The 105,615-nt window shown below is 62.8% G+C and carries 92 protein-coding genes, 4 tRNA genes and 1 pseudogene; 55 read left to right on the forward strand and 42 right to left on the reverse strand.

Features of this window, described 5'->3' with window-relative positions:
* The first annotated feature begins 195 nt into the window (after positions 1-195).
* From ACHWUQ_RS05975 to ACHWUQ_RS06010, 8 genes are all read left to right on the forward strand, one after another.
* Positions 196-324, forward strand: coding sequence for a hypothetical protein (locus tag ACHWUQ_RS05975; protein WP_312412616.1), 129 nt, complete (start codon positions 196-198; stop codon positions 322-324).
* A 1-nt stretch (position 325) separates the two neighbouring features.
* The gene (locus tag ACHWUQ_RS05980) at positions 326-475 is read left to right on the forward strand and encodes a hypothetical protein (protein WP_394680596.1); all 150 of its coding nucleotides are present in this window, start codon (positions 326-328) and stop codon (positions 473-475) included.
* A gap of 11 nt (positions 476-486) precedes the next feature.
* Positions 487-735: a hypothetical protein gene (locus ACHWUQ_RS05985; RefSeq protein WP_394680597.1), complete on the forward strand. Its 249-nt coding sequence runs from the start codon at positions 487-489 to the stop codon at positions 733-735.
* Between the two features lie 10 nt (positions 736-745).
* The gene (locus tag ACHWUQ_RS05990) at positions 746-961 is read left to right on the forward strand and encodes a hypothetical protein (protein ID WP_394680598.1); all 216 of its coding nucleotides are present in this window, start codon (positions 746-748) and stop codon (positions 959-961) included.
* Positions 958-1,221, forward strand: coding sequence for a hypothetical protein (locus ACHWUQ_RS05995; protein WP_394680599.1), 264 nt, complete (start codon positions 958-960; stop codon positions 1,219-1,221). The genes ACHWUQ_RS05990 and ACHWUQ_RS05995 overlap by 4 nt, the downstream gene beginning before the upstream one ends.
* 15 nt (positions 1,222-1,236) lie before the next feature.
* A complete protein-coding gene (locus ACHWUQ_RS06000; RefSeq protein ID WP_394680600.1) occupies positions 1,237-3,486 on the forward strand; it encodes a ParB/RepB/Spo0J family partition protein in 2,250 nt (749 codons plus the stop codon).
* Positions 3,487-4,161: 675 nt separating this feature from the next.
* The gene (locus ACHWUQ_RS06005; RefSeq protein WP_394680601.1) at positions 4,162-4,953 is read left to right on the forward strand and encodes an FRG domain-containing protein; all 792 of its coding nucleotides are present in this window, start codon (positions 4,162-4,164) and stop codon (positions 4,951-4,953) included.
* On the forward strand, positions 4,953-6,077 hold the full coding sequence (locus ACHWUQ_RS06010) for a DUF262 domain-containing protein (protein ID WP_394680602.1): 1,125 nt from the start codon (positions 4,953-4,955) through the stop codon (positions 6,075-6,077). Before ACHWUQ_RS06005 ends, ACHWUQ_RS06010 begins: the two co-directional genes overlap by 1 nt.
* 94 nt (positions 6,078-6,171) lie before the next feature.
* Here ACHWUQ_RS06010 and ACHWUQ_RS06015 read toward each other — a convergent pair whose 3' ends face one another.
* On the reverse strand, positions 6,172-7,203 hold the full coding sequence (locus ACHWUQ_RS06015; RefSeq protein WP_394680603.1) for a site-specific integrase: 1,032 nt from the start codon (positions 7,201-7,203) through the stop codon (positions 6,172-6,174).
* Positions 7,204-7,323: 120 nt separating this feature from the next.
* On the opposite strand from ACHWUQ_RS06015, the gene ACHWUQ_RS06020 reads away from it, so the two are divergent.
* Positions 7,324-7,398 (forward strand) — tRNA-Arg (locus ACHWUQ_RS06020).
* An 825-nt stretch (positions 7,399-8,223) separates the two neighbouring features.
* Positions 8,224-9,270 carry an IPTL-CTERM sorting domain-containing protein gene (locus ACHWUQ_RS06025; RefSeq protein ID WP_394680604.1) on the forward strand — a complete coding sequence of 349 codons (1,047 nt, stop codon included), beginning with the start codon at positions 8,224-8,226 and terminating at the stop codon, positions 9,268-9,270.
* Positions 9,271-9,294: 24 nt separating this feature from the next.
* On the opposite strand, the pseudogene ACHWUQ_RS06030 reads toward ACHWUQ_RS06025, so the two are convergent.
* Positions 9,295-9,581 (reverse strand): annotated as a pseudogene (locus tag ACHWUQ_RS06030) (hypothetical protein).
* A 258-nt stretch (positions 9,582-9,839) separates the two neighbouring features.
* Between ACHWUQ_RS06030 and ACHWUQ_RS06035 the strand changes: the two are divergent.
* Positions 9,840-10,601 (forward strand): NYN domain-containing protein, encoded by a 762-nt coding sequence (locus tag ACHWUQ_RS06035; protein WP_394680605.1) that lies wholly within the window; start codon positions 9,840-9,842, stop codon positions 10,599-10,601.
* A 99-nt stretch (positions 10,602-10,700) separates the two neighbouring features.
* Here the strand turns inward: ACHWUQ_RS06035 and ACHWUQ_RS06040 are convergent, their stop codons facing one another.
* The 9 genes from ACHWUQ_RS06040 to ACHWUQ_RS06080 all read right to left on the reverse strand — a co-directional run bounded on the left by ACHWUQ_RS06040 (position 10,701) and on the right by ACHWUQ_RS06080 (position 16,716).
* The gene (locus tag ACHWUQ_RS06040) at positions 10,701-11,216 is read right to left on the reverse strand and encodes a hypothetical protein (protein ID WP_394680606.1); all 516 of its coding nucleotides are present in this window, start codon (positions 11,214-11,216) and stop codon (positions 10,701-10,703) included.
* Positions 11,213-11,845: a lysozyme gene (locus tag ACHWUQ_RS06045; protein WP_394680607.1), complete on the reverse strand. Its 633-nt coding sequence runs from the start codon at positions 11,843-11,845 to the stop codon at positions 11,213-11,215. Before ACHWUQ_RS06045 ends, ACHWUQ_RS06040 begins: the two co-directional genes overlap by 4 nt.
* Positions 11,842-12,177: a hypothetical protein gene (locus ACHWUQ_RS06050; RefSeq protein ID WP_312527541.1), complete on the reverse strand. Its 336-nt coding sequence runs from the start codon at positions 12,175-12,177 to the stop codon at positions 11,842-11,844. The genes ACHWUQ_RS06045 and ACHWUQ_RS06050 overlap by 4 nt, the downstream gene beginning before the upstream one ends.
* Before the next feature lie 119 nt (positions 12,178-12,296).
* Entirely contained in the window at positions 12,297-13,079 is a 783-nt protein-coding gene (locus ACHWUQ_RS06055; RefSeq protein WP_394680608.1) for a hypothetical protein, read from the reverse strand.
* 333 nt (positions 13,080-13,412) lie between these two features.
* Entirely contained in the window at positions 13,413-13,955 is a 543-nt protein-coding gene (locus ACHWUQ_RS06060) for a hypothetical protein (RefSeq protein WP_394680609.1), read from the reverse strand.
* A 164-nt stretch (positions 13,956-14,119) separates the two neighbouring features.
* A complete protein-coding gene (locus ACHWUQ_RS06065) occupies positions 14,120-14,251 on the reverse strand; it encodes a hypothetical protein (protein WP_312412595.1) in 132 nt (43 codons plus the stop codon).
* A gap of 78 nt (positions 14,252-14,329) precedes the next feature.
* Positions 14,330-14,821, reverse strand: coding sequence for a hypothetical protein (locus tag ACHWUQ_RS06070; protein WP_312527536.1), 492 nt, complete (start codon positions 14,819-14,821; stop codon positions 14,330-14,332).
* Between the two features lie 553 nt (positions 14,822-15,374).
* A complete protein-coding gene (locus ACHWUQ_RS06075; RefSeq protein ID WP_394680610.1) occupies positions 15,375-15,812 on the reverse strand; it encodes a bleomycin resistance protein in 438 nt (145 codons plus the stop codon).
* 97 nt (positions 15,813-15,909) lie between these two features.
* Positions 15,910-16,716 (reverse strand): sulfite exporter TauE/SafE family protein, encoded by an 807-nt coding sequence (locus tag ACHWUQ_RS06080; RefSeq protein ID WP_394680611.1) that lies wholly within the window; start codon positions 16,714-16,716, stop codon positions 15,910-15,912.
* Between the two features lie 105 nt (positions 16,717-16,821).
* On the opposite strand from ACHWUQ_RS06080, the gene ACHWUQ_RS06085 reads away from it, so the two are divergent.
* From ACHWUQ_RS06085 to ACHWUQ_RS06105, 5 genes are all read left to right on the forward strand, one after another.
* On the forward strand, positions 16,822-17,610 hold the full coding sequence (locus ACHWUQ_RS06085) for an AraC family transcriptional regulator (protein ID WP_394680612.1): 789 nt from the start codon (positions 16,822-16,824) through the stop codon (positions 17,608-17,610).
* Positions 17,611-17,723: 113 nt separating this feature from the next.
* Entirely contained in the window at positions 17,724-18,023 is a 300-nt protein-coding gene (locus ACHWUQ_RS06090; protein WP_369460743.1) for a DUF705 domain-containing protein, read from the forward strand.
* Positions 18,024-18,115: 92 nt separating this feature from the next.
* The gene (locus ACHWUQ_RS06095) at positions 18,116-18,493 is read left to right on the forward strand and encodes a c-type cytochrome (protein ID WP_394680613.1); all 378 of its coding nucleotides are present in this window, start codon (positions 18,116-18,118) and stop codon (positions 18,491-18,493) included.
* A gap of 273 nt (positions 18,494-18,766) precedes the next feature.
* Complete coding sequence (locus ACHWUQ_RS06100; RefSeq protein ID WP_394680614.1) at positions 18,767-20,131, forward strand: chloride channel protein; 1,365 nt, start codon at positions 18,767-18,769, stop codon at positions 20,129-20,131.
* An 833-nt stretch (positions 20,132-20,964) separates the two neighbouring features.
* On the forward strand, positions 20,965-22,074 hold the full coding sequence (locus ACHWUQ_RS06105; protein ID WP_312833925.1) for a hypothetical protein: 1,110 nt from the start codon (positions 20,965-20,967) through the stop codon (positions 22,072-22,074).
* 224 nt (positions 22,075-22,298) lie between these two features.
* Here the strand turns inward: ACHWUQ_RS06105 and ACHWUQ_RS06110 are convergent, their stop codons facing one another.
* Positions 22,299-22,646, reverse strand: a complete 348-nt coding sequence (locus tag ACHWUQ_RS06110; protein WP_312527522.1) for a PRC-barrel domain-containing protein — start codon at positions 22,644-22,646, stop codon at positions 22,299-22,301.
* Between the two features lie 209 nt (positions 22,647-22,855).
* Between ACHWUQ_RS06110 and ACHWUQ_RS06115 the strand changes: the two genes are divergently transcribed.
* Positions 22,856-23,473 (forward strand): hypothetical protein, encoded by a 618-nt coding sequence (locus ACHWUQ_RS06115; protein ID WP_394680615.1) that lies wholly within the window; start codon positions 22,856-22,858, stop codon positions 23,471-23,473.
* Between the two features lie 129 nt (positions 23,474-23,602).
* Here ACHWUQ_RS06115 and ACHWUQ_RS06120 read toward each other — a convergent pair whose 3' ends face one another.
* The 3 genes from ACHWUQ_RS06120 to ACHWUQ_RS06130 all read right to left on the reverse strand — a co-directional run bounded on the left by ACHWUQ_RS06120 (position 23,603) and on the right by ACHWUQ_RS06130 (position 25,016).
* Complete coding sequence (locus tag ACHWUQ_RS06120; protein WP_239809305.1) at positions 23,603-24,139, reverse strand: Dps family protein; 537 nt, start codon at positions 24,137-24,139, stop codon at positions 23,603-23,605.
* A gap of 257 nt (positions 24,140-24,396) precedes the next feature.
* Entirely contained in the window at positions 24,397-24,606 is a 210-nt protein-coding gene (locus ACHWUQ_RS06125) for a helix-turn-helix transcriptional regulator (protein ID WP_312527516.1), read from the reverse strand.
* Positions 24,606-25,016 carry a hypothetical protein gene (locus ACHWUQ_RS06130; RefSeq protein ID WP_394680616.1) on the reverse strand — a complete coding sequence of 137 codons (411 nt, stop codon included), beginning with the start codon at positions 25,014-25,016 and terminating at the stop codon, positions 24,606-24,608. The genes ACHWUQ_RS06125 and ACHWUQ_RS06130 overlap by 1 nt, the downstream gene beginning before the upstream one ends.
* 289 nt (positions 25,017-25,305) lie before the next feature.
* Between ACHWUQ_RS06130 and ACHWUQ_RS06135 the strand changes: the two genes are divergently transcribed.
* Positions 25,306-26,487, forward strand: a complete 1,182-nt coding sequence (locus ACHWUQ_RS06135; protein ID WP_394680617.1) for an IPTL-CTERM sorting domain-containing protein — start codon at positions 25,306-25,308, stop codon at positions 26,485-26,487.
* A 67-nt stretch (positions 26,488-26,554) separates the two neighbouring features.
* On the opposite strand, the gene ACHWUQ_RS06140 is transcribed toward ACHWUQ_RS06135, so the two are convergent.
* The 5 genes from ACHWUQ_RS06140 to ACHWUQ_RS06160 all read right to left on the reverse strand — a co-directional run bounded on the left by ACHWUQ_RS06140 (position 26,555) and on the right by ACHWUQ_RS06160 (position 32,217).
* Positions 26,555-27,958 carry a phosphatidylserine/phosphatidylglycerophosphate/cardiolipin synthase family protein gene (locus tag ACHWUQ_RS06140; protein ID WP_369460735.1) on the reverse strand — a complete coding sequence of 468 codons (1,404 nt, stop codon included), beginning with the start codon at positions 27,956-27,958 and terminating at the stop codon, positions 26,555-26,557.
* 59 nt (positions 27,959-28,017) lie between these two features.
* A complete protein-coding gene (gene arsC, locus ACHWUQ_RS06145; protein ID WP_239809310.1) occupies positions 28,018-28,374 on the reverse strand; it encodes an arsenate reductase (glutaredoxin) in 357 nt (118 codons plus the stop codon).
* A gap of 13 nt (positions 28,375-28,387) precedes the next feature.
* Entirely contained in the window at positions 28,388-28,792 is a 405-nt protein-coding gene (locus ACHWUQ_RS06150; RefSeq protein WP_116924645.1) for a hypothetical protein, read from the reverse strand.
* Between the two features lie 51 nt (positions 28,793-28,843).
* On the reverse strand, positions 28,844-30,229 hold the full coding sequence (locus ACHWUQ_RS06155) for an ATP-binding cassette domain-containing protein (RefSeq protein ID WP_394680618.1): 1,386 nt from the start codon (positions 30,227-30,229) through the stop codon (positions 28,844-28,846).
* Positions 30,230-30,582: 353 nt separating this feature from the next.
* Entirely contained in the window at positions 30,583-32,217 is a 1,635-nt protein-coding gene (locus tag ACHWUQ_RS06160; protein ID WP_394680619.1) for an ABC transporter permease, read from the reverse strand.
* A gap of 88 nt (positions 32,218-32,305) precedes the next feature.
* Here ACHWUQ_RS06160 and ACHWUQ_RS06165 point away from each other — a divergent pair, with 88 nt between their 5' ends.
* Entirely contained in the window at positions 32,306-33,349 is a 1,044-nt protein-coding gene (locus ACHWUQ_RS06165; RefSeq protein ID WP_394680620.1) for an ABC transporter ATP-binding protein, read from the forward strand.
* 28 nt (positions 33,350-33,377) lie between these two features.
* Here the strand turns inward: ACHWUQ_RS06165 and ACHWUQ_RS06170 are convergent, their stop codons facing one another.
* The 8 genes from ACHWUQ_RS06170 to ACHWUQ_RS06205 all read right to left on the reverse strand — a co-directional run bounded on the left by ACHWUQ_RS06170 (position 33,378) and on the right by ACHWUQ_RS06205 (position 45,366).
* Entirely contained in the window at positions 33,378-34,133 is a 756-nt protein-coding gene (locus ACHWUQ_RS06170; RefSeq protein ID WP_394680621.1) for a lysophospholipid acyltransferase family protein, read from the reverse strand.
* Between the two features lie 17 nt (positions 34,134-34,150).
* Entirely contained in the window at positions 34,151-34,600 is a 450-nt protein-coding gene (ruvX, locus tag ACHWUQ_RS06175) for a Holliday junction resolvase RuvX (protein ID WP_394680622.1), read from the reverse strand.
* On the reverse strand, positions 34,597-35,205 hold the full coding sequence (locus ACHWUQ_RS06180; protein WP_239809316.1) for a YqgE/AlgH family protein: 609 nt from the start codon (positions 35,203-35,205) through the stop codon (positions 34,597-34,599). The genes ruvX and ACHWUQ_RS06180 overlap by 4 nt, the downstream gene beginning before the upstream one ends.
* Before the next feature lie 124 nt (positions 35,206-35,329).
* Positions 35,330-41,602 carry an Hpt domain-containing protein gene (locus tag ACHWUQ_RS06185; protein WP_394680623.1) on the reverse strand — a complete coding sequence of 2,091 codons (6,273 nt, stop codon included), beginning with the start codon at positions 41,600-41,602 and terminating at the stop codon, positions 35,330-35,332.
* Between the two features lie 165 nt (positions 41,603-41,767).
* Positions 41,768-44,035: a methyl-accepting chemotaxis protein gene (locus tag ACHWUQ_RS06190; protein ID WP_312412546.1), complete on the reverse strand. Its 2,268-nt coding sequence runs from the start codon at positions 44,033-44,035 to the stop codon at positions 41,768-41,770.
* A 38-nt stretch (positions 44,036-44,073) separates the two neighbouring features.
* Positions 44,074-44,601: a chemotaxis protein CheW gene (locus ACHWUQ_RS06195; RefSeq protein ID WP_239809319.1), complete on the reverse strand. Its 528-nt coding sequence runs from the start codon at positions 44,599-44,601 to the stop codon at positions 44,074-44,076.
* Between the two features lie 3 nt (positions 44,602-44,604).
* Positions 44,605-44,970, reverse strand: coding sequence for a PleD family two-component system response regulator (locus tag ACHWUQ_RS06200; RefSeq protein ID WP_256460938.1), 366 nt, complete (start codon positions 44,968-44,970; stop codon positions 44,605-44,607).
* Positions 44,971-44,979: 9 nt separating this feature from the next.
* Complete coding sequence (locus tag ACHWUQ_RS06205; protein WP_021027286.1) at positions 44,980-45,366, reverse strand: PleD family two-component system response regulator; 387 nt, start codon at positions 45,364-45,366, stop codon at positions 44,980-44,982.
* A 304-nt stretch (positions 45,367-45,670) separates the two neighbouring features.
* Between ACHWUQ_RS06205 and ACHWUQ_RS06210 the strand changes: the two genes are divergently transcribed.
* Both ACHWUQ_RS06210 and hemL read left to right on the forward strand, forming a co-directional pair.
* Positions 45,671-46,591, forward strand: a complete 921-nt coding sequence (locus ACHWUQ_RS06210; protein WP_394680624.1) for a hydroxymethylpyrimidine/phosphomethylpyrimidine kinase — start codon at positions 45,671-45,673, stop codon at positions 46,589-46,591.
* Between the two features lie 98 nt (positions 46,592-46,689).
* A complete protein-coding gene (gene hemL, locus ACHWUQ_RS06215) occupies positions 46,690-47,988 on the forward strand; it encodes a glutamate-1-semialdehyde 2,1-aminomutase (protein WP_312412531.1) in 1,299 nt (432 codons plus the stop codon).
* An 86-nt stretch (positions 47,989-48,074) separates the two neighbouring features.
* Here the strand turns inward: hemL and ACHWUQ_RS06220 are convergent, their stop codons facing one another.
* From ACHWUQ_RS06220 to dusB, 5 genes are all read right to left on the reverse strand, one after another.
* A complete protein-coding gene (locus tag ACHWUQ_RS06220) occupies positions 48,075-48,785 on the reverse strand; it encodes a Bax inhibitor-1 family protein (protein WP_239809322.1) in 711 nt (236 codons plus the stop codon).
* Between the two features lie 146 nt (positions 48,786-48,931).
* Positions 48,932-49,420 (reverse strand): c-type cytochrome, encoded by a 489-nt coding sequence (locus ACHWUQ_RS06225; RefSeq protein WP_239809323.1) that lies wholly within the window; start codon positions 49,418-49,420, stop codon positions 48,932-48,934.
* A gap of 130 nt (positions 49,421-49,550) precedes the next feature.
* Positions 49,551-51,149 carry a bifunctional phosphoribosylaminoimidazolecarboxamide formyltransferase/IMP cyclohydrolase gene (gene purH, locus ACHWUQ_RS06230; protein WP_394680625.1) on the reverse strand — a complete coding sequence of 533 codons (1,599 nt, stop codon included), beginning with the start codon at positions 51,147-51,149 and terminating at the stop codon, positions 49,551-49,553.
* 78 nt (positions 51,150-51,227) lie between these two features.
* Entirely contained in the window at positions 51,228-51,461 is a 234-nt protein-coding gene (locus ACHWUQ_RS06235) for a Fis family transcriptional regulator (protein WP_021027292.1), read from the reverse strand.
* Complete coding sequence (gene dusB, locus ACHWUQ_RS06240; protein ID WP_312412514.1) at positions 51,458-52,531, reverse strand: tRNA dihydrouridine synthase DusB; 1,074 nt, start codon at positions 52,529-52,531, stop codon at positions 51,458-51,460. The genes ACHWUQ_RS06235 and dusB overlap by 4 nt, the downstream gene beginning before the upstream one ends.
* Positions 52,532-52,838: 307 nt before the next feature.
* On the opposite strand from dusB, the gene ACHWUQ_RS06245 reads away from it, so the two are divergent.
* Entirely contained in the window at positions 52,839-53,378 is a 540-nt protein-coding gene (locus tag ACHWUQ_RS06245; RefSeq protein WP_312833938.1) for a YqaA family protein, read from the forward strand.
* Between the two features lie 25 nt (positions 53,379-53,403).
* On the opposite strand, the gene ACHWUQ_RS06250 is transcribed toward ACHWUQ_RS06245, so the two are convergent.
* The 5 genes from ACHWUQ_RS06250 to ACHWUQ_RS06270 form a co-directional block, all read right to left on the reverse strand.
* Positions 53,404-54,396 carry a tripartite tricarboxylate transporter substrate binding protein gene (locus ACHWUQ_RS06250; RefSeq protein WP_394680626.1) on the reverse strand — a complete coding sequence of 331 codons (993 nt, stop codon included), beginning with the start codon at positions 54,394-54,396 and terminating at the stop codon, positions 53,404-53,406.
* A 51-nt stretch (positions 54,397-54,447) separates the two neighbouring features.
* On the reverse strand, positions 54,448-55,317 hold the full coding sequence (gene nadC / locus ACHWUQ_RS06255) for a carboxylating nicotinate-nucleotide diphosphorylase (protein WP_394680627.1): 870 nt from the start codon (positions 55,315-55,317) through the stop codon (positions 54,448-54,450).
* A gap of 150 nt (positions 55,318-55,467) precedes the next feature.
* Positions 55,468-56,367, reverse strand: a complete 900-nt coding sequence (locus ACHWUQ_RS06260) for a hypothetical protein (protein ID WP_394680648.1) — start codon at positions 56,365-56,367, stop codon at positions 55,468-55,470.
* A 346-nt stretch (positions 56,368-56,713) separates the two neighbouring features.
* On the reverse strand, positions 56,714-57,808 hold the full coding sequence (gene ychF / locus ACHWUQ_RS06265; protein WP_239809328.1) for a redox-regulated ATPase YchF: 1,095 nt from the start codon (positions 57,806-57,808) through the stop codon (positions 56,714-56,716).
* A 268-nt stretch (positions 57,809-58,076) separates the two neighbouring features.
* Positions 58,077-58,958 (reverse strand): MOSC domain-containing protein, encoded by an 882-nt coding sequence (locus ACHWUQ_RS06270; RefSeq protein WP_394680628.1) that lies wholly within the window; start codon positions 58,956-58,958, stop codon positions 58,077-58,079.
* A gap of 154 nt (positions 58,959-59,112) precedes the next feature.
* Here ACHWUQ_RS06270 and ACHWUQ_RS06275 point away from each other — a divergent pair, with 154 nt between their 5' ends.
* From ACHWUQ_RS06275 to alkB, 7 genes are all read left to right on the forward strand, one after another.
* Positions 59,113-60,270: an FAD-dependent monooxygenase gene (locus ACHWUQ_RS06275; RefSeq protein ID WP_394680629.1), complete on the forward strand. Its 1,158-nt coding sequence runs from the start codon at positions 59,113-59,115 to the stop codon at positions 60,268-60,270.
* 192 nt (positions 60,271-60,462) lie between these two features.
* On the forward strand, positions 60,463-61,176 hold the full coding sequence (locus ACHWUQ_RS06280) for a DsbC family protein (protein WP_312412499.1): 714 nt from the start codon (positions 60,463-60,465) through the stop codon (positions 61,174-61,176).
* Between the two features lie 107 nt (positions 61,177-61,283).
* Positions 61,284-63,119, forward strand: a complete 1,836-nt coding sequence (locus ACHWUQ_RS06285) for a M61 family metallopeptidase (RefSeq protein ID WP_394680630.1) — start codon at positions 61,284-61,286, stop codon at positions 63,117-63,119.
* A gap of 148 nt (positions 63,120-63,267) precedes the next feature.
* Positions 63,268-64,047: an enoyl-CoA hydratase gene (locus ACHWUQ_RS06290; RefSeq protein ID WP_230778938.1), complete on the forward strand. Its 780-nt coding sequence runs from the start codon at positions 63,268-63,270 to the stop codon at positions 64,045-64,047.
* A gap of 139 nt (positions 64,048-64,186) precedes the next feature.
* Positions 64,187-64,263 (forward strand) — tRNA-Met (locus ACHWUQ_RS06295).
* A 125-nt stretch (positions 64,264-64,388) separates the two neighbouring features.
* Positions 64,389-64,465: transfer RNA gene (locus ACHWUQ_RS06300), tRNA-Met, on the forward strand.
* A gap of 122 nt (positions 64,466-64,587) precedes the next feature.
* Positions 64,588-65,253: a DNA oxidative demethylase AlkB gene (gene alkB / locus ACHWUQ_RS06305; RefSeq protein ID WP_394680631.1), complete on the forward strand. Its 666-nt coding sequence runs from the start codon at positions 64,588-64,590 to the stop codon at positions 65,251-65,253.
* Here the strand turns inward: alkB and ACHWUQ_RS06310 are convergent.
* A complete protein-coding gene (locus ACHWUQ_RS06310) occupies positions 65,250-66,155 on the reverse strand; it encodes a LysR family transcriptional regulator (RefSeq protein ID WP_312412486.1) in 906 nt (301 codons plus the stop codon). The two genes, alkB and ACHWUQ_RS06310, sit on opposite strands and share 4 nt — an antisense overlap.
* 88 nt (positions 66,156-66,243) lie before the next feature.
* Between ACHWUQ_RS06310 and ACHWUQ_RS06315 the strand changes: the two genes are divergently transcribed.
* The 8 genes from ACHWUQ_RS06315 (at position 66,244) to ACHWUQ_RS06350 (ending at position 75,378) form a co-directional block, all read left to right on the forward strand.
* Positions 66,244-67,098 (forward strand): DODA-type extradiol aromatic ring-opening family dioxygenase, encoded by an 855-nt coding sequence (locus tag ACHWUQ_RS06315; protein WP_394680632.1) that lies wholly within the window; start codon positions 66,244-66,246, stop codon positions 67,096-67,098.
* Positions 67,099-67,193: 95 nt separating this feature from the next.
* Entirely contained in the window at positions 67,194-68,171 is a 978-nt protein-coding gene (locus tag ACHWUQ_RS06320) for a GNAT family N-acetyltransferase (protein WP_394680633.1), read from the forward strand.
* A 7-nt stretch (positions 68,172-68,178) separates the two neighbouring features.
* The gene (locus tag ACHWUQ_RS06325) at positions 68,179-69,060 is read left to right on the forward strand and encodes a DMT family transporter (RefSeq protein WP_394680634.1); all 882 of its coding nucleotides are present in this window, start codon (positions 68,179-68,181) and stop codon (positions 69,058-69,060) included.
* Between the two features lie 83 nt (positions 69,061-69,143).
* The gene (locus ACHWUQ_RS06330; protein WP_394680635.1) at positions 69,144-69,581 is read left to right on the forward strand and encodes a hypothetical protein; all 438 of its coding nucleotides are present in this window, start codon (positions 69,144-69,146) and stop codon (positions 69,579-69,581) included.
* Positions 69,582-69,754: 173 nt separating this feature from the next.
* Complete coding sequence (gene miaB, locus ACHWUQ_RS06335; protein WP_239809339.1) at positions 69,755-71,083, forward strand: tRNA (N6-isopentenyl adenosine(37)-C2)-methylthiotransferase MiaB; 1,329 nt, start codon at positions 69,755-69,757, stop codon at positions 71,081-71,083.
* Positions 71,084-71,249: 166 nt separating this feature from the next.
* Positions 71,250-73,550, forward strand: coding sequence for a hypothetical protein (locus tag ACHWUQ_RS06340; RefSeq protein ID WP_394680636.1), 2,301 nt, complete (start codon positions 71,250-71,252; stop codon positions 73,548-73,550).
* 8 nt (positions 73,551-73,558) lie between these two features.
* Positions 73,559-74,716, forward strand: coding sequence for a hypothetical protein (locus ACHWUQ_RS06345; RefSeq protein WP_394680637.1), 1,158 nt, complete (start codon positions 73,559-73,561; stop codon positions 74,714-74,716).
* On the forward strand, positions 74,713-75,378 hold the full coding sequence (locus tag ACHWUQ_RS06350; protein ID WP_394680638.1) for a DUF1266 domain-containing protein: 666 nt from the start codon (positions 74,713-74,715) through the stop codon (positions 75,376-75,378). Before ACHWUQ_RS06345 ends, ACHWUQ_RS06350 begins: the two co-directional genes overlap by 4 nt.
* A 61-nt stretch (positions 75,379-75,439) precedes the next feature.
* Here the strand turns inward: ACHWUQ_RS06350 and ACHWUQ_RS06355 are convergent, their stop codons facing one another.
* Positions 75,440-76,015 (reverse strand): C40 family peptidase, encoded by a 576-nt coding sequence (locus tag ACHWUQ_RS06355; RefSeq protein WP_239809343.1) that lies wholly within the window; start codon positions 76,013-76,015, stop codon positions 75,440-75,442.
* A gap of 236 nt (positions 76,016-76,251) precedes the next feature.
* Between ACHWUQ_RS06355 and fdnG the strand changes: the two genes are divergently transcribed.
* The 7 genes from fdnG to ACHWUQ_RS06390 all read left to right on the forward strand — a co-directional run bounded on the left by fdnG (position 76,252) and on the right by ACHWUQ_RS06390 (position 85,650).
* The gene (fdnG, locus tag ACHWUQ_RS06360) at positions 76,252-79,314 is read left to right on the forward strand and encodes a formate dehydrogenase-N subunit alpha (RefSeq protein ID WP_312527459.1); all 3,063 of its coding nucleotides are present in this window, start codon (positions 76,252-76,254) and stop codon (positions 79,312-79,314) included.
* Between the two features lie 9 nt (positions 79,315-79,323).
* Positions 79,324-80,265, forward strand: coding sequence for a formate dehydrogenase subunit beta (gene fdxH / locus ACHWUQ_RS06365; protein ID WP_239809344.1), 942 nt, complete (start codon positions 79,324-79,326; stop codon positions 80,263-80,265).
* Entirely contained in the window at positions 80,262-80,924 is a 663-nt protein-coding gene (locus ACHWUQ_RS06370; RefSeq protein WP_394680639.1) for a formate dehydrogenase subunit gamma, read from the forward strand. The genes fdxH and ACHWUQ_RS06370 overlap by 4 nt, the downstream gene beginning before the upstream one ends.
* Before the next feature lie 116 nt (positions 80,925-81,040).
* Complete coding sequence (gene fdhE / locus ACHWUQ_RS06375; RefSeq protein ID WP_394680640.1) at positions 81,041-82,006, forward strand: formate dehydrogenase accessory protein FdhE; 966 nt, start codon at positions 81,041-81,043, stop codon at positions 82,004-82,006.
* A gap of 109 nt (positions 82,007-82,115) precedes the next feature.
* A complete protein-coding gene (selA, locus tag ACHWUQ_RS06380; protein ID WP_394680641.1) occupies positions 82,116-83,543 on the forward strand; it encodes an L-seryl-tRNA(Sec) selenium transferase in 1,428 nt (475 codons plus the stop codon).
* Positions 83,540-85,465 carry a selenocysteine-specific translation elongation factor gene (selB, locus tag ACHWUQ_RS06385; RefSeq protein ID WP_394680642.1) on the forward strand — a complete coding sequence of 642 codons (1,926 nt, stop codon included), beginning with the start codon at positions 83,540-83,542 and terminating at the stop codon, positions 85,463-85,465. The genes selA and selB overlap by 4 nt, the downstream gene beginning before the upstream one ends.
* A gap of 89 nt (positions 85,466-85,554) precedes the next feature.
* A tRNA-Sec gene (locus ACHWUQ_RS06390) sits at positions 85,555-85,650 on the forward strand.
* A gap of 209 nt (positions 85,651-85,859) precedes the next feature.
* On the opposite strand, the gene ACHWUQ_RS06395 is transcribed toward ACHWUQ_RS06390, so the two are convergent.
* Positions 85,860-86,984 (reverse strand): acyltransferase family protein, encoded by a 1,125-nt coding sequence (locus tag ACHWUQ_RS06395; protein ID WP_394680643.1) that lies wholly within the window; start codon positions 86,982-86,984, stop codon positions 85,860-85,862.
* A gap of 349 nt (positions 86,985-87,333) precedes the next feature.
* Here ACHWUQ_RS06395 and selD point away from each other — a divergent pair, with 349 nt between their 5' ends.
* Positions 87,334-88,401 carry a selenide, water dikinase SelD gene (gene selD, locus ACHWUQ_RS06400; RefSeq protein WP_394680644.1) on the forward strand — a complete coding sequence of 356 codons (1,068 nt, stop codon included), beginning with the start codon at positions 87,334-87,336 and terminating at the stop codon, positions 88,399-88,401.
* Positions 88,402-88,478: 77 nt separating this feature from the next.
* Here selD and ffh read toward each other — a convergent pair whose 3' ends face one another.
* Positions 88,479-89,858: a signal recognition particle protein gene (gene ffh, locus ACHWUQ_RS06405; protein WP_239809352.1), complete on the reverse strand. Its 1,380-nt coding sequence runs from the start codon at positions 89,856-89,858 to the stop codon at positions 88,479-88,481.
* 388 nt (positions 89,859-90,246) lie between these two features.
* Between ffh and ACHWUQ_RS06410 the strand changes: the two genes are divergently transcribed.
* The 10 genes from ACHWUQ_RS06410 to ACHWUQ_RS06455 all read left to right on the forward strand — a co-directional run.
* On the forward strand, positions 90,247-94,113 hold the full coding sequence (locus ACHWUQ_RS06410; protein WP_394680645.1) for a response regulator: 3,867 nt from the start codon (positions 90,247-90,249) through the stop codon (positions 94,111-94,113).
* A gap of 47 nt (positions 94,114-94,160) precedes the next feature.
* Positions 94,161-95,087, forward strand: coding sequence for a diguanylate cyclase (locus ACHWUQ_RS06415; protein WP_239809354.1), 927 nt, complete (start codon positions 94,161-94,163; stop codon positions 95,085-95,087).
* 221 nt (positions 95,088-95,308) lie between these two features.
* Positions 95,309-96,115, forward strand: coding sequence for an inner membrane protein YpjD (locus tag ACHWUQ_RS06420; RefSeq protein WP_239809355.1), 807 nt, complete (start codon positions 95,309-95,311; stop codon positions 96,113-96,115).
* A 6-nt stretch (positions 96,116-96,121) separates the two neighbouring features.
* A complete protein-coding gene (locus ACHWUQ_RS06425; RefSeq protein ID WP_312412438.1) occupies positions 96,122-96,355 on the forward strand; it encodes a PP0621 family protein in 234 nt (77 codons plus the stop codon).
* Positions 96,356-96,391: 36 nt separating this feature from the next.
* Positions 96,392-98,056: an ATP-binding protein gene (locus ACHWUQ_RS06430; protein ID WP_312833961.1), complete on the forward strand. Its 1,665-nt coding sequence runs from the start codon at positions 96,392-96,394 to the stop codon at positions 98,054-98,056.
* Entirely contained in the window at positions 98,053-99,582 is a 1,530-nt protein-coding gene (locus ACHWUQ_RS06435) for a sigma-54 dependent transcriptional regulator (protein WP_312527441.1), read from the forward strand. Before ACHWUQ_RS06430 ends, ACHWUQ_RS06435 begins: the two co-directional genes overlap by 4 nt.
* A 31-nt stretch (positions 99,583-99,613) precedes the next feature.
* On the forward strand, positions 99,614-100,228 hold the full coding sequence (gene ampD, locus ACHWUQ_RS06440; RefSeq protein ID WP_239812766.1) for a 1,6-anhydro-N-acetylmuramyl-L-alanine amidase AmpD: 615 nt from the start codon (positions 99,614-99,616) through the stop codon (positions 100,226-100,228).
* A gap of 396 nt (positions 100,229-100,624) precedes the next feature.
* Positions 100,625-103,522, forward strand: a complete 2,898-nt coding sequence (locus ACHWUQ_RS06445) for a ribonucleoside-diphosphate reductase subunit alpha (RefSeq protein WP_394680646.1) — start codon at positions 100,625-100,627, stop codon at positions 103,520-103,522.
* Between the two features lie 60 nt (positions 103,523-103,582).
* Positions 103,583-104,692 (forward strand): ribonucleotide-diphosphate reductase subunit beta, encoded by a 1,110-nt coding sequence (locus ACHWUQ_RS06450; protein WP_239809360.1) that lies wholly within the window; start codon positions 103,583-103,585, stop codon positions 104,690-104,692.
* A 195-nt stretch (positions 104,693-104,887) separates the two neighbouring features.
* Positions 104,888-105,615 (forward strand): hypothetical protein (locus ACHWUQ_RS06455; RefSeq protein WP_394680647.1); only part of this gene is annotated, 728 nt, incomplete at its 3' end.

Raw genomic sequence — 105,615 nt, forward strand, 5'->3', positions numbered from 1 at the left:
GAGCCAACGACTCACGAATCAGAGTGGGTCAAGATTGGATGGAAATGGTGGGTCAGGTTTGCATGGAAATCAACAGGCTAGGGATGCACAGTCTTGCGAAGACCATGCAATCCGAGGCGGTGCATTACTTCACATCGGCGTGGCTGACGCTGCCCAGCATGCAGCAGCTCACCGCAAGGTACGCGGAGTGGCGGTATGAGTCTCTACTTGCTTCACCACAACGGCCACTGGCGCGCCAAGTTTGCGCCCAGCCTGAAGAAAGCTCTGCACTTTGCACGCAAGCACTTCAAGAGCAATCAGGTCATTGCTGTACAGGAGCGCTGAAATGCCCGCGCCCATCCAACTTGAAGGCCCCTTCTACCCGCCGATGAAGCAGCGCTTTTTGAACACGCTGCACTGGGTCGCCATCTGGATCGCAGTCGTCGCCTTTACGGTTGGCGCCGCTTCTGCTATCGCCCTGTCCCTGCAGTTCTAAGCGAGGCGCGCATGACCTACCCCAGCATCGTTATCTACGGTATCCCGGGCACGGGCATGCGCACCAATGCCCAAGCACTGTGCGACCACTTCGGCCTCGATTTTGTGCTGGATCACACCGATAAACACCCAAGCACCGAGACCCCAGCTCGCGGCGCGCTGGTCCTGGCCTCCGCGCGCCCTGAACAAAACGAATTCTCTATGTCCTATGCCCTGGCAGAGCAGCACCTGTTGCTCTTGCCAGCTGGCTACCCCCTCTAGGAGCTATGCGATGAACACCAAGCCCATCCCCCAGCTGCATGCCTGCCCTGAATGCCATGGCATTCACTCCAATCCCCAAGACTTGTTTGACTGCTGCATCTGGCAGCACGTCACGCGACCGGAACGCCTGCAGATGCAGCACGAAGTTGAAGCGGGTCAGCCCCTGCAACAAGTTCTGCTCAGCCACGGCGCCCAGGCAGGCGATGCGCCAGGAGCGCTGGCATGAAGACTATCTACAACCAGGTTGACGCTAGCACACCTGAAACGCTGGCCGATGGAGTGGCTGATGCGGTAATGAATCTCATCGTCAATCAATATCCCAACCAGGCACGCCTCCAAGCAGAAGCGCTGACTTCCTTTGTTTGGGCAATCACTGGTGCGTTCGCTGGCTTGGCGGGGGATCGCAACCTGGTTGCCCTGCTGCACCAACTGATCACTATGGTCACTGAGGCCGCCGAGCAAGACGAAGCATCCGCAACCCATTGAGCAGAGGCAAACACCATGACCAATCAAAACCATACTGCTGACCTGCCAATGCCAGGCGCTGGCCCGTTGATGCAGTCTGTACCAGTGCTGAGCATCGCACGTAGTCTCACTAATCAGCGCAAGCACTTCGACCCAGCAAAGCTGCAGGAGCTAGCAGATAGCATCAAGGCTACCGGCGTATTGCAGCCCATCTTGATTCGCCCATTACCAGTGGACCGCATCAAAGATGAAATGGCGTGGGCGCGCGCCGAGAAGCGTGAGCCTGCCCAGTACGAGCTGGTGTGCGGCGAGCGCCGCTGGCGAGCCAGCCAACTGGCAGAAGTGCCGGAAATCCCCGCCGTTATTCGACCACTGAGCGATGCACAGGCCCTCAAAGCACAGGTGATTGAGAACCTGCAGCGAGCCGATATCACTGAGCTGGAAGAAGCCGAGGGCTACGAGAAGTTGATGGAGTCGCAGAGCATCAACGCCGATCAGCTGGGCGCTGAAGTAGGTAAGAGCCGAAGCTATATCTACGGCCGACTCAAGCTACTCGACCTTTGCGAGAAAGCCCGTGAGGCACTTCGAACTGGGGATATCGACTACAGCAAAGGCCTGCTCATTGCGCGTATCCCAGATGAATCGCTGCAATTGAAAGCGCTGGCATATTGCGTGCAGAAAAACTATGCAGGCGATCCCATTGGCTATCGCGCCTGTGCTGAACATGTCCAGCAAAACTACATGCTCAAGCTTAGCAGCGCTCTATTCAAGATCACCGATGCTGAATTGCTGCCCCGCGCTGGCAGCTGTAAAGAGTGTCCAAAGCGCACAGGTGCGCAGGCGGACCTGTATCACGACGTGGCTAGTGCAGACGTATGCACAGACCCCAAGTGCTACCACGACAAGGAAGAGGCGCATGCCATCGCCATCAAACGCGCTGCTGTGGAGCGTGGGCAAACCATCATCGAGGGCCGTGAGGCCAAGGCCTTGATGCCCAACTCCTGGAGCAGTGAGGTTAAGGGCTACCTTCGCCTAGATGACCGTAACGATAGCCCGACGGACAAGCCGTTGCGCAAGTTGATCGGCAAGGCCATGGAGCGACGAGGCATTCAGCCCACCCTGGTGGCCAATCCGCACAAAGACGGCCAGCTCGTCGCGGTCCTGACCTCCGACCAGGTAGAAACCTTGCTCAAGGATGCAGACAACGAAGAGGTTGCAGCCAAGGTCAAAGCTGACGCTGAACGCGATGCCGAGGCCAAGGTGCGCCAGGAAGAGGCCGCTGCCAAAACTAAGTATGAAGAGCAATGGCGGTGGGATCTGCTTACCTCCACCTGGCAGCAGATCTGCAACGGCACGCATGAAACTCCTTCCGACGCGGTGTTGCGCCTCATTGCTTCCAACTATGCCAAGGGCTACAGCCAGGATCGAGCCAAGAAGCTTTGCAAGCTGCTGGATCTCGGCAAGGTTGCACCTCAAGCAGGCCTGCTGCAGTACATCGCGGAGACAGATGCGCCCGGCGACGTGCTGCAGTTGCTGATCATGTATGGGGACGTGGAGTACCGCTATTGGATGTGCGAGGACAAGGCGAACGAAGGTCTGCTGCTGGTCGCCCAGGATTTTGGTGTCGATGCCAAGACAGTAAAGGCCAAGACGCGAGCCAATCAGCGGGCTGTAGAAGCCACCAAAAAACAAGCAGAAGCCAAAAAAGCTGCACAAAGTACGCAATCCACCGATCCATTGAAGCCCCAGAAGTCCTCTTCTACCCCTACCCCCGCTGCGCAAGCGCAGAAGGTGCGCGGGGGAAAGAAGAAGATCCAGGTGGACGAGAAGCCAAAGCTCAGCGCTGAAGCTGCGCAGGCCGCGATTGCCGAGGCTATGCAAGCTGCGGAGGCGCAAAGCCCCGCTGACGCGGCCGAGGCCCGGGATGCTGGCCAGGGAGATATACCAGGCGCGGCTGCGGCCGCGCAGGACGACGATGCGCAGGCTGTGGCTGACGCCCAGCCTGCGACACTCACCGCCTCGGAGGAAGCTGTCCCAGCATCATCCACTGAGCCCCCTGCAGACATGCCCGCCGCCGGCGGCGAGCGCATCCCCGTGGGCTCACAAGTCACGATCATCCGCGTTGCGCTCGAACCGAGCCTGGCCAAATGGGGCGGCCGCACTGGCAACATCTATCGCGATCTGGGCGAAAAGGGCTATGAGGTGGCTATGCCTAATCCTAAGTCTGGCCCAAAAAAGTTCGTCAAGTTCGCGACCAACCAGGTGCAGAAGGAGGCAGATGTCTGAACTTCATCATACTCACGACCGAACATGCTTAGGCTGCGGCAGCTCCCCGGGGCAGCTGATTCTGTAATGAATAAGGTCGAAACATTGCTTGACATGCATTGGAAACGTAGCCAAGACGCTTGCAAGCGCTCAGCTCTGCTCAAGCACCTTGACTCAATACAAGAAAAGGGACACCTGTTATGACTCGCCGAATGCCGGCCGCAATCCAATCCTCTGACAATCAGACTAGTCTTGTGACGCAAATGTTCATAGCCGAAAAGTACGGATTAAGGCTCAATGTTGAACAGCTTGCAAGCATCCTAGGGATTTCCTCAGGTACGGTGCTAAATCGTATCAGTGCTAACACCCTAAACATCCCTACCTACATTGACAATGGCAAGCGCTACGCAGACTTTAGAGATGTCGCCAAGCATTTCGACAGCATTCGTCATCAGTCATGATGATGTGTAAAGGTCTGAAGCATGCGAGAAGTCCTAGACAAAGTCTATGTTTTTATTGAAAATTCTGCACAACCTTGAATGATTTCAGCAAAGTTGCTGAACCCGTTGCTTGTATCACGACATGTAATTTTCTGAAAAAATTCTGCGGTTTATACTCATTGGTGGCTGACCGTCTACGGTAGCGACTGATAAGAGACAGCTCAGGTCGCGGAAAACTCAAACATTCAGGTTACATATGGCAATAATTGAATACGACGTAAATTCTTTACCAGAGCTAATAGATACTACTCTGGATATAAAAACTAAAATTCCTGGCAATCATAGACTTTGGTTTAGAGGAATTAATAACAATCATCATAAATTGATTCCCAAAATATTAAGGTTTGATAAAACATCAGAAGAAGTATTTGAAAGAGAAAGCCGTCTAATAACCAGATTTCGACAGCGCAGCATGGCATATTGGCCGGACGGATATCCTCAAAATGAATGGGAACACTTGTTTGCGATGCAACATTATGGGTTATCTACCAGACTACTTGACTGGAGTGAAAACATTTTTGTAGCTGCATATTTTGCAATCTCTACGCCACCGAACTTGAAAGAAGGCGAAGCTTGTCACCCTGTAATTTGGTGCCTCGACCCTATACGTTGGAATAGAGCAATGCCAGGTCTTTCTGAATATGGCGATGCCATTCAAGTTCTCACAACCGTAGATGAGGAATTGGAGAATTACAAACCATTTACTCAGAAAAGACGATTAAAAAGTCCTGTCGCAATGTATGGCGCTCATAATTCAAAAAGAATTGTTGCACAACGTGGAACGTTTACTGTCTGGGGAAATGACATTGGAGATATGGAAAATTTTGCCGAATTATCTAAAGATGAACTTCTTTGGAAAATAAATATCAAGGGCGATAGAATAAAACATTACCAAGATTTACAAGCTTTAGGATTTGATGAAACCATGATATTTCCTGAACTTACTTACTTGGCAACCGAACTCGAACGCATGGAAGGATGGCGCTAATGAAAACTACAGAACTCAACGCTTTGGAGTTAGAGATCATTGAAGCACGTCGCACGATATCGTCTGATGGATATCCAATGAGCATTGGGGAGCTTACGAATCTATACAAAGAGGGAGAATTGATAATTAGACCGGAATTTCAAAGATTTTTCAGGTGGACTGAAACGCAGAAATCCATGTTGGTCGAAAGTCTTTTACTCGGAATCCCTATCCCATCTATTTTTGTTTCACAAGTTGAATCAGGAAAGTGGGAGGTAGTTGATGGATTACAACGAATCTCAACAATTCTGCAACTTCAAGGAGAGCTGAAAAAAAATAATCAAAAAGATGCCCCCTTTGTCCTGCAAGGCACTAAATACTTGCCTTCTCTAGAAGGTAGGTCATGGGACCATGAAGATCCAGATCTAGCTTTAACTGAGGCACAGAAACTCGATATAAAAAGGTCCAAGCTAGATCTCAAAATTATTAAACGTGAATCATCCCCGTCAACAAAGTTCGACCTGTTCCAACGACTGAACTCATATGGTTCATCTTTAAATTCTCAAGAAATGAGATCTGCTCTTCTTGTCGCTGTGTCTTCAGAGTGCTTCTCATGGATAGAGAGTCTCTCAACGGACGAAAATTTCATCCATTGCACACAACTCAGCGAGCGATTGATAGAAGAACGCTACGATCTGGAGTTAGTAATACGCTTTTTGGTTCTGCACAATCGATCTAACGATAGAATTACCAACGCATCACTCAGGGATTTACCTCAAGTATTGGATAAAGAATCGATGGCAATCGCTGAAAAATTCCCAAAGGGAAAAAAGACTCTTGAAGCCACATTCAAGAAAACTTTCAGCCTTCTTGCAGAAAATGGTGGAGACTTATTATTCAAAAGATGGGACTCAAAAAAGAAAGAATTTCAAGGCTCGTTTTTGAATACGGCTTTTGAAGTTTTTGCTCTAGGCGCGGGCTATCACATTGCTAATAAAAGCCCGATCAGAGTTGACATAGGGTCAGCAGTGAAGGAATTCTGGAAGCTACCAGTAATGTCCAAAGGATTCGCTACAGGTAGGTCAACGGAAGCGCGACTGGTAACGTTTATTCCAATCGGTCGAAATCTGTTGGCTAGCAAATGAAATTTGCTAGAAGTCTTATTCCTGTATTTATCGAAGATTAATATTTCTTGCCTTTAATGGAAACTTATAAATTAAAGGCAAGAAATTAATTCAACTATTCAGACGGAAAGCGATGTAAATCTTCCGGTCTAAGATTGGTATACCTTTTTAATGTTTCCCATTTTTTGTGCCCTGTTACTAAGGCAACCTCTTGAATGGCGAATCCATCTTCAAACAATCTGCTAGTTCCTTCATGTCGCATGTCGTGTAAACGAAGGTCGGGGATGTTTAGCGCCGTTCTAGCCTCCTTGAAATACTTACTAACTGTCTGTGGGTGCACCGTGAAAATGCGCGGATCACCCTCAACTAATGGCTGCGTAAGCGCTATATCCCATGACTCACCTAAAAGAGGCACCCACTGGTCATTGGTTTTTTTGGTCCGAGGATCTTTGCGCTGACGAATAAGCACCAAGCGCTTCTTTGGGTCCAGGTCGGCGCGTAGCAGTCCGCATATCTCACTCCGCCGCATTGCCGTCAGAGCAGCGAAGTACACAAAGTCAGCGTACACCTTCCCCCTGTTTTCCGTCAGCCACGCGAGGATGCGCGCAAGCTCATCCTCCTGCGGCCGACGCTCTCGCTTCCCCCCTGCTCCAATGAGCCCCATGTGCTTGAGCACAGGCCTCGCCATGCCCACCGCATCCGGCAGCTGCAGCCGCAAAAACGATCCGGTGTAGCGCATCACCGTCCCTAGCTTCGATACATCCATGTTGACCGTATAGGGACCCGCGCCTTCTTCCCTCCGAACCAAGCAAAACCCAACCAGGTCATCGACAGTCAGCCGAAGCGCATCGAGCTGGCCCAGGTGTAGATCCAGGGCCTTGAGCATGTAGTGCGAATTGGACTTGTCTGAAATTGGCCGGGTCTTCTCCATGAGCTTGCGATACTCCTGTATCAGTTCGCTGACGGAGTAAGATCCGCCGCGCACGACATCACCAGTGGGTGCCTGACCGGTGCCAAGATCTGCCTCGATGCGGGTTGCCCAGGCCACAGCTTGTGCCTTGACCGGGAACGTTTTGCAATATGATGGGAACCCCTTGCGACGGACAAGTGCCCGCCACTTCCCGTTGACCTGTGTGATGCTTGCCATTGCTTGATCCTCTAAGTGATACCGTATCAATCCCGTATCACTGAGCTAGTGAGAAGCAATGATAAATCATGAGAAGCACAGAGGGAGACGCCTAAAATCGGCGTATAGTGTTACCTCACCCTCCCTGTAGTTCAATGGATAGAACGAGTGCCTCCTAAGCGCTAGATACAGGTTCGATTCCTGTCGGGGAGGCCACTTTTTCTTAATAAAATCAAGTGGCTCTCTTTTTCAAAAGTCCTTCGGGGACATTGCGGGGACATGAACCGCCGATTTCCGTCTAATTTTGCTGGCTCCTTTTGGAGCCTTTTTTCGTTCTGACGGGCACTATTTGCGCCGCTTTCCCCCGGCTCCAGAGCGAGGCAACCGACCCGCTGCAGCGGCGCCAGGCCCTCGACTTGGCGGCATAGGGTATACCCGTTCACTCATTTGCGTGATTGACGTTTTGCAACAGTCTGAACACATTTAATGCTCTCATCGCATGGGCGCTTGCCTGTCCGGTCCAGCGAATCAATGCCCTTCCAATCAATGCCGAACACCTTCTCAAGCTCCATCCGTACCGCCTCGACGTCAGCTCTCGCGGCATTCTTCTCTCTCGGAATGCTGGTTGCCCCTGTCAACGCGCAGAGCATTGATACGCTGACAGGATGGGGAGGGGCTGGCGTTCTGCCGGGCTCCATCCAAACCTATGGTCAGACTATTTCGGCGCCTTCTCTACCGGCTGTACTGCGGGGCTTTGAATTCATGATTTGGGCACCTGCACCCAATCTTCAACTCCGGTTCTACGTCTACGAGTGGGATCCCGTGAACAACGCTGTCACAGGTCAAGCCCTGTATAGGAGTCCTACTCCTGCTGACTTGAGTCACACCGGGTATGAGCGAGAGGGGGCCATCGGCTTAAATGTGCCGTTGCATCCTGGAAAGCAATATGTACTCATAGGCAGTGCAATAGAAGTTCCTTGGTCCCCCTCAACATCACCAGGGCGCTGGGGCCTCAACACATCGCCAATCTATCAAGGAGGTATGTTTCTGTACACGGAGGATAGTCGCCCGTGGACAGACTCTTGGGATTCTGTTGGCGATACGGACCTGGCTTTCACCGCCAATATTGAATATGTGGACTTACCAGCGGCACCAAGCCTCAGCCTTGCTTCTCGCGGTGATGGCCAAGCCACTTTCACAGTCAATCTCTCGGATCCTGGTTCCGCCGCTCTGAAACACTTCACTGTGGGCTGCATACCTCAAGGCGGCGGATCGACCGTATCCGCGACCAAAACGAACAGCCCGGTCACAGTCTCAGGACTGACGAATGGCACCACATACGATTGCTCGGCTACTGCAACAAACCAGGATGAGTGGGCAGGCCCATCCTCCGCTCCGGTGAGTGTCACGCCAATCTCTGCGCCTGCCATCACGGATCCCGGTGCGCTGCTAACGGGGCGCATCAACCAGTCCTACAGCTTGACGCTGCAGGCCACTGGCGGTCTTGCGCCCTACAGTTGGTCGGCCATTGGCCTTCCTGCCGACCTGACAATCGACCCGGCAACCGGCATTATCAACGGAACGCCGACAGCAGCAGCAACATCGCAAATCACCGTCACGGTCACGGATGATGCAGGTCAGGTCAAGAGCGCGCAGTTCACCATCGTCGTGGATCCGCTCGACTTGACTGTGTCCACCCAAACCCTTCCAGGCGGGCAGATTGGCCAAGCCTACAACGCGGGCATCGTTGTTGCGGGCGGCGTGCCTCCGTACTCCTTCACGCTGACTGGTGACCTGCCTGAAGGGCTGACCCTGAACCCGACAACTGGTGCAATCACCGGCACACCAACCAAGGCCCAGACAAGCACGTTCAGCGTCACGATCGAGGACAGCACGCTCCTGCCGCAGTCTGCGATGGCAAAGGCTGCCGTGCACAGCGTCACGCACAGCTTCAGCATCACCGTTGCTGCTGCGCCTGTCATGGCTGCACCAACGCCTGTACCGACACTTGGTGAATGGGGTGTGATCGCTCTGTCATCGCTGCTAGCTGTGTTCGGGCTAGTGCGAAGCCGACGCCGTCAGGGCTGATATGAGAGCCGCCTCCGGGCGGCTTTATTTTTTCTTGACCTCGGGCGTGAGCTGGATTGTTCCGATGCCGGATTTCCGGCTTCGGGCTGGCCGGATCCAGTGCACCCACAGCCCCTTCATCCACGCCATCGCATACAGCACGCTCACGGCAAAGATCCCCCATTGCTGGGCCTTCCATGAGGCATAGAACCAGAACGCTGGCCCAGCATGCCGAAGATGCACGCCCAGCGCCTGAAGCTATCGGAGCGGGCTTGCGACAGCCAGGCGGCTGCTGCTCCGAGCACCGCGATGGCAACTTGATCGATCTGCATGGGGTCACCCTCGATACTGTATAAAAATACAGTTTATCCATCAGACAATGGCCCCACAAACGACAAAAGAGCCTCCCCAGTGCCGTAGTGGCGCCGGGGAGGCTCTTTCTATTTCTGGCTGCAGGCCTGGTCGCTGTCGTACTGGTCAGCCAGCATCTCGATGCTCAAAGCATTTCTAAAAAAACCTTACCTTATGATCAAGGCTGTACAGTAAAAAATTTGAAGCTGCAATTAACTAATGGGACTGGAGTGAGCAAATTGGCTAACGAAAAACTGGCTGTTTTAATTGATGCTGACAACGCTCAAGCAGCATGCTTACCAGATCTTCTTGCGGAAGTAGCTCGGTATGGCACCGCTACAGTGAAGCGTGCTTATGGGGACTGGACAACGCCGAATCTGAAGGGATGGAAAGAGTGCCTTCATAAGCACGCAGTGCAGCCTGTTCAGCAGTTCAGCTACACAAAGGGGAAGAACTCGACAGATTCATCTCTGATCATTGATGCTATGGATCTTCTCTATACTGGCAACCTTCATGGCTTCTGCCTAGTATCACGTGACAGCGATTTTACTCGCCTCGCGACCAGATTGCGCGAGTCTGGGCAGGCGGTCTACGGATTTGGTGAGCAAAAAACACCTGAGCCTTTTGTCGCGGCGTGTGACAAATTCATCTATACAGAAATTCTTCGACCCAGCAGCATTGCCGAGGCAATTGCGCCGCACCATGCCGCCGCTGAACCCACGAAATCAGCCTCTTCTACTGAACCCCTTATCTCCGATTCGACCGGGAAACTGACTAGCCTCTTAAAGCTGGCAATCGAAACCAACCTGAAAGATGACGGGTGGGCGGCGATGGGCGCGGTGGGTGCAATAATGCAAAAAACGGATCCTTCATTTGATTCACGAAACTACGGATTTCCAAAATTTAGTGCTTTAGTTAAAGCCCAACCGTTCGCTGAAATAAAGCAAGTTGCAACAGGTGATGGCACCACTTCGGCTATGTATGTCCGGCTAATCCCATGAGCGCTCTAAACACCCTCGGGACGTTGAACAGCTGCAGGGACCAATCAATGTCTCAATCGTCCTTAGCCAAAGACGTATCCACCGTTGGATTTCAAGAGGCTAGCGACTAACCTCACGGCTCAAGCTTGGCCACGCCTCCTGCATCAGTCGCGCATCAGCAGCGTGCCCTTCAGCTTGGCGCGCGATTCTTCCACCACCTTCTGCCAGTCTTCCACCTGCAGCTGCCATTGCCTCGAATACGGCTGTGCAGGTTGTGGCGTACTCTGCGAGGGCGGGTCGGGCAGCATCGGTGATGCGCTGGGGGAGCTTGGAGAAGTCGCCGCGCAGCCCTGCAGCAGTGCCGCGCACATCGAGAATGAGAGCGCCCAGCTCTTGCTGCGCTTTGGCATTGGCGCTGTTGCCAGCTTGGAAGTTGGAGAGAGCATGGGTAAATCCTTTTTGAAAGCCAGCTATGTCGCCCAGCACCTTCTGGGCTTCTTTCAGCTCCTGGGTAGTCGCATCATGCTTCAGCTCGGCGATGGTCTTGCTGGCCTGCCAGCCTTTGACCACCCAGCCGGCGGAGAAGGCCAGCGCGGCGATGACGACGGCCAGAGCGGCTTTGATCTGCCAGGTCATAAGCCGGCCTCGCAGATCTCGCCGTTGGCATCGCCGCGGATCTGCAGGCCTGGCAGCACCACAGATACGCCGTTGACCGTGCCGCGATTCCAGCGCGGGTTCTCACGGCATGCGCCCACCACATCACCCGCATTGGCCTTGCGCAGCAGGGTCGAGGTGTACAGCGCACCCTCGCCCTTGTTGTGGATGAAGTCGATGAACACAGCCTGCTGCAGCGGGGTGTAGGTGGTCCAGAGCCGGAACATGCCCGTGGCGGTGCGCTCGGCCGCCAGGTAGCGGCTGCGCTCCAGGGCGTAGCAATCGGCCGGCGAGTAGTACCGGCCAGCCACCACGGCGCGGCCCGTTATGCCGTTGCACACGGTCAGCGGCTGGCCCTTGCCCAGCTTGTCCACGTAGGGTGTGCCAATGTGGCGGTAGCTGCTCTCGTAGTAGCTGCCCATCACCATGGCGATCTTGACTGCCTGGGAAGTGCCAGGGTCTGCGGCCACAGCCTGGATGTACTGATTCTGCTCGGCCATGGCCTCGGCGGCTGCCTTGTCGCGCTCGAGCGCAACGTAGCCGCCTGCGCCCGCCGTCAGAATTGCCAGGGCCATGAGGCCATTGCGCAAGGCGTCAGGCACGCGGCTCATAGCTCGGCCCTCTGCGTTTCAGTCATTTTTTGGTAGTCCTCAAACAGGACTATCCGAGTCTTGCGCGGCTTGACCCAGCCCCATCGCTCAAACGCCGGCCGCCACAGCTTCTTCCAGAACCACTCGCAGATGAGCAGCACCGTATAGAGCGCCGCCACGATCGAGGCAATGGTCCCCCACGGGATGGAGTTCACCCAGAACCACGTCTCAAAGCTGGAATTGACCGTCGCCGCCTGGGCGATCTTGTCTGCCACATCAGTTTGTGCGGCCGTGGCCAAGGTCAAGGCACTGGTCGCCTTTGCCATCGGCATGCTGATATCTGTGCTGTGCATTGAGGCACTCCCTCAGAAAAGAAAAAGCCCGCACATTGGCGGGCCGGAAATGAAAAAACCCGCCGAAGCGGGTGTAATCAAACTAAACAGCGATTGGGCTGTCGATTAGAAAATTACTGCTATCGGGTCACCTTGCAGCACTTTTGTCGACCAGCTAATTGAGCGGTGTAGTCAATATTATTTCTAGCACTACAAAAGCCAGTGCCTCCAAAACGAGGATCAACGAAGGCAGCTTCATTGCCCATCAAAGAAAGGCCAGCCGAAACACAGCTGGCACTCACTGCTTGGTATCCAGTACTACACGCAAGGAGGGTCAGGTCCATTCTCTCCCCTGGGGGTATCATGACGTCGACAAATGGAGTGTCATAGCAAGAAAGTTTAGGCTCTTCACTCTTTACGTAGACCCCTATCAAGCTCACCAAAGCATGAGCATTCGTGGAAGCTTTGAGTGTGAATCCACTCGTGTACTTCAACACCGTCGAGTTAGCGATTGCATCTCGTGGCATGTAGTTCAACACAGAAGACTCACTGGCATCCCCTGCCGGGGACATGATCAGCCAACCGTCGCTTGCAGCGCCGACGACCGTAGCAGTCAGGGCCAACGCGCCAATGTCCCCCGCAGGAATCGATGCCGCGCTGCATGGTGCGGTCGAGCCTTGGATGACTCCATCCCAAATGTTAAATTGCTCCGCAACATTCGCGATCAGTGGCTTTGCCGCATTACGGAAACGGGAGTCAACCAATCCGCATGGGGTCACAGGCTTGAATACATAGCCGGAATCGTCAACAACTGCAGCTTTTAACTTGACCAAGTTAGAAACTTTTCGAACATCAGCAAATGCTTTCTCGAACTCAACCAAATTGGTGAACTGCGTAAGCTTGGCCAACTGGTCTTTATTCATCTCATACAGCGCTGCGCTCAGCCGCTGCGATTAACCCTCAGGGTCTGGAGACTGTTTAAGCTGCCCCCTAAGATTCGCCAGAATTTTGTTGATCGAGGCACTCTGTGCCTGCGCCTGGGTTAGCGCCTGAGGATCCATCTGCTGGGCATGCACGGTTGCAGCCGCGCCAGAGAACGCAATTATCAAAGCCGATGCCAGCTTAAGCAAACGCTTACAGTCCATATCCACTCCGTAGAAATATACACCAAGCGGAGAGAGGCGCCTGCCGTGCATGTTTCTAAAGTTTACATTGAATTTGAAATGTAATTCGCATGGCATTGTCGCGCAGCTTGATTACATCGTCTGGGCGTAGCCGAACAGCTCTACCAGATCAACCGCAGTCAAGTTCAGGCCTGCCGCCAGCAGTAGCACCGTGGGGCTGTCCGACTCGATGGCCGCCGATCCCTGCCAGTCCACCAGGGCCCGGTAGCGGTCGAACTCATCGGGGATCAGATTGATCTGCGCCTCGATGTCCTCGTTCCTGATGCCCTTCATGTTGAACAGCGCAAGCAACGCCTGGCGCTTGGTCACGGTCACCCGTGCAGCGTCTCGTGCCGCTTGTTCTGCTGCTAGCCGATCGGCTTCCAGTTGAGCCAGCTCATCAGCGCTCAGCGGCACGACTTCCCACTGCTGCTGGTAGCCGTCCTCTGTCACCAGTGGGGCCAGCTCCACTGCTTTGTGGCTTGCCTGCACGAATGCGGGAGGCTCAGCCGACGCAACCAGCTCATAACGCTCAGGCGCCTCAAAAGGCACGGGAAACGACATGTTGTGGGCGTGCCGGCTGATGATGTCCGCAGGGCTTAGCGGGTAGTCACCCGTTTCTTTGTCGATGTACATGCTGATCCTTTAGATTGCGTTGCCCAGGCGTGTGCCCGTGGCAATCCATGTCACATAAGCGTTGCCGTCGATGTAGGTACTCGTCAAACATGATGATGCGCGACCTCGTTGTGGCTAGCTCTAGCCCCAGCGGTTACAAGCCAACCGTCATTGCTTTTCCAAAACTAGCCATAGGCGATGAGTTCTGTATCGACAACGCTACGGTAGAAGCGTTGGGTCCCGGCTTGCGCGGCCATGGCTACCGTCACCGCAATCACTGCCTTTGCAATCGGCTTTCTGATATCTGTGCTCTGCATTGAGAGACTCCTTCAGAAATGAGAAAACCCGCCGAAGCGGGTTGGTTTCGAGGCCGGGATCTAAGCCGAATAAATTTATCAGTTTGTTGGGCAAAGTCCACTTGGGCTGATGACAGCCTGACAGAATCCCAGCAACCTCCGTGAACTGGTGAGTTCCATTTCTTGGCCGCCGATATACCAGAATTCAACATAATGGTTTTTATTGTCTATCAGCGATGGATCCACTTGCCAGCTGGCATCAAATCCATGAATGGTTCCGCCACCACATGCATTGCTAACTGCAGCTTCACGCGCCACATTGATCTGCGCGGTTCCCACCCACTGACCATCGTCACGGTACATCATCACTTGCCCTTGGTAGAGCGGAGAGTTTGGGTCGCACGCCCAACCGCGCATATGGTTCATAGATGCACTTTCGACATTACCGGCCGCCTGGGCACCTTGGGTAACACCAGCCAGTCCGCATGCGATAGCTACGGCCGCAAAAAAATTTTTCATTAAATCTCCCTGTCTATATGCAGCGAGTTGCTGCAAAATCATTTTTACCGCTCCGTAAGACATGCGAATCATCGGAAACCCTTAATATAAAAAGTGTGCACACTTACTTATATATTACTAGTTGTTAGTAATGCGACACGGATACCATTGTCGATCCCCCGATGACAGCAGACGAGGAACTGGCGCATGCTGAGTCCTAGGTTTGTTATTGGCGCGCGGATTGCATCCAGAGCAGCACTGCGGAGCGTTCCTTCCGCCACGACATAGTGAGAGCTATACAAAGCCTGCTCAATAATCCCGCCCGCGCTTGGCAAGTGTTCAACCGGTTACCCGCATGCCCCACTTTCTGCAAGGCTGCATTGACTGGCTATTTTTGCTGCGCCACTTTATGTGAATTGACTGGCTCGCCCGTCCTTTTTCAGCAACTGCTGGCCACGCAGCAATTGCAGCAATACTGGGAAAAGGGACTGGGAAAAACACCGAGAAATTTTGACATTCAAGGGCCCGCCCGAATCGCTTCAACAAGTGTCTCTGTTTGCCTGTTCTTGCTGCGCCGCGCGCTACTACACCGACCAGTTCAGCTGAGCCCGTTTGTGTGCCAAGAGAGCATATCTGGGCAGCAAAACTATGAAGGCGCCGGCAGGCGCTTGGAGCGGGTACCCAGCGGCTGCATGCAACGCACCAGATAACCATCCGGATCCGCGACGATCATTTGCCGCTGCCCCACTTCATGATTCCCCTGCCGGTACCAGCGCTCCTCCATCGGCCAGAAGAGCGCAATGCCCTGCCGGGCGCAGCGGTCGACGATCTCGTCCACCGATGGCACCGCCAACTGGAAATTGATGCCACGGCCAAAGGGTTGCGCAAGCGCACCATTGACAAAGCTGCGGTCGCCCGGGCAATGCTGCTCCAACATGATCTGCGCCTCCCCCAAGCTAAGGTAGGCAAAGTGTTCTTCCGGGCGGTCATACCACACAGAAAACCCCACAACACCACACCAAAACTGAAGACTGGCATTGATGTCCGTCACCACCAACTCTGGCACCAATGCAGAAAACCCCATCTGACCTCCCCGGTATGCTGCAGCTCACCGTTCACGGAGGCATCTCCGCACCGTCCAGGCCGCAGCGATTGCTGATCGGGGCGTCCGTCGCTCACTGCTAGCTCAGCAGCATGGTCAGCAAGACCCCGCACAGCAATGCAATATAGACCTTGGCATGGAGGCCATCGGGGATCTTCCCGATCCACCGGGAGGCCATGTGGATACCGAACCAGGAGCCAAGCACCAACACGGCGCAGGCGCGCAGATCGATAAAGCCCAGATGCCAGGCGCCCAGAGACGCGGTGTTCCAGGCCATCAGCGCATAGGTGGCGGTGCCTGCGATCGCCATCGGCAATGACAGCGGGTTGGCTGCCGCTGTCGCCGCTGTCATGCTCGCGCCGCGCCGCCGCATCAGCGGCACCGTCATTACACTGCCGCCCACGCCCAGAAAGGCGGCAATAGCGCCTATCGACAGGCCTGCCGCAGCCGCAGCGGGTTGGGCCATGGCGCGCATCTCGCTGCGATGGCTTTGGGTAAAGCCAGAGCGCAGCAGGCTGTCCAGAATCGTCAAGCCCAGATAGACGATAAAGGCCCAGCGGATCCAGCTGCCGCTCAGCATCAGCGCAGCGATTGCGCCGGGTATCGCGCCTACCGCGACATAGCCCAGCAGCGGCCGCACCTGGCGCCAGGGCAAGGTTCCGGCCTGGTGGTGGCGCCAGCTGGCCATGCCCGCGCCAAAGATCATCACGCAGGTAGAGGTGGCGACCGCGATATGCATCGCAGCGCGCCCCATCTCGCTATCGGCACCGTAGACCCCTAGCAGCACCGCGTACAGCAGCGGCACGACCACAAAGCCCCCGCCAAAACCAAACAGCACGGTGGTCACACCGGCAAGAACACCAAAACACAGCAGCAGCAAATACATGAGAAGCGCAGTTCCAAGGTTGCAAAGCGCCACGATAGAAAAATATGCAGCGGCTGACCTTCAACAAATAGCCAAACATCCTCGCATTTAGGCCAAGATGCCGGGATGCACAACATTGCCCTCGATGCGGTGGACACCGTGCCCCGCCCTCTGCTGGCCATCAGCACCGATTACCGCCCCGGCACCCTGCTGGACACCCACACCCACCGCCGTGCGCAGGTGCTGTACGGCATGAGCGGTTTGATGGAGGTGGAGACCGACGATGGCGCCTGGGTCATTCCGCCGTTCAGCGGGGTGTGGATTCCGGCAGGTAAACGGCACAGGGTGCGCATGCAAGGCGTCAGCACGCGCAGTTTGTATATAGAGCCCGCAGCCGCGCCGCGCGAAGGCGAGCACTGCGAAGCGCTCGTGGTCAGCCCGCTGCTGCACCAGCTGCTGCTGGCATCCATCGCGCTGCCCGCGTTCTACGACGAACAAGGCCGCGACGGTGCGCTGGCGCAATTGCTGCTGCATGAAGTGCGCCTGGCCGAGACCATGCCCTTGTTTGCGCCCATCCCGCAAGACGCGACGCTGGCAGCGTTGTGCAAGGCGTTCCTGAAGGCGCCCCAGCTGCAGGACGCGCCGGAGGACTGGGCCGAACAACTGCACAAAAGCCTGCGCAGCTTCAACCGCTTCTTTCGCCAGCAAACCGGCATGAGCTTTGGCGCCTGGCGGCAGCAGGCCTGTTTGCTCGCGGCCCTCCCCAGGCTGTCGGGCGGGCAGTCGGTCACGCAGGTGGCGCTGGACCTGGGTTATGACAGCCCCAGTGCCTTTTCAACCATGTTCCGCAAGCGCTTGGGCAGGGTGCCCAGTGGCTTTATCAAGATGGCATCGCCAAGCGCAAACCTTGGATAGCGCACCAATCTGGCCGATATCCTGCGGACGCAAGCAGCGGTAAAAAGGTCTATCTGGCGCCCCATCCTTGGTCTAGGATGCAGGCTCAATCAACGCTTGGGTGCCTTGAAGATATGCAGAAGAAAATAATATTCATTGATGTTGACGACACCTTGGTGCGCACCGTCGGATCCAAAAGAATTCCGATGCCTTCAGTGCTTGAACAGGTGCGCCGTCTTCACCAGGAAGGCGCAGTGTTGTACCTTTGGAGTTCCGGTGGTGCTGATTATTGTCAGAACACCGCCGATGAGCTTGGGATTACCCAGTGCTTTTGCGGATTTCTGCCAAAACCAACGGCTTATCTGGACGACCAGCCGGTGCAGGACTGGCGCGATTGCCAGCACTTCTACCCCATGCAGGCTTCACAGGCCTGAGCCCCAAAAAACAGCTCCGGCATCTGCAAATAGCAGCAGAAAGCCCGTGCCTTGCCACAAAATAACGCGGCTAAAAATTTCCATAACACCCGATGAAAGAATCCGTCTTCGTCTCGCTCGGTCTTCTACTGCTGGCACACACCCCTTGGTCACAGGCAGAGAACAGCAATGGCAAAAATATCTTTGTGCAGCGCTGCGCCATGTGCCATGGCGCCGATATCAAAGGCACAGGGCCTTTGGCGAACAAAAGCAACCCGCCCACCCCCGACCTCACGACCGCCGCGTTCAAGAGGCGCTTGAATGACTACCCGGGCGTCATCGTCTCATCGGTGGTGCTGAGGCCCAATAGCGATTTGATTCCCAGAACCCTGCGCGAGAACGGCGTCAAGCTCCCAGCGTTTACATGGCGGGTGAAGGATTTGCGCTACCTCAACGAGTACATGAGCGCCGAGATCTCGAAAAAGCGCTGACACGCATAGAGCGAGATGGCCAGGGAGTGCCCTGCCTTGTGCCTGGATTGCCCCACCTCCAGTACCTGCGCACGGCGCTTGCTCGCGCGTCGTGGGGCCTTCATCCCTGCCGCAATGTCCGGTCGGTTCACCCGGCCTGTGTAGCGGGGCAGGTTCCGTTCTCAACCATGGGCCTCCGCTACAAAGCCTGAGCTTAATGGTCGCGCGCAACGATGGCAATGGCCCATCCCCTCCAAACTGACTAGACTGAACGCCTCACTCCACGAGGGCGCAATGCAGCAAGAACCCGATTTCGTACAGAACCTGAGACAAGAATTCGGGGAGGGATGGCGCTGGGTGGAGCGCGGCATTGTGCTGGCCTATGCCGCCGCTGCGGGTTTGTGCGTCGTGGGTTTCACGATGGTGGCCGAGAAGGCGTTTGTCTGGTTCATGCACATCTACCACTGGCAAGGTGGCTGGGCCGTGCTGCTCTGGACCCCCTGCCTGACGGCAGCGATCGTCTGGGCCACACGGCGCTGGGCCCCGGGGGCTGCGGGCTCGGGGATTCCTCAGGTCATGGCTGCACAAGAGACGGCGCTCCATGACCAAGAGCGCAGTCGCTTCGTGTCGCTGTGGTTGTCTGCGTCAAAGATAACGCTGGCAGGCTTCGGTTTTTTGGCCGGGCTGTCCATCGGCCGCGAAGGGCCATCGGTTCAGGTGGCCGCTGGTGTCATGCACCACGCCAAGCGCTGGTTCGGTCCGCGCTCGGGCATCACCGGCCATGCGCTGCTGGTGGCGGGCGGCGCAGCGGGTATTGCGGCGGCCTTCAACGCGCCACTGGCGGGGATCGTGTTTGCAATTGAAGAGCTGTCCCGCAAGCTGGAGTCGCGCGCCAGCGGGTTGATCATTGCGGCGATCGTGCTCGCCGGTCTCATGGGGGTGTCAGCGTTTGGCAACCTGAATTACTTCGGGCGCATCCAGGTGCCGAGCCTGGATTGGCACGCGCTGCTACCTGGCATCTGTGTGGCCTTGAGCTGCGGCGCGCTGGGGGGTCTGTTTGCCAAACTGATGGCCGCATCACTGACAGGAGCACCAGAGCGCCTGAACCGCATTCGCGCGCAATACCCTATCCGCTTTGCAGCAGCGGGGGGTCTGCTGATCGCGGTCATCGGCCTGGTCACCAGTGGCGCCACCTTCGGTGCCGGTTCTGAGGAAGTCAAGCACATGCTCGCTGGCGAAGCGGAAATGCCAACGCTCTACGTGACGCTCAAATTCATCGCGACCTGGTTGTCTGCCTGGGTGGGTGTGCCGGGCGGAATTTTTGCGCCGTCCTTGTCCATTGGCGCGGGTGTCGGTCACAACGTGTCGCTGATGATGGGCAGCGATATTGCACCCGCTTTGATCGCGATGGGCATGGCTGCCTTCCTCGCTGCCGTCACGCAAGCGCCTCTCACCGCCTTCATCATCGTGATGGAAATGGTAGATGGGCACTCGATGGTGCTGAGCCTGATGGCGGCCGCGATGCTGGCCAGTCTGGTCTCGCGGATGATCGCCCGACCGCTGTATGAAACCTTGGCGAACCACATGCTGGCACAGGTACGGCCAGCGGAGCCAGCCAGCACGCAAGCGGCAGCGCAGCCACCTGCGTCTTCGCCGTAGATCTGCCCCATATCGAGGCTGCGGCTACCCCCATGGCCCTGCACCAGGCCGCCGCATGCCTACCGCTCTCCGTGTACGGCTGCACGGCATGACCTGGGGGCCGAGGCCGCCCCCCTGCAGAACTACAAATTCAAAATAGCTTCATTTTCTTTTTAAAGCCTGCAATCACTGTTTCAGCCCATCGCTGCAACATCGCCCAACGCATCACATCGTCGTTTCAGAGGTTCAATAATGGTCCCCACGAAGCCTCAACAGCGCCGAGTGAATACCGGAAGACACCATAAAGATATTACCCCGGTCTCCATCCATGGCACTCCAAACATCGATAGCCAGCAAATGCATCGATGACACCGCCTTCCGATGGAACCACCGGACGGCCGAAAAATCAGCCACCTGCCCTCGCCAAAAAGCTTGCGCACCACACTATTTACCAGCTTGCTGCCAAGCGCTGAAATAATCACCAAAAACTAAGACCATGCATTGGTAGTTGTTGCTGACTATCCATCCGATACTTTGGTTTTTGCGGCAAATGTCAACAATATAAACGCTCGCCTCGTTTCTGGAAAATCACCCAGCACATTTGCATAAAAGCAAAGATCTTTGCAAAAAACCAAAGTATTGAACATTTGGACACGCTGTATATTTTCTGCATACCTCTCCACCTGCCTGGGCATCACCTTGGCTCGCGGCATCCATCCAGGTCCGTCCACCTGTGCCTGTGTTAGCGAGCTTGTCTCGGGACGGCGGTGATCCGCAGATCCACGGCAATGGGAGACGGTTCAGCACTCCAACGGAGGCGGAGCGGTGCCTCAGTACAGCAAATGGAAAGTACGATGCGAACACAGATTCTGACCCTTGCCGCCATGCTTGCGATGGCAGTGCCCGGCTTGTCCAGCGCCGCGGCCATATCCGGCCCGGTGACTTACGCCGGAAGCGGAATCTATTCAGGCACCTCTACATCGCTGGCTTATGATCCCGATGGACCACTTTATAGCGATGACGAAGTGCTGCTGATTTGTATTGATCACCGCACGAACCCGCCTTTTACCTACAGCACACCCAAAGCGCAGTTTGAGACGGAAGCGGGGGCGACGGCGATCCGGGGCCCATCGGGTGCTGCAGGGGAAGCGGCCATCTATTGGCTGCTCGACCAGTATTATCTGACTTTCTACAAAACAGGCACCATTGAGCAGCGGCGCGCACTGCAGTATGCCTTGTGGGAAATCGGTAATGATTATGACGGCAGCGCCGCCAGTATCAATACCAGCACAGGTTCCTCGCGCCCCGCGTTGGAAAACGTCATTGACTATGGTGGCACGGACCAGGCGGCATTCGTCACCGCCTACACCACCTTGTACGACGCGATGAAGGCCAACCTGCCCACACTGCGCACGTCCTACCGCTCCACCACCTACACGATGGACCTGTTCCGCAACCTGGATCCTGCCTACCAGCACATGGTGGCCCTGATCGAGCGCGTCCCTCCCAATACCGTGCCGGTGGCCGAGCCCGCCATCACTGGCACGCCCCAGGTCGGCTCCACCGTCACCGGCAGTTATACCTATACCGACAACAATGGCGATGTCGAAGACCCCAGCGGCACCGGCACCAGCTACCAGTTTGTCACCAGTCCCAACCCCAGCATCGCAAGCGCCAGCGAAGGCACCGTCGTCGCCAGCGGCACAACCGGTGGTGCGGGCCAGACCGTCAGCTATACCTTGCAAGCCACGGATCTGAACCAGTACGTGTTCTTCTGCGTCAAGCCGGCCGCCCAAACCGGTGCCAGTCCTGGTGCAGAGGTCTGCACCAGCCCGGTGGGACCTGTCACCGCCCGTGTGGTGCAGCAGGCCCCTACACCAGTGCCAGGTCTGGGGCTGTGGGCGCTGCTCGGACTGACACCGCTGATCGCATGGCTCGGAATCGGGCGCCAGCGCCGCGCCTGACACCCGAGCGCCGTCAACGGGCAAGCCACCGCAGGGTGGCTTTTTTATGTCTCAGTGCCAGGGCCTCACGGATGCCGATCGCAGGCTGCAGGTCTGCCAGGCATGGACGGCAGCGAAACCACTGCCGCACTGGGTCCGGGCCAGTTCGGCAAAAGCGCCGCAGCTGCGATGGACAGCAACGGCGCTCAGCGTGGAACAGCGGGTGGGCGCGCGGGCGCCAGGGCTCAGACGGTGGCCTTCGGATAGACAAACTGGGGCAGGCCCTGCAGGGTCTCCTTGCTGGCATCGGGGAGCAGCAGTCCGTATTTGCCGAGCTTGAAGCGGGAAAACTCAATCGCAACATCATAGGTCCCCAGCCCCATGAAGCCGCCGATGCCGACGATGGCAAAGATCAGGTTGTCTTCTCTGCCAACGATCACATCGTCGACCGTGCCAATTTCCTGGCCGTTGGCATCGTGCACCGGCTCGCCGATGAACTCTTTTTTGACACTCCAGCCGGTGGCCAGCACTTCGGCGCCACGCGGAGAGATGGCAAAAGGGGTGTGAATCGTGACTTTGTCTTGGTTATCCATACACTCACCACAAAAAAATTTGGAGCAAAAGCAAATGTATCAAGATATTTGCCCGTTGCAGCAACTCCGCGATGGCAAGCATCCAAAGGGCGCCGCGTCTGACAGACTACCACCAGAGCAGGAGTGCACCGCAAGCGGCAGCGATTGCGCCAGCGCACCTGGAGATTGGGATACATTTGTTTGCATTCAAACCCCTTTGGAAAATGACGATGAGCAAACTTCTATGTGCAGGCGCCCTTGCCCTGGCCTTTGCTGGCTTTACCTCAGCCTCCCATGCAGCACTGGTGCAATGGACATTGACCGATGTCAGGTTTGCGGATGGCGGCACCGCCAGCGGCTCTTATGTGTTTGACGCGTCCACCGGCAGCTACAGCCGCATCGGCATTGCCACCACGGCGCCGGATGGCTCTGCGGCAGCCAGCTTCAGCAGTACCTGTGATGGCGCCAACTGTGCCGAAGCGTCGCCCGACCCTGCGCAGTTCATTATTTTTGCACCGCCGGACACCAACGATATGACCGGCAAGCAGGTGCTGCTGATCGACCTGCAAAGCCCGATGACCGATGCGGGCGGCACCATCCCGATCAATCCGATGGCGCAGCCCGTCCTGGCACTGCGCAGCAAGGCGTTCTCCACGGTTTGCCCCGATGCACGTTGCACCATCCCGGGCGACCTGCGTCTGATCGAGTCGGGAGAGGTCGTGGGCCAAGCCTATGTGCCTCCTGCCGCCACGCCGGTGGCGGTACCCGCGATGGCCCCCGGGGGCCTGGCCCTGCTGTCGTTGCTGCTGGCCCCACTCGCCTGGTTGCCCAAGCGCCGCCAGCGCTGAAAGGCAGCGCCGGCTCGCCGGCCACAGGCGCGCCGGCAACTTCTGTGGCCCACCGCCGCGCGCAGCGGGGTGGGGCTTTGCAAGCGAGCACAGGCGCCGCGGTGCGCACTGTACCGGGCGCTCCAGCCCTCACCCTGCGTTGCGGCTCGATTCGAACAGGAACCAGGTGCGGCGCTCGGTTTCGTCGATCCAGTTTTCCAGCAGGCTCGACGACGCAATGTCTCGGTGCTCGTCGGTGACGTTGTGGGCCTCGCGCAGCCGGGCGGCCATCTGCTGGTTGTCCTCGCGCAGTTCCGCCAGCATGTCCAGCGGTTCGACATAGTCGGCGTCGTTGTCGCTGATGCGCTGCAGGCGGGCGATATGGCCAATGGAACGCAAGGTCGTGCCACCGACCTTGCGGATACGCTCTGCAATGGCGTCCGTCATCGCATAGAGCTGGTCAGCCTGTTCGTCGAGCAGCAGGTGGTAATCACGGAAGTGCGGTCCGCTCATATGCCAGTGGAAATTCTTGGTCTTGAGGTAGAGCGCAAAGACATCCGCCAGCACGCCGTTGAGAGCCGCGCTGATGTCCTTGGTAGCCGCCGAATCGAGGTCACTGGGGGTGACCAGCGGCGCCTTGCGGCGCGCCTTGATATCCGTTTTGGTGCTGCGGTCAGATTTGGCCATGGAATACCTTTCAAACAAAGCGTCGAAGACAAACGAAGCGAAAGCGGCTGAACCTGCAAGTATCGGGCGCCAGCATGGCAGCCAGATGGCAGCGGTCCATCCGCTCTAACAGACTCTGCTATTCAGAGGCTGTCTAGCTTCATACCAAAGCAGAAATATTGCAAACAAATTCCTGTCAGCCAGTGTTGATGATGTGCGGGAAAGCACCGGATGTTGACGCACCTCAGTGATCGCTGGAAGCAACCGCCCACGGACATTCAGGACCCGTCGCTGCGGTAGGGGTTGGCAAAGATCGCCTCCACCGGCAAGCCAAACACCACACTGATGCGGTAGGCCAGATCGAGTGAAGGATCGTGCTTGCCCGTCTCGAGCGCATTGACCGCCTGGCGCGATACACCGAGACGCTGAGCCAGATCTGCCTGCGTCCACTGGGCCTTGGCACGCAGGGCGCGCAGATGGTTATCCATCAGCCCCGCACCCGCATCACCGCGCTTACCAGCGCCCACACCAGCCAGAACAGCGGCACCACCAGCCAGGCGGGCAAATGCGGTGCGGCGGCATAGCTCTCGCCAAAGCCCCAGACCGTGCATAGCATCAGCAACAGCCCACAGGCCATCACCACACTGCGGATGGCCTGCGCACGCTGGTATTCGTCGGCCGCCTGGATCCACAGCAGCGATGCGCGCAACTGCGCTGCAATCGGCACCGCGACGGCCAGTGCCAGCAACCAGGCGCTGGGCGTGCCGAGGATGGCGTCGAACCAACCCAGGATGACCCCCAGATGAAGGGCGCAATAAGTGCCCATCCATACCGCTGTGCGGATCAGGTAGCGGCGCAGCGAAGCGGACGGCGGATGCGAAGAGAGCGCGTGGTGCACGGTGAAGTCTCCAGAAATGTAAAGTAAACCTGACTTTAGCTATGTCAGGTTTACTTGTCAATCGCGGCAGCATGTCTGCTCGGAGAGTGCCGGCAGCCATCACCTTTCCAGCCTGGCCCTCATCGATATCTCAGCCCGTAAAACGATCTCGCCTGCGACGCAGACGCATGAAATGTCACAGCTTTGTGGACAATTTTCAACGGCTATAAATGTTTCGCTGTACTCAACAGATTTCTTCTATTGAATTTGAAATAATGAAAATTCAATTGATTTATTGAATACATCGACCATGTCCCATCGACAAAAACACCCGGCACGCCACTGGGCGGCCAGCGCCCTTCTTGCCGCCAGCTGGGGCGTATGGAGCCTGGCACAGGCCCAAACCTCCGTCACGATCGATTGCAGCCCCAACTCGCTGGCCCAACTCAATACCGGCCAGCCCAGCCCCGGCAACGCACAGGTCGACAGCCGTTGGCGCTTTCAGTACCTGTCTGCCTATGCGGGCAGCGATCCGGCCAACTGGCGCAGCTTTGGGGATGCCACGATCGTCACCAGCCGCGTGTCGAGCTGGACCAGCACACCAGCGGCCAGCAGCACGGCGCAATGGATCGCTGCCAATGCCTGGGGCGGCCAGCCCTATGTCGACGGCGCGAACTTCGGCAATATCGATGCCCTGTTCCAGGTGCAATTCAACATTGACCCGGCAGTATCGCTGGGCAGCTTTGCGCCTTCAATGACCTACAGCGCCGACAACTCGGTGGTCGATATCTTCATCAACGGCAAATCGCAGCTGGCACGGGGCCTGGGCACCTGGGGCCTGCCGCAGGCAGGCAGCACCAACCAGTTCAACTACAACGGTTTTGGCACCAACCGCTGGCTCACCATCGCCAGCATGGCCTCGCCCGACTGGCAGGCCGGTGCAAACACCATGACCGTCTATGTCAAAAGCGGAAACCCTTACATGGGTTTCGCAGCGGCCATCTCGGGCACTAATGCCTGCCTGCCCAACGATGCACCGGCCGCCACCCCTGCCGTCAGCGGCCAGCCTGACGTCGGCCAGACCCTGACGGGGACCTATGGCTACGCCGACACCGAATCCGACCCCGAAGACAGCAGCGCCACCGGTACCCGCTACCAATGGGTGCGCAGTGACAATGCCAGCCTGACCCAGGGCACCGTGCTGCAGTCGGGCAACACGCTGGGCACCGCCGGCACGGTGACCTACACCACCCAAGCTGCCGATGACAAAGCCTATCTGTACTACTGTGTCACTCCCGTGGCCGTCCGGGGCACCCTGGTGGGTCCCGAGGTGTGCAGCGCGGCCTTCGGCCCGGTCAAGACGACCACCACACCGCCACAACCTGCGACGCCCCAAGCGGTTCCCGCGCTCGGCATCTGGGCGTTGCTGGGCATGTCGGGCCTGGTGGCAGGCTGGGGCCTGGCGCGTTCACGCAAACGGGTCCGGGCCTGATGGCCTCCTGGTCTGGTACAAGCCACCTGCAGGTGGCTTTTTTTGGGGTCTGCTGCGGATCGGCGCTTCACAGCTGGAAGGCAACGCCCCGCACCAGCCCCTCTCCGACATCCCGCCACCACCCCGGTGCACGGTAGGCATAGGTCGTGCTTTCTGCCATCTGCTGCCCGCACCAATGCTGGAGCCAGGCGATCTCCCGGGCGCTGTAGAACGCGGTCATCGCCTCGTAGTTCAAGAACAGGCTGCGCCCGTCGAGGTTCGCCGAACCGCACAGTGCCATGCGGTCGTCGACCACCACCACCTTCGCATGCACCATATGGGGGGAGCAATACACCTGGGCACCGGCAAGCACCAGCGCCCGCAATGCGCGCTCACGGGCCCAGTCGGCCAGGCGGTGGTTGGAGCACTGGGGCACCACCACGCGCAGCTGCACGCCGCGCCGGCAGGCCAGGCACCAGGCCTCCAGCAGCGCGTCATCGGGCACAAAATACGGGCTCACCAAGGTGATCGATGTCTGCGCATGGAAGGCGCTGGCCAGGTAGAGCGCATGCAAGGTGTCATCGGCATGGTCGGGGCCGCTGGGCAGCCACTGGGCCCAGCCCTGGTCGCCACCCCCCAGCGCCATCGCTGGCGACAGCCACATAGGGCGGCGCCGGCCTCTGGCCGCGCGCCAATCGGCCTCGAACTGCGCGGCCACCACGCCGGCCAGGGCCCCTTGCACGTTGAAGCTCAGGTCCACCCAGGCCGGGTGCCCGGCACTGCTGGGCAGAAAGTACTCATCGGCCAGATTGCGCCCGCCGCTCCAGACATGCACGCCGTCAGCCACTGCGAGCTTGCGGTGGTTGCGCAGATTGCTGCCACCGCGTATCGGCTGGAGCATCGGCACCATGAAGCGGCGCACCAGCACGCCCGAGCGCCGCAACTGGCGCAGCCGCATGGGCAGCAGGCGCCAGCAGCCCACGCCATCGAGCAGCAGCCGCACCTTGACCCCGCGCTGCGCAGCCTGCTGCAGCGCCGTGCCGATCTGACGCCCGACGACATCGTCGGCAAACACATAGGTGCAGACATCCAGGCTGCGCTGTGCCTGCTCGATCAACTGCAGCAGCTGCTGCAAGGCCTGCAGGCCATCTTCATGGAACACCACCTCCGCATTGGGCTGGGCCGGATCGAGCTCCATGCTGGCCAGCAACTGGCCTGCCCAGCCCGGCACCTGAGGGGGCACCGTACTGCGGCGCTGGCCGGTGGAGGGGAGAACGGCATGCGCCGGCGGCCGCACCGCCTTGCGCGGCCCGAACACCAGAAAAAGAGGCAGGAAGAGATAGGGAAAGGTGACCATGCCCAGCACCCAGCCGATGGCGGACGCGGGATGGCGGCGCTGGTGCCCGGCACGCGTGACCAAGGTGTAGACCAGCAGCGCCACCACCACTGCAATCGTGTGGCCCAGGCCCGAGAGGACGGTCACGCGCAGCATGGCCTACTGCCCGTCAGCGTGCGCGGGACGGCGGCTGGGCGCGCAAGCGGCCGGGCCCATCAGAGCAGGTCAAGCACCCGCTCAGGCGGGCGGCACAGACGCGCGCCCTTGGCGCTCACGACGATGGGCCGGTTGAGCAGCTCGGGATGGGCGGCGATCTGCGCAATCAGTTCGGCATCGCTCAAGCCCGCACGGCCCAGATCCAGCGCCTCATAAATGGCCTCCTTGCTGCGCATCACCTCGCGCACCGGCAGCCCCAGCTGCGCGATCAGCGCCGCGAGCTGCGCGCTGTCCAGCGGCGCACGCAGGTAGTCCACAATCCGGGGCTCGATGCCTCGGGCCTCCATCAGCGCCAGCGCGCCGCGTGAGTTGCTGCAGCGAGCGTTGTGGTAGATGGTGATCGTGTCTTGGGCCATGCCCCCGATCTTATTACAGAGAGGCTTCGAGCTCGGGCATGATGATGCGCGCCTTGGTCAGCGCCATACCCAGGTTGGCGGTGCGCCGGCAGACCAGCACGGCCACATACTCGGGGTTGGTCTTGCCGCGCATGAAGATATGGATCAGGTTGTCGCTGTTGACGATGATTTCCTGGAAGTAGTGGTGGCCATCGTCCTGCAGACCGCGCGACTTCTTGAACATGCGCTCGATCATCGACACATTGGGACCGTTGAAGAGGTCGGCGGTGGCCGCGGCCACCAGGTCGATCACCTCGCGCGGGTGCGAATCGACCGTGCGAATGGCCAGCAGCATGCCGGTAGCCACATCGACATAGCCGGCAGCCAGGCATTCGGGCACAAATGTAGCGACCTTCTGCAAAACGGTATCCATGGACATTGATGTATTCCTTCAAAGTGGGTTGGTAAGGGGCTGGCACCTCGGATGCGATTAGCCCATCTTCTCGAGCAGCATTTCTTCATACGCCAACAGCGAGCGTTCTTGCTGCTCGGACTGCACGTACTGCGGCTCGATCTCGCGCACACGGCGCAGCGCTTCTTCAGCGGTGACGCCTTCAAAAACCAGCCAGGCCGCCAGCACGGTGCCGGTGCGGCCCAGGCCCGCAAGGCAGTGCACCGCCAGCACTTCGCCGGCCAGCAGCAGGCGCTTCATCTTCAGCATCAGCATCTGCAGCTGCGACACCGATGGCGGTTCCCGGTCATGCACCGGCAGATGCACATTGCGCAGGCCATTGCGCGCCAGCGCCGCCTGGTCGATATCGGTCTCGGTCAACGACACCAGCACGGTGATGCCGCAACGCCTCAGCGCCTGCATGTCCACATCGGTGTCATTGACCACACCCGGCAGCGGCGTGCCGGCCAGCTTGCCCGGCACCAGCCAGGCAAAACCGCGCGGCCCGCGCGCGCCGGGCACATAGTGTTCGGCCGCCAGCACCGGGTTGGCCAGCGCCAGATCGGGCAATACCGCGCGCTGGCTTTGGCGGGCCGCCTGCGCAGCGGTGCGGGCGGGGGCCTGCAGCGCTGCAGGTGCAGGTTCGGCCTGCATGGCCTCTTGCACCGTCTGCTGCGGAGCCACCACGGCACAGCTGCCGCTGCGTACAAACTGCTGGCCTGCCGGCGAATACGGCGCGGAGAAAAAGTGGTCAGCGCGGCTCGTCTCCTGCACCGCACCACCGGCCAGCAGCAGCACATGGTCGGCCACGCGCTGGGCATGGCGCTGGTTGTGGGTCACCAGCAGCACAGCGCGCTCGCGGGCAATGCGTTTGAGCAGTTCCAGCAGCAGATAGGCGTCGTAGTCCTGCAAGTCGGCAGTGGGCTCATCGCACATCAGCAGCAAGGGTTGGGCAGCGGCTTCGCGCAGAATGGCTACCGCACGCTGGTGCATCGCAGACAGCTCCACCGTTGTTTGCGCCAGCAGCGGTTTGATATCGGCAAAGCCCATGCGGTCCAGATAGGCCTCGCACCAGGCACGGCGGTCCAAACCGGAGAGCAGATGGGCCTGCGGCAGCAACTCGCTGAGCGAATCCTGCACGCTCGACTGCATCAGGCGCACATGCTGGCGCACCAGGTGGGGCCGGTGGACGCCCGCCAGCGGCTGGCCGGCATAGCGCAACTGCCCCCATTGCGCAAAGCGCGGGTTTTCGTCATTGAGGCCCGCCAGACTGCGCAACACCGTGGACTTGCCCCCGCCGACCGGCCCCATCAGGACCGTGATGGCGCAAGGGGCGATCTGCAGTTGCAGGCTGGAGAGGATGACCTTGTCGCCATAGGCCACGCCCCAGTTGTCTGTTTCCAGAACGGGAGTTGGTGTTTGCACGCGATGGGAGCCGCTGCGCGGCATTGGGAGGTGGACGGGAAGCCAAGCCTGGCACCACCTCGGCGCGCCAGCCATCCAATCACGCGGACGGCAAGCATCTCGGTGATTCAAAAAATGAAACACCAATAGTCAATTAATGTTTCAAAAATTCAGTTTAAGGGAAAACCCGAGATGGTTGTTTGATCCAGATCAAAGGCGATATAGGTCACCTATCGATAGGGCAATAACACCACGGAGATCCAAATTAGGGGGAGCGTGCAGCCGCTGTGGTGATGCAGCTCGCCCGAATGCGCCGATGGAATGTGCGCGGCCAGCCTGCTGAACCGCCAGCCAGGCAACGAGGATGAGAGGTATCAGCGCGATGCCGAGCTGCGCATCGTGCGGATCAGCAAGATGACCGGCACCAGCCCCACCAGCACCAGCGCCAGCGACGGCAGCGCCGCCTCGCCCAGGCGCTCGTCGCGTGCCAGCTGGTAGGCCACCACGGCCAGCGTGTCGCTGTTGAAGGGCCGCAGCACCATCGTGGCGGGCAGCTCCTTCATCACATCCACAAAGACCAGCAACGCGGCGGTCAGGGCCGAGCGCCGCAGCAGCGGGCCATGCACGCGGACCAGAAGGCCGGCGCTGCCCACACCCAGCATGCGTGCCGATTCATCCAGACTCCTGGGAATGCGGGTGTAGCCGCTCTGCAGGGACTGCAGCGCAATCGCAGTGAAGCGCACCAGATAGGCCCAGATGATGCCGGCCGAGGTCGCGGTGATCAGCGCCGGAAAGGCCCATTGCGGAAACGCCTGCTGCACCCAGCCCACTGGCAGCAGCAGGCCCACGACGATCACCGCGCCGGGCACCGCATAGCCCAGGCTGATGAGGCCCACCGTGCTGCGCGTGACCCAGTCCTGGCTGCGGCGGGCCGCATAGGCGGCCAGCATGGCAATGGCCACGGCCAGCACGGCAGTGATCGCCCCAAAGCGGATGCTGTTGCCGGCCCACTGCACAAAGCGGTCCAACGGAATCACCGACCAATCGGCCTCCAAGGGCCGCAGCATGAACATGACGGGCAGCACAAAGCCCAGCAGCACCGGCAACGCACAGAGCAACCAGGCCGCCAGGCAGCGCGCACCCTGCAGGCGATACGGCTGGGCCTCGGCCGATGAGGCGCGCCCCACCCCGCTGGTGACAAAGCGCATGCGCCGCTGCGCGCGCAGCTCCAGCTGCAGCACCACCAGCACCAAAACCAGCAGCATCGTGGCCAGCTGGGCTGCGGCACTGCGGTTCTCCATCGACAGCCAGGCCTTGTAGATGCCGGTGGTGAAGGTCTGAATGCCAAAGTAGCTCACCACCCCGAAATCGGCCAGGGTCTCCATCATCACCAGTGCCACACCGGCCACCACCGCTGGCCGGGCCATCGGCAAGGCCACCGCCCAGATCCGGCGCGGCATCGACGCGCCCAGCAGGCGCGCCGCCTCCATCAGGTGGGCGGCGCGCTCGCTCAGCGCCGTGCGCGCCAGCAGGTAGACATAAGGGTAGAGCGAGACCACAAACACCAGCACGGCGCCGCCGAGCGACCGCACCTCCGGCAGCAGCCGCCCTTGCAGCCCGAAGCTGGCACGCATCCACACCTGCAGCGGCCCGCTGAACTGCAGAAAATCGGTATAGGCATAGGCCGTCACATAGGCGGGTATCGCCAGCGGCAGCAGCAGCAGCCATTCCAAGGTTTTGCGGCCGCGAAAGTCGAACAGGGTCACCACCGCCGCGCACAGGGTGCCCACGACCGCCGAGCCCAACGCCACCATCAGCCCCAGCGCCACAGTGGTACGGATGTAGCCCGGCAGCACCGTCGCAAACATTTCGCGCACCACGGCAAATGCACCGAGGTCATTGCCCGCCCCGGGCAACCAGGCGCTAAAGACGGTGAGCACCGGCAACACCAGCACCAGGGCAATGGCTACGAGCAGCAGCTGACGACGGAAGCGGGCGAGATTTTGCAAATGCGAATCACTGACGGGCCAAAAGCTGGCGATTCTACCTGCCAGGCACCTAAGCCCTTTGCCAGGGAGAGCCCTCTACAATGCGGCCATGTTTCTAGAGGTCTCCCAACTGAATGTGCGCTATGCCGGGCGCCCCCAGCCTGCAGTGGCGCAGGTGTCTTTGCAGCTGCAGGCAGGCGATATCGGCGTGCTGATTGGCCCCTCGGGCTGCGGCAAGACCACCTTGCTGCGTGCAGTGGCCGGGCTCGAGCCGATCGCCAGCGGCGAGATCCGCCTGCAAGGCCAGGTCGTCAGCAGCAGCAGCGCTAATCTGCCGCCCGAGAAACGCCGGATCGGCATGGTGTTCCAGGATTACGCCCTTTTTCCGCATTTGACGGTGGGCAAGAATGTGGCCTTCGGCATCCACCAGTTGCCCCGGCCGGAGCAGCAGCAGCGCGTGCAGGAGGTGCTGCGCCTCGTGGGGCTGGAGAACAGCGCTGGGCGCTACCCGCATGAGCTGTCAGGCGGCCAGCAGCAGCGGGTGGCGCTGGCCCGGGCGCTGGCGCCCCGGCCGCAGCTGATGCTGCTGGATGAGCCCTTCTCCAACCTCGATGTGGATCTGCGTGAACGCCTGGCCCATGAGCTGCGCGACATCCTCAAGGCCGCGCAGGCGACCGCGCTGTTCGTCACGCACGACCAGCTGGAGGCCTTTGCGATTGGCGACCAGATTGGCGTGATGGAAAGCGGCCACCTGCACCAATGGGCCGATGCCAGCACCCTGTTCCAGCAACCCGCCAGCCGCTTTGTGGCCAACTTCATCGGCCACGGCAGTCTGCTGCCGGCCACCCCGGTGTCGTCTGCGCAAGGCTGGCAGCTCGACACGCCGCTCGGTGCCATCGCCGCGCCGGAAGCATCACAGGCCTGCGATGTGCTGCTGCGCGCCAGCGAGGTGGTGTTTGACCCAGCCTCGCCATACCGCGCCACCTTGCTGCGCAAGTCCTTCCGGGGATCGCAGTATCTCTACACCTTGCAGCTGCCCAGCCAGCAGCTGGTCTATGCGCAGGTCTCCAGCCAGCTGCAGCACGCGGTGGGCGAGAGCATCGGCCTGCGTGCCCAGCCCGAGCACCTGGTCTGCTTCGCGCCCGGGCAATGAGCCTCAGGCCAGCAGCCCTCGGTCCTCGTCAGCGCTGCACCTGGCGCAGTTGGTCCACCGCCGCCTGCAGATCGGCCGACCAGTCGCGCCGGTTGCGGCCTGCGCTGGCCTGCGGCTGGCCATAGTTCAGCTGCGCCACCAACGGCGGTGCCGTCACGGTGCGCCAGATGGATCCCAGCAGGCTCTCATCGCCTATATAGCTCGGGGCACTGCTCATGCGGCCACTTAGCTTGTCGTAAAAGCACAGCCCCAAGGGCAGCACCGGCGCCTCGGCCGCAATCGCCGATTGCAGCAAGTTGGCATGGAAAGGCAGCAGCTGCCGGCCATCGCCCGTCGTCCCCTCGGGGAAGACCGCAACGATATCCCCGTGGCGCATTGCTTCCTCCATGCGGCTGACGGTGCGCATCGCATCGCGCCGGGAGTTGCGCTCAATGAACAAGGTGCCTGCGGCACTGGCCAGGCCGCCGATGACGGGCCAGGCCTTGACGTCGGATTTGGAAACAAAGCGGCAGTGCCCCGCCGCATGGATGGCCGGAATGTCGAGCCAGGACAGATGGTTGGCAACGATCAGCAAGGGGCCGTGCGCAGGCACCGCCCCCAGCACCCGCAGCTCGATGCCGCTCAGCCGGAGCAGCCGAGCGGCCCAGCGCTCCACCGCCCGGTTGCGCTCGGCATGGCCCAGGCGGCCAAACGTCAGCCAGATTGTGATGACACCCACCACAATATGCAGACCCATGCGCGCCAGGCGCCACAGGCCAATCAGGGAACGGGTCAGCGCATGCATGGCGGGCCAGCGGGGTTTCAGGCCGTGCCGCCCAGATCGGGCACATCCAGGCTGCGCATGAACTGCTCGAAAATGATGCAGGCCGAGGCCGCATCGGCATCGCGCGCGCCATTGGCCAGCGCCTCGGTGGTGCTGTAGCGCTCATCCACCTCGAACACCAGCAGTCCAAAGCGCCCCCGCAGCTGGCGCGCAAAGCGCAGCGCCAGCGCGGTGTTTTCATGGGCCGCGCCGTCGGGGTGGTAGGGAATGCCGACGACCAGTGCGTCGGGCTGCCACTGGCTGATCAGGCTCTCCATCGGCGTGAAACGGGCCTTGCCTTCGGCATGGATCGTCGGCAGCGGCCGGGCCGTGCCCAGCATCCGGGTGCCAAAGGCAGCGCCGGTACGCTTCATGCCAAAGTCAAAGGCGATGAAGCTCTGCATGCGCGCCGCTTCTGCCAGCGAAGGCTTGGTGGCAGCGTCCGTCATGCGCGGCCAGCAGCGGCAGACAGCGCCCAGGGCTGCACGCCCAGCAGCGCCAGCGCCGTGTTGTAGCGCTCGGCCACCGGTGTATCAAAAATCACGCCCGCATCGGCATGCACGGTCAGCCAGGCGTTTTCGGTGATCTCCGACTCGAGCTGGCCCTCGCCCCAGGTCGAATAGCCCAGCGACACCAGCACCCGGTGCGGACCGGCGCCGGTGGACAGCGCTTCGAGTACATCGCGCGAGGTGGTCATCTCCAGGCCGCCCGGAATGGTCAAGGTGGCCGAGTACGCCGACTCGTCGGCTGCGCCCGATTCGATGACGATCCGGTCATGCAGCACAAAGCCGCGCTCGGTATGCACCGGGCCGCCCTGGAACACGGGTTCGAGCTCCAGGTCCTCGCGGCGCAGTGGCAGATCGACCTTGTCAAACAGCTTGCCCATCGTGATGTCCGAGGGCTTGTTGATGATGATGCCCAGCGCGCCTTTTTCGCTGTGCTCGCACACATAGACCACGCTGCGGCCAAACATCTCGTCTTGCATGCCAGGCATCGCAATCAGAAAATGGTGTGTCAGGTTCATGGTCCCGGAAGTGTCGATCTCAGCGCTCATGGGGAACCATTGTACGGGCAGCCCGGCGCCCTTTTGGGTGCACCGCACGCTGCAAGGGCTGCCGGGCGCGCATAAAAAAAGGGCTGCCCGCAGGCAGACCTTGGGACTGGAGCCATCGGCCCGATCAGTGCAGCGGGGCGGCGTCGGCTGCCTTGATCTCATTGTCCAGCACACACTGGCGGACCAGCGACAGCAGCACTTCGTCGGCATAGGGCTTGCCCAGGTAATGGTCCACGCCCAGGCTGGCCGCGTGCTCGCGGTGCTTGTCGGCAATGCGCGAGGTGATCATCACCACCGGCAGGTCCTTCATCGCCGCATCGGCACGGATTTCGCGCACCAGCTCGAAACCGTCCATGCGCGGCATCTCGATGTCCGACAGCACCATGACCGGGCGCTCCTCGCGCAGACGGTCCAGCGCCTGCAGGCCATCGGCGGCCAACGCTACGCGGTAGCCTTCGCGCTGCAGCAAACGTTGGGTCACGCGGCGCACGGTGATGGAGTCGTCGACCACCAGCACCAAAGGCGTCTGCACCACCTGCTCGGCCAACTCACGCACTGGTGCCTTGGCCACTTCGGGGCGCACCGCGGCTTCGGCAATGCGGTCGGCAATCTGCTGGCCATACACGGTGTACAAGGCCACCGGGTTGTAGATCAGCACAATCGCACCGGATGCCAGCACCGACATGCCGGCCAGACCTGGCAGGCGCGCCAGTTGCGGGCCCAGGTTCTTGACCACGACTTCCTGGTTGCCCAGCACTTCATCGACGTGCACGGCCAGGCGCTTGGTGGCCGAGCGCAGGATCACGACCGCGCTGGTCTTCTCCGGCTCTTCCTGGCTGCGCAGGTGGCCCTGCAGCAGCGCACCGGCAAAGTAATACGGCAGCTCCTGCTCGTTGTCGGTGTAGACACCGTTGGCATGGGCCTGCTCGATCAGCGCCTTGGGCACGCGCCGCACGTATTCCACCAGGTTGGCGGGAACGCCGAACTTGAGATCGCCGGCGCGCATCATCACCACCTGGGTCACCGCCGTGGTCAGCGGCATCACCATCTGGAAGCGCGTGCCCTTGCCGGTCTCCGACGTGGTCACGATGTGGCCACCCAGCGACTGGATCTCGGTACGCACCACGTCCATGCCGATACCGCGCCCCGACAGCTCGGAGACCTCGGTGGCTGTGGAGAAGCCGGGGGCAAAGATCAGCTGCGCCGCCTTGTCTACATCGAGCGGCTCGTCGGCCGTGATCAGACCCGACTGCATGGCCTTGCGGCGAATGGCCTCAAGCTGCAGGCCCGCGCCGTCGTCGTGGATGGATACGGCGATATCGTTGCCTTCCTGGCGCACATCGATGGCGATCGTGCCCACCGGCTGCTTGCCTTGCGCCTTGCGCTCCTCCGGCGTTTCGATACCGTGCGCCACGCTGTTGCGCAGCAAGTGCTCGAAGGCCGGGGTGACCCGGTCCAGCACACCCCGGTCGATCTCGATCGAGGCACCGGTGATGTCCAGCTTGACCTGTTTGCCCAGCTCCTTGGAGATCTGGCGCACGATGGCGTAAAGACGCTCGGAGATGGAGTCGAACTCCACCATGCGCGTGCGCAGCAGGTCCCGCTGCAGCTCGCGCGCCTGGCGGCCCTGGGCAATCAGATCGTCTTCGGCGCCTTCGGCGGTGCGCTGCAGATTGCGCTGCACCGTGCCCACGTCGTTGACCGACTCGGCCATCATGCGGGTGAGTTCCTGCACGCGGGTGAAGCGGTCGAACTCCAGCGGATCGAAGCCCGAATCCGAATCCTTGGCCAGCGCCATGCGCGACTGCATCTGCGACTCGGCCTGCATCTCCACATCGCGCAGCAAGGTGCGCAAGCGCTCCAGGTTGCTCGACATGTCCTTGATCGACGAGCGGATGTTGCTCAGGCGCATGTCCAGACGCGAGCGGGCAATCAGCACCTCGCCTGCCTCATTGACCAGGCGGTCGAGCAACTGCGAGCGCACACGCACCGATTGGCCGGCAGCGGCACGCACCGGCGCCATGCGCAGCATCAGCGGCTTGTGCTGTACGCCAGCGCTGGCGTCAGCGGCATCGGCTGCTTGCAGCGCCTGCTCTGCACTGGCGTTTTCCTGTGCAGCGGGCGTACTGGCCGCCACTTCGGCCACCACTTCGCCCATCTCGGTGGCCGCAGGGGCCTGCTGGGGCAAGGCACCCTCTGCCAGCACCTGGTTGCCCCGCTCCTGCAGACCGACAAATTCCTGCTGCAGGCCGTCGTAACGCGCCAGCAGAATCTCGATGTCCTGGCCGGTCAGGTTTTCGGTGCCGATGTCCTCGACCTCGGACTCCATGCGGTGGGACATTTCGCCCAGGCGCATCGCGCCTGCCAGCCGCGCACTGCCCTTGAGCGTGTGCAGATGGCGCAGCACTTCGCCGCGCGGCGGCAGGTACTGCGGGTCGGAAGACCACTCGCGCAGCGCCCCACCCAGCTTGGGCAGCAGCTCCTGCGCTTCTTCTTCGAAAATCAGGAACAGGTCGGGGTCAATGACGTCGACAACTTCGATCGCATCGTCATTGCGCAACTCCAGCAGATCGGGCAACGCAGCGGCCGGCACGGCGGCTGCAGCTGCAAAGGCGCGTGCCGGCTCGGCTGCGCGGGCCGGATGCTCGCGCAACTCGCCCAGGCCAGAGGGCTCGAGGTCGAACTCGGCCATGCCATAAGGCGGATGCAATTGCGAGTTGATTTCCTGGTTCGCAATGTCTTCGAGGTCCTGCACCACGATCTCGCTGGCCGGTTTGACAAAACCGGCTGCCAGCTGGTGCAGCAGCTTGCGGATCTCCGAGCCCGCTGCCTGGCAGGTATTGAGCCAGGACACCTCCGGGTTGGAGAAGTTGTGGATGTGCGAGAGCGCATGCTCCAGCGACCGGGCCAGCTCGGACAACGAGCTGAAACCGACCGTGGACGAGCTGCCGGCCAATGAATGGGCGTAGGCGATCGCATCTTCGGGGAAATTGCGGTTGGGCGCCTGGGCCCAAGCGTACAGCACCTTCTCCAGGTTGTGCGACCAGTTCTCGGCTTCAGCAAGATAGACATTGAACAGCGCCGGGCTTACGCCCAGCACATTGGCCACCTCGGCCGGCTCCTGAGCATCGGCCGGCGGCTCGGTGTCAGACGGCGCAGGTACGGGAGCCAGCGCCTCTGCTTGCACGTCGGCGGGGGCTTCCGGATGGGCCTGCGTTTCCGCGTGGACGGGTAGCTCGGCCGCTGCCTCAGCCTCTGCGGCAGCGGCGGGCTGCAGCGCGGGTTCGGCTGCCTGCTGCTCGGCAGCCGACACGAACGCCTCGTTCAGGTCCGCTGCCGGGATGTCTGGATGCGACTGCAGTAGTTCAGCCGGCTCCGTCACTTCCAACGCCTGCGGAACCGCCTCGGGGAACGCCAGATCATCGGGCACCACGAGCAAGGTCTGGGGCTCGGCCACCGGCTCCTCGGGCAGCGCTTCGAGCGCGGGCAGCATGGTGTCCGCGAACTCGATGGCATCGAATCCAGTCGGGGTGGCCGGCTCCAGCGAGGCGGGCACGTCGGTCAGATCCAGCGATGGAAGCTCCAGCGGCAAGCGGGTTGGCGCCGGCTCCAGCTTGGCAGCCTCGAGGTCGGCCACAAATTCCAGGCCTGCGTCCATCGATACAAAGTCCAGCGCGCTGTCGTGCGGCTGCAGCGTCTCGGGATCCTGCACAGCGGGGGCCTTGGCCTCGGCACTGGCCATCGCCTGGGCAAACTCCGAGAAATCGACCTCCTCGGCGCTTTCCGGCGCCATCGCCAGCGGCACCAGGCCCGAAGGCGTGGTCAAGGCAGGCTCGGGCTCCAGCCCAGCGGGCGGATCCAGCTCCAGGTCGAGGCCGTCGAGCGGCCAGGCCAGCGCTGGCGCCGGCTCGGCCGGCGCATCCGGTGCGGCAGCAGGCGCTTGCGGGGCCTGCTCCAACGCGGCCCCTTCTTCTGCAGCGTCGGCTGCGGCAGCAGTATCGGACTCCAGCGCCGAAGGCTCGGTACCGTGCGGCCACTGCTCCGTCTGCGGCACCTGGCCAGGCGCGGCAGGCACCACCAGGGGCAGGTGCACGCCATCCAGACGCATGGCATCGGCGGAGATGCGGAAGATCTCCGGGTTCCAGGTGGACTGGCGCTGCGCGCCAATGTCCTCGGCCCAGCGGCCAAAACCGGTCAGTGCCTCGGCGCTCAGCGCCAACAGCGGCGCATCGGCCGGCTTGTGTTCTGCCAGCCAGCTGTTGAGCACCTGCTCCATCGACCAGGCCGCATCGCCATACTGCACCAGCCCGACCATGCGGGAGCTGCCCTTGAGCGTGTGGAAGGCGCGGCGCAAGGTCGTCAGCGCCTCGGCATCGGCCGCATCGCGGCGCAGGGATTGCAGTGCCTGGCCGCCGGTCTGCACGACCGACTGGGCCTCTTCCAAGAAGATGTCCAGCAGCTCCTGGTCCAGTGCCTCCTCGGAGACCTGCGGCTGCGCCGGGGTTGCCGCCACAGGTGCTGGTGCTGGTGCTGGTGCTGGTGCTGGTGCCGATACCGGTGCCGGGGCAGGTGCAAAAAACTGCAGATCCGGTGCGAGCACCGCAGGCGCCTTGGGCGCCGGGGCCGGGCTGGCCTCGAACAGGGGCGCCGGAATGGTCGGCGCGAAGTAGACGGAATCGTCTTCCGGTTCCTCGGGCGCATCGGGCGCTGCGGCCGGCGCGGGTACCACCGGGGCAGGCGCGACATCGCCGGCCCTTTGGGTGCCCATCACAATGCGCAGCTCGCCACTGGTCGCATCAAACACAAACAGCTTGCGCGCCAAGGTGCGCTGGTAGCCCAGCATGTCGAGCAGAAAGCCCAGCGCGCCCAGGCTGTTGCCCAGCTTCTCAAAAACCACGGGCTTGTCGTCGTCGGCCACCTGGCCGGCGGCCAGCTGGTCCACCACCAGGCGCAGGTGCTGCGTGGCAGCGACAGCCTGGTCCAGACCCAGCACCGACAGCACGCCGCGCATCTGCGACAGCGATCCGGTGACGGTGCCCAGCATCGAGACATCATCGGGGTTGCGGAAATACTGGTCGAGGTGCTTTTCTGCCTCTGCCAGTGTGGAGTGGAGCTCATCGACCACGCTGCCCATGGTCTGGTGGTCGCTGACGCGGCGGTACAGCTCTTCGACCCAGGTCTCCAGAGGCTCGGGCGGCTGGTCGGCCAGCACATGGTCGAGGCGCTGCGCCAGGCGGTCAGCACGCTCTCGCATCAGCGCGGGCTTGACATCCAGCGACTCCAGGTTGGCCTGCAGGTACAGCACGGCGGTGGCGACTTCCATCGCCATCGGGGTCGAGGGCGGGGTGCCGCTGCTCACCAGGCGTTCGGTCACCCGGCCCAGCGCTGCGCCCAGCTCGTCGGCACCAATATGCAGCTTGTGGAGCGATTCGCGGATCAGGTGGAACTGGTCGGCGACCGGCTTGATCTTGTAGCGGTCACCATCGGCCAGCGACGACCACAGCTCGGCCGCGGACTCCAGGCGCTTGCGCGCCTGCGCGAGCACAGCCGGGTCATACAGGCCAAAGCGCTCCTGGCCGTAGTTGACGCCTTGCAGCGCCTCGGTCTGCAGGCTGACGCGCACCGCTTGCAGCACCGCCGCCTTGGCCTCATCCGGACCCTGGGCAACAGCACAGAAAAAATTCAGCTCATGCTGCAGGCCCTGGTCCACATCGCTGCCACCCTTGGCATGCGCGGCGAACTGCATGATGACCCGCGATGCCGAGCGCTTCACATAGAGGTCGGGGTCGAGCAACTTGTACGCCAGCGCGTCGAAGAAGCCTGCGGCCACCTTCCAGAACAGTTTCAAAGGTGGTTGCGTCTGGCCCTGGGCCAGGCCCAGGCAGACGGCGGTCAAATCCTGCGCTGCACGCGCGTCGGCAGATTTGATGATCTGCAGCATGTCCGCATCGAGGCGCTCACGGGCGCCGCGGTCCAGCGGCAGTGCGGCCACTGGCGGCGTCTTCGGTTCCTGTTGCGCCTGGTCGCCCTGCCAGAGATCGGCCGGGTGGACACGCTCCACACCGGTGAAGGCCTGCATTTCCTTGTACTGCGGAAACAGCGCTACGAAGGAGACGTTGCGCCCCTTGAGCACATGGCTCAGGTACTCCAGCAGCGCAAACGACGTGCGCTCCATCAGCGCGACCGATTTCTCGGTGCACAGGTGGGGCTTGGCCGCAAAGCGCTGCGCCGCCACTTCCATCAGGCCCACCAGCTCGGCCGCCTGGCCCACACCCACCATCTGCAACGCACCCTTGACCTGGTGCAGGTACTGCTTGGCCACGCGGATACCGGTGGTGTCGATCGCCTCCAGGTCCGATACCTTGGCCGCTTCCACATCCCGGCTGTAACGAAGCAATGCCTTGACCGTGGATTCCAGTGACCGGCGAACCTCGTCATTGATCCACGCCAATGGCCCGAGATCCCTCTCTTCTGTTGGCTGTGCGTTTTCCGCTTTATTTTCGATAGCTATAGACATGCAACAGTCCCCGATTGCGGGTCAAAATGAAACAGCAGGCATGGGTCAGGCAATCTTGAACCGAGACACCGACTGGCGCAGTTCCTCGGCCATTTGCGACAGCTCACGCACCTGCTGCGCTGTGGTACGGGTGCCATCACTGGTCTGCTCCGTCACCGCAAAGATATGCTGGATATTCTCTGCCACATCGTTGGCCTGAACTGCTTCGTCGGACGCAGAACGGGAAATCTGCTGAATCAGATCTGCCAGCTCACGCGAAACGCGGTCAATTTCCGCCAGTGCCGTACCGGCGCTGTCCGACAGACGGGCCCCTTCCACCACACCCTGGGTCGAGCGCTCCATAGCGGCCACCGCGTCCTGGGTGTCGGTCTGAATCGCCTTCACCAGCACCGAGATCTGACGCGTTGCATCGGCCGAGCGTTCAGCCAGACGCTGCACTTCCTCGGCCACCACCGAGAAGCCGCGGCCGGCTTCACCGGCGGAAGCCGCTTGAATGGCCGCATTCAATGCCAGCACATTGGTCTGTTCGGTAATGTCCGAGATCAGGTCGGTAATTTCACCAATCTCCTGCGAGGACTCACCCAGGCGCTTGATGCGCTTGGAGGTGTCCTGGATCTGGTCCCGGATCGAGTTCATACCACCGATCGCGTTTTCCACCGCCTGCAGGCCCGACTCGGCCGCCATCAGCGACTTGCGCGCCACCGAAGCCGATTCCTGCGCCTGTGACGACACGAGGTTAATACGGGTCGCCATGTCGAGAATCGACTTGCCGGTTTCGCGAATCTCACGCAGTTGCTCGGTCGACGCAGCCAGCAGCTCGGTCGACGTGGAGTCCACGGTCGACGTGGTCTGTGCCACGCGGGTCGCCGTGTTCTGCACGCTGCCCACCAGCATGCGCAGCTCTTCCACCGTGTAGTTCACCGAGTCGGCAATCGCGCCGGTGATGTCTTCCGTCACGGTCGCTTCCTGGGTCAGATCCCCTTCAGCGACGGACTGCAACTCGTTCATCAGCCGCAAAATGGCAGCCTGGTTGGCGTCATTGAGACGCTTGGCCTCCTGCTCCTGGCGGGTCGCTTCCTGTTGCAGCGATTCTGCAGCGCGGCGGCGGTTCAAGCTGTCTGCCAGCTGCAGGCGCACCAGGCCCCACACACCCAGGCCCACCAGCAACGCTGCCAGCACGATGCCCACCAGGTACAGCCAGATGCGGTCGGACCAGCTGTTCAGGTCCGCCTGCAGTGCTTCCAGGCCCTTGCGCAGCGGATCGCTGGCCGACTGGATCGAGACTTCGGCCTCACGGGCTTCCGAGATGCCCTTGAGGTTGCTCAGCACCGCCGAGCCATCCTTCAACGTGATGTCGTACTGGGACGAGAGTTCCTGCAGCTTGTCGCGCACGGCGCCATCGCGGGCGGGGCTCAGGCGCAGCTCAGCGCTGCCGTTGAGCAGACCGGCGACGATTTCCTTGAAGGTGTTCAAGTCCTTGCCCAGCAGAAACACCGCCTCGGCATTGGCACCCGAGGCGCTCTGGAAGTCGTTGGCCGACTTGCCGATACGCTGGGTCAGCATCGCCAGCTGGCTGGCTGCGGCGATTTCAGCGGGCGGAGCCGCTTGCTGGAGCTTCAGGCTGACCACCGCCTCGCTCAGCTCGAGCAGGGTCTGCGTGTTCTTGTGAATCGCCTGCAAGTCCTTGTTCATCGCGACCAGCGAGGCTTTTTGCTTGACCACGGCATCGCTCTTGCTCGCGGTGCGGTCCGAGGCTTCCACCAGCGGCGCCAGCACCTCGGCGTAGGAACTGCCCAGCGCCTTGATGGCCGGGTCTTCCGAGCCGGAGTTCAGGCCATCGATGTTTTTCTTCAGAATCGACGAGGCTTCTGCCACTTCGGCAAATGCCTGCTCATTGCCGTTGACCGCCTGACCCACCGATTTGGCCAGACGCTGCGACTGGGTCAATGCCTGGCCGGTGGCTGCCAGTTGGCCGCCTGTCGTGCGCGACTGCAAGATCGCCCACACCGCCAGCGCAAAGAACACCACCAGACCCACGATGACGATGGTCAGCAGGGTCTTTTGGTGTTTGGCAGCCGGTGCCGCACCCAGCACCGGCAGCGTCACCAGATCGTCGGCGGCGGTCTCGCCCTCGACCAGCTGGGCCATGTAATCGTCCTGCACCGCAGCGCCGGATACATTGGCCGCCGTCTTGGCGGGGGACACGCCGTCACCGGTCGAGCCTTCGGAGAGCATCACCTGGTCACCATCTGGGAAGATGCTGACGCCTGGGTCTGCCACGTCTTCTTTGCGTTTGAATAGTTTGTTGAACATACAAATACCGAAAGGGATGAAGCCGCGGAAGCCCCGCACTAAACCGTGATATCGAGAAAATCGGGCGCATTGGCCAGCAGCTGCAGGTTGAGTTCCTGCCACTGCTCGCCACTGGCGGATGTATAGAGCGCACCAAAAAATTCCGGCGCATCGGCCGGTTTGTCTTTGGAATGCGCGAAGTCATTGCTGCCGCGCAAGCCTTCCAGCTGCTCGACAAACAGGGCGGCATTGACGCCCATCATGGGGTTGAGCGCGACGACCGAAGCCCCGGCAAACACCTGTTCGCTGCGTGCGACAGGCAGGCCCAGCATGCGGGCCAGATCCACCACCGTCAACAAAATACCCCGGATGCTGGTCACACCGAGCATCCAGGGTTTGGTGTAGGGCACAGGCTCCACCCCGCTCCAGCCCAGCACTTCGCCGGACTGGCTCAAAGGCAGCAGAAAGTTCCGGCCACTGATCTTGACTGCCAGCCACGAGGCACCGACCGCCGTCTGGTTGCGTGCCTGGCTCAGACGATCGGCCAGCCGGGTTTGCAGCTCTCGCAAGTCTTCGCGCTGTGCCATGCCTTATCCCAGTGCCTCGATCTTGGCCTTGAGTTCGGCCGGATCCACCGGTTTGGTCACATAGCCACGTGCGCCCTGGCGCATGCCCCAGACCCGGTCGGTTTCCTGGTTCTTGCTGGTGCACATGATGATCGGGATATCCGCATACTCCGGGCTGCGGGTGATCAGGCGGGTCAGCTGAAAGCCGTTCTGCCCGGGCATCACGACGTCCATCAGGATCAGGTCGGGCCGGTCTTCCGCCAGGCGCAGCATCGCCTCGTCCGAATTTTGCGCAGTGCGCACCACCATACCCTGGCGTACAAGCAGATCGCTCAAAAACATCAATTCGGTTTTTGAGTCATCAACGATAAGAACTTTTTGAATAGGCACGACCCCTCCTTAACGTTCGGCAACGAAACGTCCGACGGTTTCCAGTAATTGATCTTTGGTAAATGGCTTGGTGAGGTAGTCTTCACATCCCACCATGCGTCCCCGGGCCTTGTCGAAAACGCCGTCCTTGGACGACAACATGACCACGGGTGTAGATGCGAAAGCATCATTGCGCTTGACGATGGCGCAGGTTTGGTAGCCGTCCAGTTTGGGCATCAGGATGTCGCAAAACACCATGTCCGGCTTGAAATCGTTGATTTTGGAGAGGGCATCGAAGCCGTCTTCAGCGAGCAGCACCTCGTAGCCGCCTTGCTTCAGAAAAATCTCAGCACTTCTGCGAATGGTATTGCTATCGTCAACCACCAATACCTTGAAGTTGTCTGCGGAAACTGTCACCGGCCACCCTCCTCATTGCATGTCATGAAATGCGAATGCACGCGGCAGCCAAGGCTGACATAGCCCCTCCCACCCGTTTGCATTGAACACATACGCCCTATGGCAATTTTTCTTCGACGAATCCGCATGTGCTGGAGGTGCATTTTGCACCACAGCGCGTACACTGCATCCGTCGTCCCTGCTCCTAATTTTGAAAAGCTTACAGAGGCTTTACATAGAATGCAACGATTGTAGCTTTTCAACACAGATTTAACGGTGATTCCTGCATCAATGTGCTTTATCTCGTTGACCTATGACATCCTCCTTGACAAACCAGCCAGAATCCAGCCCGAGTGAAAGCACGTTGGCCGCGACGATTGATACCGCCAGCATCCTCTGCATCAACGCCAATGACCCCAGCGGCGCAGGCGGCACCAACGCCGATGCGCTGGCCGTAGCGTCGATGGGAGGACACCCCTGCACCGTCGTCACGGGTGCGTTGATCCGCGATACGCTCGACACCATCGACTTTTATGCGCTGTCCGATGATGCAGTTCAGCAACAGGCGCAGACCGTATTGCAGGACATTCCCATCCGCGCGATCAAACTGGGCTTTCTGGGATCGATTGAAAATGTACGCGTGTGTGCGGAAGTAACCAATGACTACCCCGATGTACCGGTCGTCGCCTATGTCGCCGGCATGGCCTGGTGGGACAGCGAGCTGATCGACGACTACCTCGACGCGTACCAGGAGTTGCTGCTGCCCCAGGTGACGGTGCTGGTCGGTGCCTATGGCCTGCTGTGGCGCTGGTTGCTGCCCGACCGCACCTCCGAGCACCGCCCCAGCCCCCGTGACCTGGCCAAGGCCGCCGCCGACCATGGTGTGCCCTTTGTACTGGTGACCGGCATCCCCGCCCATGACCAGCATGTGGAAAACGTTCTCGCCTCGGCCGACACCGTGTACGGCAGCGGCGAGTTCGAGCTTTTCGAGACCGAGTACATCGGCGCAGGCGACACCTTGAGCGCAGCGCTCACAGCCTTGCTGGCCACCGAGGTGCCGCTGAGCGACGCGACCGCCGAAGCAATGACCTACCTCGACAAATGCCTGGAGGGAGGCTTGCGCCCCGGCATGGGCAAGACCGTGCCTGACCGTCTCTTCTGGGTGCATGCCGATGACGAGGACGTAGTAGATGACGGCAGCGCGGATGGGGATGAGGGCGACGCGCTCCACACCCGCCCGCTCTGAGTTCAAAGCCTGCCTGTTCCAGTGCAGTGAATACCGGATTGACAGCCCCAGGCACCCGCTTGGCCGACAATCCAAGGCCAGAGTAGATGTGAGCCCTTATGACGATGGATAAAAACGCCCAATTGTTTGAACGTGCCCGCCAGGTGATCCCCGGCGGCGTGAATTCGCCCGTGCGGGCTTTCAATGCCGTAGGCGGCACGCCGGCCTTCATCGCCCGCGCGCAAGGCGCGCACCTGTTTGATGCCAATGACAAACGCTATGTGGACTACATCGGCTCCTGGGGTCCGATGATCCTGGGCCATGGCCACCCGCAGGTGCTGAGCGCCGTGCAGGCTGCGCTGCTCGAAGGCTTTTCCTTCGGTGCTCCCACCGAGCGCGAGATCGCACTGTCTGAAGCCATCCTGAAGCTCATGCCGTCGATGGACATGGTGCGCCTGGTCAGTTCCGGCACCGAGGCGGGCATGAGCGCGATTCGCCTGGCGCGCGGCTATACCGGCCGCAACAAGATCATCAAGTTCAACGGCTGCTACCACGGCCATGCCGATGCGCTGCTGGTCAAGGCTGGCTCGGGCCTGGCGACCTTTGGCGCCTCGTCTTCGGCAGGGGTGCCCGCCCAGGTGGTGCAGGACACCATCGTTCTGGAATACAACGACATCGGCCAGCTCGAAGAAGCCTTTGCCAAGTACGACGGCCAGATCGCCTGCGTGATCATGGAGCCGATTGCCGGCAACATGAACTTTGTGCGCGCCAGCACCGCCTTTACCCGCCGCATCAGCGAGCTGACCCAGGAACATGGCGCCTTGCTGATCTACGACGAGGTGATGACCGGTTTCCGTGTCGCACTGGGCAGCGCGCAAAGCCTGTATGCGCAGCAGATCCCCGGCTTCAAGCCCGACATCACCGTGCTGGGCAAGGTGATTGGCGGCGGCATGCCGATGGCCGCCTTTGGCGCGCGCCGCGAGATCATGGAAAAGCTCTCGCCGCTGGGCCCGGTCTACCAGGCCGGCACCTTGTCGGGCAACCCGATTGCCACGGCCTGTGGTCTGCAGACCCTGTCGCTGATCAGCCAGCCGGGCTTCCATGAAGCGCTGCATGCGAAGACCGGCCAGCTGATGGCCGGCCTCAAGGCCGAGGCCGATGCCGCAGGCGTTCCCTTCAGCGTGGACCACCAGGGCGGCCTGTTCGGCTTCTTCCTGCTGCCCGAGCTGCCCAGCGACTACGAAGCGGTGATGAAGAGCGACAAGCCGCTGTTCAACAAGTTCTTCCACGGCATGCTCGCGCGCGGCCACTACTTTGCGCCGGCGCTGTACGAAGCGGGCTTTGTCAGCAGCGCCCATACCGATGCCGACATCCAGGCGACGATCGAAGCAGCCCGCGACGTCTTCAAGACCTTGTAAGCGCCCTTCGCTGCCTGGCCCCCCGTCTCTGGCGGGCATAAAAAAACCTCGGCATGCCGAGGTTTTTTGTTGTCTGTCCCAGGCGATCAGTCGTCGCTGCCACCCAGTTGCATGATCAGGCGCAGCACGTACCAGAACAGCAGGGCCACCGATGCGAACAGGTGCAGGGCCGCGCCAGCGGGGCGGTCTGCCGGGTAGTGGCGCATGATCTGCGAGGTGTCATACAGCACGCAAGCGCCGGCAAACAGCACCATCGCGCCGGAGAACCAGATGCCCAGCTTGAAGCCGAACACGACACCGGCCAGGATGATGCCAATCGCCACCAGGCCACCGATCTTCAGGAAGCCGCCCAGGAAGGAGAAGTCCCTCTTGCTGGTAAAGGCCGTGAAGGTCAGGCCCGCCACCAACGCCAGGGTCGCAATCGAGGCCGCCTGGATCGAGCCGGGAGCAATGATGCTGGCCATGGCCAGCATCGGGGCGAAGATCAGCGATTCGGCAAACACAAAGCCGCCCAGTGCCAGGTACTGCACGCCGGTGCTTTCCGAATTGTCGGCGGCATTGGTCGCCAGCCATCCGACCACCATGAAGGCGCCCATGACCGCCAGCCAGCCCCACTTGCTCACGCCCAGCATCTTGAGCATCGCAAACGATGCACCGCTGGCGTACAGGCCAAACGACAGCACGGCAAAAGCCAAGATGGCGACGGCCAGATGGCTGTAGGCCGCCTTGATGAATTGGCCTCGGCTGTTCGCCTCGGTCAGGCCACCGCCGTGTCCGGCGTATTCGGGAAAGTTCATGCATCCTCCTTCAGGTCTATGTCGCTGCAGTATCGCAGATTTGCTTTACAAAGCATGGCCTTTCCAGACCCTGTCTACGGACATTGCCGCCAGGCACAAAAAAGCCCGCTGCAGCAGCGGGCTCGTGCGGCTGGTCCGACAGGCGCTCAAGGCGGACTGGCGGCAGGCGCGTTGGCGGGGCGCAGGGCCATCAGCCATCCGGCCATCAGTTCGGCCTGCTCCTGCGTGACCTGCGGATGGCGTGGCATCACGATACGGCCCCACTCGCCGACGCTTCCCTCACGGATCTTGCGCGCCAGATAGGGAACGGCATCGTCACGGTCGGCATAGCGCTTGGCGATGTTGCGAAAACCCGGGCCCACGACATCCAGCTCCATCGTGTGGCAGCGCATGCAGTCGCTGCTGCGGGTGACCAGTTCGCGGCCCTGCTGCAGCCGGGGGCTGGCCTCGATCAGGCGGTCGGCGGCCGTCACCTCGGGCTTGGGCCGGATGATCAGGCGCCCGATATTGAACATGCCCAGGCCCACCACCAGCGCAAATGCAACGATCAGCACACCCAGCCAGCGCGAGCGGCGCGGCGGGTCACTGTCCGGATCGGAGGCGGGAGGCGGGTCTTGGTGCTGTGGTTCGCTCATGGTGGAAGGGGCCCGGGGCCCGGCGCAGAAAACAAGCCGGCGAACCCGAAGATGGCCGGCGTATCGGGGCTGCAGGCCGGGTCGGCCTGCAGCCAGCGGTGGCAGCACCCTGGCGGGTACCGCCTTGCCATCAATGGCGGAAGTGGCGCACGCCAGTAAATACCATCGCCACGCCGCGCTCGTCGGCGGCAGCGATCACTTCCTGGTCGCGCATCGAGCCACCAGGCTGGGCCACGCAGGTGGCGCCGGCATCGACCACCACATCCAGGCCGTCGCGGAAGGGGAAGAAGGCATCCGACGCCACCACGGTGTTCTGCAGCGACAGCTTGGCCGCTTCCGCCTTGATCGATGCGATACGGGCCGAATCCAGGCGCGACATCTGGCCCGCGCCCACGCCCATGGTCATGCCGTTCTTGCAGAACACGATGGCATTGGACTTGACGAACTTGGCCACCTTCCACGCGAACAGCAGGTCCTGCAGTTCCTGCGGGGTGGGCTGCTTGACGGTCACGACCTTCAGATCCGCCAGTTGCAACTCATGGTTGTCGGCCGATTGCAGCAGGATGCCTGAGCCCACGCGCTTGGACTCAATGGCGTTGCGGCCCTGCTCCCAGTCGCTGTTGCCGCCAGCGGGCAGTGCAATCTTCATCAGGCGCACATTGACCTTGGACTTGAAGATCTCCAGCGCCTCGGCGCTGAAGTCGGGGGCCATCAGCACTTCGACGAACTGCTTGGATACAGCCTCTGCCGCTGCCTTGTCCACGGCGCGGTTGAAGGCGATGATGCCGCCAAAGGCGCTGGTCGGGTCGGTCTGGAAAGCCTTGGAGTAGGATTCCAACGCATCGGCACCCACGGCAACACCGCAGGGGTTGGCGTGCTTGACGATGACGCAGGCCGGCACCTCGAAGCTCTTGACGCATTCCCAGGCGGCATCGGCATCGGCGATGTTGTTGTAGCTCAGCTCCTTGCCTTGCAGCTGCACGCCCGTAGCCAGCGAGCCGGGTGCGGGGTACAGATCGCGGTACCAGGCAGCTTGCTGGTGGCTGTTTTCGCCATAGCGCAGGTCCTGGATCTTGATGAACTGGCTGTTGCTCTGGCCGGGGAAGGCGGCACGCTCGGGCACGTATTCCTCGGACAGCTTTTCGTCTTCGAACGTGACCGACGACAGGTAGTTGCTGATCGCGCCGTCGTACTGGCTGATGCGGTTGAATGCCGCCACCGACAGGGCAAAGCGAAGCTTGTTGGACAGCTTGCCGCCGGCCTTGAGCTCGGCGAGCACGGCGTCGTACTGGTCGGCGGCGGTGATCACACCGACATCCTTCCAGTTCTTGGCGGCGGAGCGCACCATTGCCGGGCCGCCAATGTCGATGTTCTCGATCGCATCGGCCAGCGTGCAGCCGGCCTTGGCCACGGTCGCTTCAAACGGGTAGAGGTTGACCACCAGCAGGTCGATGGTCTCGATGCCGTGTTCCTTCAGTGCAGCCATGTGCTCGGGCAGGTCGCGGCGGGCCAGCAGGCCGCCATGCACCATCGGGTGCAGGGTCTTGACGCGGCCATCCAGCATTTCGGGGAAGCGGGTGACCTCGGCCACCTCGGTCACAGGCAGGCCCTTGTCGGCCAGCAGCTTGGCGGTGCCGCCGGTCGACAGCAGCTGCACGCCCAGCGCATGCAGGGCCTGGGCAAATTCGACAATACCGGTTTTGTCGGAAACGGAAATCAGGGCTTTCATGTCAATCACTTCAAGAATGGAAACAGGCTTGTGCCGCTTGCGCAGCGGGCGCAAGCAGCACTGAAATCAGGGCGCGGGTCAGAGCATCTTGTGCTCGACCAGCTTCTTGCGCAGCGTGTTGCGGTTCAGGCCCAGCCACTCGGCGGCCCGTGACTGGTTGTTGTCGGCGTGGTTCATGACCACTTCCAGCATCGGGCGCTCCACCATGCGCACTACCATCTCGTACACGCGGTCCGGCACCTCGCCTTCCAGGTCCTGAAAATAGGTCTGCAGGCTGTCCCGCACGGACTGCTCAATCGTCGTCTTACTCATACAAGGTCATCACTCATTGTTGTTGCTGGGGCCATCGCACTCCCGCTGGCCTCTGGTGCTGCCGCGATGCCAGGCAGCCGGTCCATCTGTTGCCCCAGGGCCCCCAGATAATCGGCTACGGCCTGCCATTGCGCCGCACTGTTTTCAATCACATTCATCTCGCGCCTGAACGCATCGCCCCCCGGCAGATCGCGCACATACCAGGCAATGTGCTTGCGCGCCGAGCGCACGCCGGTGCTCTCGCCGTACAGCGCATAGTGGTCCTGCAGGTGTTCGAGCAGATGGCGGCGCAGCTCGGCCACCAGCGGAGGTGCGAGCAATTCGCCGGTCTGCAGAAAATGCACGATCTCGCGAAAAATCCAGGGGCGGCCCTGGGCCGCCCTCCCCACCATCACCGCATCCGCACCGGTGAAGGCCAGCACATCGCGGGCCTTGGCCGGGCTCGTGATATCGCCATTGGCAACCACTGGAACCGACACCGCCTGCTTGACGGCACGGATCGTGTCGTACTCGGCCAGGCCCCGGTAGCCCTGCTCGCGCGTGCGGCCATGCACGGTGAGCATCTGGATGCCCGCCTGTTCGAACTGGCGCGCCAGCTGCACGGCATTCTTGTGGTCGTCGCTCCAGCCGGTGCGCATCTTCAGCGTCACCGGCACGCCATGGGGCGCCGCGGCCTCCACCACCGCAGCGGCAATCTCGACCGCCAGCGGCTCGTTCTGCATCAGCGCCGAGCCTGCCCATTTGTTGCAGACTTTCTTGGCCGGGCAACCCATGTTGATGTCGATGATCTGCGCACCGCGCTCAATGTTGTAGACCGCCGCCTCGGCCATCATCGGCGCATCGGTGCCGGCGATCTGCACAGAGATCGGGCCGGGCTCGCCGGCATGGTTGGCGCGGCGGCTGGTCTTGAGGCTATCCCACAGGTCCTTGCGGCTGGTCACCATCTCGCTGACCGCATACCCCGCCCCCAGCGCCTTGCACAGCTGGCGAAAAGGCCGGTCCGTCACGCCCGCCATGGGCGCCACAAACACATTGTTGGCCAGAGTATAGGGACCGATGCGGACGGACATGGAATGCAAAAAGCGAGCACTTCGCCACCGAAGTGCTGTCTGTTGTGGTGAGGGGAAGGGGCAGATTGTACTGCTTAAAAAAGTAGCAAACATCCAATCTACCCGCTTGACATTTGGGAATGCCCATAAATCGGGCCTGCGGGCGGGCGCTGGCGACCCGCATGGGCGCGCCCTGAATGGCCCGGCGGGCCGTCCGACCCTGCCGGCGCCAGGGCTTGTGCAGCAGGTATTTTTCGGCCTCTTGGCTGACACGGCAGTGGCCCGCTGCGCCGCTGGCAGGCCGGCACCAGCCGCTACACTGGCAGCCATGGAAGCGTGGATTCAACAGTTGCTGACATGGCTGGCCCTGCCGCAGTTCGGGCTCAGCACGGTCTTTGTCGTGGCCCTGATCTCGGCCACGTTGCTGCCGCTCGGGTCCGAGCCCGCTGTGGCCGGCCTGCTACATCTGAATCCGGACCTGTTCTGGCAGGCCATTCTGGTGGCGACAGCCGGCAACACACTGGGCGGTGCGATCAGCTGGTGGACCGGCGCGCTCGCCCGTACCGCCTGGTACAAGGCCCGCCGACTGCGCCATGCCACTGATGCGGCCGCGCCGACCAATCCCCTCATCCCCACGGCACCCCCCAACAAGCAAAGCCGCCACCAGCGCATGGCCCGCATCTGGCTGCGCAAGTTCGGCGCCAAGGCCTGTTTGCTCAGCTGGCTGCCCATCGTCGGCGATCCGCTGTGCGCCGTGGCCGGCTGGCTGCGCCTGCCGTTCTGGCCCTGCGTGTTCTACATGGCGATCGGCAAGTTTTTGCGCTACCTGGTGATGACGGCCACGATTTTGCATTTCTGGCCCTCTTGAAGGCACGCGCGGTTTTCAGCGCTGCCTAATCCACCCGCAAGCCCAGCTGCTGCGCCACGGCGGCATAGCGGTCGATATCGCTGGCGATCACCTGCCCAAACTCGGCCGCACTTTGCTGCAGCGGCATATAGCCTTGATCGCGCAGCCACTGCTGCATCGCCGGCTCGGCGAGGATCTGCGCCAGCAGCGCATGCATGCGCTGCACCACCGCATCGCTGGTGGCAGCGGGCGCCAGCAGGCCATGCCACTGCTCGACGCTGAATCCGGCCGCACCTTGTTCGGCCACGGTGGCGACCTGCGGCCATTGCGCCAGGCGCTGAGGGGCCGTGACGGCAATGGCGCGCACGCGGCCGGCCTCGATCAGCGGCGCAGCGCTGCTGGCGGTGACCATGCCCATGGCGACCTGGCCGGCCGCCACGGCGGTGATGGCCGGCCCGCAGCCCTTGTAGGGCACATGCTGCCAATGCAGCTGCGCGGCCTGGGCCAGCATCTCGCCGGCCAGGTGCTGCGGCGTGCCATTGCCGCACGAGGCAAAGGGCAGCGGTTGCAAGGGCGCCGAGGCGCGCACATCGGCCAGGGTGTGCAATTCGCTGGCCTGCGGCACCACCAGCACCGAGGCAATCGTGCCCACATTGAACACGGCCTTGAAATCGCGCAGCGGGTCAAAATCCAGCTGGCGGTAAACGGCGGGGTTGATCGCGAACGAGCTGTTCACCATCAGCCAGCTGCTGCCATCGCCTGCCGCCTCCGCCACATGGCGCGCGCCAATATTGCCGCTGGCACCGGGGCGGTTTTCCACGACCACGGTCTGGCCCGTGCGCTGCTGCAACGCGGCCCCCAGTTTGCGCGCCAGCAAGTCGGTGCCGCCGCCCGGCGGAAAGGTCACCACGATGGTCATGGGCTTGTCAAAGCGGGCTGCCGCCATGCTGCTGCCGCCCAGCCACAGGCCGGCAGCCATGCAGGCCGCAGCGGCGGCGGCAAGCCACCACCAGGAGAAGCGTTGGAGAACGCGGGGCATCACAGGCCTCCTTCCAGAATATGCAGGGCGCGCGGGTGGTAGAGGGCCGGATCAGGCATCCAGGCCGATGTCCAGCACCTTGGCGCTGTGGGTGAGCCAGCCGACGGCGATCTGGTCCACCCCGGTGGCGGCCACTTGCGGCGCGGTCTCGGGCGTGATGCGGCCCGATGCCTCGGTCACCGCCTTGCCCCGGCACATGGCCACGGCCGTGCGCAGGGTCTCCAGGTCCATGTTGTCCAGCAGCACCACATCCACCCCCAGCTGCAATGCCGCATCAAGCTGCGCGAGCGTGTCCACTTCGAGCTCGATCTTGACCATATGGCCCACGCCAGCCCGGGCGCGGCCCACGGCGGTGGCCACATCGCCGGCCAGCGCAATATGGTTGTCCTTGATCAGCACGGCATCGTCCAACCCAAAGCGGTGGTTGCTGCCGCCGCCCACACGCACGGCATACTTTTGCAGCGCGCGCAGGCCCGGCATGGTCTTGCGCGTGCAAGTCACCCGCGTGCCGTAGGGCTGGATGGCCTGGGCGATCGCGTAGGTGGCGCTGGCGACACCACTCAAATGGCAAAGGTAGTTCAGCGCCGTGCGCTCAGCCGTGAGGATTGCCCGGCTCTTGCCGCGGATGCGGGCGATCTCCATGCCCGGCGCCAGCACCGTGCCATCGCCGCACAGCGGCTCAAACTCCAGACCGCTGTCCAGCAGATGAAAGGCCAGCCGCGCCAGATCCAGCCCCGCCAGCACGCCCGCTTGCCGTGCCACCAGACGCAGGCTGTCTCTGGCATCTGCGGGCACGATGGTGTCGGTCGTCAGGTCCCCGGCGCGGCCCAGGTCTTCCAGCAGGGCCATGCGCACCAGCGGCTCCAGCATCACATCAGGCAGAGGAGGAACCGGCAGCGCCGCAGTTTGATTAATGCTCATTTTGAGTATTTAAAGGGTAAAAAAAAGAGGCGCACCAGCGCTTAACCGGTCACGCGCACACTTATGCTAATTATGAGTATAAATATTGTCAAGTCCTGACGCTGCCATGATGCCGCCTCCGTTGCGGCCTGCAAGAACGGATCAGGACGATCAGCCGCGCGCCAGCGGCAGCTTGTTGCCCGCGAGCGCGCGTTCCACCAGTACATTGCGGCGAAAGCGGAACAGCTTGGCCGGGCGGCCTGCGCCCTGGCTGCTGATCTCGCCGGTCTCTTCCACCAGCGCCTGCTGCTCGATCAGGCGGCGAAAGTTCTGCTTGTGCAGGCTGCGCCCGGCCAGCGCCTCGACAGTCTGCTGCAGCTGCAGCAGCGAGAAGCTGTCGGGCATCAGCTCGAACACCACAGGCCGGTACTTGATCTTGGCGCGCAGCCGCGCCATGCCGGTCGCCAGAATGCGGCGGTGGTCATTGCGCATCGCCGTGCCCAGCAAGGTCTGGCCTGTCGGGACCGCCCTGCCATCGCGCCAGGCTTCTGCGACCAGGCCCGCTTCAAACAGCAGCTCGTAGCGCTGCAGCACCAGCTCTTCGTTCCAATCGCTGCCCTCGAGGCCAAAGCTCACTCGGGCCCGCTCCCAGCGCGCGCTGGCCGCTGCCTTGCCCGTTGCCTGCGCACTCCAGGCCTGCAACGCAGGCGCAATGCGCTGGTCCAGGATCTCGGGCGCGCCGCTGCGCCAGTCCTCCCAGGGGAAGTAGTGGTACCAGTCCTGCCAGCCCGGCTGGGCCAGCCCGGCATCGTCGAGCTCGCGCGTCAACGCCAGGTAGCTGATGGAGATGGCGCGCATGCCCAGCTCCTGCGAGCGGTCGCCATCGGCAAAGGTGTAGAGCTGCTCGACAAAGCCCAGCGGGTGGTGGGTCTGCGTCTCGACCCAGGCGCGCAGGCTGGCCTGCAGCGAGCGGTGGTTGGCGGTAAAAGGCCCCGCCGGCAGGGTCTCACCGGCCTGGGTGGTCAGTATGCGCGGCTGCCCGCCCGTCACCGCCACCAGCACCGCGACCAGATCGGCCTGTACGGAATGCTGCTCGCGCTCGGCGGCGCTCGGCGCACGGGAGGCATCCGCAGCAGTGGTTTTGGTATTGGCGGCAGGTGGGGTCACCAAATGGGGGCTTTCAAGAATCGGTGGACAGGACTGCGCTTGCAGCAACCGCCAACGGAGCCGCTGTCTGGCAAGCAGCGGCTATCTTATAACGGCTGGCCGCCCTGCTCTGCCATCCCGCTGCCATCCCGCTCCCACATGCGGATGACCGCAACGCCCCACGAAAAAGCCCGCTGACACGCAGCGGGCCTGGTGGTTATGACTGCCAGCACGCAGCGAATGCCTGCGGGCAGGGTCGCCGCCGAAACGGTCAGACGTTGAACAGGAAGTTCAGCACATCGCCATCCTTGACGATGTATTCCTTGCCTTCGGCGCGCATCTTGCCCGCTTCCTTGGCGCCTTGCTCACCCTTGTACTGGATGAAGTCGTCAAAGGCGATGGTCTGGGCGCGGATAAAGCCCCGCTCGAAGTCGCCGTGGATGACGCCTGCCGCCTGGGGCGCGGTGGCACCCACGGGCACGGTCCAGGCGCGCACTTCCTTCACACCGGCGGTGAAGTAGGTCTGCAGACCCAGCAGCGAGAAGCCGGCGCGGATCAGGCGGTTCAGGCCCGGCTCTTCCAGACCCATTTCCTGCAAGAACATGTCGCGGTCTTCGTCGCCCATCTCGGACATTTCTGCCTCGATCTTGGCGCAGATGGCGACCACGGGCGCGCCTTGTGCTGCGGCATAGGCCTTCAGGCTGTCGAGCAGCGGGTTGTTTTCAAAGCCGTCTTCGCTGACGTTGCCAACAAACATTGCGGGCTTGGCGGTGATCAGGCAGAACTGCTTGAGCAGCGGCGCGTCTTCCTTGGACACGGGCACGATGCGGGCAGGCTTGCCCTGGTCCAGCACGGCCTGGATGGGGGTCAGCAGCGAGACCAGCTTGGCAGCTTCCTTGTCGTTGCCCGACTTCGCCGCCTTGCTGTAGCGGTTGAGCGCCTTCTCCACGGTGGCCAGATCGGCCAGGCAGAGTTCGGTCTGGATGACCTCGATATCGGCAATCGGGTCGACCTTGTTGGCCACGTGGATCACGTTCGGGTCTTCGAAGCAGCGCACCACGTTCACGATGGCGTCGGTTTCGCGGATATGGGCCAGGAACTGGTTGCCCAGGCCTTCACCCTTGGAGGCGCCGGCCACCAGGCCGGCGATGTCCACAAACTCGACGATGGCCGGAACAATGCGCTCGGGCTCTACTATCTTGGACAGCTGGTCCAGACGCGGATCGGGCACTTCCACGACACCGGTATTGGGTTCGATCGTGCAGAAAGGATAGTTTTCGGCGGCAATACCTGCCTTGGTCAACGCATTAAAAAGGGTGGACTTGCCAACATTGGGCAAACCGACGATGCCGCATTTGAGGCTCATGGCAGTGCTTTCTCTATTCTTTCGGACAAACCCGGCATTTTAAGCGGACTGCATGGCAGTCGCGAATCCAGGCGTATTAACAGGGAGGCTTCGGGCTGCTCACCCGGCCCCGCACACCGCAGGTTGGCGGTTGCAGCTGGGCGCCCCCGACTAGGCGTCCCGACCGGGCGTCCCCGACTGGGCATCGAACCGCAGGCAGTACATGCGTGCGGCCAGGCTTGGCGCGGCCGGCGGGGCAACGACGTATCCAGGGTGCTGTTTGCGCCGCTCAGTCAAACTGCAGCGCGCCGCCGACGGCATCACCCACCCGCAGCACCCCACCGGTGCCCGCAGGCACATAGGCATTCATGCCAAAGGTTACGGCGCCATCCAGGCGGTCGTCGTGGCGGTAGGTCTGCAAGGTGTCGGTCACGCTGGTGCCGCTCGCAGCCGTGGCCGGGTCGATATCGGGGATCGGGCAACGGGCACAGGGCTTGACCAGTGGCAGATCCGCCCATTGCTGGCTGCCGGGGCCGCCTTGCTGCACCGACAGGCTCTCGATACGGTCCTCGTCGTGGGACTGGAAGCCCTCGACCACAATATTGGCGCGAAAGCGCTCTGCCACCACCGGCGCTTCGCCTGCATGGGTCAGGCGCTCATTGAGCTCATGGACCGAGGCCCGGCTGACCACCAGCACTGGAAAGCCATCGGCAAATTGCGTGGGGGCGTCGGCGCCGCCGGTCCATTTCTTGCTGGCCAGCCGCAGCGCCTGGGGCGCCATGCGCACCAAATAGCATTCGGTCTGCAGGAACGCGCTGAACCAGGCATTGACTGCATCGGGCGCCTGCAGGGCCGGAACCTGGTCGTCCCAGACGCGCACTGCACGCTCGGGGCCGGTAAAAGCCATATCGACCGCAAGCGGCTCCATGCCCGGAGCAGTCACCGTCATCACGCCATCGGCAATGGCCGGTTGCACCAGCACCATACGGGCGATCTCGCGCTGCGAGATGAAGTCGCCCCGTCCATCGACCAGCATGAAGGCCCGGTCATGCTCCAGGCCCGTCGGCAACAGGCGCGCGCTTTGCACGGCGATGCCGGCGCAGGATTTGATGGGAAAAACCCACAATTGGCCGATATGGCCGGTAACATCAAAAAAATCGCTATTTGCCATGCTGCTCTGCGCCTGGGTTGGTTCTGGGCAAACCACACTGTAACGAGTAAAAGGCTGCGTTGCATCTACGCGGCGCCAAACGGTAGCCTGACCCCTGCAGCAAGTCGTACAGGCGCCCGGCGCTGCCACAGTGCCCCACTACAATAGGTCGCTTATGGCTTCTGAATTCGACGTTTGTATCCGTGGCGCGGGCATTGTGGGCCGCAGCTTGGCATTGTTGCTTGCGCGGGATCGCATGCGCGTGGCGCTGGTGGATACCGCCCCGGCGCCCAGCAACAGCGGCCATGGTGATGTGCGCGCCTATGCCCTCAACCAGCTCTCGCGGGAGGTGCTGCAATCGGTGCGCAGCTGGCCCGAGGCCCAGTACGCCACCCCGGTGACCCGCATGGACGTCTATGGCGACCAGGGCGGCGAGGTGCATTTTGATGCGGCGCAGCAGCACACCGAGGCACTGAACTGGATCGTCGATGTGCCCGCCCTGGAGGCCCAGCTGGCCGCCGCCGTGCGCTACCAGCCGATGGTGGAGACGGTGACCAGCCCGGTCGATGCCCGCCTGACGGTGGTCTGCGAAGGCAAGCACAGCCGCACGCGCGAGGAATTCGGCGTGGAATTCACCACCATCCCCTACCACCAAACCGCCGTCGCTACACGTCTGCGCTGCGAGCGCCCGCACGGCCAGGCCGCACGCCAGTGGTTTTCTGCCGCTGGCGATATTCTGGCCTTTCTGCCGCTGGGCGGCCCCGGCGGCCATGAGGTGGCCGTCGTGTGGTCGCTGCCGGTCAGCCAGGTTGAAGGGGTCAAGGCGCTGGACGATGCAGGCCTGGCGATGGCGCTGGAGTCGGCCAGCCAGGGTATGCTGGGCCAGCTGACCGTGTGCGCCGAGCGTGCCGCCTGGCCGCTGCAGCAGTCGGTGGCGCGCCAGTGGTGCGGCCCGATGCCGGGCAGCGCCTTGCAAGATACTGCCCGGGCCCAAAGCTGGGTGCTGGCCGGCGACAGCGCCCACGCCGTGCACCCGCTGGCCGGCCAAGGCCTGAATCTGGGCATGGCCGATATCGCCGCACTGGCGCGTTTGCTGACCAGCGAAGATGCGCGCTGGCGCCGCCTGTCGGACCTGCGCCTGCTGCGCCGCTATGAGCGTGAGCGCAAGGCGCGCCTGGCCCCCATCGGCTTGGCGATGGACAGCATTCAACAATTGTTTACCAGGCCCGAGACGCCTTTGCAGAGCCTGAGAAACTGGGGCATGCGCGGCTTTGAAAGCAGCGGTCCGCTGAAATCATGGGTGACCCGCCAGGCCATGGGAGTGAACTTTTAGCGCCCATCTGGTACAAACCGTCGTTCGGCCAAAAGCCGCTTGCGGTACCAAAATGTTAGTAGTTGCGGGGGTTTAGCGTTCAGCCACACTTCCCGCCCAGACGGACATCGGTGCACCGCCAGGCGGCTTTCACTGCGTTGGGGCCCCTCCCGCGCGCTGGCTTTTTACTATCAAGATCAAAGAAGGTTTCCCATGCGAATTCTCTCTACCGTACTGGCCAGTGCTGCCATCGCGGCCAGTTTCTCTGCCAGTGCGCAAGAAGACGCGATCCGCAAGGCGCTGGCAGAGCGTATCCCCCAGCTGCAAAAGATTGACGAAGTCAGTGCCACCCCGATGCAGGGCCTGTATGAGGTGCGCGTCGGCACCGACCTGTTCTACAGCGATGCCAAGGGCAACTACCTGATCCAGGGCGAGCTGATCGACACCCAGGCGCACCGCAACCTGACCGAAGACCGCATCAACAAGCTGACGGCCGTGGATTTCAACAGCCTCAACCTGAAGGACGCGATCAAGACCGTCAAGGGCAATGGCTCGCGCAAGATCGCCGTGTTTGAAGACCCCAACTGCGGCTACTGCAAGCGCTTCGAGAAAGACCTGCAAAACGTCAAGGACGTGACGGTCTACACCTTCCTCTACCCGATCCTGAGCCCCGATTCGGTCGAGAAGTCGCGCAACATCTGGTGCGCCAAGGACCCGGCCAAGGAATGGGCCAGCCACATGCTCAAGGGCACGGATGCGCCCGCCGCTCCGTCGAGCTGCGACGTGACCGCCCTGCAGCGCAATATGGAATTTGGCCGCAAGTACAAGATCACCGGCACGCCCACGATCTTCTTTGCGGACGGCTCGCGCGTGCCGGGCGCCATCGGCTCGGACGACCTGGAAAAGCGCCTCAAGGCGGTCAAGTAAACCAGGCGCGTTGCCCCTCTTTCCTCAGGCCCTTCGGGGCCTTTTTTTGCGCCGGTGAATTCCTGGGTCGGCACGCGCCCATGCAATTGGGGCTACGCTTGCAGGCTATGACCCAAAGCGCACCCGCCCTGGCACCGCACGCCATCCAGTACACCATCACGCCCATCGATCTGCATGCCCACCTCTACCAGGTGGTGCTCAATATCCCCCGGCCCAAGGCGATGCAGACCGTGTCGCTGCCGGTCTGGATCCCCGGCAGCTACCTCGTGCGTGAGTTCTCCAAATCGCTGCAGGGCCTGAGTGCCAGCCAGGGCGGGCAGCTGGTCGACGTCCAGCAGCAGAACAAAAACACCTGGGTGATGGACAGCAGCGCGGCCGGGCCGCTGACCCTGAGCTACCAGATCTGCGCCTACGACAGCTCGGTGCGCACCGCCTGGCTCGACAGCCAGCGCGGTTTTTTCAATGGCACCAGCGTGTTTTTGCGTGTGCATGGCAGCGAGCCGCTGCTGCAGGTGCTGCACATCGAGCCGCCGGCCCAGCAGCCCCATTGGCAGGTGGCCACCGGCCTGATGGCCGCGCAGACCAACCCCCAGGGCTTTGGCCGCTACCACGCCAGCAGCTACGACGAGCTGGTGGACTGCCCGGTCGAGATGGGGGCGTTCTGGAGCGCCGAGTTCAGTGCCCACGGCGTGGCGCACCGCTTTGTCGTAGCCGGTGCACCGCCCAGCTTTGATGGCGCGCGCCTGGTGGCCGACACGCAAAAGATCTGCGAGACCGAAATCCGCCTCTGGCATCCCCGGGGCAAGCCGCCCTTCGAGCGCTATGTGTTCATGCTCAACGCCATGGACGACAACTATGGCGGCCTGGAACACAAGAACTCCACCGCCCTGATCTGCAGCCGGCGCGACCTGCCCCGCAAGGGCGAGGCCCAGCCCAGCAGTGGCTACATCACCCTGCTGGGCCTGATCAGCCATGAGTATTTCCACACCTGGAACGTCAAGCGCCTGCGCCCGATGGAGCTGGCCAGCTATGACTACGAACGCGAGAACTACACCGAGCTGCTGTGGTTCTTCGAAGGCTTCACCAGCTACTACGACGACCTGGTCCTGCGCCGCGCGGGCCTGCTGGACAACGCGCAGTACCTCAAGCTGCTCAACAAGACCTTGAACCAGGTCCTGCAGACGCCGGGCCGGCATGTGCAAAGCGTGGCCGAGTCGAGCTTTGACGCCTGGGTCAAGTACTACCGCCAGGACGAGAACACGCCCAACGCGACCGTCAGCTACTACACCAAGGGATCGCTGGTGGCGCTGTGCCTGGACCTGAGCCTGCGCCGTGCAGGCCACAGCGGGCTGGATGCGGTGATGCGGGCGCTGTACCGGCGCTGCAAGGCTGGCCCCATGCGCGAGCAGGACCTGCTCGATGTGCTGCACGGGCTGACCGGCCGCAGCTGGGCCGCCGACATCAGCGCCTGGGTGCACGGCAAGCTGGACCTGCCGGTAGCCGCCCTGCTGCAGGCCCATGGCGTGGATTGCCAGCCCGACAAGCCCCAGATTGCCCAGCAGCTGGGCCTGCGGGTGGCCGAGGGCGCAGCGGGTATCAGCATCAAGGTGGTGCTGCGCGGCGGCGCGGCCGAGGCCGCCGGCATGATGGCGGGCGACGAATGGATCGGCATCGAGCCACTGCAGGCCAGCACCGACAGCATCGGCTGGCGCCTGCACAAGCTCGACGACCTGCCGCTGTATGCCGGTGACGCCCAGCAGGTGCTGGCGCTGGTGGCGCGCGACAAGCGCCTGCTGCGCCTGCCACTGGCCTTGCCGGCCCGCGCCGCCAGCGCCCCAGGCAAAGGCCGCAAGAAGGCTCCAAAAACTGCCAGCCACAGCGATACCGTCACCTTGGCTGTCACCGATGTGAATCTGGTCAACCTTTGGCTGGACGGGCGCTGATCGCCGGTAGCGGCACGCCCACCAGCACCCAAAACGCGCCATCTTGCGCAGGCTGCTGCGCCGCAACAGCCTGCTTGGTGTAGGATGCCTGTCGACCATGCGGGCGCCAGCAGGCCGCTGCTGCCCCACAAACCCAAGGAGACAGACCGTGGCCTATGAAATGATCGAAGTGCGCGTCGAAGCCGAAAAGGTGGGCATCATCACGCTGAACCGCCCCAAGGCGCTGAACGCGCTGAACGACCAGCTGATGAACGAGCTGGGTGAGGCGCTCAAAGCCTTTGATGCCGACAAGAACATTGGCTGCATGATCATCACCGGCAGCGAAAAAGCCTTTGCCGCCGGTGCCGACATTGGCGCGATGGCCAAGTACAGCTTTGCCGATGCCTATGGCGGCGACTACATCACCCGCAACTGGGAGGCGATCCGCAGCATCCGCAAGCCGGTGATTGCCGCCGTCAGTGGCTATGCACTGGGTGGCGGCTGCGAGCTGGCGATGATGTGCGACTTCATCATCGCCGCCGACAACGCCCGCTTTGGCCAGCCCGAGATCAAGCTGGGCGTCATCCCCGGCGCCGGCGGCACGCAGCGCCTGCCGCGCGCCGTGGGCAAGGCCAAGGCCATGGACCTGGCCCTCACCGGCCGCATGATGAACGCCGACGAGGCCGAACGTGCCAGCCTGGTCAGCCGCGTGGTGCCCGTCGACAAGCTGATGGAAGAAGCGCTGGGCGCGGCCATCATCATCAGCGGCTTCTCGCAACTGGCCGTGATGGCCGCCAAGGAATCGGTGAACCGTGCGTTTGAGGGCAGCCTCAACGACGGCGTGATGTTCGAGCGCCGCCTGTTCCATGCGCTGTTCGCCACCAACGACCAGAAGGAAGGCATGGACGCCTTCGTCAACAAGCGCCAGGCCCAGTTCAGCAACAGCTGATCGACGTGACGGTGCCGTGGAGGCCAGGCCAACGGGCCTGGGTATGCCCGGCAACGGCCCCGCCCCATCACCCCATTTTGACAAAACCTGGTGACATTGATCGCCAGGCCAAATTTTCGGTATATAATTTCGTTCTGCCGGTCGTATAGCTCAGTTGGTTAGAGCGCAGCATTCATAATGCTGATGTCGTAGGTTCAAGTCCCACTACGACCACCAGGTTACAAGCCGCAGTGATTGCACAATCACTGCGGCTTTTCTCTTTGCCGCCTCTGTTTGATGGCTGAAAAACTCGCAGCAGGTGCCCGGCAGGCCGCCCATCCGCCTCTACAATGGAGCCCGTTGGTCGTATAGCTCAGTTGGTTAGAGCGCAGCATTCATAATGCTGATGTCGTAGGTTCAAGTCCCACTACGACCACCACATCCCACCGCAGCGCCTGCCACAGGCGCTGCGGTTTTTTGGGGGTGCACAGATGCGCCCAGCCCCATGCCCAGCGTCCCGTCCGACCCTGCAGCACAGGGCAGCGCGGCACAATAGGCGGCATGCAAGACCTGTTCAGTCCCCCTGCCGACGAAGGCCAGATGCCTTGGGAGCGCATTGCCATTGGCCACCAGGCCTGCGTGCTGCGCGGCTTTGCACTGCGCTGGGAGAATGACTTGCTCCGCCAGGTGCAGGAACTCATGCAGCGGGCCCCGTTTCGGCATTTGCGCACGCCGGGCGGCCGCCAGATGCAGGTGGCGATGACCAACTGCGGTGATTTCGGCTGGTACAGCGACCAGCGCGGCTACCGCTACACCGCCACCGATCCGTTGAGCGGCCAACCCTGGCCGCCGATGCCACCGGCCTTTGCAGCGCTGGCTGCGCAGGCGGCAGAAGCTGCCGACCTGCCCCCTTTTGCGCCCAATGCCTGCCTGATCAACCGTTACACCGTCGGCACCCGCCTGACCCTGCACCAGGACGAAGGTGATGCCCGCCACCCCATCGTGTCCGTGTCACTGGGCTTGCCCGCCATCTTTCTGTGGGGCGGCGACCAGCGCGCTGACGCCACGCAAAAGCTGCCGCTGCAGCATGGCGATGTGGTGGTCTGGGGCGGCGTGGACCGCATGCGCTACCACGGGGTGATGCCGGTCAAGGAGGGGGCCAGCCCCGTGGCCCATCCGCTGCTGGACGGGCAAAGAATCAACCTCACCTTCCGCCGCGCCAGCTAGTCGGCTGCGCCGCTGCCCGCACCACCCAACGCCTGCGACAGGCAATCGATAAAGCTGCGTACCTTGGGCGCCAGGTAGCGCCGGCTGGTGTAGATCGCATACAGGGTTACGGTCAGCGCATCCCACTGCGGCAGCACCCGCTGGAGCTGGCCGCTGCGCAGATCGTCCTCCACCAGCCACGAGGGCAGGAAACCCAGGCCCATGCCGGCGCGCACCGCATGCAGGCTGAGGTTGGAATCATCGGACAGCAGGGCCGGTTGCACATGCAGCGGCGCGCTGCGGCCCCCGGGCTGGCTCAACTGCAGGGGGCTGAGCGACACATAACTGGGCAGCACCGCAGCATGCTGGGCCAGGTCGGCAGGCTGCTGGGGCGAACCCGCCTGCGCCAGGTAAGCGGGGCTGGCCACCAGGTAGAAGGGCACCTGGCACAGCGGGCGGGCAATCAGATGCGGCGCGGGGTCGGACGAGGCCCGCAAGGCCATGTCGTAGCCGGCGGTGGCCAGGTCGATCTTGTGGTTGTCCAGGTGGATGTCGACCAGCACCTGCGGATAACGGGCGCGGTAGCGCGCCAGGATGCGCGCCATCTGCGGCGTGGCACACCAGACCGGCGCGCTGATCTTGAGCTGGCCGCTGGGGGCCTGGTTGTGCTGACCGATCTCCTGGGCGGCGGCATCGAGCATCTCCAAAGCCAGGCGGCTTTGCGCATACCAGCGCTGGCCCGCTTCGGTCAGGCTGACATGGCGGCTGCTGCGGTTGAGCAGGCGCGCACCGAGGCGCTGCTCCAGCTGGGCCACATGCTTGCTCACCATCGGCGCCGAAATGCCCAGGCGCTCGCCGGCCTGGGCAAAGCTGCCGTTGTCCACGACCGCCTGGAACACCTGCATGCTGGTGAGCTGGTCCATAGTTTCTCAATAGGAAATCAACCACTGCATTTTAGCTACTTGGTTTCCTTTTGGGCAGCTACTACAGTGGAGTCAAGGAGTTTTCCATATGACTACGACCACCCACACCGGCCCCGCCAGCACCAATATCACCACCAGCGGCAGCCGCCTGCCCGTGTACTTCATCTCGCACGGCGGCGGCCCCTGGCCCTGGATGCCCGAGATGCATGACTACTATGCGCAGCTGGCCGCCTCGCTGGCCGATATTCCGCGCCAGATCGGCCGCACACCGCGCGCCATCCTGATGGTGTCAGCCCACTGGGAGGCCGATAGCTTTACCGTGCAGTCCACGCCCCAGCCCGGCATGATCTATGACTACGGCGGCTTTCCGGCCCACACCTACCAGATCCACTACCGTTCACCAGGATCGCCAGCATTGGCCGAGCGTGTGGCGGGCCTGTTGGCCCAGGCCGGCATGGCCGTGCAGCAGGACGCCGAGCGCGGCTATGACCACGGCATGTTCTCACCGATGGCCTCGATCTACCCCGAGGCCCAGGTGCCGGTGGTGCAGCTGTCGCTGCGCCGGGGCCTGGACCCCGCGGAACACCTGGCGCTGGGCCGCGCGCTGGCTGCCTTGCGCGATGAGGAGGTGCTGATCATCGGCAGCGGCCTGTCGTACCACAACCTGCGCGCCTTTGGGCCGCAGGCCAGGGTGCCCTCCAAGGCCTTTGATGACTGGCTGGCCGAGACCATGCTGCAGGTGGACAGTGCCAGCCGCAGCCAGCGCCTGCTGGATTGGGAGGACGCCCCAGCGGCCCGCATTGCCCACCCGCGCGAGGAACATTTGCTGCCGCTGATGGTGGCCGTCGGTGCCGCCGAGGCCGACCGCGCCGTGCGCATCTACCATGAGGATGCCTTCATGGGTGGGCTGGCCGTGTCCAGCTACCGGCTGGATGCAGCCTGAGCGCGGTAGATGCGGGGTGAGGTAGACACACCCTCCAAAAAGTTGCACCATACAACCATATGGATGTATATTGCAACCAACTACTGGAGAGCCGCATGACAGCCGACACCCCCCTGGTCAACGACATCCGCAGCGCCTCCCGCACAATGGTGCGGGAGCTGGGCTTTATGGCCAACACCTTGGCGGCCACGCCCTACTCGGCGTCTGCGGTCCATGCGTTGCTGGAAATCGATGCGCATGGCACCGTCACCGCCGCCCAATTGGCGGATTTTCTGGGGCTGGACAAATCCAGCGTCAGCCGCATGGTCGCCAAGCTCGTCGCCAACGGCGAGCTGCAGGAGCAGCCCTGCACTGACGATGCACGCGCCAAGCAATTGCAGCTGTCAGCGCAAGGCCAACGCACGGCAGCGGGCATACACGCCTACGGGCAAATGCAGGTGCGCAGCGCGCTGGCGCAGCTCAACCCCTCGCTGCAGCAGGCGGTGGCGCAGGGCCTGACCGCCTATGCCCAGGCCTTGCAGGCGCACCGGCTGGGCAGTGCGGCAGGCCAGGCCAGCTCCGCCAGCGCAGCCACCCACAGCATCCAGATCCACAGCGGCTACCGCGCCGGTGCGATCGGCCGCATTGCGGAGATGCATGCGGTTTTCTATGCCCGGCACTGGGGCTTTGGCGCTTTCTTCGAAAGCAAGGTGGCCTCGGGCCTTGCCGAATTCAGCGGCCGCCTGGGCGAGCCCTGCAACCAGATCTGGACCGCCGTGCAGAACGAACGCATCGTCGGCTCGGTCGCCATTGACGGCCAGGACCTGGGCAACAACCAGGCGCATCTGCGCTGGTTCATTCTCGATGACGGCTGCCGTGGCGGCGGCGTAGGCCGCCAGCTGCTGACGCAGGCGCTCGCCTTTTGCGACCAGCGCGGCTTTGCCAGCACCGAACTGTGGACCTTCCAGGGGCTGGACGCGGCGCGCAGGCTCTACGAATCGCTGGGTTTTGTGCTGGTGCATGAAGAAGCCGGCCAGCAATGGGGCTCGACCGTGGTGGAGCAGCAGTTCAGCCGCCGCCTGCACGGCGCCTAGGCGGGCGATGCAGGCCCGCCATCCCGCGCTGTGGGCGGCCGCCACCACGGGCATGCTGGTGGGCGCGGCCATGGTCTCCACCAGCGTGCTATCGCCCGCCGCATCGCCAGCCAGCCTGGCATTCTTGCGCTATGCGATCGGGCTGGCCATCCTCGCCGGCCCGGCGCTGTTCGTCACCTGGCCGCGCTACCGCGCCGGCGATGCGCTGGCCATTGCGTTGCTGGGCGTGGCCCAGTTTGCTGTGCTGATCCTGCTGCTCAACCATGCGCTGGCGCGGCTGCCCGCCTCCACTTGCGCACTGGTGTTTGCGACCATGCCCTTGTTCACCTGGTGCCTGGCAGCGCTGTCAAGGCGCGAGGCCTTCAGCACCCGCAGGCTGGCAGGCCTGGCACTGGCGGTGGGCGGCGTCGCGGTGCTGCTGACGGGGGGCGGGAGCGCAGCGGGTGGCCTGGACCTGCGGGCCGGCTCCGGCATGGCCGCGTTGCTGGCGGCCACCCTGGTGGGCGCGGCCACCAGCATCCTCTACGGTCCCTATATGCGGCGCTACCCGGCGCTGCCCACCAGCAGCCTGGCGATGGCCGCTGCAGTGCTGTTTCTGGCGCTGTACTGCAGCTGGCAGGGACAGCCGCTGTGGCCGGTGTTTTCGGCGCCGCAATGGGGCCACATGCTGTTCATCGGCCTGTCGAGCGGGCTGGGCTATTTTTGCCTGCTGTGGGCGCTGGGCCGCCTGGAGGCATCGCTGGTGATTGCCTTCCAGGCCCTGGGGCCCGTGACTGCCGCGCTGCTGGAGCTGGTCTTGCAGCAGCGCCTGCCGTCACCGGCGCTGCTGGCAGCCATCGCGCTGGTGCTGGCCGGCCTCGTCGTCAGCACCCGGGCGCCGGCAGCCTAGCCCACGCCCCCGCTTGCCCCAGTGGCGGACTGTGGCACCGCCGCTGTTTGTAGAATGCGGCCTCCAGCCCCTGGATATACACCATGAACCGCTGCACCACACTCCCCACCACCCACCACCGCCTGCGGCGCGCCACGCGCGCCAGCCTCGCTGCACTCGCGCTGGCACTGGCCGGCATCAGTGCCCTGCCCAGCCTGGCGCAGACCGCCACCTTTGCCCCGTTCCAGGGCCCGGTGCGCGCCTTCCCGCCCCAGGCGCTGCGCGGCTACCTGGTGATCACCAGCACGAGCCAGGCCACCATTGATGGCCAGTCGGTGGGCCTCGCTCCCGCGTTTAAGCTCTACAACCCGCGCAACACCACGATACGCCCCGGCACCGTGCTCAATGAAAAGCTGACGGTCAACTATGTGATCGAGAAAACCAGCGGCCGCGTGCATGCCGCCTGGATCTTGAACAGCGAAGAAGCCGCCCTCAAACGCGACCGCGCCGACAACGGCTTCTGGAGCGGACTCTTTAAATAAAGCGCCCTGGCGCCGCCGCATGGGCTGACCGCTGCGGTCAAAGCCCGGCGGGGCGGTCCGCGCACCCACCCCTTGAGCAGCAGGGCGCCATCTGGCGCCTGGCTTTCTGCCGTATGACGGTATTCCTTCAGGCCTGCAACCGCAGCCCCGGGGGTCCCCACGAGATTTGCACCATGTCCAAAAAAGTATTTATCAAAACCTTCGGCTGCCAGATGAACGAGTACGACTCGGACAAGATGGCGGATGTGCTGGGCGCCGCGCAGGGCTATGAGCCCACGCAGGACATGGACGAGGCCGACCTGATCCTGTTCAATACCTGCTCGGTGCGCGAGAAGGCACAGGAGAAGGTGTTCTCCGACCTGGGCCGCATCAAGCACCTGAAGGAAAAGGGCGTGCTGATTGGCGTGGGCGGCTGCGTGGCCAGCCAGGAAGGCGCCGAGATCATCAAGCGCGCGCCCTATGTTGATGTGGTGTTTGGCCCCCAGACCCTGCACCGCCTGCCCGAGCTGCTCAATGCCCGCGCGGCCAAGGCCAAGCCGCAGGTCGACATCTCCTTCCCCGAGATCGAGAAGTTCGACCACCTGCCGCCCGCCCGTGTTGAAGGCGCGTCGGCCTTTGTGTCCATCATGGAAGGCTGCTCCAAGTACTGCAGCTACTGCGTGGTGCCCTACACCCGCGGAGAAGAGGTGAGCCGCCCGTTCGAGGACGTGCTGGTCGAGGTCGCGGGCCTGGCTGCGCAAGGCGTCAAGGAAATCACCTTGCTGGGCCAGAACGTGAATGCCTACCTGGGCAAGATGGGGGATACGGCCGAGATCGCCGACTTCGCGCTGCTGCTGGAATATGTGGCCGAGATCCCCGGCATCGAGCGCATCCGCTACACCACCAGCCACCCCAATGAGTTCACGCCGCGCCTGATCGAGGCCTATGCCAAGATCCCCCAGCTCGTCTCGCACCTGCACCTGCCAGTGCAGCACGGCAGCGACAAGATCCTGATGGCGATGAAGCGCGGCTACACCGCCATGGAGTACAAGAGCACGGTGCGCAAGCTGCGCGCCATCCGCCCCGATCTGGCGATGAGCAGCGACTTCATCGTCGGCTTCCCCGGCGAGACGGAGGAAGACTTCCAGAAAATGATGAAGCTCATCGACGATGTGCGCTTTGACAACTCGTTCAGCTTCATCTTCAGCCCCCGCCCTGGCACCCCTGCCGCCAACCTGCCCGATGACACGCCTTACGAGGTCAAGCTGCGCCGCCTGCAGGAGCTCCAGGCCGTCATCAACCACAATATCAAGACCATCAGCGATGAGCGCCTGGGCACCGTGCAGCGCCTGCTGGTGGAAGGCAAATCCAAGCGCGACAACGGCGAGCTGATGGGCCGCACCGAGTGCAACCGCGTGGTCAACTTCCCCGGCCAGGAGCGCCTGATCGGCCAGATGGTCGATGTGCGCATCACCGAGACGATGACCTATACGCTGCGCGGCGAAGTGCTGATCACCGATTGAGGCGCATCGCTGGCCTGCCGGCACCGCGCTGGTCAGCCACACGAAACACGGTGAAAATAGCCCACTTTCCAGCGTTGGTGGCCCGCAAAGGCCACACCGGTGCTGGAGCCCGTTAGCATGCAGGGGCGCATGAGGGATGCGCCAAAACCAGAAAGGCATCATCACCATGGCACCCGTGTCCGACCCGTCCACCGCACTGCGCAGCGAAGCGCTTGATGCCTTTCTGGACCATGTGGATACCTTGTTCAACACCGAGGACGAGACGCAGGAATGGCCTGCCCGCCAGGCGGCAGCGGCCCAGCAGCTCGCATCGCGCGCGCTCGAGCCCGAGGACCTGGACCAGCTGCGCCGTGTCTACCGGCTGTGGAGCATGGCGGGCCAGCCGGCCCAGGCCCTGGCCGCCGTGCAGCAGCACCAGGCCCGCCTGCTGCAGGAGCTGACCGCCGACGCCCAGCGCGACGCAGCGGTCACGATGGCGATGCTGCAAGCCGATGCCGCCGAGGATGTGCCCGGCCTGCCGCGCGAGCAGTACCGCGACTTGATCGCGCAGGCGATGGCGGCCGTGGACCAGGCCGGCGCGCTGGGCGATCCCGACCGCGCCTGGCGCCACTTGGCGCGCCACGCCCACCAGGCCCAGGCACTGGACCTGCAAGAGCAGATCTACCGCAAACAACACCAGTACAAAAGCCAGCAGGCCGACCGCGCCCAGCTGCGCGCCTGGGACGATGCCATGCTGGCCACGCGCCTGGGCCGCATCGAAGCGGCCAAGGGCAACAGCACGGCGGCCCGCGACCTGGGCCACTATGCGCTGCAAAAACTCCAGCGCGCAGAAGCGGGCCAGGACATCGACACCGATGACTGGCTGCTGCTGGGCGAGGACATCATTGCGCTGGCGCCCGACGCGCTGGCCCAGCACAGCGAACTGACCCTGGCCAGCCTGCCCAGCAACGCATCGCCCGCCGCCTGGCGCGATACCCGGGCCCAGCTCGCACGCCTGGCCGCCGCCAGCCTGCACCAGCAAGGCGCGCTGGATGCCGCGATCAGCAAGGGCCAGGAAGGCCGCTTTGCGCTGGTGCGTGACAGCGATGACAGCACCAGCGCCCGGCTGATCGATTGGCTGGTGCAGGCCGCCCGCCTGCCCGAGGCCGCCCACATGTGCTTTGAGAGCACCCTGCACAGCCGCCCTGGATCGCGCGAAGCCGCCTGCCGCCAGGCACTGGCCCACCTGGGTGAGCCGGGCGGTGCGCCGTACTGGGCGCTGACCCTGATGGCCGCCGCCCGGGACGAGGACCTGGCCGAGTTCCTGCCTGCCGACAGGGACGCCGAGCAGGCCTTTGCCCACTACAGCGCGCTGGTACAGCAGCAGTCGCTGAACCACCCGATGTGGCGCCTGCTGCAGGGCAACCATCTGTTTGAACAGCAGGACTATGCGCAGGCCTTGCCGCTGCTGGAGACGCTGGCCGAGCGCCCCCAGTACGCCAATGGCGAGCTCGCCTACCGCCTGTTTGTCTGCCGCGCCCGCGTGGCGGGCCTGGCCAGCGCGCTGCAGTCGCCCTATATCCGCTGCGATGGCGGCAGCTGGTGCTATGCGATGGGCGTGCAACTCGATGACGACGAGGCGCTGATGCAAGCCATTGGCGGCGAAGGAGAGGAGCTGCCCGCCGACTGGCCTTACGACGAGCTGCTGCGCTGGATCAAGCACTACTACGAGACCGGACAGGCCCGCTTCGAGCACTGGTTTGCCACCGGCCAGGGCAGCTACAAGGACGGCAACCTGCATGACTACTCGATGCTGTGCAACAACCTGGCCATCAAGTACCGCTACAACGACGAGAACTACGACGGCGCGCTCGCGCTGCATGCCAAAGGCATTGCCACCAGCCCCTTTGCCGAGCACTACAACGGCATCGTCTCCACCCACATCGACAGCGACAACTACGCGCAGCTCATCCCGGCGGCCGAGCAGCTGTGGCACTACAGCCAGGACAACGGCTACAGCCGCCACAGCCCCTGCGACTATTTCCCCAAGGTGGCCTATGCGCTCTACAAGCAAGACCGCAATGTGGAAAACAGCATCTGGCTGGAGCGCCTGGACGAATGGTGGAGCCAGCTCGACGAGGACGAGCAGCGCAGCGAGCGCTATGACTATCTGCGCAGTCTGCTGAACCAGCTGGACTACTACTCGGCCACGCATGGCGCCGAGGTGCTGCCACGCCTGCAGGCGCTGCTGCCCGAGCTGGCGCAGCGCCAGAATGCCTACCTGCTGCGCCGCGCAGGCGATGCGATGCAGACCTCGGGCACGGACCAGCAAGCGATGCAGATCTACCAGCAGGCGCTGGCCTGCGCGCGGGCCGACGACCCGGCCGAGCGCGAGAAGCTGCAGACCACGATCGACCAGCTCAACGCCCAGCTGATCACCGCTGCACCGGCTGCCGGTGGCGGCAAGCCCTGGTGGAAGTTCTGGTAAGCCCCTCCATGCGCACAAGCACGGTGTACCTGGCGCGCAATGTGGTCAACGCGCCCGAGCTCAAGGCCCGCATCATCGCGCGCAGCCGCGCGCGCAGCGATGCGCCCGACATTGCCGCCTGGCTGCAGAACCATTTCTACCGCTATCTGGTCGGTAACCTCAACGCACCGGCCGATGCGGTACAGGCCATCACCACCACCGCAGCGTTGCAACAGCGCTATGCCGCCGGCGCGCCGGCCTGGGCACTGGCGCTGCTGGCCCGCAAGACCGGTCCCGAGACAGCGCCAGCGGCACCCGCGCTGTGGTGGATCGACCCTGACCACGACAGCGTGCTGGCGCTGGAGCGCCAGCTGCTGGAGTTTTTGCAGTCACGCAAGGGCACCTCGCTGGAAGGCAAGCTCGCCCGCATCAACTGCCCGCAGGCGCTGGAACGCTGGACGCAGGAGCACCAGGCTTTCGAGGCACAGCAACTGGCCGGATGGCGCCAGCACCAGCCCCATGCGGTACAGATGGTGTGGCAAGGCAGCCAGGGAGCCTTTGTCGAACTGCTGCCCAGCAGCGGCGTGCTGCGCGAAGAGATGGCCTACGAGAGCCAGATGATGCGCCACTGCCTGGGCCAGTTTGCCAACCGCCACCAGCTGACGGGCGGCTACGGCGAGCACTATGCCGAAGGCTGCGAGCAAGGCCGCATGCGCATCTTCAGCTACCGCACCGGCCAGGCCCAGCCGCGCATCACCATCAATGCCTGGCTGCAGGCCGATGGCCGCCTGCGCATCGACCAGATCAAGGGCAAACAGAACCGCCCGCCGGTGGACCGCTACCGTGCCGATGTCATCGCCTTTCTGAACCAGCTGAACACGAGCGACGACACGCCCGACGATGCGCTGGGCATGCGCCTGCTGCGTACCAGCGGCGCGCAGCCGGGCTGGCACGCCGTCGAGAACCTGCACAGCGAGGCCGAACAACTGCAGCTGTGGCAGCGCCAGCCCAGGCTGCTGCCCCATCTGCAGCACACCTCCCCGCTGGTGCAATGGCTGGCTGCAGCGCATGACTGCAGCCTGCTGGCCGGCCAGCACCTGCCGCCTGCGCTGGCCTACACGTTGGAACAGGCCGGCAAAGCACCTCCCAGGATGCAGGCCCACCCCCGGCCGGAGGCGCAGCGATGATCCAGCTCCTGGTGGCTGCCATCGGGCTGTGGCTGGTATGGCAATGCGCGCGCGCCTTTCGCCGGCAATGGGGCAGCCAGGCGCCCGCGCGGTCAGGACCGCTGGGACATTACCTGCTCACGCCCGAACAGAACTGGGCGTTGGCGCTGGCGCACCCGATGGCCTTCCATGCGCTCAAGGATGGCTTTGCCGACAGCGCGATGCCCTCGCCCACCGCCGGCCTGGCAGCATCGTTGCGGCCCATGGCCCTGCATGCCTTCGGCCTGCGCACCGATCTAGACGATGCGCAGGTGCGCGCGCAATTGCCCGAGCGCATGCGCACGCGCTGGTGGTGCCTGGATGTGGAGCGGCTGCAGGCGGGGGATGACGCGCGTGCCGCGATGGCCTTTGCCTGCGTCCGGACTGCCTTTTTTGTGCGCACCGCAGCCATGCTCGGCTGGCTCAGCGCCGAGCAGCAGTGGCAGCTGCTGCAGCTCAATGCCGCGCGGGCCCGCGAATGCTTTGGCAACTGGCAGGAGCTGGGCAGCGCCTATATCCAGGGCCGCGCACAATGGGTGGCCAAAGGCCGCTCGGACGCACTGGGCCGCAGCCTGGACCCGGAGGAATTGCAGCACTGGCTGCAGGATGCCTCGCACCCCTGGGGTGCCTATGCCTGGCGCTGACCCCGCCTTTGCCGCCGTTTTGGGCGCGCTGCCTCTTGTTTTATTCAGCCAATGAATATTCTCATGCGTCAAAAATCGTGCGTGCCTCGGTGAAGCGGCGTGAGAAATAGGGATTGTCCAGGCTCACCGTCTTGACCACACCGCCGCTCGACGGCGCATGGACAAACTGGTTGTTGCCGGCATAAATGCCCATGTGCGAGTAGCGCCCGCCCATGGTGTTGAAGAACACAAAATCGCCGCGCTGCAGATCACGCCGGTCGATCTCGGCGCTCACCCCTGCCCACTGGGCCGTGGTACGCGGCAGGCGGCGCGTGGTGATGCCCTGGATCGCATACTGGATCAGGCCGCTGCAGTCAAAGCCGCCTTCAGGGGTGTTACCGCCATAGGTGTAGGGCGTGTTGACGACGAGCATGACCCGCGCATACAGCGCCTCGCGCAACTCGCCGCTCAGCCCCAGATTGACGGGCACGACACCGGTGTCAACGCGCGGCGAGGTGGCCACCTCCGTGGCGGAGCGCCGGCCCGCCGCTGGCCGCGCGGTGCGCGATGGCGACGAGCCGCAACCCGCCAGCAGCGCCGATGCCGACAGCGCCCAGAGCAAAAAGGGACGGCGCGCCGCCCCGTTGTGGTGGTCCATGGTCTCCCCCTTGGATTCAGGCGGCAAGAAATTCATGAAGCATATTATTCACAATTCCATGCAAGTTTGTGAATTGTATTGGTATTTCTCGCCACAACGGATCGTCCGCGCATTTTTACCAATTTGTCAAATCCGCTGAATACCCGGAAAGCCCAACTATTCTGCTTTCAGAGGGAGAAGACTACAATTTGTGTCGTAAGCATAGAAAACAAGCATCCTTCGTTGAAAGGACACCCATGGTGCAATTCTCCAGACGCCAGTTCATGAAAGTGACTGGTTCGACTCTGGCGGGTTCCAGCCTGGCGGTGATGGGCTTCTCGCCCGCCACCGCACTTGCCGGAGTTCGTCAGTACAAGCTGGTCGGCAGCACAGTGACACGGCAAACCTGCACGTATTGCTCTGTTGGCTGCGGCATTTTGATGTACTCGCTGGGCGATGGCGGCAAGAACGCCAAGCTCTCTGTGATCCACGTCGAAGGCGACCCCGACCATCCCGTCAACCGCGGCACCTTGTGCCCCAAGGGCGCATCGCTGCTGGACATCGTCCACAGCCCCAACCGCCTGCTCTACCCCGAGTACCGCGCGCCCGGCTCCAACGAGTGGAAGCGCCTGTCCTGGGATGAGGCGCTGACCCGCATCACCAAGCTGCTCAAGGACGATCGCGATGCGAACTTCCTCGAGAAGACCGATGATGGCCTGACGGTGAACCGTTGGACCTCGACCGGCATGCTGGCCGCTTCGGCTGCCAGCAACGAAGCCGGTTACATCACCTACAAAGTGGCCCGCTCTTGGGGCATGTTGGCGTTCGATAACCAAGCCCGTGTCTGACACGGCCCGACGGTGGCAGGTCTTGCCCCGACGTTTGGCCGTGGAGCGATGACGAACCATTGGGTCGACATCAAGAACGCGGACGTTATTTTGATCATGGGCGGCAATGCCGCTGAAGCCCACCCTTGCGGCTTCAAATGGGTGACCGAGGCGAAGGAGCACAACAAGGCTCACTTCATGGTGGTCGACCCGCGCTTTAACCGGTCGGCTTCGGTGGCGGATTTCTACGCCCCTATCCGCTCCGGTTCGGACATTGTTTTCCTCGGCGGTGTGATCAACTACCTGCTGACGAACGACAAGATCCACCACGAGTACGTGCGCAACTACACCGATTTCACGTTCATCGTGCGGGAAGACTTTGCGTTCGACGAAGGTATCTTCTCGGGCTACAACCCCGAAAAGCGCACCTACGACAAGGCCAGCTGGGACTACGAGCTGGGCGAGGACGGTTACGTCAAGACCGACCCGAGCCTGCAGCACCCGCGTTGCGTCTACCAATGGCTCAAGCGCCACTACGCCAGCTACACGCCTGAGAAGGTCGAGAGCGTCTGCGGCACGCCCCAGGCCAAGTTCCTGCATGTCTGCGAAAAGCTCGCATCGACGGCACAGGCTGGCCGCGCCGCAACCATCCTCTACGCACTGGGCTGGACCCAGCACTCGATCGGCGCGCAGATCCTGCGTACCGGCGCCATGGTGCAGTTGCTGCTGGGCAATATCGGTGTCGCCGGTGGCGGCATGAACGCGTTGCGCGGACACTCCAACATCCAGGGCCTGACCGACCTGGGCCTGCTGTCCAACGCACTGCCGGGCTACCTGACCCTGGCCAACCAGGGCGAGCAGGACTACCAGAAGTACATCGACGCGCGCACGCAAAAGCCTTTGCGTGCCAACCAGATGAGCTACTGGCAGAACTATCCCAAGTTCCATGTGAGCCTGATGAAGGCTTTCTGGGGACCGGCGGCCACCAAGGACAACAACTGGGCCTATGACTACCTGCCCAAGCTCGACAAGCAGTACGACATGCTGCAGATTTTCGAGCTGATGAACGAAGGCAAGGTCAACGGCTACATCGCGCAGGGCTTCAACCCGCTGGCGGCGTTGTCCAACAAGAGCCGCGTGCGCGACGGTCTGGCCAAGCTCAAGTTCCTGGTCGTGATGGACCCGCTGGCCACCGAGACCTCGGAGTTCTGGAAGAACTACGGCGAGCACAACGACATCGACACCGCGTCGGTGCAGACCGAAGTGTTCCGCCTGCCCACCACCTGCTTTGCAGAAGAGGATGGCGCAGTCGTGAGTTCGTCGCGTGTGCTGCAGTGGCACTGGAAGGCCTCCGAGCCGCCGGGTGAAGCCAAGACCGACATTGCGATCATGTCGGCCCTGCACCTGCGCATGAAGGCGGCCTACCAGAAGGACGGCGGCAAGTTCCCGGATCCGATCCAGAACCTGTGGTGGCCCTATGCACAGCCTGCGCACCCCTCGTCCGAGGAAATTGCCAAGGAGTACAACGGCCGGGCGCTGACCGACCTGACCGCGCCCGATGGCAAGGTACTACGCCCTGCCGGCCAGCAGCTGTCCGGCTTTGGCGAGTTGCGTGACGATGGCTCCACGATGAGTGGCTGCTGGATCTGGACAGGCAGCTGGACCGAGGCGGGCAACCAGATGGGCCGCCGCGACAACAGCGACCCGACCGGCATCGGCAACACGCTGAACTGGGCCTGGGCCTGGCCGGCCAACCGCCGCGTGCTGTACAACCGCGCATCCGCGGACCTGGAAGGCAAACCGTTCAACCCGAACCGCACCTTGGTCAAGTGGAACGGCAAGACCTGGGGCGGCGCTGACGTGCCGGACTACGGCCCGACCATCGCGCCCGAGACCGGCACCGGTCCGTTCATCATGAACCCGGAAGGGGTGGCACGCTTCTTTGCCCGCAAGGGCATGAACGAAGGTCCGTTCCCGACGCACTACGAGGCATTCGACAACCCGCTGGGCTACAACCCGATGTACCCGAAGAACGACAAGGCCGTCAGCAACCCGGCGGCTCGCGTCTTCCCGGCCATCTGGGAGACCTTCGGCAAGGCGGACGAATTCCCGCATGTGGGCACGACCTACCGTTTGACGGAGCACTTTCACTACTGGACCAAGCACGCGTTGCTCAACTCCATCATCCAGCCCGAGCAGTTCGTCGAGATCGGCGAGGCGCTGGCCAAGGAGATCGGCATTGCGACGGGCGCGATGGTGAAGGTCAGCTCCAAGCGGGGCTACATCAAGGCCGCTGCGGTGGTGACCAAGCGCATCAAGCCCATGCAGATCGAAGGCAAGACGGTGCACCACGTGGGTATTCCTATCCACTGGGGCTTCAAGGGCCTGACCAAGCCTGGCTTCCTCGCCAACACCCTCACCCCGTTTGTGGGTGACGGCAACAGCAACACGCCAGAGTTCAAGACCTTCCTCGTGAAGGTTGAGAAGATCTAAGGAGCAGCGATGTCATCTCTTCAATCATTGGATATCAAGCGCCGCTCCGCCACCACCACCCCATCGCCCAGCGTGCGCAGCCCGCATGGCGGCGAGGTGGCCAAGCTGATCGATGTCTCCAAGTGCATCGGCTGCAAGGCCTGCCAGACCGCCTGCATGGAGTGGAACGATCTGCGTGACGATGTGGGCACGGTTGCGGCCGGGGTCTACGACAACCCGACCGACCTGACGGCCAACTCCTGGACGGTGATGCGGTTTTCCGAATACGAAAACGAAGCCACCGGCAACCTGGAATGGCTGATCCGCAAGGACGGCTGCATGCACTGCGAAGACCCGGGCTGCCTCAAGGCCTGCCCCTCTCCCGGTGCCATCTTGCAGTACACCAACGGCATCGTGGATTTCCAGGAGGAAAACTGCGTGGGCTGCGGCTACTGCGTGACCGGCTGCCCGTTCAACATTCCGCGCATCTCCAAAAAGGACCACAAGGCCTACAAGTGCACCTTGTGCTCGGACCGCGTGGCCGTCGGCCAGGAGCCTGCCTGCGTCAAGACCTGCCCGACCGGCGCGATCATGTTTGGCACCAAGACCGCCATGCAGGAGCGCGCCGAGGAGCGCATTGTCGATCTGAAGGAGCGCGGCTTTGACAAGGCCGGCCTCTACGATCCGCAAGGCGTGGGCGGCACCCACGTGATGTATGTGCTGCACCATGGCGACAAGCCCTCGCTCTACCACGGCCTGCCCGATGATCCATCGATCAGCCCGATGGTGAGCCTGTGGAAGGGTGTGGCCAAGCCACTGGCGCTGGCAGCCTTGGGCGTTGCGGCCGTCGGCAGCTTCTTCCACTACATCACCAAGGGCCCGATCGAAGTGCCTGAGGAGCTGGAAGAGGAAGAAGCCGCCAGGGCACGTGCGGAAAAGGGCATTGACCACCACGAGGAGTCTGGACGATGAAAAGCAAGACCCGTGATATTCAACGCTACACCGCTGGCGAACGCGTCAACCACTGGGTGGTCGCGATCAGCTTTGTGCTGCTGGCCCTGTCGGGTCTGGCGTTCTTCCATCCCTCGTTCTTCTTCATGACGAACCTGTTCGGTGGCGGACCCTGGACCCGCATCCTGCACCCCTACATCGGCCTGGTGATGACCGTCGGCTTCGTGCTGATGTTCTTCCGCTTCTGGCAGCTCAACATCATTCGCAAGAACGATGTGGAATGGCTCAAGAACGTGCCGGCGCTGGTCAACGGTGAGCACGAAAAGATGCCGCCGGTGGACAAGTACAACGGCGGCCAGAAGGCGCTGTTCTGGATGCTGGTGCTGTGCATGGCGGGCCTGCTGGTGACCGGCGTGCTGATGTGGCGCGCCTGGTGGAACCTGCCGGTGAATGTGGTGCGCGCTGCGGCGCTGCTGCATGCACTGTCGGCCTTCGGCCTGATCGGCCTGATCATTGCCCACATCTACGCCGCCATCTGGACCAAGGGCACGATCCGCGCGATGACGCGCGGCACGGTGACCCGCGCCTGGGCGCGCTTTCACCATCCGCTGTGGTACCGCCGCATGACGGGCGACAGCTCGGACATGGACAAGCAGACGAGCCACAAGCGCGGCGCCTGATGCGCTTGCCGGGCATGCCCCGGCAAGCGGCCCGGTCCCGGGTCGGCACCGCCCCGCTCCCCAACGCCGATAGCCCCGCCAGGACTATCGGCGTTGATTTTTGAGAAAATCCCCGTATGCAACGCATTCTTCAGCCCGGTGAGATCGAGTCGCTCGACCACACCAGTTTCCCGCGCGTGCTGCTGCCCAACACCAGCAGTCTGTTCCTTGACCGAGCCCAGCGCATTCGCCAGCTGGCCGACGGCAACCCGATTGCGGACTACCTGCTGTTCATCGCCAAACTGGTGGACGCCCAGCACCAGGCCGCCCAGGGCCTGCAGGTCGCGGCGCCTGAAGCTGCCGCTATCGCGCAGGCCCAGCAGTTCTCGTCGCCGCTGCTGCCTGCCGCTGACCATCTGGACCCCGCCTGGCACCAGGTGCTGGACCGCATGCTGGCGCAGCTGGGCAGTGCCGATGGCCTGCCCCCAGCCCTGCAGCCGCTGATTGCCGAGCTGCAACGCTGCAGCACCGAGGACCGCAATGCGCTGGCCAAACGCCTGCTGACCAAGGAGCTGGCTGCGCGCGATGTGGGCCTGGCGCCTTTTGTCATGGCGGCGTTGCAAGTGGTGTTTGCCACCCGCGCCAGCCAGCTCAGGCTGGCCGACATCCCCTTTACCGACCCGGCCACCATTTGCCCGGTCTGTGCCAGTGAACCCGTCGCCGGCGTGGTGCGCATTGGCGGCAAGATGGCCGGCCACCGCTACCTGCACTGCGGCTGCTGCGCGACCGAATGGCATATGGTGCGCGTCAAATGCAGCCACTGCGAATCGACCAAGGGCATCCGCTACCAGGGCCTGGATGGCGGCAAGGATGTGGTGCTGGCGGAAACCTGTACCGAATGCGGCAGCTACCGCAAGCTGGTCAACCAGGAAAAAGACCCGCTGGCCGAGCCGCTGGCCGATGACCTGGCCAGCCTGATGCTGGACCTGCTGATGAGCGAGCAGACCTCGTTCTCGCGCGCCAGCGGCAACCCGCTGCTGTTCGTGGCCGTGGCCGAGCCGCAGGCGGCCGATGCCGAAGGCAGCGTGCCCGATCTGCATTAAGGGCGTGCCGGCACCCTGAACGTTTTGGCACCATGCCATACTGGACGATGGCGCTGCTGCCGCAGCCCATCGTTTTTTTATTTCTGCCCCTTTTTGAGCTGGTTTGCCCATGAACGCACCGTCCCACCTGCCCTCTGTTGACAAGCTGCTGCAGCACCCGCGCACCGCTGGGCTGTTGGACGGCTACGGCAAGACCCAGTGCACGCAGGCCATCCGCGCAGCGCTGGGCGAGGCCCGCAGCCGCTGGCTGGCACAGACGGGCAGCAGCGCAGACGGTGCCGATGCCTTGCTAGACGCCGCCGAACAAAAGCTCCAACAGCTGTTTGCGCCGCGTCTGAAAGCGGTCTACAACCTGACCGGCACGGTGCTGCACACCAACCTGGGCCGGGCGCTGCTGCCCCAGGAGGCCATCGACGCCGTGGTGCAGGCGCTGGCGACCCCCAGCAATCTGGAGTACGACCTGGCCGACGGCGGCCGCGGCGACCGCGATGACCTGGTCGAAGACCTGGTCTGCCGCCTGACCGGCGCCGAAGCGGCCACCATCGTCAACAACAATGCGGCCGCCGTGCTGCTGGTGCTGTCCACGTTGGCGCGCGACAAGGAGGTGGTGGTCTCGCGCGGCGAGCTGGTCGAGATTGGCGGCGCCTTCCGCATCCCGGATGTGATGACGCGCGCCGGCGCCCGCCTGGTCGAGGTGGGCACCACCAACCGCACCCATGAGAAAGACTACGAAGCGGCGCTGGGCGAGCACAGCGCCGCGCTGATGAAGGTCCACTGCAGCAACTACGCGATCAGCGGCTTCACCAAATCGGTGGCCGAGGCCGATGTGGCGCGCATCGCCCATGCGCGTCAGCTCCCGCTGATCGTGGACCTGGGCAGCGGCACCTTGATCGACATGCGCGACTGGGGCCTGCCCTATGAGGTGACTGTGCGCGAGACCATCGAGGCCGGCGCCGACATCGTGACCTTCAGCGGAGACAAGCTGCTGGGCGGCCCGCAGGCTGGCATCATCGTCGGCAGCAAGGCCTTGATCGCCCAGATCAAGAAGAACCCGCTCAAGCGTGCGCTGCGCGTGGGCAAGCTCACCCTGGCCGCGCTCGAACCCACGTTGCGCCTCTACCTGCACCCGGAAAAGCTGGCCGACCGCCTGACCACGTTGCGCCTCTTCACCCGCCCGGCTGCTGCCATGCAGCAGCAGGCGATTGCGCTGCAGGCACCGCTGCAAAGCCTGCTGGGGCCGGACTACCGGGTGGAGCACGCCGCGATGACCAGCCAGATCGGCAGCGGCGCCTTGCCCGTCGAAAGCCTGCCCAGCCATGGGCTGGTGGTGCGCCCCCAAGAGCGCAAACGCGCCGGGCGCCTGCTGCAGCAACTCGAAGCTGCGCTGCGCCAGCTGCCGCGCCCGGTGATCGGCCGGCTGCGCGACGATGCACTCTGGCTGGATCTGCGCTGCCTCGAAGCCGCGGACCAGGCCGACTTTGCCGCCAACCTGCAGCAGCTGGCCCTGGGCAGCAGCGCCACGGACGGCCAGCCATGATCATCGGCACCGCAGGCCATATCGACCATGGCAAGACCACCCTGGTGCGTGCCCTCACCGGTGTGGAGACGGACCGCCTGAAGGAAGAAAAGGCGCGCGGCATCTCGATCGAGCTGGGCTACGCCTACACCCCGCTGGCCAATGGCGATGTGCTGGGCATCATCGATGTGCCCGGCCATGAAAAATTTGTGCACACGATGGCCGCAGGGGCCGTGGGCATTGACCATGCCTTGCTGGTGGTGGCCGCCGATGACGGCGTGATGCCCCAGACCCTGGAGCACCTGGAAATATTGCAGCTGCTGGGCATCCGCCAGGGCACGGTGGCGCTGACCAAGGTAGACCGCGTGCCCCGCGCCCGCATCGATGAGGTGCGGGACGAGATCGCCGCCATTCTGGCGCGCAGCAACCTGGCCGATGCGCCCATCTTTGAAACCGCAGCCGCGCTGCCCGATGATCCGGGCGTCTGGGCGCTGCGCCAGCACCTGCACCAGCAGGCCCAGGCCATGCCCCCGCGCACCCAGGGCGGGCTGTTCCGCCTGGCGGTGGACCGGGTCTTCAGCCTGCCCGGCCAAGGCACGGTGGTGACGGGCACGGTCTTCAATGGCCAGGTGGCCGTAGGCGACAGCCTCGTGCATTCGGCCAGCGGCGCGCCCGTGCGCGTGCGCAGCATCCATGCGCAAAACCAGGCCAGCGAGCGGGGGGTGGCCGGCCAGCGCTGCGCGTTGAACCTGGCAGGCATCGCCAAGGAAGCCATCACGCGCGGCGACTGGATCATGGACGAACGCCTGCGCCAGACCACCCAGCGCATCGACGTACGCCTGCATCTGCTCGCCGATGCCGCGCCGCTGGCGCAATGGTCGGCCGTGCACCTGCACCTGGGCACTATGCGCTGCACCGGCCATATCGCCCTGCTGCAAGATGGCGACCTGACCCCTGGGACCGAAGCGCTGGCCCAGCTGGTGCTGGACGCACCGGCGCTGGTGCTGCCGGGTGACCGCGTCATCGTGCGCAATGCCCAGGCCAGCCGTACCATTGCCGGCGCCATGGTGCTCGATCCCTATGCGCCCGCACGCAAGCGCCGCAGCGACAGCCGCCTCGCCTACCTGGCCGCGCTGACGCGCTGGATAGCCACGGCCGACACCGCCCCGCTGCTGGCCGAGGCGCCGCTCGGCCTGGCCCGCTCACAGCTTGTGCGGCTGACCGGTACCGCCACCCCGGCCGTTGCAGAGAACAGCACCCAGCTGCCACTGCCCGACGGCGATGCGCTGCTGGTGGACCAAGCTGCCTGGCAGGCACTGCAAGACCAGCTGCTGCAAGCCCTGCAACGCTTCCACGAAGTAGCTCCCGACGAGCCCGGCATCAACGCAGCCCGCCTGCGCCGCATGGCCTTGCCTGCGCTGCAGCATGGCCCCCACGATGCCCTCTACCACGGCTTGCTCGATGCGCTGATCGCTGCCGGCCAGATTGCCAGCAGCGGCGCCTGGCTGCACCTGCCCGGCCACACCGTGCAACTGAGCGACGCCGAGCAGGCGTTGGCCCAGCGCCTGCTGCCCGCCATCACCGAAAGCCGCTTTGACCCGCCCTGGGTGCGCGACCTGGCCCGCGACCATGGCGCCGCAGAGGAAGTGGTGCGCCAGCTGCTCAAAAAGCTCTCGCGCCAGGGCCTCGTGTTCCAGGTGGTCAAGGACTTGTTCTATGCCGCGCCGTCGATGGATGCGCTCGCGGCACTCACCGCAGAGCTCGCGCAACAGGCCGAGCGCGGAGAGGTGCAGGCGCATGTGTTCCGCGACGCCACCGCCCTGGGCCGCAAACGCGCCATCCAGATTCTGGAGTTCTTCGACCGCGTAGGCTACACCCGCCGCGTGCGCGATACGCATGTGCTGCGCCCGGGTGTCCGTTGGCAAGCAGGCACCACCTCGTAAGCCACCCAAGGGTCTGCAGCTGCACCAGCCGCAGCCGCCGCGCAGAGCCGTTACAATCGGCGATCTTGCCCAACACGCACGTGTTGCAGGGAAGGCAATCGTGCCCGGTGGTGCGGCCGGGCTTCAAACCCGGTGAGGGGTGTCAGCCACTCCTGGGTTGGTTCGACTCCAGCTGTCTTCCGCCATTTGGCCGCCATCCAGCGATGCGGGCCGCGCGCGACATGCACCCACCCATCCTCACAGCGTTCCCCTCGCCGACGCGAGGTTCTGGCGGTGCCTGCATGCCGCCTGTTGTAGTGGATTCGGTCGATGTGCAGCCGGGCCTCAGCGGCACAGGTAGCAGTCCACGTTCATTTTTTCCGTATGTGCTTTTGTCCAGGAACCAGCGCACGACTCATCGCAGCTGTTGATTCTTGTGGATCGTACCGAGCGAGGATCGATTGCTGGACAGAGGCTGGAGCCAGCGATTGATCTTCTCGCGGCAGAACATGTACAGAGGACGCTCTACGGCGTGGTAGTAGACAGCCGACGCGGATAGCAAAGCCAGCAGGACGAAAATCGCGATGGCGATACGAGGCAGGCCATCCAGACTCTTCCAAGGCAATAGCACAAGCGCCATATTGAACACCAATATGTGCAGCACATATATGGCATAAGAATAATCGCCAAGCTTTGCCATTATCCGTGCAATGGGGCTGCGCGGAGAGGGTAGCGTCAATGCCAAACCGGCGATAGCCAAAGCAGCGCCCCCCATCAGCAAGGTGCGCTCTGGCCAGTAATGAAAATTCGCCAGACCATAGGGATGGTCTTCAAAGTGGGGTGCCATGTACACCAGCAACCCCAGGGATGCTGCTGCTAGCAACCCCCACAGCTTCCATGGCGATGAAGAGTGGCTTTGGAGATAATGGTATAAAAAGTACCCCATAAAAAACTCCGCCACGATTGGAGCCACATAAAAAAGCTGAATCCAATCCCTCTGCAATCCAGCGTCTGCACCCGTGCGGTCAAGGAAAAAATAGACATTGATGACAACCAGCACCCCCAACATAATCTTCAGAAAATTCTGGCGCTGATCACGAGAGAAAAGCAGCGCTGCTGCCATCAAAATGTAAAAATACAACTCGAACATCAGCGACCAAATCACAATATTGATCAAACCGGTCAAGTCGGTGAAATACAGATAGAATGACCCTTGGAAATTTATGTGCGGATCAAGCTGCTGCGTCACTTTGAAAAAGACGAGATACAACAGCAGTGCAGGCCACCAACCCATGTAAATTCTTGAAAAACGGGTCAGCACAAATGCCCCAGCGGTACGCGCCCCGTGGGCTGTATTTTTTGTGGAGTGGGCCATGATCACGCCACTGATGACAAAAAATATATCAACACCTGCATAACCCATGTTGATAATAAAACTCAGCCAATGGGGAAAACCAGTAAAAATCCCGAGCACGGCTCCATGAAAAACGGCGACCCACATCGCCGCCAAAAATCGAAGTATCTGTATATGCTTAATCATTTCATAGATTTGTGAGTGGCTCACAAGGCTATGCGCATTCTAAGTGTCTTAGGCATCCTGAGAAGCAGGCGTGGCTAAGCGTGTACGGCGAGATGTAGCCCACCATCGAGACCACGTAATGGCAGTGCGCTCGATGTAGAGCCAGCAATCCAGCGCTAGCATCAACACCAGGCCCAAGGCCATAGCCATCCTCCTGGTGCCGCAGGAGATTAAGGATCCCCGGGCGACTCGCGCCTCGTTTCCGGCAAATCAGCACAGCGCACGCCCGCCCGCCAACGCGCCGATAATGGTGGGCCGCCATCGGCGGCGCCGCTTTGCCCGCTAGTCTGTAACCCTTGAGGATGTCTGTATGAATGCCCCCACCACGCCCCTGTCCGCCTCGCCGCGCCTGACCTCGCTGTCGCATGGGGGTGGCTGCGGCTGCAAGATTGCACCGGGGGTGCTGGCTGATCTGATGAGCCGCAGCGCGGTACCCAAACAGTTCTATGCACCTTTGCTGGTGGGCACCGAGACGGCAGACGACGCGGCGGTCTACCAGATCAACGACACGCAGGCGATTGTCGCGACCACTGACTTCTTCATGCCCATCGTGGACGACCCCTATGACTTTGGCCGCATTGCCGCGACCAATGCACTGTCGGATATCTACGCGATGGGCGGCACGCCGCTGATGGCGCTGGCCATTGTCGGCATGCCGATCAATGTGCTGCCCCATGAAGTCATCGCCAAGATTCTGGAAGGCGGCGAATCGGTCTGCCGCGATGCCGGCATCCCGCTGGCTGGCGGCCACTCCATCGACTCGGTCGAGCCCATCTATGGCCTGGTGGGCATCGGCATCGTCAACCCCGCGCAGCTCAAACGCAACCGCGATGCCCAGGCGGGCGATGTGCTGATCCTGGGCAAGGCCATCGGCGTCGGCATCCAATCGGCCGCGCTGAAAAAAGGCCTGCTCAGCGACAGTGCCTACGCCAGCATGGTGCGCACCACCACCCAACTCAACCGGCCCGGTGCGGCGCTGGCGCAGCTGGCCGATGTGCATGCGCTGACGGACGTCACCGGCTTTGGTTTGCTGGGCCATACGCTGGAGCTGGCACGGGGCGCGCAGCTGACGGCCGTGATCGACAGCCAGGCGCTGCCGCTGCTGCCCGGCGTGCTGGACCTGGCCCAGCAAGGTGTGGTGACCGGCGCATCGGGCCGCAATTGGGCGTCCTACGGCAGCCATGTGGCGCTGGATGCGCAGGTGACCGACGCGATGCGCAGCCTGCTGACCGATCCGCAAACCTCCGGTGGCCTGCTGGTCTCCTGCACCCCGGATGCTGTTGACCAGGTGCTGGACATCTTCCAAACCCAGGGCTTTGGCGATGCCTGCGTGGTCGGCCATATGCAGGCGGGCGAGGCCAAGGTAGTGGTGTCCTAACTCCAAGCCCCTGGATACAACAACGCCTGCGGTGCGCAGGCGTTGTTGTGGGAGCAGCGCTCGAAGCCCAGGTGCGCTTAGAACGGCAGCTTGGGCATGCCGCCGCCCATCATGCCTTTCATGCCGCCCATCTTCTTCATCATCTTCATCAGGCCGCCACCCTTCATCTTCTTCATCATCTGCTGCATCTGGCCAAACTCGTTGAGCAGGCGGTTGACCTCCTGCACCTGCACGCCAGCGCCCGCTGCAATGCGCTTCTTGCGCGTGGCCTTGATGAGTTCGGGCTTGGAGCGCTCAAAGGGCGTCATCGAGCAGATGATGCCTTCCTTGCGGCGCACCTCGCGCTCGGCCTTGTCCATGTCGACCTGACCGGCCTTGCCAGCCAGCTCGGAAGGGAGCTTGTCCATCAACGTCGACAGACCGCCCATCTGCTTCATCTGCTGGAGCTGGCCGAGGAAGTCGTTCAGGTCGAAGCCGTCGCCGGACTTGATCTTCTCGGCCATCTTCTGGGCCGCCTGCAGGTCCACACCCTTGGAGACCTGCTCGACCAGCGCGACGATGTCGCCCATGCCCAGCACGCGCTGTGCATGGCGCTCGGCATCGAACACTTCCAGGCCGTCGATCTTCTCGGACACGCCGGCGAACTTGATCGGCGCACCGGTGATCTGGCGCACCGACAGCGCTGCACCGCCGCGCGAGTCACCGTCAAGCTTGGTCAGCACAATGCCGGTCAGCGGCAAGGCCTCCTTGAAGGCCTTGGCGGTGTTGATCGCATCCTGGCCCTGCATGGCATCGACGACGAACAAGGTCTCGACCGGCTTCAGGGCGCTGTGCAATTGCTGGATTTCAGTCATCAGCACTTCATCGATCGCCAGCCGGCCGGCCGTATCGACCAGCAGTACATCGAAGTAATGCTTCTTGGCGTAATCCAGCGCAGCGTTGGCAATATCCAACGGCTTTTGGTCGGGGGTGCTGGGGAACCATTCGGCACCGGCTTGCTGGGTCACGGTCTTGAGCTGCTCGATCGCCGCAGGGCGGTACACGTCACCGGAGACGGTGAGCACCTTCTTCTTGCGCCGCTCGATCAGGTGCTTGGCCAGCTTGGCCGTGGTGGTCGTCTTGCCAGCGCCTTGCAGGCCGGCCATCAGGATCACCGCAGGCGGCTGGGCCTGCAGGTTGATGTCGGCCACGCCTTCGCCCATTGTGGCGGCGAGCTCCTTGTTGACGATCGACACCAGGGTCTGGCCTGGCTTGAGGCTGCCCAGCACTTCCTGGCCCAGCGCTTTTTCCTTGACGCGGGCAATGAAATCGCGCACCACGGGCAAGGCCACATCCGCCTCCAGCAGGGCCATGCGCACTTCGCGCAACATGTCCTGGACGTTGGATTCGGTGATACGGGCCTGGCCACGCATTTCCTTGACGAGGCGCGAGAGTTTATCGGTCAGTGCGGAAGCCATAGGGTGGAGTCTTGAGTAATCGTGGCAAAGGCGGCGCCGCAGTCATGCAGATACCCGGTGGCCGGGCGCAGAGGGCTGGCGCCAGGGGCTGTAACCCACAGCCCTGCAAACCTTTGATTCTACCCGCTTGCCCCCGGCAGGCCCGGTGGCGGGGCTCCCGGGCTGCTGGGCAGCGCAAGAAACTATGACCCGTCCCCGACCATAGCCAAATCTTTGCCCGGGAAGTGCCAAACGAATTTAGGCTCTGAGCTTGCGCCCAGGCCTGCCTGCAGCCACGACAATGTTTGACGAGCCGCCGCTTGCCCACATGGCCGTTGCAGGGTGGCCCGCCATGCCCCATGCCCTGCCCGCCACCCCCAGGTGGCGCTTTCTTTGACCAGGACCACCGATGCCAGATACGCCGTATCGCCACTTGCTAGACCATTTTTCGGACGCCTTCTTCGTGACCGATGTGCAAGGCCGGATCCTGGATGTCAATGCCCAAGCCTACCGGGAGATGGGCTACAGCATGGCCGAGTTGATGGCGATGAACGTGGCCGATTTTGCCCTCGACGCCTCGGCGTCGGAGTTGCAGGCGCGGTGGCAGAAGATGGAGCCGGGCGCACGCAAGGTCGTCACCAACACCCACCAACGCAAGGACGGTTCCTGCTTTCCAGTCGAAGTGCACATTACCTGCCAGCTGGTCGATGGCGAGAAGCGCTTTTTCACGATCGCGCACGACATCACCGAGCGGGTGCGCCGCGACCAGGAAATTCAATTGCTCCATGCCGCGCTGGAGCAGCAGGTCGAAAAAAGCACGCAGCAATGGCGTCAGTCGACAGACCTGCTCGACGCGGTGATGCGGGGCACCTCGGATATCGTCTTTGTCAAGGATCGGCAGGGCCGCTATGTGTTCGCCAATCCGGCCGCCGAAGCTATTGCCCAGGTGCCGCCCGGCGGCCTCATCGGCAAGACCGATGCCGAAATCCTGGGGGGCCGCAACAACTTCGCGGAGGACGATGCCGCGGTGTACCGCACCACCACGCCGTTGGTCTCGGAGTCACATGCGCTGATAGAAGGCCGCAAGCTCAGCTTCCAGTCCATCAAAAGCCAGTACCGCAATGAGCATGGCGAGGTGATCGGGCTGTTGGGCATATCGCGCGACATGACGCAGATGCGCGAGTCCGAAAGCCAGCTGCGCAAGAGCTATGACTCGCTGCGCCGCGCAGAGCGGCTCTCTCGCATCGGCAGCTGGACCCTGGACCTGGCCAGCGGAGAGATCGAAGCCTCGGAGATGATGTACGAGATGAATGGCCTGGACCCGCAGGGGCCCAAGCTGACGCAGGACAACATTGCCCAGATGATGCCGCCGCAGGACTATGCCAAGGTCATGGCGGCCATTGCCCAGTGCGCCCAGACCGGCCAGCCGTACCGCCTCGACGTGACGCATTACACCCCCGACGGCGGCCAGTTCCCCGCCAGCATTCTGGGCCAGGCCGACTATGACGGCAGCGGCCGCATCGTCAGCCTCAGCGGCACCTTGCAGGATCTGTCGGAGCGCGAGCAGGCGCGCCAGCGGCTTGAAGCGCTGGCCGACAACCTGCCCAGCGGGGCGATCTACCGGGTCGAGGCGACGTCCGCCAGCCTGCGCATGAGCTATATCAGCGCCGGCATTGAAAAGCTGATCGGCGTCAGTGCCCAGGCGATCATGGCGGACAACGCCGCCTATACCCGGACCATCCACCCGGCCGATCTGGCCATGTACCGGCAGCAGCAGCGCGAGGCGCTGGAGCGCCTGAGCCTGTTTGATTGCAGCTTCCGCATCATCCGGCCCGATGGCGGCCTGCGTTGGCTGCGCTGCCGCTCGGCGCCCAGCCGCCAGGAGTCCGGCACGGTCTGGGACGGCATCATGCTCGACATCACGCGTGAGCGTGAGGCCGAACTGGCGCTGCAAAAGGCCAAGGAGATGGCCGAGGCCGCCGAACGCGCCAAGTCCGAGTTCCTGGCCACGATGAGCCATGAGATCCGCACCCCGATGAACACGGTCATCGGCATGACGCGCCTGATCCAGCAGACCCCGCTGCTGCCCAAGCAGCGCAACTACCTGGAAAAGGTCGAGCTGTCGGCCAATGCGCTGCTGTCGGTCATCAATGACATTCTGGATTTTTCCAAGATCGAAGCGGGCATGCTCACCTTGGAGAATGTGGAGTTTGCGCTCGACGATGTACTGGAGACCGTGTCGGCGGTCACCACATTGCGCGCCGAGGAAAAAGGCATCGAGGTGGTGTATTCGGTCGCTCCCGATGTGCCCCGGCAGCTGAGCGGTGACCCGCTGCGCCTGAGCCAGGTGCTCAACAACCTGGTGAGCAACGCCATCAAATTCACGCACCTGGGCGAGGTGGTGATCAGCATCCGCACCACCGCGGCTGCCGGCAACCGGCCGCTGGCACCGGGCAAGATCGGCCTGGAGGTGACCGTCAAGGACACCGGTATCGGCATGAGCGCCGCGCAGATGAGCCAGCTTTTCCGCCCGTTTTCACAAGCCGACAGCCAGACCACGCGGCGCTATGGCGGATCGGGTCTGGGGCTGGCGATCTGCCAGCGCCTGGTCGGCCAGATGGGCGGCGAGCTCAAGGTCGAGAGCAGCCCGGGTCTGGGCAGCACCTTTTACTTCTCGGTGCAGCTGCAGACCGCACAGGCCCAGCAAGCCCCCAAGCCGGCCCGCTACCACGGCACGCCGGTGGACCGCGTGCTGATCGTTGACGACAATGCCAGCGCACGTGACATCCTGGCCGAGATGGTGCGCGGCTTCGGCATGCGGGCCGATACGGTGGACTCGGGCGAGCAGGCGCTGTCCGATCTGCAGCTCGCCTCTCGCGTCGGCACCCCCTATGGCCTGGTACTGATGGACTGGCGCATGCCGGGCATGGACGGACTGGAGGTCGCCCGCCGCATTCGCGAGGAAGAGCACCTGTCCGCCACCCCTGCGGTGCTGATGGTGACGGCCTACGGCCGCGACGAAGTCATGCGCAAGGCCGAGGCCTTGCGCCTGCAAGGTCTGCTGATCAAGCCCGTCACGCAATCGGTACTGTTCAATGCCATCCTGGAAGCCTTGCAGTCGCAAGGCGGCGGCGTCTCGCGGCGCGCACTGTCCGAGCCGGCGGCCCATCCTCAGAGCCTGCATTCCGACCTCTCCCAGCTGTATCCGAACCTGCGCGGTAAAAACGTGCTGGTCGTGGATGACAATGCGCTGAACCGCGAGGTTGCGGCCGATTTTCTCAGCCTGGTGGGCGTGCAGGTGAGCCTGGCCACCAACGGTGCCGAGGCACTCAGCATGCTGGAACACCACCGCTACGATGCCGTGCTGATGGACGTGCACATGCCCCAGATGGACGGGCTGGACGCTACGCGCGCACTGCGCCAGCTCCCCCATCTGCAGCAGCTGCCCGTGATTGCGCTGACCGCGCAGGCCCGGGTCGAAGACCGCAGCGCCATCGAAGAGGCGGGCATGAACGCGCACCTGACCAAGCCCATCGATGAGCGCAAGCTGTACGAAACGCTGACCGAATGGATCGCAGGCCCCGGCAGCCAGGGCGGCGACCTGGATGCGCCAGAGTCCGAGTTCCTGCGCGATGAAGCCCGCTTCGTCGCCCCCTCGGGGCTCAACCACGCCAAGATGCTGCAGCGCTTTCAAGGCAATGCCGAGCGGGTAGAACGGGTGCTGGCGGGCTTTTACCGCGATTTTGCGGACGCCCCCCACACCCTGGTGCTGCATGCGCAGCAGTCGGCATGGCAGCCGCTGTCGATGCTGGCCCACTCGCTCAAGGGCGCGCTCGGCTACCTCGATGCAGCAGCACTGGTGCAAGCGGCCGAGTCCATTGAAAACCAGGCCCGGGAGCAGGCACAACAGCCACCCTCCTCTGCCCCACCCGATCCTCGGCTGCACGCCGAGACCACGGAGTTTGCGGCGCAGCTGCAGACCTTGCTGCAGGGCCTGGCCACCCGCCACAGTCCAGCCTCCGCGCCTGCGCCGGCGGCGGAGGCCCCAGCTCCCCACCCTGCTCCGGCCACCACTTTGCGCCAGGATCTCCAGCACCTCAAACGCCTGGTGGCCGATGGGGATTACGCGGCAGTCAGCGAACTCGAGCGCATGCTCGGCGCCAGCCCTGCCGCCCGCTGGACGCCTTTGCTGCAGCAAATCCTGCAGCATGTCGAGGACCTCGATGCCGATGCTGCGCTCGCCGCGATCGAGCGCCTGGAACAGATTTTGCCCTGAGCGCCTTCGTCTGCGCTATTGAGATTTGAGTTTTTGGATCACGCACCATGCAAGCCGAGCCCGATAACGACCAACCCACCATCCTGATTGTGGATGACGAGCGCGTCAACCGCTCCATGCTCGCGGAGCTGCTGGGCCAGCAGTACCGCGTGCTGCTGGCCAAGGACGGCCCCAGCGCGTTGACGATTGCCGCCCGCGAGTCACACCGCCTGCTGCTGGTGCTGCTGGATGTGAGCATGCCCGGCATGAATGGTTACGAGGTGTTGACGCAGCTGCGCAAACAGGAAGCGACTGCCGGTATCGCCATCATCTTCATCACCGGCCAAAGCGATGCCGCTGCCGAGGAGTATGGACTGCGCCTGGGCGCGGCCGACTACGTCTCCAAGCCGATACGCCCGGCCGTCGTCAGCGTGCGGGTGCGCAACCAGATCGATCTGGCGCTGCAACGCCAGGCGCTGCAGCGTCTGGCCCAGGTCGACGGACTCACCAATCTGGCCAACCGCCGGCATTTTGACGACATGCTGCAGCGCTGCCACCGCATGTGCCTGCGCAGAAACGACCCGCTGGGCCTGGCACTGATCGATATTGATCACTTCAAGCTGTACAACGACCACTACGGCCACGTGCAGGGCGATGAGGCGCTCAAGCAGGTGGCGGGCACCTTGGCACGCCATGCCCGCCGACCCTATGATCTGGCCGCCCGCTTCGGCGGCGAAGAGTTTGCGCTGATCCTGCCCGGCCACGCCGATGCGTTGGAGGTGGTGGAGCGCTTTCGCCAGGAGGTGCAGGCCATGGCCATTGCCCATGCAGCGTCGACGACCGCGCCGGCGCTGACCGTCAGCTGCGGTGTGCTGACCGTGCACTGCGGCCCTGCCGACAGCATGGAAGACTGCCTGCGGCGCGCCGATGAGCTGCTGTACGACGCCAAAACCCATGGCCGCAACCGCGTCTGCGCGACCAGTATCGGCCTCTAGCAGCCCGTGGCGGCACCCACGCGACGCCGGCGGGGAGAACGACGCCGCCGAGATTGTCTGTGGCGCGTGCTGCGCGCGGACGGCGCCGGCAGCGGCCATCACTCGTGATCGCCGGCCATCGCCAGCCACTGCCTGCCACTGCTTGCAATAGCCGGTGGATTGACAGGCGCTGCCGCACGCGCAGGCCGCACAGGGTTTCTGCCGCCGCTATGATAGCGGGCATGCTCTCTCCCGCCATTGCCGCAGCCAGCACCAGCCCCATCGGCTGGGCGCTGGCCATTGCAGCAGCCATTGCCTACGCCATTCCCGCACTTGCGGCCCGACGCCTGCAGGAGTCCAGCGCACGGCTGGGCTTGCGCGCGGCCTGGGCGCTGCATCTGGCAGCGATTGCCTGGAGCCTGATGGGCGACACGCCCCACTTCGGCTTTGCGCCGGCCCTGTCGGTGACTGCCTGGCTGGTGCTCACGGTCTACGTGGTCGAGCAGCAGCTCTACCCCCAGTTGCGCTCGCGCTGGCCGCTGTCGGCGATGGGCTGCATCGCCGTGCTGCTGGCCGGCGTGTTCCCCGGCAGCCCCTTGCATGTCAATGCCTCGCCGTGGCTGCCGCTGCACCTGGCACTGGGCATCGCCTCCTATGGTCTGTTTGCTGCCGCCGTGGTCCACGCCGCACTGATGACCCGGGCCGAGCGCCAGATGCGCCAGGATGGCAGCCACGATGGCGGGCTGCCGCTGCTGGCATTGGAGCGGCTGACATTCCGCTTTGTCACGGCGGGTTTCATCCTGCTGTCGGCGACCCTGCTCGCGGGCTGGTGGTTTGGCGAAGCGCTGTACGGCAAGGCCTGGGTATGGAACCACAAGTCGGTATTTTCGCTGCTGGCCTGGCTGACCTTTGCCGTGCTGCTGGTGGGCCGCAAGCGCTTTGGCTGGCGCGGACAGCGCGCTGTCAACATGCTCTATGTGGGCGCCACCTTGCTGCTGCTGGCCTATGTGGGCTCGCGCTTTGTCCTTGAAGTCATCTTGAAACACTGAGCCACCATGAAGTATTTGCTGGTATTGCTGGTGCTGGCCGTGGGCTGGCACATGTGGCGCAGCCAACGGGTCAAGAACATGCCCCCACCGCCCAAGAAAGGGCTGGCCAAGCCCGAACCCATGGTGCACTGCGCCCACTGCGGCGTGCACCTGCCGCAGTCCGATGCGATCAGCTACCAGGGCGCGCATTACTGCTCACAAGCCCATCTTGCCCAGGCCGTGCCGCCTGGCCGGCGCTGAGCGTTGGGCGCTTCCACCATGGCAGCGCTGGAGTTGATGGAAACCCCATTCAAGCGCCTGTGGCGCGGCTATCTGGTGGCCCGCGTATTTGTCGCGCTGCTGCTGGCGCTTGGGGCGATGGCCATCACGCCGGTGCTAGCGGGCCCGCTGCTGTCGCAACTGGCGCTGCTGGGTACCTACGGCGTCTCGGCGATGCTGTACGCCGCGCTCAGCCACAAACCACCTCCGCAGCGCCGCGTCTATGCCTGGCTGCCGACGGTGGGCATGGACCTGCTGCTGATCTCGCTGCTCGAAGTGACGAAGACCGGCACCTACACGCTGACGCCGATGTTTGGCCTGGCCGTGCTGTTTGCCGGCACCTTGGGCGGCTGGCTGGTGACCTTGGGCAGCTGCGCCTACATCACGATCTTCCTGATTGTCGAATCCCTGAGCTTCCGCACCTCGGTGTTTGAACTCGATGCGACACAGAACACCGTGCAGGCCGGGCTGGCAGGCGCTGCCTATTTTCTGGTGGGCATTCTTGTGCGTCTGCTCGCCTCGCGGGTGGAGCGCGAAACCTTGCACGGCCTGCGCAATGCCGCTGCGGCCAACCAGCAAGAGCAGATCAATGCACTGATCCTGCAGAACCTGCCCGATGGCGTGCTGGTGGCCGACCAGGCCCTGCAGGTGCGTATTGCCAACCCCGCCGCGATGGCCTTGCTCGGCCATCCCCATCTGCCGCTGGAACTGGCCCAGTTGCCAGCCTGGCGGGCAGTGGTGGAGCAGGTCACCCAGACCTTTGCCGGGCAAAAACCTCTGTCACAGGATCTGGCGCTCACGGCGCCGCAGACCGCGCCGATCGGCCTGCATGTGCGCACATGGTTGACGCACCCGCTGCCGACCTTCGGCAGCATCGGCAGCCATGACAACGACCCCCTGTGCCTGGTGTTTCTGCATGACCTGCGCGAAATTGAAGCGCGTCTGCGAACCGAAAAAATGGCGGCCATGGGCCGGATGTCAGCCGCTGTCGCCCATGAAATCCGCAACCCGCTGACCGCCATCACCCAGGCCAATGCACTGCTGGACGAGGAGCTGACCGACCCGGGCCAGAAACGCCTGACCTACATGGTCGAGCAAAATGCCCAGCGCCTGGGCCGCATTGCCGAAGACATCCTGGACATCGCTCGCGTGCACAACCAGATCCAGCCAGGCGACGGAGAATCCGTCGCCCTCAACGAGACCGTGCTGCAGATCTGCCACGACTGGATGTCGCTGGCCCCTGCTGCGCATACCTTGGCGCTGGCGCTGGACGCCGATGACAGCCTGGTGGCCTTTGATACCGGTCACCTGCGCCAGCTGCTCTACAACCTGCTCAACAACGGCCAGCGCTATCGCAGCGCGCATGCGGGCTCGCTGCGCGTGGGCACCCACAGCAGCCTGACGGGCACCACCACCTTGGTGGTCTGGAGCGATGGCGCGCCGATCGAGCCGACGATCGAGAAACACCTGTTCGAGCCCTTCTTCTCATCCGAGAGCCGCTCCAGCGGCCTGGGCCTCTACATCTGCCGCGAACTGTGCACCCGCCATGGCGCTATGATCCGCTATGAAAGGCAGAGCGCAGCGCTGCCCGAGCTGGCACAGGGCAATGCCTTCATCGTGCAGTTTCGCCGCGCCGCCAGCCCTGCGCACCCCCTGCAGACTGATTTGATCCACCAGGCATGAGTTTTGAAAACACCACTGTTCTGGTCGTGGACGACGAGCCCGACCTCCGAACGCTTTACGAGCTGACCCTGCTGCGTGAAGGCTACCGGGTCTTTACGGCGGGCTCGGTGCAGGAAGCGCGCGCCCAGCTGCAACAGCGCCGCTTCGAGATTCTGATCACCGACATGCGCCTGCCCGACGGCCTGGGCATGGAGCTGCTGCAGGACCTGCGCCGCCAAAGCCGCAGCGAGCGCGCCATCGTGATGACCGCTTACGGCTCGGCCGACAACGCGGTCGCGGCGTTGCGCGAGGGGGCATTTGACTACCTGACCAAGCCGGTCGATCTCAAGCAGTTCCGCCAGGTGGTGGCATCGGCCAGCCAGGGCCTGCAGGATGCGCCTGCGCAAGCTCCATCGCAGGCCGCTTTTCAAGCGCCGGCGCAGCCGGGTACGCCCCCATTGCCGCAAGACGCTTCGCAGCGCGAACTGATTGGCCCCTCGCTGGTCATGCAGCAGGTGCGCGAGCGCATTGCCAAGGTGGCCGGCAGCATGGCACCCATACTGGTGCGCGGCGAGTCGGGCACCGGCAAGGAGCTGGTGGCCCAGTCCCTGCACCGCCGCAGCCAGCGCGCCAGTGGCCCGATGGTGGCAGTCAACTGCGGCGCCATCCCTGAAAACCTGCTCGAAGCCGAATTCTTTGGAGCCCGCAAAGGGGCCTATACGGGCGCCAACCAGGACCGGGACGGCTTTTTCCAGGCCGCCCATGGTGGCACGCTCTTCCTCGACGAAATCGGCGAGCTGCCGCTGGCGATGCAGGCCAAGCTCCTGCGGGCGATCCAGGAGCGCAAGGTGCGGCCGCTGGGTGCCCAGCAGGAGGAAGCTGTCGATGTGCGCATCGTCAGCGCCACCCACCGCGACCTGGCCGCCGATGTGCAGGCAGGGCGGTTCCGCCAGGACCTGTACTACCGCCTCAACGTCATCGATATCTTCATCCCGCCACTGCGCGAGCGCCGCGAGGATCTGCCGGCGCTGTGCGAGGTGCTGCTTGCGCGCATTGCCCACGAAAGCGGCCAGCCGGTGCCCCAGCTCGGCCCGGAGGCCTTGCAAGCGCTTGCCGGCCACGCACTGCCGGGCAACGTGCGCGAGCTGGAGAACCTGCTGCTGCGCTCTGTCGCGCTGAGTGACGGGCCGTTTCTGCATATCGAGCCTGCGCGCTCCGGGGGGGCTGCGAACGCTGCAGTTCAGAGCATCGCTGCCGAGCAAACCCCTGCCTACCTGGCGCCCGCCGCGCCACGGGTGGCCGCAGCACCGCCCCTCCCCTCGGCGCTACCGGCCCACGGCGAGCGCTTTCCCCTTCCGCAGGATCTGCCAGCCGATCTGCAGGCCTGGCTCGATGCCATCGAGCGCGATATCCTCGTGCGCGCGCTGCAGGAGTTCGGCTTCAACCGCACAGCCGCCGCCAACCGGCTGGGCATCAGCCTGCGCCAGATCCGCTACCGCATGGAACGGCTGCAGATCCACGATCCCAGCGATGGGGTACAGCCCTAGGACTGACGCCATGCCCCAAGACCTGCCCGAGATGCCGCCCGGCGCGGACGCCCGCCCCCCGGCGGCGGCGCATGCCGCGCTCTGGCACCAGGGTTGGCTGCGCACGGCCACGCCGTGCCCCTCGCCCAACTTCGGGCCCCGCCCCGGCGGCGCCTGCACCGATCTGATCGTCGTCCACTCGATCAGCCTGCCACCGGGCATCTACGGCACGGGCGATGTGCAGCGCCTGTTCACCAACCAGCTCGACTGGGATGCGCACCCGTACTTCCAGACCATCCGCGGGCTGCAGGTCTCCTCGCATTTTTTCATCACCCGCGAAGGGGCCGTGTGGCAATTTGTCAGTGCCGACGAACGCGCTTGGCATGCCGGCCAGTCGTTCTGGCGCGGGCGGCCGCGCTGCAATGACGACTCCATCGGCATCGAACTCGAAGGCCTGGAGGGCGAGACCTTCGAGCCGGCGCAGTACCAGAGCCTGGTGCAGCTGTGCCAGCAGATCCGCGCGCAGTATGCGATTGCCTATATCGCCGGCCACGAGCACATCGCGCCCGGCCGCAAGAACGATCCCGGCCCCGGCTTTTCCTGGCCCCGCCTGCAGCAGGAGCTGGACTGGCCTGCCGCGATGTTTCCACCATCCATCGGGCTGTAGATCTGCCCTCGGTGCAGAGGCCCTTTTTCGCCGCGCGTTGGCATTTTTGCAGGCCCAGACGCCTGCGAAATGTGAGATTTTCTCCTGTTTGAAAAATTATTTTTTCTGTGCCCTGGCCCCGTTTTGCGCAGGCTGGCAACGGGGATCGCCCCGTAACACACGCACAGCGGTGGTTTGCATGCCCAAATGACCACGCCATGCGCAGTTGCCGCTGTTTTGCTGCGCAGCATGGCGACAGCCCCTGCACACAAAATGCGCAATGCCCCATACACTACAGGTAGTGTCCAGCGCTCACAAAAACACTACATGTAGTGTGATGCGGTTCCCAGAGGCTTGGTGATACCGGCATACCACAGCGCTGTTTCTCCGGTTTTTTGCACCCACTGAGAGGACATCATGAGCGCTGCTTCGCTTTCTGAGCTACAGGCCGCACCGGCCACCAGCTCGCGCACCCTGGATGGATTCACCGTACTGCCGGACTACCAGATCATGCGGCGCAACGGCGCAGTTGTCCCCTTCGAGCCTGCAAAGATCACCACCGCCATCATGAAGGCCTTCCTGGCCGTCCATGGCAGCCAGGGCTCGGCATCGGCCAGCGTTCGCGAAGTGGTCGAGAACCTGACCCACACGGTGGTACGCGCCCTGATGCGCTCGCGCCCCAGCGGCGGCACTTTTCACATCGAAGATGTGCAGGACCAGGTGGAGCTGGGTCTGATGCGTGGCGGCAACCACGAGGTCGCGCGGGCCTACGTGCTGTACCGCGAGCGCCGCAACCAGGAGCGCGCGCAGTTGCAGGCCCAGCACACACCCGCCCATGCCAGCCTGCATGTGCAGGACCGGGGCCAGCCGGTGCTGCTCGACGTCAAAGAACTCCATGACCGTATTGCGGCCGCATGCCAGGGGCTGGGCCAGGACGTCGATCCAGCCCCGATCCTCAGCGAGACCCTGCGCAATCTCTACGACGGCGTTCCGATGGACGAGGTGTTCAAGGCATCGATCCTGGCAGCGCGCACCTTGATTGAAAAAGACCCCGACTACAGCTTTGTCACCGCGCGCCTGCTGCTGCACACCATCACGCGCGAAGTGATCGGCCAGGATGTCAGCAGTGCCGACATGGGCGCGGCCTACCGCAGCTACTTCCCCGGCTTTGTCGCGCAAGGTATCGCGCATGAACTGCTCGCGCCCGAGATGCTGGACTTCGACCTGCCGCGCCTGGCCGCAGCCCTCCAGCCCGCGCGCGATCTGCAGTTTGACTACCTGGGGTTGCAGACTCTGTACGACCGCTATTTCCTGCATGTGCGCAAGCAGCGCATCGAGCTGCCCCAGGCCTTCTTCATGCGCGTGGCCATGGGCCTGGCGCTGAAGGAGGACGACCGCAATGCAAGGGCCATTGCGTTCTATGACCTGCTCTCGTCGTTCGACTTCATGTCGTCCACCCCCACCCTGTTCAACAGCGGCACCTTGCGCTCGCAACTGTCGTCCTGCTATCTGACCACGGTGGCCGATGACCTGGGCGGCATCTACGATGCGATCCGCGAAAACGCGCTGCTGTCCAAGTTTGCCGGGGGCCTGGGCAATGACTGGACCCCCGTGCGTGCGATGGGTGCCCGCATCAAGGGCACCAATGGCGAGTCGCAGGGCGTGGTGCCTTTTCTCAAGGTGGTCAACGACACGGCCGTCGCCGTCAACCAGGGCGGCAAGCGCAAAGGCGCCGTCTGCACCTACCTGGAGACCTGGCACCTGGACATCGAGGAGTTTCTGGAGCTGCGCAAGAACACCGGTGATGACCGCCGCCGCACCCATGACATGAACACCGCCAATTGGATCCCCGACCTGTTCATGCAACGGGTCATGGAAAAAGGGACCTGGACCCTGTTCTCACCCTCGGACGTTCCCGATCTGCACGACCGCTTTGGCAAGGATTTCGAGCGGGCCTACACCGCTTACGAGGCCCAGGCGGCAACCGGCGAACTGGCGCTGAGCAAGACGCTGCCGGCGGTCGATCTGTGGCGCAAGATGCTGTCCATGCTGTTCGAGACTGGCCACCCCTGGATCACCTTCAAGGATGCCTGCAACCTGCGCTCGCCACAGCAGCATGCGGGCGTCGTGCACTCCTCCAACCTCTGCACCGAGATCACGCTCAACACCAGCGACACGGAAACCGCCGTCTGCAACCTGGGCTCGGTCAACCTGGCGCGCCACCTGAAAGATGACGGGCAAGGCGGCCTGGCACTGGACCATGACAAGCTCAAGCGCACCGTCGCCACGGCCATGCGCATGCTCGACAACGTCATCGACATCAACTACTACGCGGTGGACAAGGCGCGCGACTCCAACCTGCGCCACCGCCCGGTGGGTCTGGGCATCATGGCCTTCCAGGACAGCCTCTACCAATTGCACATCCCCTACGCCAGCGATGCGGCGGTGCAGTTTGCCGACACCTCGATGGAGGCGGTCTGCTACTACGCCTATTGGGCATCGACCGAGCTGGCGCGCGAGCGCGGTGTCTACAGCAGCTACCCTGGCTCGCTGTGGAGCCAGGGCATTCTGCCGCTGGACACGCTGGACCTGCTCGCCCAGGCCCGAGGCCATGCCGACTATGTCCAGGTGGACCGCAGCATGCAGCTGGACTGGGAAGCACTGCGCCGCAAGATCGCGCAGGACGGCATGCGCAATTCCAACTGCGTGGCCATCGCACCCACCGCCACGATCTCCAACATCGTCGGTGTCGATGCCTCCATCGAACCCTCGTTTGGCAACCTGTCGGTCAAGTCCAACCTCTCGGGCGAGTTCACCGTGATCAACCAGTACCTGGTGCGCGACCTCAAGAAGCTGGGCCTGTGGGACGACGTGATGGTGATGGACCTCAAGCATTTTGAGGGCTCGCTGCGCCCCATCGACCGCGTGCCCCATGCGCTCAAGGCTCTGTATGCCACGGCCTTTGAAGTCGATCCCGTCTGGCTGGTGGAAGCGGCCTCGCGGCGGCAGAAATGGATAGACCAGGCGCAGAGCCTCAATATCTATATGGCAGGGGCATCTGGCAAGAAACTCGACGATGCCTACAAGCTCGCCTGGGCGCGCGGCCTCAAGACCACGTACTACCTGCGCACCACCAGCGCCACGCAGGCTGAAAAGTCCACCATCCAAAGCCGCGTACTCAATGCCGTGCCCAGCAGCCAGGCCGCGCCCGCAGCCCAAGCGGTGGCAGCCGCCGCCGCTGCCCAGCCCGCTGCGCCCGGCACCGACATCCGCTTCTGCGCCATCGATGACCCCGGCTGCGAAGCCTGCCAGTGACTCCCGCACATCGTCCGAACCTGAACCACCACACCGGCCCCCACCAGGAGCGCACCACCCATGCTGAGCTTTGAAGAAGATTCCATCGACGCGTTGGCGCCGCTCGCAGCCACTGCTGCGCTGCCCGCTGCACCACCACCTGCAGCGATGTTCAAGCGGGTCAACGCCGCCGACAAGCGCATCATCAACGCCAAGACCGATGTCAACCAGCTGGTGCCGTTCAAATACAAATGGGCCTGGGAGAAATACCTGGCTACCTGTGCCAACCACTGGATGCCACAAGAGGTCAACATGACGCGCGACATCGCGCTGTGGAAATCCCCAAATGGCCTGACCGAGGACGAGCGCCGCATCGTCAAGCGCAACCTGGGCTTTTTCGTCACGGCCGATTCGCTGGCCGCCAACAACATCGTGCTGGGCACCTACCGCCATATCACCGCGCCGGAGTGCCGCCAGTTTCTGCTGCGCCAGGCATTCGAGGAAGCCATCCACACCCATGCCTACCAGTACATCGTGGAGTCGCTCGGGCTGGATGAATCCGAGATCTTCAACGCCTACAACGAGGTCCCCTCGATCCGCAACAAGGATGCTTTCCTGATCCCGTTCATCGACGCGATCATGGACCCCAACTTCCAGACCGGCACCTCGCAGACGGACCAGACCTTGCTCAAAAGCCTGATCGTGTTTGCCTGTCTGATGGAGGGCCTGTTCTTCTATGTGGGCTTCACGCAGATCCTGGCGCTGGGCCGGCAGAACAAGATGACCGGCGCGGCCGAGCAGTACCAGTACATCCTGCGCGACGAGTCGATGCACTGCAACTTCGGCATCGACCTGATCAACCAGCTCAAGCTGGAGAACCCCGACCTCTGGACTGCTGCATTCAAGGACGAGATCAAGGCCTTGTTTATTCAAGCAGTCGAACTTGAATATCAATACGCAGAAGACACGATGCCCAGAGGTGTGCTGGGCATGAACGCAGCGATGTTCAAAGGCTACCTGCGCTACATCGCCAACCGCCGCGCAACGCAGATCGGCCTCGATGCGTTGTACCCCAACGAGGACAATCCGTTCCCGTGGATGAGCGAGATGATCGACCTGAAAAAAGAGAGAAATTTCTTTGAGACCCGCGTCATCGAATACCAGTCCGGCGGCGCGCTTTCCTGGGATTGACGCCGACCTTGATGTGCAAACCCCGTCAGAATGTGGTTTTCCTGAGAGAAAACTGTGAAATTTGGCGTCTTTATTGAGGTTTGCACTATGCCAGTTGCTAGCAGCTGATGCACAATTCAGTTTGCTATCAAAACTTCGTGTCGAATTCAATCAGGCATGAAGTCTGCTTTCTAAATTGACCCGAAGGAGAAGAGCATGGCAACGTCCAAAGCAAGCAAGAAAACTGCTGACACCAAGGCAACTGCCAAGAAGGCAGTCGCAACCAAGGCAGCCGCCCCCAAGGCTGCTGCAAAGCCAAAGGCCGCTGCCAAGCCAGCCGCCACCAAGGCAGCTGCAAAGCCTGCTGCCAAGGCCGTTGCCAAAAAGGCAGCTGCTAAGCCAGCCGCCGCAAAGAAGACCGCCGCCAAGCCCGCAACCAAATCCACCGCAGCCGCCAAGACTGCCGTGAAGAAGGCTGCCGCTCCAGCCAAGAAGGCTGCTGCTCCGGCCAAGAAGGCCGCAGCTCCTGCGAAGAAGGCTGCCGCTCCGGCAAAGAAGGCCGCAGCTCCAGCCAAGAAGGCCGCAGCTCCAGCCAAGAAGGCTGCAGCTCCTGCGAAGAAGGCTGCGGCTCCTGCCAAGAAGGCTGCGGCTCCTGCGAAGAAGGCTGCTGCTCCAGCCAAGAAGGCTGCCGCTCCTGCGAAGAAGGCCGCTGCTCCTGCGAAGAAGGCCGCCGCTCCAGCCAAGAAGGCCGCCGCTCCAGCGAAGAAGGCTGCCGCTCCTGCGAAGAAGGCTGCCGCTCCTGCGAAGAAGGCCGCTGCTCCTGCGAAGAAGGCTGCCGCTCCAGCTAAGAAGGCTGCCGCTCCTGCGAAGAAGGCCGCTGCTCCAGCCAAGAAGGCTGCCGCTCCTGCGAAGAAGGCCGCCGCTCCTGCCAAGGCTCCCGCACC

Origin of the sequence: uncultured Comamonas sp. (assembly GCF_964277875.1) — a bacterium.
Lineage (GTDB): Bacteria > Pseudomonadota > Gammaproteobacteria > Burkholderiales > Burkholderiaceae_C > Comamonas > Comamonas sediminis.

Excerpts from the sequence above, each read along its gene's own strand:
- ACHWUQ_RS06025 (WP_394680604.1), top strand. The coding sequence starts at position 8,224 with ATGTTTCTGTACACGGAGGATAGTCGCCCGTGGACAGACTCTTGGGAT.
- ACHWUQ_RS06285 (WP_394680630.1), top strand. The coding sequence starts at position 61,284 with ATGACCCAAAGCGCACCCGCCCTGGCACCGCACGCCATCCAGTACACC.
- fdxH (WP_239809344.1), top strand. The coding sequence starts at position 79,324 with ATGTCATCTCTTCAATCATTGGATATCAAGCGCCGCTCCGCCACCACC.
- ACHWUQ_RS06220 (WP_239809322.1), bottom strand. The coding sequence starts at position 48,785 with ATGAACTTTCCCGAATACGCCGGACACGGCGGTGGCCTGACCGAGGCG.
- dusB (WP_312412514.1), bottom strand. The coding sequence starts at position 52,531 with ATGTCCGTCCGCATCGGTCCCTATACTCTGGCCAACAATGTGTTTGTG.
- ACHWUQ_RS06195 (WP_239809319.1), bottom strand. The coding sequence starts at position 44,601 with ATGGCACAGCGCGAAGACTTGCGAGAGCTGCAAACCCGGCTGGCCGAT.
- ACHWUQ_RS06150 (WP_116924645.1), bottom strand. The coding sequence starts at position 28,792 with ATGTCCATGGATACCGTTTTGCAGAAGGTCGCTACATTTGTGCCCGAA.
- selA (WP_394680641.1), top strand. The coding sequence starts at position 82,116 with ATGAACGCACCGTCCCACCTGCCCTCTGTTGACAAGCTGCTGCAGCAC.
- ACHWUQ_RS06430 (WP_312833961.1), top strand. The coding sequence starts at position 96,392 with ATGGAAACCCCATTCAAGCGCCTGTGGCGCGGCTATCTGGTGGCCCGC.
- ACHWUQ_RS06050 (WP_312527541.1), bottom strand. The coding sequence starts at position 12,177 with ATGCACAGCACAGATATCAGCATGCCGATGGCAAAGGCGACCAGTGCC.
- ACHWUQ_RS06355 (WP_239809343.1), bottom strand. The coding sequence starts at position 76,015 with ATGGACCACCACAACGGGGCGGCGCGCCGTCCCTTTTTGCTCTGGGCG.
- ruvX (WP_394680622.1), bottom strand. The coding sequence starts at position 34,600 with ATGACGGACGCTGCCACCAAGCCTTCGCTGGCAGAAGCGGCGCGCATG.
- ACHWUQ_RS06100 (WP_394680614.1), top strand. The coding sequence starts at position 18,767 with ATGCAGCAAGAACCCGATTTCGTACAGAACCTGAGACAAGAATTCGGG.
- ACHWUQ_RS06250 (WP_394680626.1), bottom strand. The coding sequence starts at position 54,396 with ATGCCCCGCGTTCTCCAACGCTTCTCCTGGTGGTGGCTTGCCGCCGCC.
- ACHWUQ_RS06090 (WP_369460743.1), top strand. The coding sequence starts at position 17,724 with ATGCAGAAGAAAATAATATTCATTGATGTTGACGACACCTTGGTGCGC.
- ACHWUQ_RS05990 (WP_394680598.1), top strand. The coding sequence starts at position 746 with ATGAACACCAAGCCCATCCCCCAGCTGCATGCCTGCCCTGAATGCCAT.
- ACHWUQ_RS06085 (WP_394680612.1), top strand. The coding sequence starts at position 16,822 with ATGCACAACATTGCCCTCGATGCGGTGGACACCGTGCCCCGCCCTCTG.
- ACHWUQ_RS06045 (WP_394680607.1), bottom strand. The coding sequence starts at position 11,845 with ATGAGCCGCGTGCCTGACGCCTTGCGCAATGGCCTCATGGCCCTGGCA.
- ampD (WP_239812766.1), top strand. The coding sequence starts at position 99,614 with ATGCCGCCCGGCGCGGACGCCCGCCCCCCGGCGGCGGCGCATGCCGCG.
- ACHWUQ_RS06270 (WP_394680628.1), bottom strand. The coding sequence starts at position 58,958 with ATGGCAAATAGCGATTTTTTTGATGTTACCGGCCATATCGGCCAATTG.
- ACHWUQ_RS06000 (WP_394680600.1), top strand. The coding sequence starts at position 1,237 with ATGACCAATCAAAACCATACTGCTGACCTGCCAATGCCAGGCGCTGGC.
- purH (WP_394680625.1), bottom strand. The coding sequence starts at position 51,149 with ATGAAAGCCCTGATTTCCGTTTCCGACAAAACCGGTATTGTCGAATTT.
- ACHWUQ_RS06125 (WP_312527516.1), bottom strand. The coding sequence starts at position 24,606 with ATGGATAACCATCTGCGCGCCCTGCGTGCCAAGGCCCAGTGGACGCAG.
- ACHWUQ_RS06080 (WP_394680611.1), bottom strand. The coding sequence starts at position 16,716 with ATGTATTTGCTGCTGCTGTGTTTTGGTGTTCTTGCCGGTGTGACCACC.
- ACHWUQ_RS06425 (WP_312412438.1), top strand. The coding sequence starts at position 96,122 with ATGAAGTATTTGCTGGTATTGCTGGTGCTGGCCGTGGGCTGGCACATG.
- ACHWUQ_RS06350 (WP_394680638.1), top strand. The coding sequence starts at position 74,713 with ATGATCCAGCTCCTGGTGGCTGCCATCGGGCTGTGGCTGGTATGGCAA.
- ACHWUQ_RS06395 (WP_394680643.1), bottom strand. The coding sequence starts at position 86,984 with ATGATTAAGCATATACAGATACTTCGATTTTTGGCGGCGATGTGGGTC.
- miaB (WP_239809339.1), top strand. The coding sequence starts at position 69,755 with ATGTCCAAAAAAGTATTTATCAAAACCTTCGGCTGCCAGATGAACGAG.
- ACHWUQ_RS06275 (WP_394680629.1), top strand. The coding sequence starts at position 59,113 with ATGGCTTCTGAATTCGACGTTTGTATCCGTGGCGCGGGCATTGTGGGC.
- ACHWUQ_RS06110 (WP_312527522.1), bottom strand. The coding sequence starts at position 22,646 with ATGGATAACCAAGACAAAGTCACGATTCACACCCCTTTTGCCATCTCT.
- ACHWUQ_RS06015 (WP_394680603.1), bottom strand. The coding sequence starts at position 7,203 with ATGGCAAGCATCACACAGGTCAACGGGAAGTGGCGGGCACTTGTCCGT.
- ACHWUQ_RS05980 (WP_394680596.1), top strand. The coding sequence starts at position 326 with ATGCCCGCGCCCATCCAACTTGAAGGCCCCTTCTACCCGCCGATGAAG.
- nadC (WP_394680627.1), bottom strand. The coding sequence starts at position 55,317 with ATGAGCATTAATCAAACTGCGGCGCTGCCGGTTCCTCCTCTGCCTGAT.
- ACHWUQ_RS06135 (WP_394680617.1), top strand. The coding sequence starts at position 25,306 with ATGTCCCATCGACAAAAACACCCGGCACGCCACTGGGCGGCCAGCGCC.
- ACHWUQ_RS06005 (WP_394680601.1), top strand. The coding sequence starts at position 4,162 with ATGGCAATAATTGAATACGACGTAAATTCTTTACCAGAGCTAATAGAT.
- ACHWUQ_RS06410 (WP_394680645.1), top strand. The coding sequence starts at position 90,247 with ATGCCAGATACGCCGTATCGCCACTTGCTAGACCATTTTTCGGACGCC.
- ACHWUQ_RS06340 (WP_394680636.1), top strand. The coding sequence starts at position 71,250 with ATGGCACCCGTGTCCGACCCGTCCACCGCACTGCGCAGCGAAGCGCTT.
- ACHWUQ_RS06120 (WP_239809305.1), bottom strand. The coding sequence starts at position 24,139 with ATGGCCAAATCTGACCGCAGCACCAAAACGGATATCAAGGCGCGCCGC.
- ACHWUQ_RS06310 (WP_312412486.1), bottom strand. The coding sequence starts at position 66,155 with ATGGACCAGCTCACCAGCATGCAGGTGTTCCAGGCGGTCGTGGACAAC.
- ychF (WP_239809328.1), bottom strand. The coding sequence starts at position 57,808 with ATGAGCCTCAAATGCGGCATCGTCGGTTTGCCCAATGTTGGCAAGTCC.
- ACHWUQ_RS06235 (WP_021027292.1), bottom strand. The coding sequence starts at position 51,461 with ATGAGTAAGACGACGATTGAGCAGTCCGTGCGGGACAGCCTGCAGACC.
- ACHWUQ_RS06180 (WP_239809316.1), bottom strand. The coding sequence starts at position 35,205 with ATGAGCGCTGAGATCGACACTTCCGGGACCATGAACCTGACACACCAT.
- ACHWUQ_RS06115 (WP_394680615.1), top strand. The coding sequence starts at position 22,856 with ATGAGCAAACTTCTATGTGCAGGCGCCCTTGCCCTGGCCTTTGCTGGC.
- ACHWUQ_RS06245 (WP_312833938.1), top strand. The coding sequence starts at position 52,839 with ATGGAAGCGTGGATTCAACAGTTGCTGACATGGCTGGCCCTGCCGCAG.
- ACHWUQ_RS06415 (WP_239809354.1), top strand. The coding sequence starts at position 94,161 with ATGCAAGCCGAGCCCGATAACGACCAACCCACCATCCTGATTGTGGAT.
- ACHWUQ_RS06040 (WP_394680606.1), bottom strand. The coding sequence starts at position 11,216 with ATGACCTGGCAGATCAAAGCCGCTCTGGCCGTCGTCATCGCCGCGCTG.
- ACHWUQ_RS06140 (WP_369460735.1), bottom strand. The coding sequence starts at position 27,958 with ATGCTGCGCGTGACCGTCCTCTCGGGCCTGGGCCACACGATTGCAGTG.
- ACHWUQ_RS06010 (WP_394680602.1), top strand. The coding sequence starts at position 4,953 with ATGAAAACTACAGAACTCAACGCTTTGGAGTTAGAGATCATTGAAGCA.
- ACHWUQ_RS06345 (WP_394680637.1), top strand. The coding sequence starts at position 73,559 with ATGCGCACAAGCACGGTGTACCTGGCGCGCAATGTGGTCAACGCGCCC.
- ACHWUQ_RS06095 (WP_394680613.1), top strand. The coding sequence starts at position 18,116 with ATGAAAGAATCCGTCTTCGTCTCGCTCGGTCTTCTACTGCTGGCACAC.
- ACHWUQ_RS05975 (WP_312412616.1), top strand. The coding sequence starts at position 196 with ATGAGTCTCTACTTGCTTCACCACAACGGCCACTGGCGCGCCAAGTTT.
- ACHWUQ_RS06450 (WP_239809360.1), top strand. The coding sequence starts at position 103,583 with ATGCTGAGCTTTGAAGAAGATTCCATCGACGCGTTGGCGCCGCTCGCA.
- ACHWUQ_RS06065 (WP_312412595.1), bottom strand. The coding sequence starts at position 14,251 with ATGCAGAGCACAGATATCAGAAAGCCGATTGCAAAGGCAGTGATTGCG.
- ACHWUQ_RS06165 (WP_394680620.1), top strand. The coding sequence starts at position 32,306 with ATGTTTCTAGAGGTCTCCCAACTGAATGTGCGCTATGCCGGGCGCCCC.
- ACHWUQ_RS06420 (WP_239809355.1), top strand. The coding sequence starts at position 95,309 with ATGCTCTCTCCCGCCATTGCCGCAGCCAGCACCAGCCCCATCGGCTGG.
- ACHWUQ_RS06105 (WP_312833925.1), top strand. The coding sequence starts at position 20,965 with ATGCGAACACAGATTCTGACCCTTGCCGCCATGCTTGCGATGGCAGTG.
- ACHWUQ_RS05985 (WP_394680597.1), top strand. The coding sequence starts at position 487 with ATGACCTACCCCAGCATCGTTATCTACGGTATCCCGGGCACGGGCATG.
- hemL (WP_312412531.1), top strand. The coding sequence starts at position 46,690 with ATGACGATGGATAAAAACGCCCAATTGTTTGAACGTGCCCGCCAGGTG.
- ACHWUQ_RS06325 (WP_394680634.1), top strand. The coding sequence starts at position 68,179 with ATGCAGGCCCGCCATCCCGCGCTGTGGGCGGCCGCCACCACGGGCATG.
- ACHWUQ_RS06370 (WP_394680639.1), top strand. The coding sequence starts at position 80,262 with ATGAAAAGCAAGACCCGTGATATTCAACGCTACACCGCTGGCGAACGC.
- ACHWUQ_RS06070 (WP_312527536.1), bottom strand. The coding sequence starts at position 14,821 with ATGATTCGCATGTCTTACGGAGCGGTAAAAATGATTTTGCAGCAACTC.
- ACHWUQ_RS06170 (WP_394680621.1), bottom strand. The coding sequence starts at position 34,133 with ATGCATGCGCTGACCCGTTCCCTGATTGGCCTGTGGCGCCTGGCGCGC.
- arsC (WP_239809310.1), bottom strand. The coding sequence starts at position 28,374 with ATGGCCCAAGACACGATCACCATCTACCACAACGCTCGCTGCAGCAAC.
- ACHWUQ_RS06225 (WP_239809323.1), bottom strand. The coding sequence starts at position 49,420 with ATGAGCGAACCACAGCACCAAGACCCGCCTCCCGCCTCCGATCCGGAC.
- ACHWUQ_RS06435 (WP_312527441.1), top strand. The coding sequence starts at position 98,053 with ATGAGTTTTGAAAACACCACTGTTCTGGTCGTGGACGACGAGCCCGAC.
- selD (WP_394680644.1), top strand. The coding sequence starts at position 87,334 with ATGAATGCCCCCACCACGCCCCTGTCCGCCTCGCCGCGCCTGACCTCG.
- ACHWUQ_RS06330 (WP_394680635.1), top strand. The coding sequence starts at position 69,144 with ATGAACCGCTGCACCACACTCCCCACCACCCACCACCGCCTGCGGCGC.
- ffh (WP_239809352.1), bottom strand. The coding sequence starts at position 89,858 with ATGGCTTCCGCACTGACCGATAAACTCTCGCGCCTCGTCAAGGAAATG.
- ACHWUQ_RS06320 (WP_394680633.1), top strand. The coding sequence starts at position 67,194 with ATGACAGCCGACACCCCCCTGGTCAACGACATCCGCAGCGCCTCCCGC.
- ACHWUQ_RS06190 (WP_312412546.1), bottom strand. The coding sequence starts at position 44,035 with ATGTTCAACAAACTATTCAAACGCAAAGAAGACGTGGCAGACCCAGGC.
- selB (WP_394680642.1), top strand. The coding sequence starts at position 83,540 with ATGATCATCGGCACCGCAGGCCATATCGACCATGGCAAGACCACCCTG.
- ACHWUQ_RS06060 (WP_394680609.1), bottom strand. The coding sequence starts at position 13,955 with ATGTACATCGACAAAGAAACGGGTGACTACCCGCTAAGCCCTGCGGAC.
- ACHWUQ_RS06445 (WP_394680646.1), top strand. The coding sequence starts at position 100,625 with ATGAGCGCTGCTTCGCTTTCTGAGCTACAGGCCGCACCGGCCACCAGC.
- ACHWUQ_RS05995 (WP_394680599.1), top strand. The coding sequence starts at position 958 with ATGAAGACTATCTACAACCAGGTTGACGCTAGCACACCTGAAACGCTG.
- ACHWUQ_RS06280 (WP_312412499.1), top strand. The coding sequence starts at position 60,463 with ATGCGAATTCTCTCTACCGTACTGGCCAGTGCTGCCATCGCGGCCAGT.
- ACHWUQ_RS06075 (WP_394680610.1), bottom strand. The coding sequence starts at position 15,812 with ATGGGGTTTTCTGCATTGGTGCCAGAGTTGGTGGTGACGGACATCAAT.
- ACHWUQ_RS06315 (WP_394680632.1), top strand. The coding sequence starts at position 66,244 with ATGACTACGACCACCCACACCGGCCCCGCCAGCACCAATATCACCACC.
- ACHWUQ_RS06055 (WP_394680608.1), bottom strand. The coding sequence starts at position 13,079 with ATGAATAAAGACCAGTTGGCCAAGCTTACGCAGTTCACCAATTTGGTT.
- alkB (WP_394680631.1), top strand. The coding sequence starts at position 64,588 with ATGCAAGACCTGTTCAGTCCCCCTGCCGACGAAGGCCAGATGCCTTGG.
- fdhE (WP_394680640.1), top strand. The coding sequence starts at position 81,041 with ATGCAACGCATTCTTCAGCCCGGTGAGATCGAGTCGCTCGACCACACC.